Origin of the sequence: Pseudoalteromonas luteoviolacea (assembly GCF_000814765.1) — a bacterium.
GTDB lineage: Bacteria > Pseudomonadota > Gammaproteobacteria > Enterobacterales > Alteromonadaceae > Pseudoalteromonas > Pseudoalteromonas luteoviolacea_H.
In genome coordinates, this window is record NZ_JWIC01000006.1 from 464,560 (window position 1) to 579,902 (window position 115,343).

General features: G+C 39.9%; 98 protein-coding genes and 3 pseudogenes (1 of these 101 running past the window's edge). 62 read left to right on the forward strand and 39 right to left on the reverse strand.

The genetic code is table 11. The features are described from left to right. The first annotated feature begins 118 nt into the window (after positions 1–118). A pseudogene (locus JF50_RS13495) lies at positions 119–1,082 on the forward strand (transposase). 1,113 nt (positions 1,083–2,195) lie between these two features. Here JF50_RS13495 and JF50_RS13505 read toward each other — a convergent pair. After that, the gene (locus JF50_RS13505; protein WP_039609961.1) at positions 2,196–2,414 is read right to left on the reverse strand and encodes a hypothetical protein; all 219 of its coding nucleotides are present in this window, start codon (positions 2,412–2,414) and stop codon (positions 2,196–2,198) included. Positions 2,415–3,507: 1,093 nt separating this feature from the next. Between JF50_RS13505 and JF50_RS27895 the strand changes: the two genes are divergently transcribed. Beyond that, entirely contained in the window at positions 3,508–3,690 is a 183-nt protein-coding gene (locus JF50_RS27895) for a transposase (RefSeq protein ID WP_080760237.1), read from the forward strand. Positions 3,691–4,343: 653 nt separating this feature from the next. On the opposite strand, the gene JF50_RS13510 is transcribed toward JF50_RS27895, so the two are convergent. Beyond that, a complete protein-coding gene (locus JF50_RS13510) occupies positions 4,344–4,634 on the reverse strand; it encodes a hypothetical protein (protein WP_039609962.1) in 291 nt (96 codons plus the stop codon). Between the two features lie 452 nt (positions 4,635–5,086). Continuing rightward, positions 5,087–6,544 carry a glycosyl hydrolase family 18 protein gene (locus tag JF50_RS13515; protein WP_052262291.1) on the reverse strand — a complete coding sequence of 486 codons (1,458 nt, stop codon included), beginning with the start codon at positions 6,542–6,544 and terminating at the stop codon, positions 5,087–5,089. A gap of 1,266 nt (positions 6,545–7,810) precedes the next feature. Between JF50_RS13515 and JF50_RS27545 the strand changes: the two genes are divergently transcribed. Next, positions 7,811–8,140 (forward strand): hypothetical protein, encoded by a 330-nt coding sequence (locus tag JF50_RS27545; RefSeq protein ID WP_039609964.1) that lies wholly within the window; start codon positions 7,811–7,813, stop codon positions 8,138–8,140. Between the two features lie 82 nt (positions 8,141–8,222). After that, the gene (locus JF50_RS13530) at positions 8,223–8,687 is read left to right on the forward strand and encodes a DUF6265 family protein (RefSeq protein ID WP_039609965.1); all 465 of its coding nucleotides are present in this window, start codon (positions 8,223–8,225) and stop codon (positions 8,685–8,687) included. A gap of 445 nt (positions 8,688–9,132) precedes the next feature. On the opposite strand, the gene JF50_RS13540 is transcribed toward JF50_RS13530, so the two are convergent. Further along, positions 9,133–9,711 (reverse strand): nucleoside deaminase, encoded by a 579-nt coding sequence (locus JF50_RS13540; protein ID WP_039609967.1) that lies wholly within the window; start codon positions 9,709–9,711, stop codon positions 9,133–9,135. A 187-nt stretch (positions 9,712–9,898) separates the two neighbouring features. Here JF50_RS13540 and JF50_RS13545 point away from each other — a divergent pair, with 187 nt between their 5' ends. Together JF50_RS13545 and JF50_RS13550 are read left to right on the forward strand one after the other, a co-directional pair. Further along, entirely contained in the window at positions 9,899–10,204 is a 306-nt protein-coding gene (locus tag JF50_RS13545) for a DUF1330 domain-containing protein (protein WP_039610178.1), read from the forward strand. Positions 10,205–10,405: 201 nt separating this feature from the next. Continuing rightward, positions 10,406–11,428, forward strand: coding sequence for a DUF2235 domain-containing protein (locus JF50_RS13550; RefSeq protein ID WP_052262292.1), 1,023 nt, complete (start codon positions 10,406–10,408; stop codon positions 11,426–11,428). A gap of 93 nt (positions 11,429–11,521) precedes the next feature. On the opposite strand, the gene thrS is transcribed toward JF50_RS13550, so the two are convergent. Then, complete coding sequence (gene thrS / locus JF50_RS13555; RefSeq protein WP_052262293.1) at positions 11,522–12,793, reverse strand: threonine--tRNA ligase; 1,272 nt, start codon at positions 12,791–12,793, stop codon at positions 11,522–11,524. Positions 12,794–13,403: 610 nt separating this feature from the next. On the opposite strand from thrS, the gene JF50_RS13560 reads away from it, so the two are divergent. From JF50_RS13560 to JF50_RS26960, 8 genes are all read left to right on the forward strand, one after another. Then, positions 13,404–13,631, forward strand: a complete 228-nt coding sequence (locus JF50_RS13560) for a hypothetical protein (RefSeq protein WP_152614542.1) — start codon at positions 13,404–13,406, stop codon at positions 13,629–13,631. Positions 13,632–13,872: 241 nt separating this feature from the next. Continuing rightward, positions 13,873–15,126, forward strand: a complete 1,254-nt coding sequence (locus tag JF50_RS13565; protein ID WP_039609969.1) for an efflux RND transporter periplasmic adaptor subunit — start codon at positions 13,873–13,875, stop codon at positions 15,124–15,126. A 12-nt stretch (positions 15,127–15,138) separates the two neighbouring features. Further along, positions 15,139–15,861 carry an ABC transporter ATP-binding protein gene (locus JF50_RS13570; protein ID WP_039609970.1) on the forward strand — a complete coding sequence of 241 codons (723 nt, stop codon included), beginning with the start codon at positions 15,139–15,141 and terminating at the stop codon, positions 15,859–15,861. Beyond that, complete coding sequence (locus tag JF50_RS13575; protein WP_039609971.1) at positions 15,858–18,299, forward strand: ABC transporter permease; 2,442 nt, start codon at positions 15,858–15,860, stop codon at positions 18,297–18,299. Before JF50_RS13570 ends, JF50_RS13575 begins: the two co-directional genes overlap by 4 nt. Before the next feature lie 59 nt (positions 18,300–18,358). After that, positions 18,359–19,684, forward strand: a complete 1,326-nt coding sequence (locus JF50_RS13580) for a sigma-54-dependent transcriptional regulator (RefSeq protein ID WP_039609972.1) — start codon at positions 18,359–18,361, stop codon at positions 19,682–19,684. Positions 19,685–19,896: 212 nt separating this feature from the next. Continuing rightward, positions 19,897–20,973 carry a sensor histidine kinase gene (locus JF50_RS13585; RefSeq protein ID WP_160290477.1) on the forward strand — a complete coding sequence of 359 codons (1,077 nt, stop codon included), beginning with the start codon at positions 19,897–19,899 and terminating at the stop codon, positions 20,971–20,973. A 172-nt stretch (positions 20,974–21,145) separates the two neighbouring features. Continuing rightward, on the forward strand, positions 21,146–21,397 hold the full coding sequence (locus JF50_RS13590) for a hypothetical protein (RefSeq protein ID WP_039609974.1): 252 nt from the start codon (positions 21,146–21,148) through the stop codon (positions 21,395–21,397). A 3-nt stretch (positions 21,398–21,400) separates the two neighbouring features. After that, on the forward strand, positions 21,401–22,963 hold the full coding sequence (locus tag JF50_RS26960; RefSeq protein ID WP_052262294.1) for a fibrinogen-like YCDxxxxGGGW domain-containing protein: 1,563 nt from the start codon (positions 21,401–21,403) through the stop codon (positions 22,961–22,963). A 300-nt stretch (positions 22,964–23,263) separates the two neighbouring features. Here the strand turns inward: JF50_RS26960 and JF50_RS13600 are convergent, their stop codons facing one another. Next, entirely contained in the window at positions 23,264–23,959 is a 696-nt protein-coding gene (locus JF50_RS13600; RefSeq protein WP_039609975.1) for a hypothetical protein, read from the reverse strand. 200 nt (positions 23,960–24,159) lie between these two features. After that, positions 24,160–25,119 carry a cytochrome b gene (locus JF50_RS26100; protein ID WP_052262295.1) on the reverse strand — a complete coding sequence of 320 codons (960 nt, stop codon included), beginning with the start codon at positions 25,117–25,119 and terminating at the stop codon, positions 24,160–24,162. A gap of 229 nt (positions 25,120–25,348) precedes the next feature. Here JF50_RS26100 and JF50_RS13610 point away from each other — a divergent pair, with 229 nt between their 5' ends. Next, the gene (locus JF50_RS13610) at positions 25,349–25,846 is read left to right on the forward strand and encodes an RrF2 family transcriptional regulator (RefSeq protein WP_039609976.1); all 498 of its coding nucleotides are present in this window, start codon (positions 25,349–25,351) and stop codon (positions 25,844–25,846) included. Positions 25,847–25,931: 85 nt separating this feature from the next. Here the strand turns inward: JF50_RS13610 and JF50_RS13615 are convergent, their stop codons facing one another. The 4 genes from JF50_RS13615 to JF50_RS13635 all read right to left on the reverse strand — a co-directional run bounded on the left by JF50_RS13615 (position 25,932) and on the right by JF50_RS13635 (position 30,307). Then, a complete protein-coding gene (locus tag JF50_RS13615) occupies positions 25,932–26,519 on the reverse strand; it encodes a hypothetical protein (protein WP_039609977.1) in 588 nt (195 codons plus the stop codon). Positions 26,520–27,206: 687 nt separating this feature from the next. Further along, positions 27,207–27,452 (reverse strand): hypothetical protein, encoded by a 246-nt coding sequence (locus JF50_RS13620; RefSeq protein WP_160290478.1) that lies wholly within the window; start codon positions 27,450–27,452, stop codon positions 27,207–27,209. A gap of 678 nt (positions 27,453–28,130) precedes the next feature. Beyond that, on the reverse strand, positions 28,131–29,126 hold the full coding sequence (locus JF50_RS13630) for a ChaN family lipoprotein (protein ID WP_039609980.1): 996 nt from the start codon (positions 29,124–29,126) through the stop codon (positions 28,131–28,133). Positions 29,127–29,323: 197 nt separating this feature from the next. After that, a complete protein-coding gene (locus JF50_RS13635) occupies positions 29,324–30,307 on the reverse strand; it encodes a response regulator (protein WP_039609981.1) in 984 nt (327 codons plus the stop codon). A 212-nt stretch (positions 30,308–30,519) separates the two neighbouring features. Here JF50_RS13635 and JF50_RS26105 point away from each other — a divergent pair, with 212 nt between their 5' ends. Then, the gene (locus JF50_RS26105) at positions 30,520–31,605 is read left to right on the forward strand and encodes a helix-turn-helix domain-containing protein (RefSeq protein WP_052262296.1); all 1,086 of its coding nucleotides are present in this window, start codon (positions 30,520–30,522) and stop codon (positions 31,603–31,605) included. A gap of 67 nt (positions 31,606–31,672) precedes the next feature. Here the strand turns inward: JF50_RS26105 and JF50_RS13645 are convergent, their stop codons facing one another. From JF50_RS13645 to JF50_RS13655, 3 genes are read right to left on the reverse strand one after another with little or no spacing between them, the layout of a single operon-like run. Then, positions 31,673–32,524 carry a hypothetical protein gene (locus JF50_RS13645; protein ID WP_039609982.1) on the reverse strand — a complete coding sequence of 284 codons (852 nt, stop codon included), beginning with the start codon at positions 32,522–32,524 and terminating at the stop codon, positions 31,673–31,675. 30 nt (positions 32,525–32,554) lie between these two features. Next, a complete protein-coding gene (locus tag JF50_RS13650) occupies positions 32,555–33,352 on the reverse strand; it encodes a hypothetical protein (RefSeq protein WP_039609983.1) in 798 nt (265 codons plus the stop codon). Positions 33,353–33,379: 27 nt separating this feature from the next. Then, positions 33,380–34,228, reverse strand: coding sequence for a hypothetical protein (locus JF50_RS13655; protein ID WP_039609984.1), 849 nt, complete (start codon positions 34,226–34,228; stop codon positions 33,380–33,382). A 317-nt stretch (positions 34,229–34,545) separates the two neighbouring features. Between JF50_RS13655 and JF50_RS13660 the strand changes: the two genes are divergently transcribed. Continuing rightward, positions 34,546–34,911, forward strand: coding sequence for a hypothetical protein (locus JF50_RS13660; RefSeq protein WP_039609985.1), 366 nt, complete (start codon positions 34,546–34,548; stop codon positions 34,909–34,911). A gap of 81 nt (positions 34,912–34,992) precedes the next feature. Here JF50_RS13660 and JF50_RS13665 read toward each other — a convergent pair whose 3' ends face one another. Beyond that, positions 34,993–36,501, reverse strand: coding sequence for a hemolysin (locus JF50_RS13665; RefSeq protein ID WP_039609986.1), 1,509 nt, complete (start codon positions 36,499–36,501; stop codon positions 34,993–34,995). 204 nt (positions 36,502–36,705) lie between these two features. Continuing rightward, positions 36,706–36,914 (reverse strand): annotated as a pseudogene (locus JF50_RS27550) (hypothetical protein). Positions 36,915–36,991: 77 nt separating this feature from the next. Between JF50_RS27550 and JF50_RS13670 the strand changes: the two are divergent. Then, positions 36,992–37,498 (forward strand): GNAT family N-acetyltransferase, encoded by a 507-nt coding sequence (locus JF50_RS13670; RefSeq protein ID WP_039609987.1) that lies wholly within the window; start codon positions 36,992–36,994, stop codon positions 37,496–37,498. On the opposite strand, the gene JF50_RS13675 is transcribed toward JF50_RS13670, so the two are convergent. The 9 genes from JF50_RS13675 to ald form a co-directional block, all read right to left on the reverse strand. Beyond that, a complete protein-coding gene (locus JF50_RS13675) occupies positions 37,493–37,738 on the reverse strand; it encodes a hypothetical protein (protein WP_039609988.1) in 246 nt (81 codons plus the stop codon). The genes JF50_RS13670 and JF50_RS13675 overlap by 6 nt on opposite strands. Before the next feature lie 13 nt (positions 37,739–37,751). Next, complete coding sequence (locus tag JF50_RS13680) at positions 37,752–38,594, reverse strand: CsiV family protein (protein ID WP_039609989.1); 843 nt, start codon at positions 38,592–38,594, stop codon at positions 37,752–37,754. Then, entirely contained in the window at positions 38,591–42,064 is a 3,474-nt protein-coding gene (gene mfd / locus JF50_RS13685; protein WP_039609990.1) for a transcription-repair coupling factor, read from the reverse strand. The genes JF50_RS13680 and mfd overlap by 4 nt, the downstream gene beginning before the upstream one ends. A 17-nt stretch (positions 42,065–42,081) precedes the next feature. Beyond that, complete coding sequence (locus tag JF50_RS13690) at positions 42,082–42,972, reverse strand: carbon-nitrogen hydrolase (protein ID WP_039609991.1); 891 nt, start codon at positions 42,970–42,972, stop codon at positions 42,082–42,084. Continuing rightward, positions 42,959–44,017 (reverse strand): agmatine deiminase family protein, encoded by a 1,059-nt coding sequence (locus JF50_RS13695; RefSeq protein ID WP_039609992.1) that lies wholly within the window; start codon positions 44,015–44,017, stop codon positions 42,959–42,961. The genes JF50_RS13690 and JF50_RS13695 overlap by 14 nt, the downstream gene beginning before the upstream one ends. A 56-nt stretch (positions 44,018–44,073) precedes the next feature. Further along, positions 44,074–44,670 carry a PilZ domain-containing protein gene (locus tag JF50_RS13700; protein WP_039609993.1) on the reverse strand — a complete coding sequence of 199 codons (597 nt, stop codon included), beginning with the start codon at positions 44,668–44,670 and terminating at the stop codon, positions 44,074–44,076. A gap of 85 nt (positions 44,671–44,755) precedes the next feature. Further along, positions 44,756–46,624, reverse strand: coding sequence for a methyl-accepting chemotaxis protein (locus JF50_RS13705; RefSeq protein WP_039609994.1), 1,869 nt, complete (start codon positions 46,622–46,624; stop codon positions 44,756–44,758). Positions 46,625–46,746: 122 nt separating this feature from the next. Then, complete coding sequence (locus tag JF50_RS13710) at positions 46,747–47,589, reverse strand: HDOD domain-containing protein (RefSeq protein ID WP_039609995.1); 843 nt, start codon at positions 47,587–47,589, stop codon at positions 46,747–46,749. A 152-nt stretch (positions 47,590–47,741) separates the two neighbouring features. Beyond that, a complete protein-coding gene (ald, locus tag JF50_RS13715; protein WP_039609996.1) occupies positions 47,742–48,863 on the reverse strand; it encodes an alanine dehydrogenase in 1,122 nt (373 codons plus the stop codon). Positions 48,864–49,000: 137 nt separating this feature from the next. Between ald and lrp the strand changes: the two genes are divergently transcribed. The 7 genes from lrp (at position 49,001) to rmf (ending at position 56,556) form a co-directional block, all read left to right on the forward strand. Next, on the forward strand, positions 49,001–49,480 hold the full coding sequence (lrp, locus tag JF50_RS13720; protein ID WP_039609997.1) for a leucine-responsive transcriptional regulator Lrp: 480 nt from the start codon (positions 49,001–49,003) through the stop codon (positions 49,478–49,480). Between the two features lie 68 nt (positions 49,481–49,548). After that, positions 49,549–52,191 carry a DNA translocase FtsK 4TM domain-containing protein gene (locus JF50_RS13725; RefSeq protein WP_039609998.1) on the forward strand — a complete coding sequence of 881 codons (2,643 nt, stop codon included), beginning with the start codon at positions 49,549–49,551 and terminating at the stop codon, positions 52,189–52,191. 1 nt (position 52,192) lies between these two features. Beyond that, positions 52,193–52,822 (forward strand): outer membrane lipoprotein chaperone LolA, encoded by a 630-nt coding sequence (gene lolA, locus JF50_RS13730; RefSeq protein WP_039609999.1) that lies wholly within the window; start codon positions 52,193–52,195, stop codon positions 52,820–52,822. After that, entirely contained in the window at positions 52,815–54,170 is a 1,356-nt protein-coding gene (locus JF50_RS13735; protein WP_039610000.1) for a replication-associated recombination protein A, read from the forward strand. Before lolA ends, JF50_RS13735 begins: the two co-directional genes overlap by 8 nt. 6 nt (positions 54,171–54,176) lie before the next feature. Continuing rightward, a complete protein-coding gene (gene crcB / locus JF50_RS13740) occupies positions 54,177–54,557 on the forward strand; it encodes a fluoride efflux transporter CrcB (protein WP_039610184.1) in 381 nt (126 codons plus the stop codon). Between the two features lie 10 nt (positions 54,558–54,567). Beyond that, entirely contained in the window at positions 54,568–55,857 is a 1,290-nt protein-coding gene (gene serS / locus JF50_RS13745; protein WP_039610001.1) for a serine--tRNA ligase, read from the forward strand. A gap of 528 nt (positions 55,858–56,385) precedes the next feature. After that, complete coding sequence (rmf, locus tag JF50_RS13750) at positions 56,386–56,556, forward strand: ribosome modulation factor (protein WP_023398857.1); 171 nt, start codon at positions 56,386–56,388, stop codon at positions 56,554–56,556. A 71-nt stretch (positions 56,557–56,627) separates the two neighbouring features. On the opposite strand, the gene fabA is transcribed toward rmf, so the two are convergent. Then, positions 56,628–57,143: a bifunctional 3-hydroxydecanoyl-ACP dehydratase/trans-2-decenoyl-ACP isomerase gene (fabA, locus tag JF50_RS13755; RefSeq protein WP_036975796.1), complete on the reverse strand. Its 516-nt coding sequence runs from the start codon at positions 57,141–57,143 to the stop codon at positions 56,628–56,630. A gap of 191 nt (positions 57,144–57,334) precedes the next feature. Between fabA and JF50_RS13760 the strand changes: the two genes are divergently transcribed. From JF50_RS13760 to JF50_RS13780, 5 genes are all read left to right on the forward strand, one after another. Beyond that, positions 57,335–58,189 (forward strand): 6-carboxytetrahydropterin synthase, encoded by an 855-nt coding sequence (locus JF50_RS13760; RefSeq protein ID WP_039610002.1) that lies wholly within the window; start codon positions 57,335–57,337, stop codon positions 58,187–58,189. Further along, positions 58,182–59,000 (forward strand): M23 family metallopeptidase, encoded by an 819-nt coding sequence (locus tag JF50_RS13765; protein ID WP_039610003.1) that lies wholly within the window; start codon positions 58,182–58,184, stop codon positions 58,998–59,000. The genes JF50_RS13760 and JF50_RS13765 overlap by 8 nt, the downstream gene beginning before the upstream one ends. Next, positions 59,000–59,428, forward strand: coding sequence for an acyl-CoA thioesterase (locus tag JF50_RS13770; protein ID WP_039610004.1), 429 nt, complete (start codon positions 59,000–59,002; stop codon positions 59,426–59,428). Before JF50_RS13765 ends, JF50_RS13770 begins: the two co-directional genes overlap by 1 nt. 539 nt (positions 59,429–59,967) lie before the next feature. Continuing rightward, positions 59,968–60,261, forward strand: a complete 294-nt coding sequence (locus tag JF50_RS13775) for a hypothetical protein (protein ID WP_039610005.1) — start codon at positions 59,968–59,970, stop codon at positions 60,259–60,261. 416 nt (positions 60,262–60,677) lie between these two features. Further along, positions 60,678–61,046, forward strand: a complete 369-nt coding sequence (locus tag JF50_RS13780) for a hypothetical protein (protein ID WP_039610006.1) — start codon at positions 60,678–60,680, stop codon at positions 61,044–61,046. A 94-nt stretch (positions 61,047–61,140) separates the two neighbouring features. On the opposite strand, the gene JF50_RS13785 is transcribed toward JF50_RS13780, so the two are convergent. Then, positions 61,141–63,087, reverse strand: a complete 1,947-nt coding sequence (locus JF50_RS13785) for a S41 family peptidase (RefSeq protein ID WP_039610007.1) — start codon at positions 63,085–63,087, stop codon at positions 61,141–61,143. A 318-nt stretch (positions 63,088–63,405) separates the two neighbouring features. Further along, positions 63,406–63,855: an azurin gene (gene azu, locus JF50_RS13790; RefSeq protein WP_039610008.1), complete on the reverse strand. Its 450-nt coding sequence runs from the start codon at positions 63,853–63,855 to the stop codon at positions 63,406–63,408. 509 nt (positions 63,856–64,364) lie between these two features. Between azu and JF50_RS13795 the strand changes: the two genes are divergently transcribed. Beyond that, on the forward strand, positions 64,365–66,365 hold the full coding sequence (locus JF50_RS13795; RefSeq protein ID WP_039610009.1) for a S8 family serine peptidase: 2,001 nt from the start codon (positions 64,365–64,367) through the stop codon (positions 66,363–66,365). A 75-nt stretch (positions 66,366–66,440) separates the two neighbouring features. On the opposite strand, the gene JF50_RS13800 is transcribed toward JF50_RS13795, so the two are convergent. After that, positions 66,441–67,352 carry a LysR family transcriptional regulator gene (locus tag JF50_RS13800; RefSeq protein WP_039610010.1) on the reverse strand — a complete coding sequence of 304 codons (912 nt, stop codon included), beginning with the start codon at positions 67,350–67,352 and terminating at the stop codon, positions 66,441–66,443. A 219-nt stretch (positions 67,353–67,571) separates the two neighbouring features. On the opposite strand from JF50_RS13800, the gene hutH reads away from it, so the two are divergent. The 12 genes from hutH (at position 67,572) to JF50_RS13860 (ending at position 79,044) form a co-directional block, all read left to right on the forward strand. Further along, positions 67,572–69,071 carry a histidine ammonia-lyase gene (hutH, locus tag JF50_RS13805; protein ID WP_039610011.1) on the forward strand — a complete coding sequence of 500 codons (1,500 nt, stop codon included), beginning with the start codon at positions 67,572–67,574 and terminating at the stop codon, positions 69,069–69,071. Between the two features lie 11 nt (positions 69,072–69,082). Next, entirely contained in the window at positions 69,083–71,083 is a 2,001-nt protein-coding gene (locus JF50_RS13810; protein ID WP_039610012.1) for a urocanate hydratase, read from the forward strand. Between the two features lie 444 nt (positions 71,084–71,527). After that, on the forward strand, positions 71,528–71,698 hold the full coding sequence (locus JF50_RS27175; RefSeq protein ID WP_160290480.1) for a hypothetical protein: 171 nt from the start codon (positions 71,528–71,530) through the stop codon (positions 71,696–71,698). Positions 71,699–71,952: 254 nt separating this feature from the next. After that, complete coding sequence (locus tag JF50_RS13815) at positions 71,953–72,570, forward strand: HAD family hydrolase (protein ID WP_039610013.1); 618 nt, start codon at positions 71,953–71,955, stop codon at positions 72,568–72,570. A gap of 65 nt (positions 72,571–72,635) precedes the next feature. Then, positions 72,636–73,115, forward strand: a complete 480-nt coding sequence (locus JF50_RS13820; protein ID WP_039610014.1) for a GNAT family N-acetyltransferase — start codon at positions 72,636–72,638, stop codon at positions 73,113–73,115. A gap of 407 nt (positions 73,116–73,522) precedes the next feature. Beyond that, positions 73,523–73,981, forward strand: a complete 459-nt coding sequence (locus JF50_RS26115) for a DUF6174 domain-containing protein (protein WP_052262299.1) — start codon at positions 73,523–73,525, stop codon at positions 73,979–73,981. Positions 73,982–74,156: 175 nt separating this feature from the next. After that, complete coding sequence (locus JF50_RS13830) at positions 74,157–74,750, forward strand: Crp/Fnr family transcriptional regulator (RefSeq protein WP_039610015.1); 594 nt, start codon at positions 74,157–74,159, stop codon at positions 74,748–74,750. A 171-nt stretch (positions 74,751–74,921) separates the two neighbouring features. Continuing rightward, positions 74,922–75,362 (forward strand): hypothetical protein, encoded by a 441-nt coding sequence (locus JF50_RS13835; protein WP_052262300.1) that lies wholly within the window; start codon positions 74,922–74,924, stop codon positions 75,360–75,362. A gap of 319 nt (positions 75,363–75,681) precedes the next feature. Further along, entirely contained in the window at positions 75,682–75,909 is a 228-nt protein-coding gene (locus JF50_RS13840; RefSeq protein ID WP_039610016.1) for a hypothetical protein, read from the forward strand. Next, positions 75,906–76,367 (forward strand): hypothetical protein, encoded by a 462-nt coding sequence (locus JF50_RS13845; protein WP_039610017.1) that lies wholly within the window; start codon positions 75,906–75,908, stop codon positions 76,365–76,367. Before JF50_RS13840 ends, JF50_RS13845 begins: the two co-directional genes overlap by 4 nt. 153 nt (positions 76,368–76,520) lie before the next feature. After that, the gene (locus JF50_RS13850) at positions 76,521–77,558 is read left to right on the forward strand and encodes a S41 family peptidase (RefSeq protein ID WP_039610018.1); all 1,038 of its coding nucleotides are present in this window, start codon (positions 76,521–76,523) and stop codon (positions 77,556–77,558) included. Between the two features lie 799 nt (positions 77,559–78,357). Next, a complete protein-coding gene (locus JF50_RS13860) occupies positions 78,358–79,044 on the forward strand; it encodes an SDR family NAD(P)-dependent oxidoreductase (protein ID WP_039610020.1) in 687 nt (228 codons plus the stop codon). A 185-nt stretch (positions 79,045–79,229) separates the two neighbouring features. Here the strand turns inward: JF50_RS13860 and JF50_RS13865 are convergent, their stop codons facing one another. Continuing rightward, positions 79,230–80,501 carry an O-acetylhomoserine aminocarboxypropyltransferase/cysteine synthase family protein gene (locus tag JF50_RS13865; protein WP_039610021.1) on the reverse strand — a complete coding sequence of 424 codons (1,272 nt, stop codon included), beginning with the start codon at positions 80,499–80,501 and terminating at the stop codon, positions 79,230–79,232. Between the two features lie 585 nt (positions 80,502–81,086). On the opposite strand from JF50_RS13865, the gene JF50_RS13870 reads away from it, so the two are divergent. Next, entirely contained in the window at positions 81,087–81,851 is a 765-nt protein-coding gene (locus tag JF50_RS13870; RefSeq protein WP_039610022.1) for a hypothetical protein, read from the forward strand. Between the two features lie 31 nt (positions 81,852–81,882). Here JF50_RS13870 and JF50_RS13875 read toward each other — a convergent pair whose 3' ends face one another. The 3 genes from JF50_RS13875 to JF50_RS13885 form a co-directional block, all read right to left on the reverse strand. Further along, entirely contained in the window at positions 81,883–83,247 is a 1,365-nt protein-coding gene (locus tag JF50_RS13875) for a hypothetical protein (RefSeq protein ID WP_039610023.1), read from the reverse strand. A 314-nt stretch (positions 83,248–83,561) separates the two neighbouring features. Beyond that, complete coding sequence (locus JF50_RS13880) at positions 83,562–85,298, reverse strand: M12 family metallopeptidase (RefSeq protein ID WP_039610024.1); 1,737 nt, start codon at positions 85,296–85,298, stop codon at positions 83,562–83,564. 904 nt (positions 85,299–86,202) lie between these two features. After that, positions 86,203–88,437 (reverse strand): TonB-dependent siderophore receptor, encoded by a 2,235-nt coding sequence (locus JF50_RS13885; RefSeq protein ID WP_039610025.1) that lies wholly within the window; start codon positions 88,435–88,437, stop codon positions 86,203–86,205. Positions 88,438–88,817: 380 nt separating this feature from the next. Between JF50_RS13885 and JF50_RS13890 the strand changes: the two genes are divergently transcribed. After that, a complete protein-coding gene (locus JF50_RS13890) occupies positions 88,818–89,888 on the forward strand; it encodes a sensor histidine kinase (RefSeq protein WP_039610026.1) in 1,071 nt (356 codons plus the stop codon). Positions 89,889–89,892: 4 nt separating this feature from the next. After that, positions 89,893–90,717: a LytR/AlgR family response regulator transcription factor gene (locus JF50_RS13895; protein WP_039610027.1), complete on the forward strand. Its 825-nt coding sequence runs from the start codon at positions 89,893–89,895 to the stop codon at positions 90,715–90,717. 92 nt (positions 90,718–90,809) lie between these two features. On the opposite strand, the gene pyk is transcribed toward JF50_RS13895, so the two are convergent. After that, the gene (gene pyk / locus JF50_RS13900) at positions 90,810–92,243 is read right to left on the reverse strand and encodes a pyruvate kinase (protein WP_039610028.1); all 1,434 of its coding nucleotides are present in this window, start codon (positions 92,241–92,243) and stop codon (positions 90,810–90,812) included. A 434-nt stretch (positions 92,244–92,677) separates the two neighbouring features. Here pyk and gndA point away from each other — a divergent pair, with 434 nt between their 5' ends. Next, positions 92,678–94,051: an NADP-dependent phosphogluconate dehydrogenase gene (gene gndA / locus JF50_RS13905; protein WP_039610029.1), complete on the forward strand. Its 1,374-nt coding sequence runs from the start codon at positions 92,678–92,680 to the stop codon at positions 94,049–94,051. Positions 94,052–94,120: 69 nt separating this feature from the next. Here the strand turns inward: gndA and ansA are convergent, their stop codons facing one another. Next, complete coding sequence (gene ansA, locus JF50_RS13910; RefSeq protein ID WP_039610187.1) at positions 94,121–95,131, reverse strand: asparaginase; 1,011 nt, start codon at positions 95,129–95,131, stop codon at positions 94,121–94,123. Positions 95,132–95,215: 84 nt separating this feature from the next. After that, positions 95,216–97,084, reverse strand: coding sequence for a signal peptide peptidase SppA (gene sppA / locus JF50_RS13915; protein ID WP_039610188.1), 1,869 nt, complete (start codon positions 97,082–97,084; stop codon positions 95,216–95,218). Between the two features lie 239 nt (positions 97,085–97,323). On the opposite strand from sppA, the gene JF50_RS13920 reads away from it, so the two are divergent. From JF50_RS13920 to upp, 4 genes are all read left to right on the forward strand, one after another. Continuing rightward, positions 97,324–99,285 carry an FAD-dependent oxidoreductase gene (locus tag JF50_RS13920; protein WP_039610030.1) on the forward strand — a complete coding sequence of 654 codons (1,962 nt, stop codon included), beginning with the start codon at positions 97,324–97,326 and terminating at the stop codon, positions 99,283–99,285. 114 nt (positions 99,286–99,399) lie between these two features. After that, positions 99,400–100,089 carry a DoxX family protein gene (locus tag JF50_RS13925; RefSeq protein WP_039610189.1) on the forward strand — a complete coding sequence of 230 codons (690 nt, stop codon included), beginning with the start codon at positions 99,400–99,402 and terminating at the stop codon, positions 100,087–100,089. A gap of 81 nt (positions 100,090–100,170) precedes the next feature. Next, entirely contained in the window at positions 100,171–100,719 is a 549-nt protein-coding gene (locus JF50_RS13930) for an NAD(P)H nitroreductase (RefSeq protein ID WP_039610031.1), read from the forward strand. A 19-nt stretch (positions 100,720–100,738) separates the two neighbouring features. Next, positions 100,739–101,371: a uracil phosphoribosyltransferase gene (gene upp, locus JF50_RS13935; protein WP_039610032.1), complete on the forward strand. Its 633-nt coding sequence runs from the start codon at positions 100,739–100,741 to the stop codon at positions 101,369–101,371. 40 nt (positions 101,372–101,411) lie between these two features. Here upp and JF50_RS26760 read toward each other — a convergent pair whose 3' ends face one another. Genes JF50_RS26760 through JF50_RS13950 form a run of 3 tightly spaced genes read right to left on the reverse strand, consistent with a single transcriptional unit; the run spans position 101,412 to position 103,285 of the window. Then, positions 101,412–102,083, reverse strand: a complete 672-nt coding sequence (locus JF50_RS26760) for a TVP38/TMEM64 family protein (RefSeq protein WP_080760241.1) — start codon at positions 102,081–102,083, stop codon at positions 101,412–101,414. A gap of 24 nt (positions 102,084–102,107) precedes the next feature. After that, complete coding sequence (locus tag JF50_RS13945; RefSeq protein ID WP_160290481.1) at positions 102,108–102,503, reverse strand: DUF2141 domain-containing protein; 396 nt, start codon at positions 102,501–102,503, stop codon at positions 102,108–102,110. A 47-nt stretch (positions 102,504–102,550) separates the two neighbouring features. Next, positions 102,551–103,285, reverse strand: coding sequence for an SDR family oxidoreductase (locus JF50_RS13950; RefSeq protein WP_039610191.1), 735 nt, complete (start codon positions 103,283–103,285; stop codon positions 102,551–102,553). Positions 103,286–103,475: 190 nt separating this feature from the next. On the opposite strand from JF50_RS13950, the gene JF50_RS13955 reads away from it, so the two are divergent. The 11 genes and pseudogenes from JF50_RS13955 to JF50_RS27180 form a co-directional block, all read left to right on the forward strand. After that, a complete protein-coding gene (locus JF50_RS13955; protein ID WP_052262301.1) occupies positions 103,476–103,994 on the forward strand; it encodes a Crp/Fnr family transcriptional regulator in 519 nt (172 codons plus the stop codon). Between the two features lie 174 nt (positions 103,995–104,168). Continuing rightward, on the forward strand, positions 104,169–105,020 hold the full coding sequence (locus JF50_RS13960; protein ID WP_039610034.1) for a hypothetical protein: 852 nt from the start codon (positions 104,169–104,171) through the stop codon (positions 105,018–105,020). Positions 105,021–105,098: 78 nt separating this feature from the next. Beyond that, complete coding sequence (locus tag JF50_RS13965) at positions 105,099–105,296, forward strand: hypothetical protein (RefSeq protein WP_039610035.1); 198 nt, start codon at positions 105,099–105,101, stop codon at positions 105,294–105,296. A 348-nt stretch (positions 105,297–105,644) separates the two neighbouring features. Beyond that, positions 105,645–107,552, forward strand: coding sequence for a BspA family leucine-rich repeat surface protein (locus JF50_RS26120; RefSeq protein WP_160290482.1), 1,908 nt, complete (start codon positions 105,645–105,647; stop codon positions 107,550–107,552). A gap of 456 nt (positions 107,553–108,008) precedes the next feature. Then, positions 108,009–108,764, forward strand: a complete 756-nt coding sequence (locus tag JF50_RS26125; RefSeq protein ID WP_160290483.1) for an alpha/beta hydrolase family protein — start codon at positions 108,009–108,011, stop codon at positions 108,762–108,764. 543 nt (positions 108,765–109,307) lie between these two features. Then, a pseudogene (locus tag JF50_RS13980) lies at positions 109,308–109,744 on the forward strand (NADAR family protein). Positions 109,745–109,852: 108 nt separating this feature from the next. Further along, entirely contained in the window at positions 109,853–110,146 is a 294-nt protein-coding gene (locus JF50_RS13985) for a hypothetical protein (protein ID WP_039610036.1), read from the forward strand. A 195-nt stretch (positions 110,147–110,341) separates the two neighbouring features. Then, positions 110,342–110,947 (forward strand): sel1 repeat family protein, encoded by a 606-nt coding sequence (locus tag JF50_RS13990; RefSeq protein WP_152614544.1) that lies wholly within the window; start codon positions 110,342–110,344, stop codon positions 110,945–110,947. A gap of 474 nt (positions 110,948–111,421) precedes the next feature. Beyond that, positions 111,422–111,769 (forward strand): hypothetical protein, encoded by a 348-nt coding sequence (locus JF50_RS13995; protein ID WP_039610037.1) that lies wholly within the window; start codon positions 111,422–111,424, stop codon positions 111,767–111,769. A gap of 786 nt (positions 111,770–112,555) precedes the next feature. Next, on the forward strand, positions 112,556–115,015 hold the full coding sequence (locus tag JF50_RS14000) for an FAD-dependent oxidoreductase (protein ID WP_039610038.1): 2,460 nt from the start codon (positions 112,556–112,558) through the stop codon (positions 115,013–115,015). A 206-nt stretch (positions 115,016–115,221) separates the two neighbouring features. After that, on the forward strand, positions 115,222–115,343 hold the 5' portion of the coding sequence (locus tag JF50_RS27180) for a hypothetical protein (protein ID WP_160290484.1). The gene runs 22 nt beyond the window's last position; 122 of the gene's 144 nt are visible here — the first part of the coding sequence; the start codon lies at positions 115,222–115,224; the stop codon falls past the right edge of the window.

Sequence of the window (115,343 nt, forward strand, 5' to 3'; positions counted from 1 at the left end):
AGAGTATGGGACAGACACTAATTGTTCAAAAGTAATATGGGACAGACACAAATTGATTGCTTAAACCAAGTTACTTAACCACTGTTTAAATATCCAGTTTTGATATGAGGTTAAAGGAATGACCAGAGCAAGAAAAGCACTTATTGATTTATCGTCAACGTCTTATTACCACTTAATAGCACGGTGTGTACGCCGTGCTTTTTTGTGTGGAGAGGATAAGTATACAGGTAAAAACTTTGACCATAGACGAACGTGGTTGGTAGAGCGGATAAAGTTGTTAAGTAGCTTATTTGCCATTGAAATAGCTGCGTATGCAATTATGAGTAATCACTATCATTTGGTCGTGAAAGTGAATAGACGGCAAGCACTTAGTTGGTCAGATAACGAGGTGATATCAAGATGGCATAGGTTATACAAGGGTAATCCAATCATTGATAGATTCTTGGACGGGGGTACCCTCAGTGAGGCAGAGCAGTTACTGGTATCTGAGTTAGTTGAAAAGTGGCGAACTCGGCTGTATGACATCAGCTGGTATATGAAAAACCTCAATGAATTCATTGCCAAGAAGGCAAACAAAGAAGGCAACTGCAGGGGAAAATATTGGGAAGGTAGATACAAATCACAAGCTTTGTTAGATGAAACCGTCATTGCTCAGTTGTATGGCCTATGTAGATTTAAACCCAATTAGAGCAAACAAGTCTAATAAGCTAGAGGACAGCGACTTTACATCGATTCAAGAGCGCATAAAGCATCTTCAAAATAATGAAGCTTTGCACCAAATAAAACAGCCTAAATTACTAAAACCGTTTGGTACAAGAGAGCATGAAAATACATTGCCTTTTTCGTTGTTAGATTACCTAGAGTTAGTTGATTGGACAGGTCGTCATATTCACCCCAAAAAGAAGGGGCACATACCGAAGAATGTGCAGGATATACTTGTTTTACTAAGAATTGAAGAAGCGACCTGGCTGGATAGGATCCAAAATTTTGGAAACCACTATGGCAATTTTGCTGGCTCGAAAACCGTATTAAGAGTGCATGCAGCTAAAAATGATGTAAGCTGGTATAAGGGCGTTGGCTAGTAAAACTTAGTTTAAAGTTCCTTCAAATTTCTACTCCTATAATTTATTAAAATTAAACTATTCATAACCTAAATGTATCTTTAATATCAGATGCCTTGTAGCCGCTTTTCAAAGGTGAATGTCTTACTTTGGAAAAGTGTGGGTCCAATGACAGTGCTTGTTTAAAATGTGCCTGTCCATATCTAAACCACATTCATGGCCAATATGACACTTCACAAGCCACCAACGCAACTCTTGATATTGAATTGTTAAGTCCTAATGTCAGTTCTTCAAAGTCGGGCTGTTGGATAAAATTAGCTAAAAAATAGAAAAGTTATAGACATCATAGGTTTCTGCACGATACGGCTTCGTGCATTGAAGAGTTAAAATAAAAGATAGATTTAACTGGCAAGTAAATCTATAGAGAAAAAGAAACACCCTGAGATCAAAGCGCTTGTATTAGAATATAATTTGGTCATGTTAAACTTAATTGAAATGACATTAAAAGAGCATATTACGATTATCGTTTTTAAAATGTGTCTGTCCGATTGATTTCGATTGATTTCGATTGATTTTTCCGATTGATTTTATTTCGTTTATAAAATGTGCCTGTCCAATTGCCTTTCATTGATTTTAGCCTCCAATTGGCTTTAATCATACCATTTAGACTTGATTTGAGTTTATTGAATAACAGCACCTTGATTACGTTATAGTTTTTGATCTGATCATATAAAGGGGTAGAAGTTCAATCATTTAGAAAATAAGACCCTTATGAGTTGAATTTGGGCATCATACCAAGTAATAAATAAAGTTTAAAATCAAAAAAAATACAGATATAAAAAGGTATCCGACTCCTTTCATATCAGGGATTAACCTATCAATTTCTTGTACATTTTTAGATAGCAAAATCCTTGGGTTGCTAGATAAAAATAAAAAAAACCAACCACCAGAAAATAGAAAAATCGAAAAACCAAAATTAGAGTTTATAAAATTAAGGCTTATGGCAAAGTTTAAAAAAGATATAAAAACTAATAACCATACAATACTTTGTTCACTCATCTTAACCACTTCCAATTAAGATCTGGATTATATGAAATAATCCAGATGAATTTTATTTTACGTTACAATCAAGTCTTATCTTGTTGCAAACTTATAAAGCACTGTACCAACACCATAACCGAAGCCAAAGGAGAAGCCAAGCGCCCCTCCAATAACTCCCCCTCTTGTTGCTCCGGCTGATGAACCAGTCCAAACAGCTCCGCCAACAGTACCTATCGCGGCTCCCCAATTAAAACCTCGCAAAGCATCACCACCACTTACTTGTTGAACCTCTCTTACATTTAATTCACGCATAATGCTATACTCTATTAAACCGACTTAACTTTTGCATGAGTTGTCGGTGTTGTGCTCATTCTCAAAGTGAGAGTAAGCATTTAAATAGGCTGACTTTAGCGCCCCGTCTAAAGTTGACTAAAGTCAGCCGCCCTTATTTTTAACAAAGGTTTCCAATAAAACTCCGTTAAAAAATCTTGCTTTTTATAAAAATCCCATAAGAATATTTTTCCACAGAATAAAATGTATACAATGAAAATTTGCTGGCGATTTTTAAGTTTCTTTAAATAAATTATAAACATATCAAGAAAAACAAAAAGTACTTTTAAAGAAAATTTAAAAAATCTAAAAACTAAATTTCAAGTCTATGATTTAACAATGTATAAATATGGAGACGTCAAATCAAAGACCTAAATAAATTAAAAAAATAATAAAAAACACTCCCGTTTTTAAAAAATAATGAAATTAAAAGCTCAAAGTGAGAAAATAACTACCCTAAAATTAAGATACGTCTATATAAAACACCTTACTAAGACAATTACATGTTTCAAGCAATACACACTAAAGAACAAAAACCGTTTGTGAAATTTTTCTGGCTTGATGTGGCTTTGTTCCCTAAATAATTGAACTTCCAGCCTTGTGCGAGATCAAAAAACTTAACGCAATCAAAGCAATGATGACAAAGAAAATTAAAAATTGGCCTGCTATTAATCGTGCATTGATGCAATGTGGCAATACTGCTATTTGGCTCAGTGATGAAACGATTTAACAACTGACAAGCAGGAGGGCGTGGCTGTTCAAATATATATTCTGACTTTGTAATTGAAGCTTGCCTGACATTTCAGTCTGTTTTTAATGTGCCACTTCGAGTACTTTAAGGGATGCATCTATCCAGTCAATTGGTTACAGCTGCCTGTGTAAACGAGGAAAGCAGCTTAACCTTCAGTACCGGTCCAAGCCCACAACACAAGGGATTACTGAATTTGTTATCGATATCACTGACCTAAAAGTTTATGGCAATGGCAAGTTGTATGTCGAAAATTCGTTCTGACTTTGTAATTGAAACTTGGCTGACATTTTGGTCTGTTTTTAATGTGTCACTTCGAGTACTTTAATGGATGCATCTATCCAGTCAATTGATTACAGCTGCCTGTGTAAACGAGGAAAGCAGCTTAACCTTCAGTACCGGTCCAAGCTCACAACTCAAGGGATTACTGAATTTGTTATCGATAGCACTGACCTAAAAGTTTATGGCAATGGCAATGGCAATGGCAAGTTGCATGTTCGAAAATGCTGATTGAGCAATTGGTCATGACATTGTCAGTGCAGAGCTATTAATGGTGAATGTAATTGATAAGTATTAGGTGATCGACTGCGGGCACTAAGCGGAAATGATAACCGATTAATCAGTGATGGAGCTTATGATACGCATGATTGCTAAGGTGAAATTGGGGCTATAGGTGCCTTAGACCCCTAGGAAAGCATCCAATATTGGGAGAAAGGTCATCCGAAAAACAGCGCCATAATATTAATGTATCAACTTGGTTTAAAGTAATGAAAAGAAACGCCTGGCTATTATGATCGTTTATTGGCTGAAACGAACGTTTATCGTTTTAAATAACAAGCGGGTGACACTTAAAATGCCGCACCTTCAATAGCCAACACGCAGAAGTGATGATAAAAGCCAAGATGAACAGGTTAGGTATGCCTGAATATCAGTAAAAATAACAGGGCCAATAGGAAAGAGCTATTTGATCAACAAGGCTTTAACGCTGTACTTTACTTACTTTTTCTAACTTAATTTGCCTAAGCTTTTAGCTTAACTTAGCAGTAATAAAAAAGTGTCTGTATTAGCTTTAGGGTGCACAGTTTGAAGCCGAAAAACAGTCGGCTAATTTGAATTTTGAATAGTTAGCCAACTGTCTTTGGCGTTCAGGTTTGCTGGGAAAATTAATAGCAAGCTCGTTCTTCATTCGCTGAGCCTGTCCCTGTTACCTGTAGTTTTTCCTCAAAACGTTGGAAATCACTGTTGCTATTTTCATCGGTCACTATTGCCCAACCAGATATAGTAAATGTCTGATTATAATCTTCAGTAAAAGATAGAGTTAGTGATCCGGTTCTTGAGCTTTGCCCGAATGCCTTTATGTATCTCTCTAACTTCTGACCATCTGCTGAGTATTGAGGTATGCTAAATGTAATTGTAATTGTAGATTTGTCTCGGCCCACTGATTTTTTAGTCACTACACGCGCATTAGGCCCTGAGGCATTAATTTTACTTCTGGCATATGCATCGACTGCATAAGTGAATTTTTCTTGTTTCTAATAGACTGGTAGTTTTTATATTCTCAATGAGAAAAAGATTTTAAAATTAAGTATTTTAAATTATAACTCAATCAGTTTTATAATGTAACTAAATTGGTTTTTGTAATTTAATGCATTGGTTTTACTTTTTATTATTTAGGTTGTTTATTTGCAAATTTAATATTTTAAGTTTTGGTTGAATAAATTATTAGGACCAAAGGGTTGTCATGTTTTTATAGACATAACGATGCGACTATTATCTGGGTCTTCTGAGAGGGGAGTTATGAAAACTAATTTGATGAGCCCAATGAGTAGAAATAAAAATATAATATTACTTTAATATTATATTTTATGATAAAAGCCCAACTAAAGAGGGCTTTCAAACCTACCAATTATTGACATGCGCTAATAAATTGCCAAACTTGCCATTTGCCAGAGTATTGCGCAGGGTGCTGGTTATTTGTGTACCATTTTGCTTCATATAACCGATTATCTATGTGTACTTGATCGCCTTTTAGATAGACATCTGCGGCGTGCCAATTGGCAATTCCTTTGCACACCCCAACGCCATCGCCAGGATTCGAGTTGCCTAGCCATTGATTTCCGACACCGTAATTCATAGCGCTGAGAATATCGCCATTATCTTGGGCGTATTCCCAAGCAAAAATGCCACCTAGGTTGTTGTTTAGAACATATTGCGCTTTTTTAATAACGCTGGCTGGGTGATCAAAACCGACAAACGCAGCATCACTTTCTCGCCATGCATAGTGACAATCGCAGTCTGCATCATAACGGACAGTAAATCCATTAATGCCTTGCCCATTTTGTCCTATGACTTCTTCGACGATACGCCTGTATGTACCAACACCCTCCTCATCCCATGGCTGAATAGCTTTTGGGAATAGTCCTGTTGCACTGCCTCCGATATGTGTACCTGAGCTGCTCAGGCTGACCCCGTCAAAACCGCGAGCGTATTTGGCCACGCCAACAACCAACTTATTTGCCGGAACGCTTTTGTTCAGTAAGTTTTGCACACCTTGAATGACACCATGGGCCGCCATATTTTCACTGTGTGCATCCAAAGAGGTGTGGTGACCAATGTTACTTTTTGACCACCCGCCAAAAAAGTCATAGGTCATTAAAAATATATGATCAAGGTAGGGTGCTGCGCGCTCGTAATCTATGTTTTTAACATTATTGGAATGTGTTCCTATTGCACTTGTGATCGAGTATTTCCTACCTAACTCTACCTCCAAGGCATCGAATGCAGTTCTTAAATCCTGCATTAGGTCAGCATAATGTCCGCCTTCAGCGGGTGTATTTGGCCATTCCCAATCTATATCAATGCCGTCAAAAGCTTGGTGCGTCCGCAAGTAATCTACAACTGATTGAACAAATACCTGCCTGGCTTGTGGGTCTTTAGCCATGGGAGGAAATGTGTCTGAGCCGCCCCAGCCTCCAACCGAAGGGAGGATTGTTAGGTGAGGGTACTTTCGCTTTAACTGTGAAAATTTGGCTGCAAACTCTTTGTCTATAGTCGAACTGTCCTCTGCAAGTACATAATCGGGCTTATTGGCGCATACAGCTTGATCATTGGGCAGTTGCCCAGGTCCGCATGCCCTGAGAAATGCGTATAGGATATGCGTTAAGTTATCGCCAGGTACATCATCAATGGAGCTTGGGTTAGACCAATTCGCAATGTATGTGCCAACCACTTTATCACTGGTTTGCTTAAATGGCTGATGAGCGCCTGTAAACTCCTGATACTGTGTTTGAGCCAAAGTGGAATGAGTCGCTGACATCAGCATCAGGCTAAATAGACCTGTGTTTCTGAATTTATATATTTTCATAATTGTCCCTTTACATGTTTTACTCGGCAGAACACAAAATAAAAGCACGTTGCGCCAAGTTCTTTTAGATTGACTGTGCTGACATTAACCGCTCTGTGAATCAGCTTTTTGAGAATATTTTATACATTTGGATTTGCCAAGTTGAACTATGGTCGAATAAATTATTCATTAAAGGGACGGGTTGGCATCGCTTTTGGCAAAGTGATGGCGCGTAAATGGCTACGTTGTGATGTTTTACATTAATAAAATGAGATAGCGCAAACAAGGACTCATAAAGTCAATGTTTACTTATATATTCAAATGGTATATGCGTTCATTGTGCTGCGGAAAACAGCTCTTTTAGCCATCTCTTAGGGCTTATATTTAGTATTTTTAGCATCTCTATGGGAGTTATTGATTTTCAAGTCTAAGGGAAAACTTGACAAGTTAGAGAAGTGACTCAAAGACCTCGATGTATTGTAAAAACGCTAAATAAGCATGCTTTTTTTTCGTATAAATAAAAACACACAGTCATCTCTTTGATAACATGGTATATACTATAGGCTATTAAACGGGGTGGTTAGTTTTTTTTAACACTATTTTTAAAATGTATATTTATGTAGTTAAGGAATGAAATATACAGTTTTTGTTGTATGTTCCTCGATTGTTTCGAAGTAATAATTGTAATACAGTGATGAACGTAATTAAGAATAATTTCACTGGAAAAACGAAGCTATGGGAAGTGTTTTGGGTTCATTTTATTTTCTTGAGTATGGTATTAAATATCCTTACGGATGTCATGTCAACGATTGAAAGCTCTGCATATCTATTTGCTTGGATGCCTTTTGTTACAGTTTGGCAAGTTTGGGTGGCTTGTGGATTATGGCAATGTGCTTTTAATACAAAGTACAGGTTCTTTGCATATATGTCTCGCGTATTGTCTGTAATATCTATCATTATTATTTTGTATTACTACTATGAGCTTGCGTTTACAATGAGCGATCTGTTTTAAAATGAGGATAAAGCTAGAATATAAAAAGCATCAAAGAGGGAAACTAAGTTGCACGTGTTTTAAAATTATCTTAAGAAACAGGTATAAACGTTATGCTGATTAGCTTTATGGATACTAAAACATAAATGGTAAGGTTGACGTTGTAATAAAAGTGACGTGACTTTTTAATTTAAAAAATATGCTTACACTTCATTTTAATACTACTAATGTATCGTTATGTTGTGTTTTGTGCGGTTGTAGAGCCCGACTAGTGTTTGAACAGGCAAATAAGGTTTATGAAAATTATTTCAAAAGTATCAGATCCGATTGAAAAAGCAGACTTATACTTCGGTATTCAACCTGATAATTTACAAAGACCGTTTGTATTTGGTGCTGAATGCAATAATCGCAGTATGCCATCGATAGCACGCTGGGGCGCATCTTCGACATTTGGTCTGGATAATTTAGATAAGATTGATGGAACTTTTTGGCATGATTGGCGAGCGACTTTACGTCAGCTGAATTGTGACTGGGTAATTCCGATTATTGAAAAAGCGGAAAACACCAAAAACATAGAGGCCGCAATTGCCGAAATATTGCAAAGGTCCAGTGATAGCAAGCCGTGAGTGGGAAATTCGGTGAATAAGTGACATATTGTATGCTGCTCAGTTAAGTATCTTAATGCGTATGACAAAAGGAGTTGTATTTATGTTTAAAGTGGTTAGTTTAGTCACACTATTGTGTTTCGCTTATCACACACAGGCACAGACAAAAACATGTGATTCGCTGGAGTCTTTGGCTTGGTTGCTTGGTAATTGGAGCGCCCACAACAGTAAGCTAAAAATAGATGAATCTTGGGAAAAAATAAGTAATCAAACTTTTGAAGGCAGTGGCCAAACGTATTCAATCAAGAAAGATAAAATTGTCAGTAAGGAAACCTTAAGGCTCGTCGAGATGTCTGGTGAGGTCTTTTATATTGCAAAAGTTTCCAGTAATGAATTGCCCGTTGCCTTTAAGCTAACCTATTGTACTGCTGACACTCATGTGTTTGAAAATTCAAAGCATGACTTTCCAAAAAAGCTGCGTTATCAAAGATTTGCAAATAATAAAATGAAGGTCTCAGTATCAGGAGATAATGGTAAAGGCTTTTCAATAGATTTTATAAGTAATTGATATATTGAGTGCACAGTTTGTAATGATATATTAAAGCGAGTTTTGACGAAAGGCAAAGTGTAAGGTATACACTGGGGTCACGCTGATAATAACAGACACGCATTGTATTTTATATTGCTCATGAGTCTTACTTTTTAAACTTTGGTGAGTCGGTAAAAGGTTGAGTCACGTTCATTCGACGTGGAGCAAAATTGTCTTACCGTTTATTTGCTTACAGGGCTGGTGATGTGTATCTAAAGAGACATACGCAATTAACGCTCTTTGCGTCGATAACCCCAGTTGAGTGCTCTCAGAAAATACTGAAACCGTGCATTAACCTGTATAAAATCCAGTTAGACGGTTCTGGCGCGCTCGGTGATTTCATCAACTATATGACTTTATCACCGAGACGATTTTTATTTTTTTGTGATCTTGAGCCCCCTTGGGAGCTGCTTTACATCGTGTATTAAGGTTTCGAGAGGGCAGCAATACCTTGCCAGTCTTCTAGGTCTTGGTCGGGCTTCTCTTTTCTATACTGAGCGTACTGGTTTACACCCATGTCGTCTTCAAGTATATCGACAACCAATCCTTTTTCTCTTAATAAGTCTTCATTCCCACTTGCGTTGGTGATATCACCAACAACAACTCTATGAAAGCCGCGCATATACAGCAAGGTTGCGCATACATCGCACGGGCTGAGGCTGGTATATAAAGTCGTATGAGAAAAGTCGATTCTACCCGCATCTCGAATTGCCGATGTTTCACCGTGGTTGTAAGGGTGAGATTCTTGAACAAGTGTATTGTGGCCTTTGCCAACGATTTGCTTTGTTTTGTCATTGACAATAACAGCCCCAATCGGGCAACCACCTTCGTCATAGCTTTTCTTGGCGAGCAAAGCCGCAATTCTCATGTAGTCTTTGTCCGTCAGTTTTTGATTAAAGTCCTTGCTAAGGAGTGTTGATAAACTGAGGGTGGGCATATGAGCGATTACATTAAGCGTGGTGTCACTGACTTCAGTATCACGATTGAACAGAGCAGGTATCATGTTTTTATCCAAAAAAGTACAACTGTCTCTTATATAAAAGAACAATAAGGAGCAATTGTGAAGCTTGGATACGAATTAAATGTTTTCTATGACAATACCGTTCTTTGTAATGAAAAGAGTAATGATAAGGCTTGTATTCATACGGAACTTATCTCAACATGACATGAATAATAAAAAGGAGTGTGTCATGTCAAAATATGAAATGTTAGTTGGCTTAGAGGTCATTGATGATGTAGTTTACAGCGAGTATCGTGCAGCAATGAAACCTATTTTAACGGCTATGGGCGGAGAATTCGGATATGATTTTCGTGTTTCAGAGGTACTCAAGAGCGAAGTTGAAGACAAAATAAATCGTGTATTCACCATTCGTTTCCCCAATAAAAATATCATGAGCGCATTCTTCGACGACCCTGAATATCAAGCTATAAAAGCGCAATATTTTTCTCCCTCTGTAGGCAGCTTCACGATAATAAGAGGATACGAAATAAATTAGCTGTATTGGCTAAGGTCGTATCTTAAATATGCGCTTTGGCTAGATTAAACAATATTTATATTATGAAAAAGAGGGGCTGCTTAAAATCTCATCTATCATTTACTTTTATTTAAAGTAAAGGTGAAGTTTGCCCTTTTTTGTACATGAGTTTAATTGTATCTTACCGACTACTTTAATCGTGCTGATTTACAAGGATAAAAGATGAAAAGATTGGTGTTGTGTATGGACGGAACTTGGAATAAACCTGCGCAATATGATCGAGGAAAAAGAAAGCCAACCAATGTTGTTAAACTTGCCAGAGGGGTTGACCCTGTATGTCCTGACGGAGTGCATCAAGTTGTTTATTACAGTGAAGGTGTTGGTACACATTGGGGGATGGACAAAATCTTAGGTGGCGGATTTGGTTTGGGCTTGTCGCAAAATGTATTACGTGCTTATCAATTTTTGGTTTTAAACTATCAGCCAGGCGATGAGATATATGGTTTTGGCTTTAGTCGCGGCGCTTATACAATTCGCAGTGTGATAGGTCTTATTAACAAAATTGGATTGTTGCCAAAAGATCATGCTTTTTATATGCCTGAAGCCTACAGGCTTTACCGCAATACAGCACCAGATAGCAAAGTTGCGGCATTTAAATCTGAGCATAACTGCACGGATGTGTCTATTAAGTTTGTTGGAGTGTGGGATACGGTCGGTGCGTTAGGTGTACCTTTTGACTTTGACTTTATTAATGGTCGATATCGCTTTCACGATGTGAGTCTAACTGAAAACATCGAGCATGCATATCATGCTTTAGCAATTGATGAAAAACGTGGCCCATTTAAACCGGCTATTTGGACGCTACCAGAGGGCTCCAATCAAACTTTAGAACAGAAGTGGTTTGCGGGTAGCCATAGCAATGTAGGTGGCGGATATTCGCAAGATGGCTTAGCTAATATCTCACTACATTGGATAAAAGATCGTGCCAAAGAGCATGGATTAACTTTTAATGAGAAGTTTTTGTCATATTATCGGCCGTATCACTTAGATGAGTACCGAGATTCAATGAGCTGGCTATACAAGATCACAGAACGCGTACGCAAGCTTGGTGTTGGAAAACGTACCAATGAGTCCTTACATGAGAGTGTTTATAAACGAATAACTGACAGTGATAATTATCAACCAAACAACGCTATAGAGTTTATGGAAAAGCTCGAAGATAAGTTAATTGAAAAACTAAACTAGTTAAATTAAACCTTTAACATGCCATGCCATCTCTAGGTTATGTCAGCCGAATGGTCAGGCTTTATTAGCAAAAGCCTGACTGTTTGATAAGAGTTAATGTACTTTATGGTGTAAAAGAAATGGTGTCAGATCATTTAAATGAACAGAGTAAGCAGATTTCTTATCCTTTAACGTGAGCATATTATTGTTTTGCTCCTGATCTCCGATAACAATGCAGTAGTTACATTTTTGCTTGTAAGATGCTCTTACTCGATAGCTGATGCTATTATCTGAATTATCAATGTTGCAGGCGATACCCATTGAAATGAGTTTGTTGTGCAGCGAGTAGCAGTAGTTTAAATGCTGTTGACTGATTGGCAGCAATATAATTGCATTAGGGTTAAATTCTATGGGTAATCGTCCGTTGTAATGCTCTAATAAAATGGCAATGAAGCGTTCTATTGAGCCAAGCACTGCGCGGTGTAAGATCACCGGGTGCTCAGGAGCAGCAGATTCATTTAGGTAAGTACAGCCAAATTTTTCGGCTAAGAAAAAGTCTAACTGAAATGTGCCACATTGCCATTCCCTGTTTAATGAATCCTCTAGTGTAAACTCGACTTTTGCGCCGTAAAAAGCCCCATCTCCAGGCACAAGTTGATAGGATAAGTTGAGCTCATCTAAACCGCTTTTGAGATACTGTTCTAGTTCGTCCCACAGGGCATCAGAGCCGATTTTGTTGTCTGGACGTAGCGAGATTTTTATCTTTATTTTTTCTTTCTGAAAACCAAAGTGTGCATACATTTCAAATAACATATTACAAAATTGCTTGAGTTCATTTTTAATCTGGCCTTTTCGACAAAATATATGACCATCATCCTGGTTAAAAGCGCGAAGTCGGAAAAGACCATTGAGTGAGCCTGATGCCTCATTGCGGTGACAAAGACCAAACTCGGCAATACGATAGGGCAGTTGTTTGTATGACTTTACAAGACTATTAAATATATTGATATGAAAGGGGCAACTCATTGGTCTAACCGCTAAGTTATGCTCATGAAGGTGGAACATGTTCTGCTGGTACTTGTCGCTGTGTCCTGAAGTGTGCCAAATATCTTGATTGGCTAGAACAGGGCTATTGACTTCATGATACCCGTATTTTAGCTGCATAGTACGAACATAAGATTGAATACGTCGATATAGCTGATATCCTTTCGGGTACCAGTCGACCATACCTGACGCACTGCTCGACATATCAAAAAGCTGTAGTTGTTTACCTATTTGTCTATGCTCATTAATCATTTTTGTCTCATTTTTCGTTAATTTAAATGTGTGACATGAGCTGAGCAAATAAAAAAAAGCTGGCAGTTCATGCCAGCTTTTTTCAATCAAATGAATGCCAACACGACAATTAAGTGGTTGTCGTGGTGGTGGTTACTTGTAAAACAAAGAGAGTAATTTTCATTTGATAGATAATTTATTTTATATGTTCCGAGTCTATTCTTTTTGTGTTTTAAATGTCAATAGATATAAGTTTTTAAATAATGTTTGGCTTTTAATATACCTAATTTAAATTATTGCAAATAACAACTTAATTAATGCTGATTTTGATAAGGTATTCCACCATAATTAACATAAAATAATTTTCTTTTTCTAAAAAACAAGAACATATCTCATTCTAATAAAAAAGCATGGTTTCATCATGAGTTGAGCCGTAATTAATTCGATTTGTTGGCTTTTGAATATATTTCAAGGGGTTACCGTTTGTGTTGTTTGTCTCGTCTATGAAAGGTGGCTAAAGCCATTCCTATAAAGCAGCTGCTTATTATTTGGGGTAAGTAAATTCTGATTTTAAAATTTTCATGATGAGATTTTTGCATATATAGCATTTAAATTTTTGTTTGTTAATTTTTTTATAATATGAATATAGTGTTTAAGGCATTTAGCCACGCGAGTGTTCATGACACTCTTTGCTTAAAACACAATAAATATAAGGAAACTAATGATGTTAAATAAAATCTTAATTATTTCATTGGCTATACTCACAATTGGTAACGTTGAGACGCTTAATGCTCAGCCTAGCATGACTGCTGATCATGCCCGAGTTTCATGTCATAACCCAAGATATGGAAATAGTTGGAGCGTTTATGTATCTGGTAACACTCAAATTAACCACTATGCGAGAAAGTGTATTTATGAAGGCGGTGCCCCGAGAGTTACTAGATACTGAGCTACTTTATTACCTGCTTAATTAAATCCAAACAGTGCAATGTGAGTTTGATAAATATGGCATTACATATTGCACTTTTATACTGGATTAACCTGCTTACATTTCATTCCCAAAAATGACGTGAGCTTCCCGAAAGTGGGAAAGTAGTGTCGCTTGGTTTAATAAATTGACAACAAAATCATATAGTTAATTTTGGCATGTATTTGGCCTTGATAAGTAAAAATAATTATCGAGACTGAGTATGGATATCAAAGATTCACTTGCCAATAATAAAAAGCATACACTTTCATTAAAAAAAATTGCTCTCAGCATAAGCGTTTTTGCTATTTTTATTGCTTTGACTTTTATTAATTTTGATGGGAATAGACTAGATTTACACGACTTCGTCGTTGCTGAGGTTCAAAGCGGCAAGCTGAAATTGTCGGTATCTGGTTTCGGTAAGCTACGCTCTAAACAAAGCCGCTTTATTACGGCCACCCATCGCTCTCAAGTGGAAGAAATTTACCATCTGCCTGGTAGCCGTGTGCAATCAGATACCATCATTATGCTGCTCTCAAACCCGGAGTTAGTGCAACTTTTAAATCGTAGCCGGCTTGCGTTAGCCAGACAAAAGGCCAGCTTTGAAGCCTTAAAACTCAGTCAACATAATGCACTTTTGGCCCAGCAGGGCCAACTTACACTGCTTAAAAGTGAACTTTCCAATGCACAAAACCGTGAAGAAGCTGAAGGTAAATTAATTGAGACAGGGATCGTATCTGCACTTGACCATAAGCGCTCGCAACTTGAGGTGAGCCAACTCGACGCTCGCGTAAAATTAGCACAGCAGCAGCTCATACAAACCAAAGCACTGCATGCGCAACGGTTACAAATAGAGCATGAGTTAACGCGTGAAGTAGAACTCAGTTACGCAGCAGCCAAAGCCGATGTCGAAAAACTACACGTGCGAGCAGGCATTAAGGGGATGCTTCAGGAAGTCAATGTGGAACAGGGACAATCTGTTCAAGTAGGCGCACCCTTGGCATTGGTCGGCAGTGAGTTATCTTTATTGGCAGATCTTCAGGTTCCTGAAAAGCAAGCGAGTAGGGTGCAAGAAGGTCAGATAGGGATTATCAATACATTTAGTGGCGAGGTTGAAGCGCGAGTAAATCGTATTGATCCTGTTGTTAGAGATGGGCGCATTGCCATTGAATTAGAGCTAACAGGGGCTTTACCTGATAATGCGAGACCCGCACTTTCTATTGAGGGCCGTGTTATCACTGACACAAAGCAAGCAGCCCTTTCTTTACAAAGACCAAGCTATATTGCTGAGCGTAGCGTCGCTTCTCTGTTTGTCCTCAATTTAAAAACAAATCAACTAGTTAAAACCCCAATCGAGTTTGGTACACTCGCAGGCAACGCCATCGAAATACGATCTGGTGTAAAAGCCGGCGAGCACGTTGTCATCTCGGATATGTCTGATTTTAAACACCTCGCACAAATAACAATAACACAATAATAAGGAACCACTATGGCTAGTACACCAGTCCTCGAACTTAGAAATGTCTCGAAGGTATATTTTACTGAAAATGTAGAGACTCACGCACTTACTAATATTAATTTGAGTATTCACAAAGGTGATTACGTTTCTATCAGTGGGCCTTCAGGTTGTGGTAAATCAACACTCCTTAGCCTGATGGGTTTGCTAGATGACATAACTGAAGGCATTTATAAAGTAGAGGGGGTGGATACGCAGAGCTTAGATGCAGATACACTTGCAGAGCTTCGTAACCTTCATATCGGCTTTATTTTTCAGTCATTTAATTTGATTGATGAGCTCTCTGTATTTGACAATGTTGCATTACCACTTATCTATCGAGAGCAACCTTTAAGCTACGCAGATATCGAAACACGAGTCAATCGTGCTTTGAGCCAAGTAGAGATTGAGCACAGAGCAAATCATAAACCGAATCAATTATCGGGCGGTCAGCAACAGCGAGTTGCGATTGCTCGCGCGTTGGCAGGTGAGCCAAGTATTTTACTCGTCGATGAACCTACAGGTAACTTAGATTCTAAAAATGGTGATGCGGTGATGGCCATTTTAGAGTCTCTGAATCAACAAGGAACAACGATTTGTATGGTAACCCATGACCCCCGATATGCCGGATATGCGAAAAGGCATATAAAATTGCTTGATGGTGCAGTATTGCAATCTAATGATTCGGTTATCAAAGCGTCAAGGGAGATGGCATGAATATTACCCGTTTCGCACATCAGTTAAAATTAGCAGTGAACTCTTTGCGCCAAGCAAAAGGGTTTTCAATCGCGATTATTTTGACGTTGTCACTGACACTGGCATGCTTTTTTGTCGTCATGAGTTTGTTTAGTAGCTACTTTATTAAGCCGCTTAAAGTTGAGAGTGAATCTCGCTTAGTCATTGTCGAGCAAGATAATATTTACGCGGATAAAAACAGCGCCGGTTATCAAAGTTTTCAATCGATAGAGCACTGGTATAACACCCAGCAAGTTTTTGATAAAGCGGCGGCAGTGAGTACATCTCAACGTATTGTAAAAAGCCTGCCAGGTCAGCCAAAAATAGATGTGACCTACGCAACAAGTGAATATTATGAGCTATTTAAAGTACCGCTAGAATTAGGTCGTCACATGATACCCGCTTCGACGTTTGAAGATAAAGTTCAAGAGATGCTTATCTCTTATGCATTTTGGCAACGTTATTTCGATGGTGACGAATCTGTGATAGGACAAAGCTTACAAATTGAAGGGCTGCAAGTACAATCATTTAAAGTTGTCGGTGTTGTTGCAAAAGAATTTGTAGATCCATTTATGTTTAATGATGGTAAAGCAAAAGTGTGGTTTAACTTTTCTTCAGATTCACGCTACTTTCGTGCAGAAAACCGCAGTCCGTGGTCAAGCCTATATCGCTCATTGAAGTTGGTGGGAGTCTTAAAGCACGGCGTAACACATGACAGCGCAAAAGCACATCTCTATCAATCTATTCAACAAGTTAAAGCGCAGTGGAAAGAGGGTTTTCCAAGTTTAATTGATTTGAAACCCATTGTAACGAGTTTCCGTGAGGCGGAACTAGGTGACAATGATAATTTAGCAATTTTACTATTGGCAGGTGTCACTGGGTTATTGTGCATCGCATTATTAAATGTGAGTAATCTGTTTATCTCAAGAGCGGTTGTCAAACATAAGCAATTAGCGCTTCAAGCTGTATTAGGGGCTAAACAACGTGTACTGTTTCAAAGTATTTTATTAGAAACAAGCATATTAATGATTGCGTCTGTGCTGGTGGCATTGTTTTTAGCTGCATGGGGTATCAAACTGTTTGTCTCTATAAGTGAAGGGTTTCTTCCTTTAATTTCAGCGCTGTCTCTTGATATGACAGTGATGATAAGTGCATTACTGGCTTGCTTCTTACTGTCTACTTTATTTGCATTTATTACGAGCCGACTGATTAACTTTAACAAGTTACGTATGCAAATCCAATCTTCAGGCAAAGGAGCGGTGAATCAGGTTAGTGCTCGCACAATACAATTTATGGTTGGCTTTCAACTATTTTTAGCAACAGGGCTAGTCATTAGTGCAACCATGGTCTTAAGCAAAAGCCTAGAAACACTTAATCGGCCACTTGGCAGCGACACTGAAAACCTTTATACGGTCCAGTTTTTTATACAGAATATGGAAGAAAGTATTCCTGAACGTTACCCATATATAAACGCTTTCAAGGAGGCCCTTAATAATATAGAGGGCGTTGAGAAGGTGGCACATGGAGGAAGCCCTGTTGAAATGAATGTGCGTTCAACCACAGTGACGGATATGTCAGGGAAGGAGAGTGTGTTTACTCCGCAAGCATGGGTTGGTAGAGATTACTTTGATGTCACGGGCCTAAAAATCATTGAGGGACGGACATTTAGTGAAGCCGCAATTCGTGGTGAAAAACATGAGTTTTTGGTTTCAAAAGCGGTTAATGACTTACTTAAACCTGGCGGTAGTTTAGTCGGAGAGACGTTTATCAGTTTCGACCCCGATAACCCTGTAGAAGTGGTGGGTGTCACGGAAAACTTTAATCACCCTAACTCTTTCGGTACTCACCAAGGACGCCAATTCTGGTTTGCTGCTCAGCCATATTCTTTTCCTTATGTCGTCAAAATGGAAGATGGAAAAAGTTTGAGTCGCGAATTAGTATTTCAGGCGGGCAGGACTATTGATCTGCGCACAGGCGTTTGGCGACTCACAGATATACACCATGAATATGGCATGATGACACATATGGAGCGTATGACACGTAATTTATCAATTTTACTCGCGGTGTTTACTTTATCGCTCGCTGGAGTGGGTATTTATGGAGTGCTTAGTTACAACTTAGGCTTGCGCCGCTATGAACTTGGGATCCGAATGGCCTTAGGTGCAAAACGTAAAAGTTTGTATAAGCAGTTGTTTAAAGACACTATACTGCCGTTATTCAGTGCATTTATATTGGCAATATTAGTCTGTATATCAAGCTATCGAAAGGTCATTGAGCATGTAAGTGATTATATGATGTTCAATTCCATCTGGCTAACAGCGGTATGTGCGGGGATTATATTATTTGCACTGTTTGCGACTTTATATCCAATGAGCAAAATAATAGGCTCAAAGCCAATGGCATCGCTTCGCCAAGAGTAAAGAGTATGATGGGCTAATACATTCAGTTTTAGCCCAAAAATAAAAATTAGAAAGGCAATATGAAAACAGTATTAATTGTTGATGATCTTATCGATGTTCGTTTGAGTGCGCGTATCGTGCTTGAAAGCCATGGTTTTCAATGCCTAGAGGCAGATCATCCAAATTCGGCTTTGACCTGTTTGGCTAAAGATAAAGTGGATCTGATTTTATTGGATATGAACTTTAGCCAAGATACCACTTCTGGACAGGAAGGGTTGGCGTTTTTATCTAAATTGGTAGAGCGTAACTTGAATGTTCCTGTGATAGTGATCACCGCTTGGGCAAAAATAGAGTTAGCTGTTCAAGCAATGCAAAAGGGCGCTTGCGACTTCATCGAAAAGCCTTGGAAAAATCAAAGGTTACTCGAAGCGGTAAACAGCCATATTACATTTCCTACCGTGCGTCACGAAGGTCTTGAAACGTTTTGGGCATTTGGTGCTAATAGCACATTACTGTTAGAAAAAGCTAAGCGTATAGCAAAGACGGATGCAAATATACTGATCACCGGCGAAAACGGCACAGGTAAAAGCTTATTGGCGCAATATATTCACCAAAATAGTCAGCGATCCGCACTTGAGATGGTGAGTGTCAACATGGCTGCTATACCTGATAATCTGTTTGAAAGTGAACTATTTGGACATAAAAAAGGGGCTTTTACAGATGCCAAGGCGCATCGCGTTGGTCGATTTACTCTAGCAAATGGCTCAAGCTTATTTTTAGATGAAATCGGATGCTTACCAACATCGCTGCAGGCAAAACTTTTGCGTGTGTTGGAAAGTGGTGAATATGAAGAGGTAGGTTGTTCTAAATCTAAGCGCAGCAATGCGAGAGTCATATCAGCAACCAATGCTGATCTTGATAGGCTCATAAACGAAGGGCGGTTCAGAAAAGATTTATTATTTAGGCTCAATACATTAGTGATTGAGTTACCGCCTCTACGGTCGCGTTTAGATGAGTTGCAAGCGTTTTCAGAGCGGTTTTTAGCTAATCACACCAAAAAGTATGGCCTAACTGCTCGGACTTTGAGTGAGCAAGCATATGATAAGCTCAAAGGTTATCATTGGCCTGGCAATATTCGAGAGCTTTCCCATGTCTTAGAGCGTGCGGTGATTATGGCAGACTCTGATACGATCACCGCGCAAGACATTCAAATACAACAAGTAGATAGCACCCAAGTAAGTCATTTACCGCTGATGTCATTAGAGCAAGCAGAGCAAAAGTTGATCCACCAAGCGATTAATCATTTTGATGGTAATGTCGCTCAAGCAGGCGCATTTTTAGGGTTGAGTAAGTCGGCGATCTATCGTCGGATTGATAAATTTAACATTCCAATCAAGGGTGAATAACCACAATGTTGCCGACATCGCTCGAAAGACAGTTAATTTTCCTGTTCAGTGTGCCTATTTGTTTTCTGATATTCCAGAGTATCGCGATTTCTCTCTCTTTATCATTGGGTGGCTTGGAGTTTTTAACACTTATATTAGTGGTTTTGTTACCGAGTCTGTTTGCGCTTTATAAAGCTTACAGATGGGTGTTTGCATGCCTAGATGGTGTTTCGATGCAACTGGATAGTTTAGCCAATGATGAATTTACAATTTGGCAATTGGCATGTTATCAAGCTGGACGAGTTGCCTGTATTAAAGCAGAGCTTAAATCTATTGCTTGGCGAATGAAACACAAGCGTCAAGAATATGCTCAAAACGAGTCATTTATTTTTGATTTTATCAACGAGCTTGATTTACCTATTGTGGTGCTCGATCATCATTGTCAGGTTTATCATTACAACACCGCAGCTGGACGATTTTATCAAGGTGTTCATATTACTGGGTTTAATACTGCACAGCTTGCGCTTGAAAAGGCAAATGGGCGCTGGCAAACGATATCAGAGAACACGCGTTTCAAAGTGGTTGAACATGCGCTACTCAGGGGGAAAAGGCAATATAAGTTGATGGTGTATGTGTCTATTGAGCAACAATTAAGAAAAAATGAACAGCAAGCATGGCAAAAGCTGGTACGGGTTTTAAACCATGAAGTGAGAAATTCGCTCACGCCAATTTATTCGATGGCACAGTCTCTAAAAGCACTGCCGGGTGACTCGAATAGTGACTTAAAACACACTATGTTGGGCGTGATTGAAAGGCGCGCGGAGCATTTACTTGGTTTCGTTGCTAGTTATTCAAAGTTATCTCAATTACCAGCGCCTACAAAGCATTTTATCGCGTCTACAGAGCTTCAGCAGCGCTTAAAGGCATTGTTTCCTAATGTACATATACAACAGAAACTTGGGCAAGAACTTGATCTGTATTGTGATTTAGAGCAGTTAGAGCAAGCGTTAATTAACCTAGTTAAAAATGCGGAACAGGCCAATGAGGTAACAGGGGCAACCAAAATTGAATTAGTGATCAGGCTCACTGAAGCATACAGTTGCATTGAAGTTATAGATAGAGGAGAGGGAGTGACTAATACAGATAATTTGTTTACGCCGTTTTACTCTACAAAAGAGCAGGGCAACGGCATTGGCTTGGTACTCAGCCGAGAAATTATTCGTGCGCAAGGTGGGGAGTTAACGTTAACGAGTAGAGTTGATAATCATGGCGCTGTCGCAAAAATTGAGCTACCAAATATGATTAAATAGCCAGTTTTTTAAAAAGAGTTGTAAAGGCGGTTTTTTATTCTACTTGAAATGTATTTTCTGAGAAATTTATAAGAATATAATAATCAAAATTTATTAATAATATTGGTTTATTTACTAGGTATAACTAGACGGTTAAACTTCTTTTAATTTAATAAAATGGAATTATAACAGAGTGTATAAAAATAAAGCTTCTCTAACATTGGTTGCTGCGGCAATTTTATCTAGCCAAGTCAGCGCGCAAGAACTTACGATAAATAATGGCTTTGATGTTGATGTTTTGAATGAAGGTCAAGTGCTTAATCAAGTCAGTGGCTGGAATGCAATAAATTCGGCTGGCATAGTGAACCCAGAAATAACCCAGTTTACAAATGAAGCTGGCATAGAAAACGTTGGATTTGCCAATCAGGGCGGGATACTAACGTAAGATTTGGGTGTCCCACTTCGCGCAAGTCATGAGTACACAATCAGCTTTGCGGTTGGACAAAGCCATCAAATTAATTTTGGCAGCTACGCAGTGGGTTTACGAGTTGATGGTAGCTACATTCCAGTGTCTATTTCGGGGAGCCCTGCTCAAGGCACATTTACCAATGTAACGGGCAGTTTTACCCCTGATATATCACATCAAGCATTGATAGCATCTGGGGCAAGCGTCCAGATAGAGCTTTCAAATATGAGTTCATCCTCTTCAGCTGTTTATTTTGATAATGTGTCAGTAACACAAAGCGCAGTCTTAACCGATTATCCGTATATCAATGATGGTAATACTGAAATCAGAGGCGCATTACGATTAAAGCCAATGGGTGTTGCGCCTGTAGAGTGTCTACAAAGCCACGAAGGCGTGATGTATTACTCAGCTGACCTGCATCAAATTTTGATATGTGATGGCGTCAAGTGGCAAGAATTTAAAGGCGAGCAGGGTGAGCAAGGTATTCAAGGAGTACAGGGGCTTACAGGTCCGCAAGGCGAACCAGGCATCCCTGGCATTGACGGTCAAATTGGCCCTCAAGGCTTACAGGGATTACAAGGTATCCAAGGACCACAGGGTATTACTGGACCACAGGGGCTAAAAGGGGAGGCTGGCACAACTCACTGGACCGATGGCAGTAACACAGTGACTACAACGGTGAGTGTTGGTGTGGGTACTACAAGTCCGAGTGCGGCGTTAGAAGTTGTAGGCAATGCGATTGCAGATACACCAACGCAAAATAATCACTTGGTAACCAAAGAGTATGCGGATTCAAGAGACACCATTACGCGCAATGAGTTACAAAATCAGATTAACAGCTTAGTTGCACTAGTAAACCAACAAAGGGCTGAACTGGATGTGATTAATAGAAAAGTACTTGGTCAAGATGGCACGACCTGTAAGGCAATTTTAGCGAATAATCCGAGTTCTACATCTGGTGTATATGTTATTGACCCGGACGGTCAGGATGTGGGCACTGACCCTTTTGAAGCGTATTGTGACATGGAAACTGACGGCGGCGGTTGGACACTCGTTGGCACGTATTCAAAGTCAACTCCTGGTGGAAAAGCATATTTAACACAATATGCAAACTCACCTGATACTACACCTAACAATCCGAGTTTAACTGGTATATATAAAGGGGATGTCTCTGAGTTTAGTGCGGTAAGAGAGCAGTCTGGTTGCTCATCTTCTGGATGTAATAGTGTTTATGCGATTGATTTAAACGGTGGTGACGTTGAGACTATTCGTCGATCTTGGGCATATGAAGAGCAGCAGGCACAATACACGAGCGGACAATTGATCCCAAGCTGCTCAACTTCTATAACAAATTATGATCCTAAACATGAATCATGTGTTACCAGTGCAAGCTATAAAAACGCAACTGTGGTTGGTTGGCAACGCAATGTACATAACACAGCATGTTGGGTTGCACTGGGTACTGCGAGCGGCGGTACAGGTTCGGGTCAATGTAATGGCTCTAACTCCAATGGCACCCGTTGGGCATTATTATGGTTTAGATAATTTAAACTAGCGGATTGAGCTCAATAAATGGGGCACTGTTATGCCCCATTTATTATGTGAATAACATGAAAGGCGAGACTATTCATTATTGAATTATCTTTTTCCTGAAATACTTTTTCATGTGTGTCTTTATGTGGTATCAGAGCCAGCGTGTTTTTAACTTAATAGATAGGTAACATCGCGATTTAAGAAATAACGAGAGGTTGTCAACAAGACAGTTTCTCGTTATACATGATTACGATAAATCCACTCACTAATTACGTTTTTAAATTTATTCAATTCAAATGAGTCGCTTATCGTCTACAGCGTTGGCGTTGCTTCTATAAATGCTTTAAGTTTGGTGGCGATGTCACTTAATCCGTCATTAATCGCTTTTACCTCAGCATGTTTAATGGTTTCATAGAAGCTTAAATCGCTTGCATTGCGATTGGCTGTATATCGCTTTGTAGATGTGATTGTAAATGGCACAACGCCTGTTCTGGTATCTATTAGGACTGCCTCTGTGGTGCAAGATGCGCGTGTACGGTCTTTTTCAAATACGTTCCATTGTTTGAAATTATCACAGCTACTTTTGTACACTAAAATAAGGTCCGCTTGGTAACGTGCCGCTGCTTCTCTCAAAAATGGCACTGTTTTTTGTTCTGGTAATAAGAGGGTGGGCATAAATGACGCATCGTAGACTCTGTGAGAGCTTTCGAGTCTACCAATAAAATGGACCACCAAATCACTGTTTATTTGAACGAAATTACTTTTTGATGAGTTATCTTTACGCGTTAAGTTAACGATTGCGATACGATTGACCTTTGCAAAAGAAATAGTGTGTGCAAGTGCGCGTTCGATTTCTTCATCATTCATAACCGGTGTGTCACTTGAAAATAGGCTGCTGCTCGGTTGTGGCGTATTGGTTTTCACTTGATAGTCGGTAGGCCTGTGATTTGAACTCGTAGTGCACCCTGATAACAGCAGTGTGCCCAAAAAAGCGGCTAAATATTTCATTTTGTTCCAAAGATTATAGTTATTCTAAATAGTATGCTTTGTACAAGATTAATAATATATTAATCAATTAGCTATTTATTGGTGAATTAGGAGGCTTTATGGTCATTTTTCATCGTGAAAAATTGAAGGGCCCTAATCATTGCATCATAGGGCTTTGATTATTTCAGTTTTCATCAAGAGCGATTGTATTGCCTGATTGATTATCCGAGGATTTTGTTGAGCACCTTGGTGTGTTTATCAAATAAAAAGTGTTTGAGTGCACCTAAAATATGTGCGCCTAGAACAAGGTAGATTAAATAGGGTAATAAATACTTGTGTATCACCCCCCAAATAACCACACCACGCTCACTAGATTGCCAAAGAGGTTGTAGTTCCCAGCCAAACAGGTAGGTGGGTGCCCCAAAATAACTGGTCATGATGAATCCAGAGATAGGAATAGCGAGCAATAAGAAATACAGCACAGCATGAACAGCAGTTGAAAGAAAACGTTCGAAGGTGCTTAGCCCTGGTGCTGGTTTTGGCTGGTGGCTGTAAAGCTTCCATGCAAGTCGAATAATGACCAATATAAAAATCAATACACCTATGGTTTTGTGCACGACATAATACTCAATGCGGTAGGGGGTTCCTTCAGGGATCATGGTCGAAAAAATACCCAGAGGTATCATCAAAATAAATAAAAATGCTGTTGTCCAGTGCAGTACTCTTGCAACTAGCCCATATTTGACGTCGTCATTTGTATTGTTTAAAGGCAAAGGTGTACAGGAGCGGCTTTGTTTGAAGGCGATACAAAGCAAGCCAATGCCAGCAATAAGTGCGAAGGTGCACTGGAGCCATAAAAGCGTCGGTTTGAAGGCATCTAGCGGCGTATCATAGGGTTTGGGGTTGCTAAGAAAGCCAGTATTGATAATAAATAAGAAAAACCAGCATGCCATAGCCAAACAACCCGTAGAAGCGAGTAAAGTGCCAAAGACCCTAATTTTTGGCAGACGGTGATTGATAAACCACGCGGTAAAGAGTGAACTAAGTATGATTGTCAGTGAAATGATACTTTCGCCATGGCCAGGTAGACGTTCCGATAAATCTTGAATCGCTTCGCCAAATATCATAGATAACAGCGCGATGACTGATATAACACTCGATACAATTATCAATAAGATCATGGTGTTCCTTAAAACTTCTGGTTTGCATCGGAGTAAATGGTTCGACTCGATAATTTTACTGAAATACAATGGCCAGAATTGTAGATAGTCTATAAGGTTGATGCTGACTTTGACCGGGCAGCATCAGCTATTACTGGAGCAAAGTGATGATAATTATCACTGTGTACCGGTAAATCTTAATTCGGACAAAATATATCTGAATTAAGATTGTAAGTAAATAGGAGCATTAATGAAGATTGGAAAAGGGGTAGAGTGGGTTGCGCATGCTTGCGCTATTTTGGCGCTATTGCCACCTAAACGTGCATTGTCAAAAGAGTCTCTTGCAGAGTTTTTAGGTGTGCCTGCACCTTATTTAGCTAAACAGTTACAGGCGCTTAGCCGTGCAGGTATTGTACTGACTCACCGAGGTGCTAAAGGGGGATACCGCTTGGCAAAAAGTGCGGACTTGATCTCACTTTGGGACATCACTGCGTCAGTTGAAGGGACAGCCCCGAGTTTTCGATGTACAGAAGTAAGGCAAAATGGACCTTGTGGCGCTTCAGAAAAAGAGTGCGTAGGCCCATGCCACATTGCTTCTGCTTTTGCTCGAGCAGAGGCCCAGTACAGGCATTCCCTAGGAAAAGTGCTGCTAACTGATCTTGTTGCAGCGGGGGCAAACGAAGCCACAAATAGTCGTAAACAAGGTATTAGTGTGTGGCTTGAGCAACATGCCACAGACGTGGCGTAGAGTATGATATACATTGTGTAGTCTGTATGTTGATTAGACTACACAATGTAAAGTTTTATTGTGCGTTGATAAAATGAATTGCCAGTTATTTATTGAGTGCGATAATCTTTTCTGCATGCTTTTTGGCACCAAATGGAAAAGAAGCTATTGATATTAGCGTTTTAAACAACATTAACGCGATCCCTGCGATAAATATATTGATTGGCAAAGCGATTAAAAGTGGCGTTGTTTCATAACCAAACCTCATCATTTTTGCAATTGACGATGAGTTATCATGGATGAGTTGGTCGAGGTAGTGACCAAGCATAAAACAAACCAAGCTTAAGATGAAAGAAAGTAACGGAATAAAAACTGCCTTAAGAGGTAAATGTTTGACTTTAATATGCTTAGATATGAGGAAGAACCAAAGTATCGAAGCTAAACTGCCAACAAAGAATATCACGCAGAAACCACCGCTTATTATCATGGAAAAAAGCCATACTTGTTTAGACATTCCCAATAAACTCTCTGTATTGGGTTTGTAGTTATCAATACCCAAATACACATAAATTGATAAATAAATAATGATAAAAACAGCGATAAGCGGTAAATGTTTTACAACTTCTATTCGCTCTTTTCGTTTTATTTTTTCGTATTTCTTGTTTCTTTCAGTCAGTTTTTCTAATGGGTCCACTTTTTAATTCTCATTCGTTCTTTGGTCAAGTATTGCCCAGCTGTGCTTTTGTCTATTTATCACGTTGAAAGCTTGCAGTGAAAGTACCAATACTATTTTTTACCTTATTGTTTATCTTGTTATTTGTCATTTTTATTGAGTATACCGTGTAGACAGTGTTTTGTGATCAGGCTTTTATCTTACATTGGAGCAAAGCAAAGTGATTAAGCCTACATAGTACTTATTTTTACGTGCACTTTTTAGTTTTTTGGTGACATGTAGCAAGAATCTTAAGTGCTAGTGTTAAAAAGTTGAGATTTAAGCACCAAAACACATTACTGCTGAAAAGCAGGTTAATCGCTTAGGGCGAAAAAGTAAAAGGCTCTCTTGAATAAAATCCTCTAGATTAGTCAATAGTCTTACGACATTGAATAACTATTTTATTCCATGAGTGGTTGAAATGTGCAAGAACTACGGTTTTTTTGTGATTGATATATTAATAAAGAAGAGGGGTTTTTGTTTAGGACTCACTTGACTCAGGTGTATCTGCTTTCTGTTCTAGAGATTATGACTATGGGTGCCGGAAGGTGATCAATGGCGTTTATTTTTTATGGCATAAGAGCCAAGCAATGATGCTGATATATTGCTGGCCCATAATAAATACTTGTTCAGTGGTTTTTATTTTACATAGAATTTTTTATGTTTAAATTAACAAGCAACCCACATAATACCTAGTTTATTTTGAACTGCGTGTTTTAACCCATTTCTAAAAGTAACAAAATCAGCACATAACTCGGATAGTTCAATGTCACAGGGTGTATGTTCAGGGTAGTTTACTGAAAACCACTCACAGTAACTTGATTTTATTTTTGAGTCGGTTAATTGATTCACTATTTTTAATAAGTCTGGGATCATTTCACTTTTAAATGCGAAGTTTTCATTCATGTTATCCATGTTAATGGCACTGTGGGTATCAGTAGATAACCATGTTTGAAATATGGTTCCAGCCCCTAATATGAAATCAGTTGTGCCATTGAGTATAAAGTGAAAAGCTGGAACGCTTTTGTGGTTTATATCTGGGTTAAATGTCTCTACAGGCTAAGTTGGGAAGTCAATGTTTTTGTGAGTCAGGTTTAACGCCTTAAAAATTAACCTTTTCAGCTTTTGGGTGGTTTTTCGGCAAACTAACTCACCATCCATATACTCGAAAATTTCGTCTTCATTTTGTTTTAGATAATCAATGTGATGGTCAGGGAGCGAGAAAATTGTAAAATAAGATGCCATAAGTTTTTAATTTTATATTTTGCTTAAGTCTATTGTATATGAGGGGGTTTATAAATCGTATTAGATTAATGTGATCTTTTACAAATAAGAGTGTTAAAGAGGTTTGACTATTTTTCGTGCTGATTTTTAAGCGAGTTTAGAAATAAATACACCAATCATTTTTAAAGGTTTCAACTAATTTAAAAGTACAAGTTTATAAAAGACTAGACAAATAACATCCAAAAACCAAGAGCGCGTTATAAATCGTACAGACCAACATACTACTAATAGTTTTACATTGGCCTCATATTTGAAAGTTTTACAAAGTCACTTTAAAAGGTTGTAATATATGGACTTTAAAGAGCCTAATTACAACTCACAATGCGTCGATTTACGCTTTTCCATCATCACTTTGATCGCCTGATTTAAATTTTCTTTTTTAATATACCGTTTAGGTAATGGTTTTATTTTGTATACAAAGTCACCGACAGACCAATCAATAGCTTCATTTTTAAACTGTGGGCTAATAACGGCAATATTAAGCTTAGGATCAAGCTTTTTAAGCGCATCGACCGTACCGAGGTGGTAGTTACTATGGAAAGCACCATTAAAGTGAATGACTTGACCATTTTTAGATTGCTTTAGCGCGTTAAAGATTGATTCTGCCATGGTGTTATCACGCGCAAGCTGAGCATAAAAGCTATTACTCATTTTGACGGGCCCTGATTTGGCCGTTTTTGAGCCGTGATGACCCATAGCAGTTTTAAATTTTTCTTGATATGCAGTCGAACTAGACGTGATATCCTGCGCAACCCATTTTTTTTGCGGGGCTTTAAATTGCTGAATATATTCAGGCCCTTTTCGAGCAACACAGCGCACAATACTCAGGGGCGTATTTGCTGCAATAGCACGTAGTTTGTTTTCACGTGCGAATTCTACTAAAGGGCGATAGTCACTTTGATAGTTGTCCCAAGCATCAGCTTGTTTTATCAATGTTTGTTCACCAATTTCATTGTTCAAATATTGATTCAATATAGTTTGTTTATCGCGTGCAAATTGCTCAAAGCTCAGTATCAAATTCGGGTTTTGTCTGAATATTAGAGGGAGTAAATTTGCTTGTAAACGGTGAGAGGCACTGTGGGTGTGGTATTCGCCTATAAATATTACGTCAACGCTATTTAATTTTACAGCTAGCTGTTCAGCTGTGATAGGTTGCTCATCACTTGCACTGAACAAGGTATAATCATTTAGCATGGTCGTGCGCTTGGGCGACGGCATATCTTGTTGTGTCGTCACACACCCCTGAGCCAATACTATAGAGGTTGATAGCATCACTGTTGCTTTAAAACGCCTGATTATTTTCATTAAAATTCCGTGGAACTCACTAGTTTGAATTGAACAATTATTAGTTGTAATGATAACTGTTCTCATTAGTGGTGTCGAGTTCGGTTTAATGTGTTGTATTGGCACTATTTCTTTATAAAACAGTAGTCCGCGTGAAACTCAAGGCAGGCTTTAAGTTGATAAATTCACTTTTTAAGTTTTTTGGCCTTTCAAATGGTTTAGAAAAACACCATATCATCATTGTCATTACTTAGATCTTTTTCTGAAGTGATGGCTGCTAAATCATCAACTAACTCATTAACTAGGGCGAGGCTTTTATCATCGTGTCTATCGGCTAAGTGCTCTTTTATTTCCTGAATTATTGAGTCCATGTGTTGTAGTTTTGCAATTTCATTAAGCCTAATATCGATTGCTTCGACAACATAGTGAAAAATATCTATTAATGATCCTTTATTATAACTGTCAGTTGGCATATTTTTGACAATCAATTCAGCCTGATGATATTTAAAAAAAGTAGATTGCCCAAAAGACTGAACGTTGGCACTGTTGGCCTCTAAGTCATTGAATAGTTCAAGTTCCATATCACATATGGCTTCATCATTATTCTTAAAATGATACTCTGTACCATCTGTGAGTGTTAACCTGGCGATGTAATCAAGCTCCCAGCTCTGCATTAGTGAAGATAGGTAACCAGAAAATTTGTTGATGTCGTTGAGGTTTAAACATTGGCGATAGAAGTGAATAAGTGCATTGTGATCAAGCTGGGTTCTAAACGTTCTGTCTGTTTGTATTTGAGAATCTTTCTTTGCGCGCTTTAAAGCGCGCAATCGCTTAGCTTGATAATCTAGCAAGCTGTCCAGTTTAATTTTTAAAACTTCTTTGCCAATATCTTTTTGTATGTAATTTTCTGCTCCAGCTTCAAATGCTCGTAGTCGCCACTCTAAATCTGTTTCGCCACTTAAAAATACGGTTATCGTCTCTTCTTTTTTAGGCGTGTTAATACGTCGACAAAACTCGATACTATCCCCATCTGGTAAATAAAGATCCAGAAGATAAATATCAAACTGTTGGTTATCTAAAGCTTTATTTGCCGCTTCTAAATTGTGACACCAAGTAAACTCGGCTCTATCTCCACCTAGTAGCTGGACTAAGTTAGCGTAAATCTGGTTGTCTTCGACTAATAGCACAGAGAATTTTTTCATCGTTTGCAACTTGTGATCAGATTAAATGAAATCTTGTTTAATAAGTATGAGCAGCAATACCGCAAAAGCAATGGTTGTACCTGACATGTCTAACAGTAACGTTAAAGAGTAGAGCTGAAATTACATTTTTTTAAATTTGTAATTATTTTTGTAACATTTATTCGATGTGTACGGTCTGCATCTTAGCGCAAATGAAAATAAGGAAAATAAGTATGTTTGAGCTAGTAACTGATGTGATTAGAAATTTCTATATTTTGAGTTTAGTTTTAGGGTGTATTGTCTGCCTGTTGCTCTTTTTATCCAAAACTAAAACGCTCGCTTGTAGCCTCATAAGCATTTGGATTTTGTTGTTTGTGACAGAGCTAACCCAAGTTGCCTTTGTTATGACGGACATAATGGCATACACCAGTTTCATATCATTTGATGCTTTCTATGGACTGGTATTTTATTTTTATGTTCGTTTTCATGTAGAGGCGAAAAAAGTCTCTTTTGAAGATGTATTTCATGCGCTGCCTATTTGTGCAAGTTACTTGTTCAGTATGACTTGGGAATTTTGTTTTGGTGTTGTGTGCGCCTTGTCATATGCGATTTATATCGTTTATTACTTAAATCAGCATCAGCCAACCCTTAAAATTGAGGTAACCAATCAACAATACGACAATTACGCTTGGCTTGTCGTTATGGCTAGGTTCCAGCTTGTATGCTGGTGCTTAGTTCTTTTACTTTTGTCTGTAAACGATATTTTTTCTGTGCCTGTAAGTAAATTAATTGCGTTGGCTAGCTATGTACCTATGAGCTTTTGGTTATTTTATTTGTCCTACTTTAATCAAATTAAACCGCTTTACGTACAAGGTAATGCATCTGAGCTTAGTGATAGTCTTCGTACACATAAGCATCAATGCAAGTCCTATGAGCACATAATTCGTCAACTTAATAATTCAATGCGTAATGATAAGTTATTTTTAAACCCTCAATTAAGTATTTCAGAACTAGCTAAACATATTGATTCAACAACCGCTGAAGTATCATGCACACTAAACACGCATTTAAATATGAACTTTTACGACTTTGTGAATCGTTATCGTGTTGATGAAGCAAAGCTTTTATTGTGTAAAACATCGCATAAAATACTCGCAGTGGCTTTTGACGCTGGCTTCAATAGCAAATCTACGTTTAATAAGTTATTTAAATCTTATACAGGCTTAACTCCAAGCCAATTTAGAAAAGAAGCGTGTGGCTTATTTCATGATGACTCACAACGCGCTGTTAAATCTCTCACTCATTTATTGGTTGAATGAGTGTGCTTATCAAAAAAAGCCATCTATTAGATGGCTTTAACCGAAGAATGATGGGAGATAGTGTTTACTACTGGTTAGAGAAGAAGTTACTGCCTGCTCGGTAGTCATGTATACCTGTTGTTGAGCGTTTGAAGCCTCCTGCGACGGTAGATGCTTCTCCATTTGCTTCATTAAAGCGCCCGCCAAGTACAACCGCAGCTGGGCTGCCTGATTTATTGTCACTTCCGCCTACAACCACAGCATAAGGCGCGCTGATAGTTGTCTGGTTAAATTGACCGCCACTGATAGAAGAGGCGATACCAAAGGCTGAGTTGTGACGACCGCCCACGACACTTGCAAGTTGCGCGTAAACTCGGTTTGTTTCACCACCTGAAATACTTCCCCAAGTTGCATCTGCGTATATTGTATTGTTAGTGCCACCAAAAATACTGGCATGGTTCGCTTCAATAGTGTGGTTGCTACCTGACATGATGGCAGAGCCATAACCACTGATTTGATTGCCAGAGCCAGCAATAACCGCGGATTGACCAGTCACTGTATTATTGCGCCCAGTAATTAATGTGCCTGTTGATTGATAGCTATGACCATCACCTAAAATGACATTGTGCGAGCCTCTACGGTCAAGTTCAGGCGTTTGGCTACCATATTTGAGTGTGTTGTATCCTAAAATTAAGTTTCCGACTCCATTGGCTGCGCTGACATTATTTTTCTTGTGTGTATAACCTGTACCATTTGCGATATGTAGGTTACAGCCATTGATCACCAGTGTGTTATCAACTTTAGTCATGCATTGTAAAATCGCGCGTAATGCATGGTCACTGTTTATTGGGTCGTTACCGTGGTCGTGTGAACTTGCAAAGGAGGTAGTGCTGATAAGTGCAAGGCTTACTAGGGTAAATGATTTCTTTAAATTTAACATGTTGTTACTCCAAAAATGGTTTGTTTTAGGTTATTTATCAGAGAAAAAGTAGCCAGCTTGATAGTCATCTTTACCGCCGATGGTCCGACTAAGGCCGCCACCGATACTGGAAGTAAACCCATTTGCACGATTGAATTCACCACCTAATACGGCGCTGAGTTCACCATTGGCTTCATTGTTACGACCACCGGTGATGCTTGAAAGCGGACCTTCTGTGAAGTTGTTTTGACCGCCTAAAATCATCGAGCTCTGACCTTTTGCAACGTTGTTTTCACCGCCATAAATCGAAGCAAAAAAGTTTTTAGCTGTGTTGCCTTTGCCACCTGCAATTAAAGCGAAGTTATGAAACGGCAAGGTGTTATTTTGTTGTCCACCTAAAATCACAGAGAAAGCCGCTTCAGCTGTATTTGACTCACCGCCCCATATTACGCTGTTAAATCCTGAGACTTGATTATTTACACCAGCCACGGAGGTTGAATTTGCAAAAGCTGAATTGCTGTCACCAGCGATGATGCTGCCAATTGAAGAGAATTGATGTCCATCTCCAATCACTAAGTTATGCGACCCTGTGGCTGTGTGTTGAGAAGCAGTTGTTTGTCTGTTGTATCCAACAATGACATTACCCTTACCATTTTTAACCTCGTTACCGTGAGAGCCATTAACAACTTGCACGTCACACCCTCTCACAATCAATGTGTTGTCTACACGCTCTAAGCAAGAAAGAATGTCAATTAAAGCAGTTTGTTCTTGTTCAGTGAGTGTTGTTGCTTGTGCGTTTATAGAGGCGGCTGAAAGTGCAACAACAGCAAATTTAGATAATAGTTTCATGTTCGTTATCCTTTAATTTTGTCTTAATTAGTTTTGTTGGTTTAAAGCGTCCGCTCTATATGGGTCTTGTGAGTTGAAAGTACCCGCTCGGAATTCGTGGTCATTGGTTGTTTGTCTGTCTGCACCACCTGCGATGGTGGAACGGAATCCTTTTGCGGTGTTATTTTGTCCGCCCAAGATGGTGGCAGCTTCTCGCGCTGCGGTGTTGTTACGACCACCGGCAATAACTGTCTGTTGTACTGTGGCTGTATTGTTTTGACCGCCTAGAATATTGACTTGTAGTGCTTTAACTACTTTGTTGTTTACGCCACCAGCAATTGTGCTGTATTGACCATCTAAATCATTACTTTGACCTCCTAAAATGACCATTGCATGGGAGAATTGGTCTGAAATGGTGTTGTTATTGCCCCCTAAAATGCCGCTTAAAAACGCTTTGTTTGTATTGCCTAGTCCGCCAGCAATGGTACCTCTGTCTGCATTTGCACCCTCTACCAAGCCACTAGAGCCTGTAACGAAACTAGAAGGGGCATGTACGGTATTTTTGGTGCCTGCAATCAAAGAGCCTGAACGGGTGTAAGTATGTCCGTGGCCAATGATTAAATTATGCGAGCCAGATTTAGAGGCAGGCGGCTCCGTACTGATATCGTTATAGCCAATAATTAGGTTACCAGTACCGTTGTTAGACTGTGTATCACTGAGTCCATTAGTAATTTGTAGGTTACAGCCATGGATGTGAATCGTGTCATTAGATTGAGACATACAACCTAAGATGCTCGATAATTTAGCACGCTGATCAGCGCCCAAATGATGGGCACTTGCTGATATTGATATGCAGGTTAGCCCAGTTAGTATGGCGAGTTTTTTAAATGTGTTCATATTAATTGCTCCAATTTAATATTGTTCTCACCTTGCGTATCCCTCATGTGTAGATAGCTTGATGAAGTGTTTCGTGCTTGTTGCTAAGCACTGGAGCCACTTTACCCAGTGTGTACTTGCTAAGCGTCTCAGTAATTCTAAATAGACTCTTTTTACATAGGAGGATTTTAATTTGTTGAATATATTGAATTTATTTTAATTTTTGGAGGGTGCATATAAATGTAGACCTGAAAAGTAGCCGTTTTTAGTCCTTTTTAAGCTGGTATTTCAGTTGGTTTTTTGTTTAAAGTAGAAATGAGTATAAAAAAGGAGACAATATGGTTATATCTGATGTTAAATATGTAATGTTGGGATGCCTAGTTTCATCTGGCGCATTGGCAGCCCCTGTATTTTCGGACTTTAGTGATAAGATAGACATACCAAATGTGCAACCTGTCACAATTGAAAATCAAACACAAAAACAATTCACTTCTTATCTCGTTGACATTAAGAATCAACAACACAATACATCAATTGGTGCGGCGTATTCCGCCCTCACGCCAGACGAACAAATCAAATATAAATATAAAAAAGGTATTTTACGTGAGACGGTGAAGTTTGAATCTATGTATAAGTACATTTTTGATGTGAGAACTTCAACCAATAGAATTGAGAAACAAACACATTATGTATTTTGGGAGTAGGGTACAGTTTGGTGTAAAAAAGCGATTTGCTGTTAAGGCCAGTTAAGCAGCAAATCGCAAACAAGGTTAGATTAGTTTTACTTAATCACATCCTTTTTGAATTGGCGTCGTCCACACTCTCACGACAAAATCATTGTAGTCATTGTCGTTTTGATCTTCCCAGTACTGTTTGTCCCCATAAACAGTGTAGTTGGTTGTCAACTGGTTACTATTTCCGTTGATGGCGAGAACATAGTTGTAACTGCTGCCAACTAGCACATCATAGCTGCCTGAGCCGCCATATTCGTCAAGTAGTTTGACGTAGCTGCCGTTAACTTTGACACCCCAATCATTATTATATCCAGCGCTTTCACTAACAAATTGGTAGTTGATACGGGTATATTCATCAGGAATACACTGAGGGTCGTTCTCAAGCACGGTACCAGGTAATGAAGCTGTGCCTGTTACATTTTGATCCGCGGTTGCTTCTAGAGTAAATGTCTCGTCGCCTTCATAATCTTGGTCATCAGTCGTGTTGATGACTACGCTGCCTACTGTCTCACCACTAGGTATGGTGATGCTACTTTGGCTTAAGCTGACGTCCGAAGCACTAGTGGAACCATGCGTAATACTTAAATCAATGGACACATCTTGATAATAGTCATCACTTAATGTGATTTGATATTCAAGCTGAGCACCTTCAAAAGCGGAGTCTTTAATCGCTTCTAAGGTAAACGATGGAATAGGATCGGTTTCACATGTTGGCGTAGTATAACAAGCAACTTCACTATCGGTATTTGTTGCCAAATCATTTAAGCGTACCGGCACTGTTGCCAGTAGACACGTGTTACCAGATTGTGGGTTCATTTTGTAAAGCTTGGAGCGATTTACATGACCATAATCATTGATGAGTGTTCGACTAACAACGACTTCTCCAGCTTGGTTCAGTGTCGCGCCTGTAGCAGCAGTCAACGAATGATTTGCCAGCTTAGTGACTTCATATGTTGTTCTGTTGATTTGATAAACAGAGCGACTAGTAATTAAATAGAGGTTACCATCTTGGATAACCAAGTCGCCTCTGAATTTACCTTTTAATGAACCTAGAGCACCTAATTCAGTGGCAGCACCAGTCTCTTTGTTGATTTGATAAAGCTTTTTAAAGTCAGTACCAAGTAACGCGTTGCTATCAGGGTCAAAGACCATACTCAACACTTGTGTCGTTCTGTCGACCACGGTATGTGAGTTGGTATTGAAATCGTAATAAGCAAGGCGTAAATACTTAAATCGCTGGCCTTCAATAGGTAAGTGCGCCTTTTGTTCTTCAGTGAGTCCGACTAACCCACTTATATCTACTTTGTATTCGATGGGTCTGGGTGCTGAAATGTAATACATGCGCTTATCTTCACTATCATAAGCTAAAGCGGAAGCGCTAAATTCGGCAAGGGTTTGTGCATATGCACTATTATTCTGCTCATTTAAGCCAAATAAAATCCCCACATCGCCACGTCCTGCATTGATACCAAAGAGCTCGCCTTGGCAAGTGTTTGCAACACTGAGGGAGGGGAGTGACGCGGTTGCGAGGGTTAAAATGGTTAGTGATGTTTTTAGCATGGTAACAAACTCTGTTCAGTTTATCCTAAGCAAGCTAACACAACACAAAGTAATCACACATCTACATCCACTGTACGATGTGCATTCTTATTCCTTCGAGACAGACGCATCCATTATTATCTTTGCAATCTCATTGTATCATCCTCCCATATGAACAAAATTGCAACAATAAAATACAACTAATGGATTAAAAATTAGGGGTGATCAATTGTTTTTCTGAGATTCCAGATAGTTAGGGAGCAGTTCTTCAACAATTAATTTTGCAGGGAGTGTATAGCGAACGCCTTGGAACATGACAGAAGTGTGTTCCTCGATGCCTGTAATACCAGTTAGAGTCCAACCTTCCCCTTTTTCTGGACACAAAACTTTTGTAGTCGGGGGATAACCTTAAATTCGTCACTTTTTTCAGTCATATTTTTATCTTCACTGGACTTTAAAATAAGATGGGGTAGTTTATACCAAAATAATAAAAAATCGACCCATAAACCAGATGGAACTACGAACAAAAAGGCTAATATTGCGCCTCGTCTCCTATAGAGACTGCAGCGCATTGCTGGAAATTTTGAATGACCCTAAAGTGAGTCATTATAACGACTACGGCACTGACTTATCCTTACAAGATATTAAAGCCATGATCCAAGGTGATTTAGAGCTTTTTTATCAAGGGGTGGGGGTTCGTTTTGCGTTGTTAAATGAGGGGGCTTTGATTGGCTCCATAGGCTTATTTGATTATCAAGAATCAACGTCAGAAATATCAATTGGCTATGAGCTTGCCCCTGAGCAGTGGGGGAAAGGGTATATGCGCGAAGCGGCTAGTTACTTGGTTGAATCATTGCCGAGTATCTTACCTAAAGCACTGATTGGGCAGATTAATGCAAACGTCGATAAAGAGAATAAAAGAAGTATTAAGTTGCTTAAGCATTTGGGCTTTGAGCAAAAGCACAAGCACTATCGCTTATGCATTTGCCAAACCGATCCTAAAAGGCGTGTTTTATAAACCTTTTTTACTAAATAAAGTAACGCGACCAGAAACTAACGTCACTGTGATGTTTTTAGATTCATTGCCCCAAACACAATTGGTATGAAGTGTTTTTTCTTCACAAGAATCTGCTGAACCCAAAACCTGCTCAAGTTCGGCTTTTTCCATACCAACGGATATTTTTTCATAATTTTCAATACTTACCTTTGAGCAAGCTGTAAGTGAGATTAAAGCGGCAATTGCTAAAAGTTTTTTCATATTTTTTATCCTGTTAGTGTTTATATTTTCTTATCTGGAAAATAATGCCCATTTTGGGGTGATCCAAATAATGGATATCACCGCTATATACCCTAGTAAACTGAGACATTCTTGCAGACTCCAGCTCTCCGATATCGGATATATAGCGATAATCAAAATTACTTGTTACATAAAGGTAGTGACGAATATGGATCTTCATGGTGCCGTCTAGCTCCCATAATGAATCACCACCAGATTTAATAGTCGGTTTTGTTTCTCTTTCAAGCAAGCTTATAAAGTTATCGTCATGCGTTTGATTATAGATATAGCTAGCAGGCTCAGTGTATTTTTTACCACCATAAACGACGACGTTTGGTGCGCGCTTTTTACTTTGATCAGGAAAGCGCCAGCCAGTATGTAAGATGGCCGTATGGCCTTTTCGCTCAAGTTTTTTACGAATTGACTCGAACTTAAGTTGCTCAGGGGCCAATAAATACATCGATTGCATATGCTCGAGTGGCTCGCTGACGGGCATGACCGGTAGGATGTCATAACGTTCAACATAGTTAATATCGTCGTCACAATACCAAGAGCTTTGTGATTTAGTGAATCGCTCGGTTACGCTACGCGGGTCATAGTTTGGGTCACCAGACAAGCAAGATTGATGTCCGACATTATTATACCCTTGAGTTAGCAAGTCTAAACGCTTCTCAGTGGGTAAAGGAGGCGTTTCAACGGAGAAATCTTCTCTAATTTGAGACGCATCTTTTTGAGCGAAAGCGATTAACTCCACTTCAAACCAACGCACTGCAAAAGCGGGCATAGCTGAGGTGCTGAGCGCCGCTAAAAGTCCCCATTTAACTATCGATTGCTTCATGCAACAGCCTTTTTCTGAAAGTCATCCATCATGGCGTTAATGAGCTTCAAACGCTCTTGGCCATTTTTTTCTTCTATATTAAAGCGTAGTTTGCTCGCGCCTTCCATACGATATATCGCAGGGTTGCTTTGTATCAATCCAATGATGAACGTTGGGTTAACACTGGTGTTATTGCTAAATTCAAAATAGCCACCTTTTGGATTGGCTTCAATTTTTTGAATGCCGATTTGTTGCGCTTTGCATTTGAGTAGTTGGATTTCGAAAATGTTTTTAGCTGCGTCAGGCAGCAGGCCAAAACGGTCTATTAGCTCAACCTTTAACTCGTCTAGTTCATTTTCAGAAGACAGAGTAGCAATGCGCTTGTACATGCTCAGTCGAATATTTACATCATGGATGTAATCATCAGGCAGTAGAGCGGGTAGTTTCAAGTCTACTTCACTTTGTTGCTGTAATAAGTTCTCAAGCGTTGGCTCTTTACCGTCTTTGAGTGCTTGCACGGCTTGTTCTAACATCTCCATATACAAGGTAAACCCGACAGTTTGGATTTGGCCACTTTGGTCGTCACCTAAGAGTTCACCTGCACCACGGATCTCTAAGTCATGTGTTGCCAATGCAAAACCTGCACCTAAGTCTTCAAGAGACTCGATAGCTTGTAAACGTTTTACCGCATCTTTTGTTAAGCTTTGGCTATTTCGAGTCAGTAAATATGCATACGCTTGGTGATGGCTTCGACCGACGCGGCCGCGAAGCTGATGAAGCTGTGCCAGACCAAGTTTATCTGCGCGATCCATGATGATGGTATTTGCTGTTGGAATATCGATGCCTGTTTCGATGATGGTAGTACATACCAGAACATTGTGCTTTTGATGATAAAAATCGCTCATCAAATGCTCAAGTTCACGTTCACGCATCTGACCATGCGCGACGGCGATATTGGCTTCTGGCACCAGTGCTGAAATATCCGCTGCGGTTTTTTCGATGGTCTCAACGTTGTTGTGCAGGAAGTAAACCTGACCACCACGTTTGGTTTCACGCAAGATGGCTTCACGGATCAGCTCGTCATTGCGCTCACGAACAAAGGTTTTAACTGCGAGACGCTTAGCTGGTGGCGTTGCGATGATAGACAAATCGCGCATGCCACTCATGGCCATATTGAGTGTTCTTGGAATTGGTGTTGCAGTTAGCGTTAAAATGTCGACATCTGCACGCAGCTTTTTAATTTTTTCTTTTTGACGTACACCAAAGCGGTGCTCTTCATCGACAATCAATAAGCCTAAGTCTTTAAACTTAATGTTTTCTTGAATGAGCTTATGGGTGCCAATAACAATGTCAATTTTACCGTCTTCTAGTGCAGTAAGTGTTTCTTTTTGCTCTTTTGTACTGTTAAAGCGCGATAACACGCCGACCTCAATGGGCAGATCTGCAAATCTATCTTTGAAATTTTCAAAGTGCTGCTGTGCTAGTAGTGTTGTTGGCACGAGCACGGCAACTTGTTTATTGTCGTTAATAGCAACAAAGGCGGCACGCATAGCGACTTCTGTTTTACCAAAGCCCACATCACCACATACAAGCCTGTCCATCGCTTGATTGGTTTGCATGTCACCAATGACAGCTTCGATGGCGTTGCGTTGATCATCTGTTTCTTCAAACGGGAAGCTATTACTGAAATCTCTGTATGCACTGCCATCAAGTTTAAATTGATGTCCCGGTTTGCTTTGACGTTTAGCATAAATGTCTAATAGTTCTGCCGCAACATCTCGCACTTTCTCGGCTGCTTTGCGTTTGGCTTTCTCCCAAACATCAGACCCCAATTTATGGAGTGGGGCAGAGGCTTCTTCCCCCCCAGAATAACGACTCAGCATATGCAAGGATGACACCGGCACATAGAGCTTGGCATCACCAGAGTAAATAATTGTCACAAATTCTGTGGCAACACCCGCAGCATCGATAGTTTGTAAACCAAGGTAGCGTCCAACACCATGGTCTAAATGCACAATTGGCTGGCCTTCTTTTAGTTCTGCTAGGTTGCGAATAAGGGCATCTTGTCCTTGCTCGTATTTGTGCTTACGGCGCCTGCGCTGGGAAACTTTAATCCCAAGCAATTCTTGCTCGGTGATCAGTGATAAAGGTTTCGCGCCATCAAGAAAGACAGATGCTTCTAGTGGACTGACAACCAAACCAACATCAGTACGACCTTTTGAAAACTGCTCAAAGGATTCGAACTCTTTTAGTTTCAAACCTGTTGGCTTTAGCAGCGTTAGTAATGATTCTCGACGACCGTCTGATTCAACGCTAAATAGTACTTTACCCTTTTGCTGTTTTTGTTCTGCGATGTAACTCACAATGGCTGAATATGGATCGGCTTGCTTATGGTCAATACGCACATCATCAATAAGGGCAGAATTGACGTTTGTGTGACCGGCTTTGGTCCCTAGTGATGCTTGGCTTAATCGAATTCTCGGGTAATGTGAAAACGCCTCAAAAAGCGATTCGACATTAAGGTAAAGCGCTTTTGGTTCTAGTAATGGCCTTAATGGATCAACTCTACGGTTTTCGTATCGTTTACTGACATCTAACCAAAAGTCGCCGGCAGCGTGTTCGATGTCGCCTAGGTGCATAAACACCGCATCTTTTGGTAAATAATCAAAAATGGTCGCCAGCTTGTCATAAAATAACGGTAAGTAGTATTCGATACCTGCTGGCCAATTACCACGTGTTACCTGCATGTAGATGGAGTCTTGTTCAGAGCTTGCTCCAAAGGTTTCGCGGTATTGAATACGAAAGCGCTCAATGTCACTGTCATTAGTTGGAAACTCGTGTGCAGGCAATAAGTCAATTGACTTTATGGTCTCGCTTGAGCGCTGTGTTTCAATGTCAAAAAGACGAATACTGTCGAGCTCATCATCAAAAAAGTCTAATCGGTAAGGGTGCTGACTACCCATTGGGTAAAGGTCAATGATAGAGCCGCGTACAGCGAATTCACCATGTTCCATTACCTGCTGCACGTTACGATAGCCCGCTTGAGTGAGTGTTTCTTTTAGACCTTGCGCATCTAAAGTATCACCCACTTTAAATTGCAGTGCATTGCCATAGATAAATTCAGGCGGCGCGGTTCTGAGCATTAATGTTGCAACAGGGATAAGCAGTACACCCTGTTGTTTTGTGCGTAGCGCATTGAGACTGGCTAAACGCTGAGAAATAATGTCTTGGTGTGGTGAAAAGTGGTCATAGGGGAGAGTTTCCCAATCAGGAAACACCATGACGTTGTCTTCTCCAAGTAGATAGCCAAGTTCAGTTTCTAAACGCAGTGCACTGGGGGTGTCTGGCGTGACTAACACAACAAGGGATTGGTTTTTTTTCACTCCCTCGCTAATAGTAATTGCCAAACTACTACCGAGTAACTGACCCCAATGGATCTTGTCCTTTGCTGATTTTACCCAAGGTAGCTCATTCCACTGCACTAATGCCATTCTTAACTCCTAACTACTTAATCTCTGTATATTTTACATAGGTCTTGATAATGATCTATACGTCTATCACGTAAATACGGCCAGATACGACGAACCGACTCACTGCGGTCTTGATCAATATCGACGACAAGCACTTCCTCTTGATCTTCAGTACCATGAACCAGAAGTTCACCCTGAGGACCGGCGACAAAAGAATTGCCCCAGAACAAGATACCTTCGCTTTGCGCACTTGGATCAGATTCGTGTCCGACGCGATTAACACTAATAACAGGAACGCCATTAGAAACTGCATGTGCGCGCTGTGCAATCATCCACGCATCTCGTTGACGAATTTGCTCATCTTTATCATCACGAGGGTCCCAACCAATCGCTGTTGGGTAGATGAGCAGCTCGGCACCAGCCATGGCCATTAATCTAGCGCCTTCAGGGAACCATTGATCCCAACAAACTAGAACGCCTAATTTGCCCACAGATGTTTGAATGGGCTCGAAGCCTAAATCGCCAGGAGTAAAATAAAACTTCTCATAAAAACCTGGGTCGTCAGGGATGTGCATCTTACGATATTTTCCGGCAATGGTGCCATCTGACTCAATGACGACGGCGGTGTTGTGATATAAACCCGTTGCTCGTTTTTCAAACAGAGAGGCAACAATAACAACGTTGAGTTCCTTCGCAAGTGTGCAAAATGCATCTGTACTTGGGCCTGGGATCGTTTCAGCCAAATCAAATAAATCAGTATCTTCAGTTTGACAGAAATACAGGCTGCGGTGAAGCTCTTGTAATACAACTAATTTTGCACCTTGTGCTGCCGCGCTTTTAATGCCTGATATGGACTTTTCAAAGTTACTTTCTAGGTTGTCGCTATTAGTGTGTTGGATTAATGCGACTTTCAAATTATTGTTGCTCATTTGGGTTCCTATTTAAAAAGCCTTGAGGTAGTTGCATTGTGATACAGTGCAAGCTGCCAAATTGATGAATAATTGGCAGGCAGTCAATGCCAATAATGGTTCTTTCAGGGTGTGCCTTTTGCAATTGAGTCAGTGCGAGGGCGTCTTTTTCATCCCCATAAATAGGGAGTAGCACAGTGTCGTTGATGATTAGGTAATTGGCGTAAGTTGCTGGTAAACGCTCATTCTCATCATTGTATTTAGCACTTGGCCAAGGCAAAGGCACTAAGTTATATGGTTCACCCGAAGGAGTGACAAACTCTTTAAGTTGAGACTCCATCGCATTGAGTGCCTGATAATGTTCGTCTTGTTCATCGTCACACTGCACATACACTAGGGTATTATTTGGTGCAAATCTAACTAGCGTATCAATGTGGCTGTCCGTGTCGTCACCAGCAAGGTAGCCATGGTCTACCCACAAAAACGAAGTTGCGCCTAGCTCTTTCGTAAGCTCAGCTTCAACTTGCTGCTTGTTCAGGTGTGGGTTTCGATTTGGATTCAGTAAGCACTCTGATGTGGTTAACAACACTTTGTGCTCGTTAATCTCGACACCGCCGCCTTCTAAAACCAAGTTGACTTGTTGAACTTGGTTACGTTCGTCTGCAATTTGCTGACACAAAGCGGCATTGATCTGGGTATCTAAATCGCTTTCGTATTTGTTTCCCCAGCCGTTAAAGATGAAGTCTTTAATGCTGAGTTCACCGCATGTATTCGCTGTCGTCAGCGGACCATGGTCACGTGCCCAAGTATCGTTGCAAGGCGCATCAACAAATACGATTTGCTGCATATCTACGCTGGCATCAATCAGTAGGGTGGTAATATGACTTTTAAGCGCTTCGTCGTGGGCAACGATAACCACTTTTTGAACTTGCGATATTTGCTGACATAGGGCGATATATACAGGTTCAACTTGCTCAAGAATATCAGCCCAGTCAGTATTTTTGTGCGGCCATGTGACCATCACCGCATCTTGCGGTGACCATTCAGGTAATAACGTAAAACTCATGACGATAATAGATCTTTAATTGCTAGGGGCTAAGTGTATCACTGCACGGCGCTGTGTCAGCTATTTTGATCACTTTCGGCGTCTGATTGACGTTTTTTTAATTGCCTTGTTTGTGCATGTAAGCTGGCTCGAACTAATAGCTCTTGATCTGTGTCTCTAATTTGAGTGAAAGCTAGGGTATATTGAAGTGCATCATCATCTTGTTTTGCAATCTCAATCACTTGGCTGTAGCAAAAAATGGCACTTGCTTCATATTGCAAAAAAACCTTGGTTCTAAAGTTTTGTCCAATTTGAAATTGCTCATTTGTCGTGACCTTGATCCCGCCACCCCCATAGCTATCACAATAACTGGTTTCATCTTCAGGTTGCTCATTAGCCAAAATATGGCTCATGATGAGGTCAATTTTACGTGATTGAGCCTGCAAATACGCGGCTAAGTCTGACGCAACATCACCCAGATTTCGCAAGGGCCTGAGTGCGTTTAAATCTAGTTCATTAATTTCATTAGCAAGCCTGAATAATGGGGGGATTGCAGCTTCAAGTTGGGCTTGGTTTTTAGGCACCATATTCTCATCAACAGGGTACAAGTTGATTTGGTTTGCTTCGTCTATCTGAAAATATTGTTCAAAGTTTTCTTTTAAATTCGTTTGCATGTATGTATGCCGATATTAATGTTGCTAGAGTAGCTATCTCTTTATTCTCGCTACTCCAGCCATTTAAATCAAGATGTTAACTCACTTATACCTTAAATTGCTCTAGCATGTCCTCTTGTTTTGCGATTTTATCAACTTGTGATTTCATGGTGTGATCTACCACTTTTGCCTCATCAACAACGGTATTTGAGAGGTTACGTATTTCAGAAGCGTTGTGATCGACGGCCTCTACCACTGCTTTTTGTTCTTCCAGCATGCTGGCTATATTTACATTTAACTCAACAATATTGTTAATTGACTCGCGAATAGCATGCAGGGCATCTTTTGTTTCTTCTGCTTTCACAACGGTCTTTTCAACGATGGTTTGGCTTTGCTTCATTACGCCTACGGCATTTTCGGCGCCAGATTGCAGTTGGTCTATCATCGATTTAATCTCAGTAGTGGCTTCTTGGGTACGCTGAGCTAAAGTTCTTACTTCATCTGCGACAACTGCAAAGCCTCTACCAGACTCACCAGCTCTTGCAGCCTCAATTGCAGCGTTAAGGGCGAGTAAGTTTGTTTGCTCTGCAATACCATTGATCACAGAGAGAATTTGTTCAATACCAGACGAAGAGACTTCTAGCTCATTGACCACCTCTACAGCACGCTCAATTTGAGATGAAAGTTCGCTAATTGAGCTGGTTGACTGAACAACGATGTTTTCTCCATCTTTTGCAAGCCCATCAGTTGTTTTAATCGCGTCTGCTGCAAGTTGTGCAGTGCTGGCTACTTGTTGTTCAGTGTTAGACATATTAGCAGTTGAGTTAACCAGTTCATTGAGTGATTCAAGCTGCCTTTGAATTGCTTGAGTTGCATGGTTAGCGCCTGCAGAGGTTTGCTTGGCATCATCAAGTACTTCATGTCCCAACGTTTGTATTTCAGCGATGATGTTTTGCAGTCGAGAAGTAAATAAGTTGAAGTTTTCTGCTAAGTCAGAAAACTCAGGTTCACTCGAAGCCTGCAACCGAACTGTCAGGTCTGCGTTACCCTTGGCGATATTAGACATTGCAGTGTTAATCGCTTCAAGTGGTTTTAATAAGATATTAATGACGTAAGATAAGGCTAAGAAGCTGGCGATAACAGCGATGATAGAGACAATTGTTGCGTTATAAGTCAACGTGTCCATAGCAGAAAATACTTTTTGTTTTTCGAGTGCGACACCGACATACCAATCATATCCTTCGACCGCTTTAAACATGACAAGGTAGGTGACACCGTCAATATCAATTTCTTGTGAGGATTCCCTGACAACGGTGTTGCCTAAAAAGTTACGCGCGGGTTGACCATTTAGCGATACGTCTGGGTGTGATATGGTACTGCCGTTCGAGCTCACCATAAACGAAAAGCCAGCATCAAATAGGTTAAATGAGTTAATCATATTACCCAGCTTCGCGAGGCTTACATCATAAAAGATGGCGCCGTGAAACTGACTGCCTTTGAAGACAGGTGCACCGATAGACACAACAATTTCACCACTGACTGCATCCGCATAAGGATCGGTTACAACTAATTCTTTGGCTGCTTTTGCATCTTTATACCAAGGTCTTACTCTTGGGTCCCAAGTTGAGCCTGGGTTCCAGTTTGGGTCACTTGCGACATATTGTCCGGTGCTTTCTTCTCCGTACCCGATAAGTAAAAATTCAGAGGTTAGCTTAGGCTGAGAAATCATAGGTCGTGCTTTTTCTAGTCCATCGACTTGAGAGACTAGGCCTGTTGTGAGGGCTGCAAGGTTCATCGCTCCTTGCATTTGTGCGGTGACAGTATTGCTGATCCCTTGGATTACTTCTTCCATACTGTGTGTGACTTGTTGTTCTAAGTTTTCTTTAAGCAGGAAGTATTGCTTGACGGACAATAAGAATAAGGCAAGCACTAAAACACTCGCAGAAACGGCGACTACTTTATATTTAAACTTCACAGAACGTCTCCCAGATGTGAGTCTATTACTAAAGGTAAATCATAAGGAAATAGTTGCAATGATTTACGGCAGTTTAATGGTTTTATTTACAAATTAGCATCAAAACTTCAAACTATAATGCGTTAATTTGATTCTAAAGCGCTATATAGCTCATCTAACTCTTCTTCAGACATATTTATAAAATCTAACACTTCATCGCTGATGGCTTGCCATTCATGATCGCTTTCTATTGTGGTGGTATTTTTAAAGAGGAAATTGCCGTGACGGGCAAGTTTCAAAATAGAAAGTAGCTCTAGCGCAACACCATCTAATTCGCCTGAGCTGAATATGCCATTGGCATCATGTTGATAGTAGATGACATTGATCATGGGCTTTGGGAGCTTCCATTGCTGCGCGAGGAGTGCACCTATGGTGGCATGGCTGGTATTATATTTACCAAATTCAAACTCAGTTGCCTTGCTCCAGCCATCGGCTTTAGCAACGTTTATCACTTCTGTGTAATCATCAAAGTGCACACACAATAGAGGGATCCCAACTGTGTGGAACAACCCAAGCATGTATGCGTGGTTTGATAAGCCGGGTTTGTTTAACTTGAGGCATAGCGTTGAGCAAAGCTGAGCAATGTCACTTTGATCTTGCCAAAAATTATCCAAAGCGGGAGGTGTTTCAACTGTTGCTTTAACTGCAACCGCTTTAACAAGCGGTATTAAACGCTTCAGGCCAAGGATCATAATGGCTTGTTCAAGTGATTCAATTTCTTTACTGCGGCGAAAAGCCGCTGAGTTGACGACTTGCAGTATTGCCGCACTGATGGCAACGTCGCTTTGCAAAATTTGCGTGATTTTGTTGATGTTTGGTTCCGGAGATTTTGTTTCTTGTGAAAACTGAACAAGTGCTTCAGGTCTTGGCGGGATGGATATAGACCTGAGAATCTGTTTTTCTTGTTGGGTTAAAGATATGGCCATAACTTCTCGCTCACTGCATTATCTTACATTGATAAGAATAGCCAAGAATTATAAAAACGAGAAAAATAGCAGGGATAAGGATAAGAACAATTGATTTAAAATCAAAAAGGCCCGCGAAAAACGGGCCCTTAAATATTCAATGCTGTTTGCGATTAAGCGTTTTCAACAGCTGAACGTGGCTCAACAAATTCCATATTGAAACCTTCAGCAACTTCTTTACAAGTTACTTGGCCCTTAAGAACGTTAAGACCGTTTAGGAAGTGCTCATCAGAAAGAAGCGCTTCTTTGTAGCCTAGGTTTGCAAGCTTGATGATGTACGGCAGAGTTGCATTATTAAGTGCAAACGTTGAAGTACGAGGAACCGCACCTGGCATGTTAGCAACACAGTAGTGAACAACGTCATCAACGATGTAAGTTGGTTCTGCGTGTGTAGTCGCTTTTGAAGTCGCGATACAACCACCTTGGTCGATTGCAACGTCAACGATTGCAGCACCAGGCTTCATCGCTTTGATGTGTGCTTCAGTTACTAGCTTAGGAGCAGCCGCACCTGGGATTAGTACACCACCAATTACAAGGTCAGCTTCAACAACGTGCTTTTCAAGAGCGTCTACAGTCGAGTAAATCACTTTTGCTTGGCTACCGAACTGCGCGTTAAGGCTACGTAGTACGTCAATGTTACGGTCAAGAATAGTAACGTCAGCACCCATACCAACAGCCATTTGCGCTGCGTTACGACCAACCATACCGCCACCGATAACAACCACTTTAGCTGGCTCAACACCTGGTACGCCACCAAGTAACATGCCGCGGCCTAGGTTTGACTTTTCAAGCGCCTGAGCACCTGCTTGAATAGACATACGACCAGCAACTTCTGACATTGGCGCTAGAAGTGGAAGACCACCACGTGAGTCAGTGACAGTTTCGTATGCAATACAGATTGCGCCGCTCTTAATTAGATCTTCAGTTTGTGGAAGATCTGGTGCTAGGTGAAGGTAAGTGAAAAGAATTTGGTCTTCACGTAACATCGCACGCTCAACAGCTTGTGGCTCTTTTACCTTAACAATCATTTCAGCTTTAGCGAAAACGTCTGCAGCTGTCGGTAAAATTTCAGCACCCGCTTGGATATAATCTTCGTCAGTGAAACCAATGCCGATACCTGCATTTGTTTCAACAATAACCTGGTGGCCGTGGTTAATTAGTTCACGAACACTTGCTGGAACCATACCAACACGGTACTCGTGGTTTTTAATCTCTTTAGGTACACCAATAATCATAATAAATCGCCTCAAATAAGAACGGATAACATTTTCGACTATTATAATTATGCAAAGCTAGTGTGTCCTACCTTTTTTGTGTTAATTTAAAGATGAATTGACTTTAAATTTTATAAAAATAGGATAAAACACTTTTCATGCATACTCAGCTAGATAGAACTGATAGAAAAATTTTAGTCGAATTACAAAAAGACGGAAGAATTTCTAATGTTGAATTAGCCAAACGAATTGGCTTGAGTGCAACACCTTGTCTGGAAAGGGTAAAAAAACTTGAGCGAGAAGGGTTCATAAAAGGGTATAAAGCAGTGGTCGACCCAGTTAAGCTTGGTCAAGGGCTATTGGTGTTTGTTGAAGTTACCATAAATAAAAACTCGCCAGATGTATTTGAGCGTTTCAATGAAGCAGTAAAACAGCATGATGAAATCATTGAATGCCACCTAGTATCTGGAAATTTCGATTTTTTATTAAAAACACGTGTAACTGACATGTCCGAGTACCGAGGCGTTTTAGGGGAAATTCTACTTAAATTACCGAATATCAATGAAAGTCGTACCTATGTGGTCATGGAGGAGGTGAAAGGGGAGGAGGGTGAGATTATAAAACCTTGTGCACCTTAAAGAATTTCTTGATATGGTGTAACCTATAATAGAAGTTTACAATAAAAGATAAATACAGGTTGAATGTAATGCGCTTAAATGGTGTTCAGCGCCTACTAGAAACGGGACTGATTGTCAGCACGGCTGCGGCAATTTTTACTCTCTGTGCCTTAATTTCCTTTGATCCTGCCGATCCGGCATGGACACAGGCTGGTGAGTACGTCAAAGTGAATAATATAACCGGCGCCGCAGGGGCGTGGGTTGCTGATATATTGCTGGTAACGTTTGGATGGTTGGCATTTTTGGTGCCGGCTGCCATGCAGCTATTTGGCTACTTAATATTTAAGAAACCACATAAAATATTGCAGCTCGATTACACAACCCTAGGATTGAGAATTATCGGTGCGACACTGTTTATTGCTTCTTCAAGTGCTATAAGCAGTATCAATTTTGACGATATTTATACTTTTTCCTCTGGTGGGATTGTTGGGCACGTTGTTGCAAGCGCTATGATGCCTGCGTTTAACTTCACCGGCACGTCTATTTTACTGTTATGCTTTTTCTTCGCTGGTATTACTTTATTGACAGGCGTCTCTTGGGTTGAGGCGGTTGATTACTTGGGCGAAAAAGTTGTTCAGCTGGTAAAGTTCTTATTTAAAAAAATCACAACTAAAGGCGTTAAAGTGACGCCAACTTCAGCGCAAGTTCTTGCCGAAGACACAGAAATAGCGCCTGAGGTTGAACCTCAATTACGTAACCACGTTGAGGATAATGTTGAAAATGAGCGCGCTCAAAAAGAGCGTGAGGTTGCGAGTCCAAAAGGCGATGTTCCTGATACGCAAGAAACTGAAAAGCCGTTGAAACTTAAAGACAAACTGTTCTCTGCTGTTAGTCGTAAAGATTCAAAATCTGAGGCTGAATCAAAAGTTATAGAGCCTGTTTTTGAACAAAAGCAAAGTTTTAATGACGCAGTTTCTGCAGACGTTTTTGATGAGCTAGACCACATCCTTGAGCAAGAAATCAATTTCTCTGCGATTGACGATGAATCGCTCGATACGGTTGCAGCGTTAAATGCCTTAGATGATGCAGCAGTAAAAGACGAGCCAGTTACCAAGGTGGTATCACCTGCAAGACCCATTAAAAAGCCTACTCAAGAAGCTGAGCAGAAACCAACTTATCAGCCACCGCCATCTGCTAAGGAGCAGTTTGAAGCATTGTTAGAAGCGCAGCCGCCAACAGCTCCGTTACCTTCTCTCGATCTGCTAGATAGACCTGACAAGGCGAAGAATCCTATCACCAAAGAAGAGTTAGATTCAGTTTCTCGCCTTGTTGAAGCGAAATTATTAGACTTTAACATTCAAGCTGCTGTGGTGGGGGTATATCCAGGACCTGTTGTTACGCGTTTTGAGTTGGATCTTGCACCAGGTATCAAAGTAGCCAAGATAACTGCTTTAGCAAAAGATTTGGCTAGATCGTTATCTGCAGTGAGTGTGCGAGTGGTTGAGGTTATTCCGGGGAAAACCTATGTTGGATTGGAATTACCGAATAAAAACCGGGAGATAGTTAGGCTGTCAGAAGTGATTAATGCGCCTAAATTTGAGCAAAATGCTTCACCACTGACTATGGTGCTTGGTAAGGACATTGCAGGCGAACCCGTTGTAGCCGATCTCGCAAAAATGCCCCATTTACTCGTAGCAGGTACAACTGGCTCGGGTAAGTCAGTTGGCGTTAATGTTATGATATTAAGCTTACTTTATAAGTCACCGCCAGAAGATGTTCGTATGATCATGATAGACCCAAAAATGTTGGAACTATCGGTATACGAAGGTATTCCGCACTTGTTGTGTGAAGTGGTGACGGACATGAAAGAAGCGGCCAATGCACTTCGATGGTGTGTCGGCGAGATGGAACGTCGTTATAAGTTAATGTCTGCTTTAGGTGTTAGGAACTTAAAGGGTTACAACCAGAAAGTAACAGAGGCTAAAGAGGCGGGACATCCGATTTTAGATCCGTTATTTAAAGATACAGATGGTATGGCTGATGGACCTGAGGAGCTAGATAAACTACCGAGTATTGTGGTAGTAATCGACGAGTTTGCAGACATGATGATGATTGTCGGTAAAAAAGTTGAGGAGCTTATTGCTCGTATTGCACAAAAAGCGCGTGCAGCAGGTATTCATCTTGTGTTGGCAACACAAAGACCATCGGTTGATGTGATAACAGGCCTGATCAAGGCCAATATCCCGACAAGAATGGCGTTCCAAGTTTCAAGTAAAATTGACTCGCGCACCATTCTCGATCAGCAAGGTGCAGAAAATCTGTTAGGTATGGGTGATATGCTGTATTTACCGCCAGGCACAAGCGTCCCAATTCGTGTTCACGGCGCTTTTGTTGATGACCATGAAGTACACGCTGTTGTAAATGACTGGAAAGCGCGCGGCAAGCCAAATTATATTGAAGACATTCTTTGTGGCGAAGCGACTGAAGAAATTTTGTTACCTGGGGAGCAACCTGAAGGTGCTGATGATGAGTCTGATCCGCTGTATGATGAAGCGGTAGGGTTTGTTATTGAGACTGGTAAGGTGTCTGTTTCAAGCGTGCAACGTAAATTAAGAGTGGGTTATAACCGAGCAGCACGTTTAGTTGAGCAGATGGAAATGTCAGGGGTAGTGAGCGCACCAGGTCACAATGGTGCGCGAGAAGTATTAGTACCGAAAGGTGGAGCAAATTAAAATGAAGTGTAAGACATTAGCCTTAGTACTAGGTTTATCGTGTGGTTTTATATCACAAAGCTTTGCAAGTGAAGCTGACTCTTTAAAAGCGAAGTTAAAATCTTTAAATACATTTGAAGCACGTTTTACCCAACAAGTAAAAGATGAAGAAGGTACGCTACTACAAGATGGTACAGGCAATATTGCGCTGAAATATCCTTCAAAAATTAGATGGCAACAGCTCGAACCAGATGAAACATTGCTGGTATCTGATGGCGATAAAACGTTTTACTTCGATAGCTTTGCTGAACAAGTCACCGTGATGAATACGGCAGGTTTAATAGACACGACGCCATTTGTTTTACTGACTACGCAAGATAAGTCTCAATGGGCAAAATATGAAGTGAGCAAAACAACCGTCGGTTATCGCGTATCGCCAAAACCAGATGTCGAATCGCAAGTTGAACAGCTGGATATTGTGTTTGAGCGTGCTGGTCTAGCTATTGATTCTTTGAGTATTAAAGATGCATCAGGCCAAACTTCAACTTTTAAATTTGTTGATGCGAAAACCAATATTGAGCTAGACGATAAGTCTTTTACTTTTAAGATTCCACACGGAGTGGTCATAGACGACCAAACAACAGGTGAGTAATCTCGGTTTTGATTTTGCCCCAGATGTTAGACCTTTGGCCGCTAGAATGCGGCCAAAGTCGTTACAGGGCTATATTGGACAAACCCATATTATTGATAAGGGCTCCGTACTTTACCGGGCGATTGAACAAGGTAGATGCCATAGTTTGATTTTGTGGGGCCCGCCGGGGGTTGGAAAAACGACATTAGCCGAGATCATTGCAAATCATGCTGATGCAGAGCTTGAGAAACTATCTGCCGTAACATCAGGCGTGAAGGAAATTCGCGAAGCTGTGTTAGAAGCAAAAAGCCGGTTGTCGCAATCAGGTAGACGTACTTTACTTTTTGTTGATGAAGTACATCGTTTTAATAAATCTCAACAAGATGCTTTTTTACCCCACATCGAAGATGGCACATTTGTTTTTATTGGTGCAACGACTGAAAACCCTTCATTTGCCCTGAATAATGCTGTGTTGTCTCGTGCCCGCGTTTATACTTTAAAACCATTAACGCAGGATGAGTTACTTTTTACATTGCAAAACGCCATTGAAAATGATGAGCAACTCAGTCAGATAACAATTCATATCGAACAAGACGCATTAAGTGCAATCGCTCAAGCAGCAGATGGAGATGCTAGAAAAGCACTCAACTTATTAGAGCAATCTGTTGATCTTGGCCATCGCTCTGGCAACGGCATCCAGATTGACAGTGATGTGCTTTCACAAATTTTACCAACTCACTTAGCCAAGTACGATAAAGGCGGCGATATTTACTATGATTTGATTTCTGCTTTTCATAAGTCAGTACGTGGTAGCAGCCCCGATGCTGCACTTTATTGGTACTGTCGCATACTAGCGGGCGGAGGCGACCCTCTGTATGTGGCAAGACGCTTACTTGCCATTGCCAGTGAAGACATCGGCAATGCAGATCCTAGAGCACTTCAGGTTGCGCTTAACGCATGGGATATCTTTCATAGGGTAGGACCAGCTGAGGGCGAGCGTGCGATTGCACAAGCGACTATTTATATGGCCAGTGCAGCCAAGAGCAATGCGGTATACACTGCGTTTAAGCAAGCGAAACGAGATGCAGCAACGGATGGTGATTTACCGGTTCCTGAACATTTGCGTAATGCACCGACGCAATTGATGAAAGAAATGGGCTTTGGGGCAGAATACCGTTATGCACATGATGAGTCGGGTGCTTATGCTGCGGGTGAAAATTATTTTCCAGAAGCGGTGGCAGATAGACAGTATTATTTTCCAACGGATCGCGGATTAGAAAAGCAAATCAAAGAAAAACTTAATTACTTAAAAAGTCTTGATAGTACAAGTGCTCAACAAAGGTATGCTAAAAAATCAGGGAAAACGTAAATGGAAGTGCTCAAAACTTATCTCATGATTGCCATTGGTGGCGCATTTGGTGCTTGCTTACGGTTTTTTATTAGCGATATTGTGTTAAAACTCATGGGTAAGGGATTCCCTTTTGGTACATTGACCGTTAATATTCTTGGTTCATTGTTGATGGGCATTCTTTACGGATTAATCGAAAAGCAAATAATTGCAGTTTCTCCTGCCAAAGCGTTGATAGGGGTCGGCTTTTTAGGTGCTTTGACGACATTTTCAACATTTTCCATGGACAGTCTTTTGTTGTTACAACAAGGTCAGTTTGTGAAGGTGGCACTGAATATAGCGTTGAATGTCGTCGTATGTATATTTATGGCCTGGATAGGTCTTTGCTTAGTCATGCAAAAAGGTTAAAAGAACAAACATGTTAGATCCAAAGTATTTAAGACAGGACATCGAAGAAGCTGCTGCGCGTTTAAAGAAGCGTGGCTTTGAGCTAGATGTTGATGCAGTTAATGCGCTTGAAGAGCAGCGTAAAACGTTACAAACAAAAACACAAGAACTACAAAGCGAGCGTAACAGTCGCTCTAAAGCGATTGGTCAAGCTAAAGCAAAGGGTGAAGATGCTCAGCCATTGTTAGACGCAGTGGCTAACCTTGGAGACCAATTATCAGCGGCTAAAGCTGAACAAGATAAAATTCTAGCTCAATTGCAAGACCTTGCATCCACACTACCAAACTTGCCTGCTGAAGATGTGCCTGAAGGCGCTGATGAAGATGATAATGTTGAAGTGTCTAAATGGGGTGAGCCAAAGCAATATGACTTTGAAGTAAAAGATCATGTTGATTTAGGTGAAGCGCTAGATAAGGGCCTTGATTTTGAGACTGGTGTTAAGCTCAGTGGTTCGCGCTTTACTGTTATGCGTGGCGGTGTAGCCCGAATGCACCGTGCACTAGTACAGTTTATGCTGGATACTCACACTGACAAAAATGGCTACACAGAAATGTATGTGCCGTACTTAGTGAACAAAGCAAGCTTATACGGCACTGGCCAGTTACCTAAATTTGCAGCGGATTTATTCCACACTGAAGTACTTGAAGAAGATCAAGCTGGATACAGCTTAATTCCTACAGCTGAAGTGCCTTTAACAAACTGTGCTCGCGATGAAATTTTCGATGAGAAAGAGCTGCCTATCAAGATGACAGCACATACACCTTGTTTCCGCAGTGAAGCGGGCAGTTATGGTCGTGATACGCGCGGCCTTATCCGTCAGCACCAGTTTGACAAAGTAGAATTAGTTCAACTAGTGAAGCCAGAAGATTCGATGGCGGCACTTGAGGAGCTTACTGGCAGCGCTGAGGGTATTCTTCAAGCATTAGAGCTGCCTTACAGAAAGGTTGTGCTATGTACTGGTGATATGGGCTTCGGCGCTGCGAAAACATATGACCTAGAAGTATGGCTTCCAGCTCAAAACACGTATCGTGAGATTTCTTCTTGTTCTAACATGCAAGACTTCCAAGCACGCCGTATGCAGGCGCGTTTCCGTCGCGCAGGCGAGAAAAAACCTGAGCTACTTCATACATTGAATGGTTCTGGTCTGGCTGTTGGCCGTACACTTGTTGCAGTATTAGAAAATTATCAACAAGAAGATGGTTCTATTATCGTACCAGAGGTGCTTAAGCCATATATGGGCGGCTTAGAGGTTCTTAAGTAATCGAGCCAAGTGATTGATATCAGGCCGCTATCTAGCGGCCTTTTTTATGACAAAATAATGAATGTTTTTTTACTGTACTTTTAGTAAATTTAATTCCATTATGTTTTAAAGGTAAATTAAAAATCTTTTAAAATTTCTTTTTGTGATTTTTTTATGCAAATGAAAATTTCCAAAAAAAGTTCTTATCTATTCTATGTTGCATGTGCTTTCAAACTATGATTAATTGGTCATTGAGGTTTGGCCATTCCTTCTGAGTAAGTCTTGCACGCTTTGTTTGAAAAGCGAGCTGGAGTCTTATTGTTACCATTATTGCAAAAATTATATTTGATTCTATCCAAAATAGTTAAGTACGTTTTGCTCGCTCAGCGTCGCAGCTCATTTTATTTTCTCCAAATTAAAAGAGGTTGTTGGTGCTTTTGAATGACATGCGAAAATGAGTTTGCAAATTACAGTTGCGTTAACTATTTATTAAATGTGGATGTCGGTAAGACGAAGCAATCAAAAAATTTGAAGGTGAGGAATTTACCTATGAAGAGACAGAAAAGAGACCGTTTAGAAAGAGCACACTCACAGGGATTTAAAGCAGGTTTAGCAGGGCGGTCTAAAGATTTATGTCCATATCAGCAAATTGAGCACAGATCAGAATGGTTAGGTGGCTGGCGAGAGGCCATAGACAATCGCAACATGTTTAAAACATAAAATAGAATTAATAGAAACGAATTTGAAAGAATAAAGCCCCGAAAGGGGCTTATTTGTGTCTAAATAGCAGCTTAAAATGCGCTGGTATCTTGGAAAAGGCCTACTTTAAGATCTTTTGCTTCATAAATAACACGGCCGTCAACTTCTACCACACCGTCTGCAAGACCCATGAACAGCTTACGTTTGATAACACGCTTCATGTCTACGCGATAAGTTACTTTTTTAGCCGTCGGTAAAATCTGACCTGTGAATTTAACTTCACCTACACCTAACGCACGACCAAGACCTGGACCACCAGACCAGCCTAAGAAAAAGCCAACAATCTGCCACATTGCGTCTAAGCCAAGACAACCAGGCATTACTGGGTCGCCTCTGAAATGACAGTCGAAGAACCAAAGATCTGGGTTGATGTCTAACTCAGCAATGATTTGACCTTTGCCATATTCGCCGCCATTGTCGTTGATTTCAACGATGCGATCCATCATCAACATGTTGTCGATTGGTAGGCGACAGTTGTTTTCACCAAACATTTTGCCTTCAGCACAAAGGATTAGTTCTTCTTTTGTATAGCTATTTTTAGGTTCCATAGTATTCAATCTTCATTTTTTAATTGCGGGTACTCTAGCGTACAGTTGTACGCTAAACAACTCTGAACAGTTAAATTTTTATCTCAACAATACGTCAGAAAGATTAAAATCAATTCTCTTTATGAATTACGCGATTTTTAATTGAAAAAACTTTATAATTAGTTTGTTTGTTAGTAATTTAATGGAAATTTATGATCCTTTTTGTAGATGCCTTGACGGTAATAGACTTTTCTTACTTGTGTGCTAAACGCGGAGCTGTTGGAGAAAGTTGGATTGTTGATATGACACTTCATGGTCAACTGAACGAAGAATCCATGGTTTTAGACTTTGCAAAAGTAAAAAAACAAATCAAAGCGATTATTGATAATACAATAGATCATAAATTGGCCATTCCTTCAGCGCTAAATTGTCAGCTTAACAGCGATGATGGCCGAACGTCTTTTGACTACGAATTCAATGGACATCATTTAGCAATGAGTGCACCAGATGAAGCAGTTTGTATCGTCGAAGGTGATAAAATTGACGAAGAGTCTGTCATTGCCTTTTTGAAGCAGCAAATTCTACCTAAGATGCCTGAGAATGTGAAAGACATCGACATTACGTTGCGTGCAGAAGAGACGAGCAGCTTTTATTATCATTACAGCCATGGCTTAAAAAAGCATGACGGTAATTGCCAACGTATCATCCATGGTCACCGCTCATTAATTGGTATCTTTTTCGATGGCGTGAGTATGCCGAGAATGCAAAAAGAGTGGTCTCAGAAGTGGGAAGATATTTATCTTGGTACACAAGAAGACTTAATTGAGCATGCTCAGTTAAAGTACATCTCAGCAAAAGATGGTGACTATTCATTTGCTTATGAGTCCTCTCAAGGCTACTTTGAAATGTGTATTAGCCAAGCCCGTTGCGATATTTTGCCTTGTGATACGACGGTTGAGTGCATCGCAGAATATCTAGCGAATGAAATTAAAAAAGAAAACCCAGACAAAGAAGTTAAAGTAAGAGCTTACGAAGGGGTAGGTAAAGGAGCAATTGCGTATGCATAAACTGCTGCTAGCGCTGAGTGCATGTTTTGCATTGAGTGCGCAAGCAATTGAGTTGAAAGGACACTTAACTCAAGGTGGTATGATAACAGGCCAACTTGAGGGAATAAAATCTGTTTCTTTTAATGGTAAAAAGCTAGACATCACTCCTGATGGTCAGTTTGTGTTTGGGTTTGGTCGTGATGCAAAGTCTGAACACACGCTCACTTGGATAGATAAAAACGACAAAAGACATACCAAAAGCTTTTTAATTACGAGTCGAGACTACGACATTGACCGTATCACTGGCGTTGCTAAAAAGTATGTATCGCCGCCCAAAGAAGTACTCCAACGCATTCGTGATGATTCGGCGAAAGTTGGCGCTGCGAGAGCGAAAAGCAGCAAATTAGAGTTTTTTGATATGCCGGTTTATCGGCCTGCAAAAGGTCGAATTTCTGGGGTTTATGGTAGCCAAAGATACTTCAACGGTGAGCCTAGACGGCCGCACTTCGGTTTAGATATTGCAAATAAAACCGGAACACCTATTTGGGCACCGTTATCAGGTAAAGTCGTCCTAGCTGAGAGTGACTTGTATTACAGTGGTGGTACGCTTATTTTAGACCACGGATATGGAATAACCTCGACATACATCCATATGAGTAAGTTGCATGTCAAAGTCGGGGATATGGTTTCAACCGGTGATGTAATCGGTGATATTGGGGCAACTGGTAGAGTAACAGGGCCGCATTTAGATTGGCGTTTCAATTGGTTTGGTGAAAGGCTTGACCCTGAATTACTTATGATTGATAAACTAGCAAACAAAAGCAGTAAATAATGACAGAACAACATAAAGACGCAACCATCGCGAAGCGTATTGAAGAATCAACAACTTCAGTAACTAAAACAGTTTTCCCTGGCAGAACGAATCACCACAATACTTTATTCGGTGGTGATGCGTTAGCTTGGATGGATGAAGTTGCATTCATTGCGGCAACGCGTTTTTGTCGCAAGCCACTGGTAACAATTTCGTCTGATCGTGTGGATTTTAAAGAAGCGATCCCAGCTGGTACTTTTGCTGAGTTGGTTGCCAAGGTTGTGCATGTTGGTAATACAAGCTTAAAAGTAGAAGTACAAATCTTCTTAGAGACAATGCATAAAGATGATAAGCACTTGGCTATTTCGGGTAACTTTACATTTGTTGCCGTTGATGACAACCACAGACCAACGCCGGTTGTCTGTGATAAGATGCTTAATGGCTTCTAAATAAAATTTATGAGTAGGGGGTTTCCCCTACTATTTTTACTTTCCTCCGCTGAAAGCTTAACCACTCTCTCCAATTTAATCATTTCTGTTGTAGACAGTAATCGAAACAAATATACGCTTTTTTTTCATTTTGGTTTTAACACCTAGCCAAGGGGATGTCTCGAGACAGTCACATAGGATAAGGTATTGTTAAATATGATTATTACAGGTAGAAATACCTTATATGAGTTTTATTAATGGGTAGTGCTTTAGAAGTGTCTTGTGGATATTTGCCTTAACATATTAAATGTCATACATTTTGTACGGTTCTTTTAGTTTGGTTATTTATTAATTGAATTTAAAAAACCTTGTTAATTGAACATTGTAAGTAAGTTCAAATGATATCCAGCACACGTCACAAAAACTTAATGTGTGGATTTTTCATATTAATTCTGATATTTGCAATAGCATCTCATATTTTCATTTTCAATGAATGCACTTATCTGCTCATCGTGATCTACACTTGTTGTTGGCTTTAATATAACAGTAAGGAGCTTGTCATGATTACGATACATAGAGAATATTGCTTGTCAGGGGAAAAAGGTTTACACGCCCATATTGAGGTCTTTCCGACAGGTCAGCTTGACGTTGATATTGTTGAGCTGCATGAGCACCATTCAACCCAATTCGATAATATAAAGTACGAACATACCGGTGCGGACATTGTTATTACTGGTATTGAGGGCTCAACAAGCTGGCAAGTAGTTTTAAAGGAGCGGGATGCCAGAGAATTATCTCACCTTATTTCTGATGCCAATGAAGAGTACGAGATACTAATGCGAGATCTAGGCTAGTCCTCTAAGCTTGATTACTATAATTTATCAACGACTAGATACTATGATAGGTCTTGTAAAATTGGAAGGATTGGATCTAGTCGTGTTATTTGATTTTACCAAAAGCGCAGCAACTTAGTATCACCGTCATGATGTGTCAATAAGCGAGAATGTGGTTCGTCAATTAGTTCGTATTACTAACTACTTAGATAAGCAGTGTGTTATTAAAATCAGGATGATGAGTCAACATACTTAAGTGAAAAATATTCAATAACCAAGAACATTTTTATCTTATCTAGTCCTAACAACTCTTGGAATGTTCCAAAATGTGCAGTAATTTTCTTACGTTCAGTATATAATTTCTTTTTTTGAAATAAATGTCCACGTAGTTTCCATATGCAGGCAAAGGCGTAAGTAGGTGTTTTGGGTTGTAGTGTATGCCTAGTTCTGTATTCTTTTTAATTTTAATCATTGGTACTTTACACCACTGGATTGGCTATAAGCTGATACTGAGTGAAAAGGCGTTGAGACGCCTAGAGCCAAAGCGTTTGTTTGGACGGGTTTGTACGAAAACTGTGCTGACTAATATGTGGCACTTTTCGACGGCGTGTTGGTTTGGTTTTGCGGCGATTATATTTATGTTCACAGCATTTGAAAATCCGTCAAAAGAAATAACATTGTTTGTGACTTTGAGCGTATTTTCTTTCAGCGGTTGGCTATGCTCTTGTTCTAAGGACCATAAGTTGATCTATTGGGGAGTATTTTTAGTGATAGCTTCTATCAGCTTTATCGTGGCCAAGCATTAATTAGATCTCAACTTCCTGAGCTAGATAGAAGCTGAGATCTAAATTCGATTTTTCAGTGATTCAGTATGTAAGGCTCATACCTCACTTTAGTTAATTAGTAGAAATAACGGATCCCATTCCACAATGGAGTCTTACCCCCATCTAAACCGATAAATCTTACTTTACCTTCGATAGCCGATGCTGGGATTGTATATTCGATGGTTTTACTTGCTTCGCCATACGCGCCGATATTTACAACATCCACTTTGACATCGTTTAAGTAAATTTCAACGAGCTCGGTATTGGTCACTTCGATCTCTAATGTTCTGCCTGACGTGTTTAAATCAGTTTCTCTCGATTGTAAAAAACGAACTGTAGAGGTGTTAGGCGCTTCACTTAGTAAGTCTCTTGCAATGGTTTCGAAGTTACCTAAGCTGCTGTCTTTAATGCTCTCTAGTGTTTGCGGGACATGCTGGTCTGCAACACAACCGAAATCTTCGATAATGGCATTTTTATTGTGACCATGACGAACCATTTGTCTCCATGAAACTGTCATTTCTTGATCATATGGTAAAGCTTCAAAATAAGGAGCACCAATATATCGATTAAACACAGAGTGCCTTAGTACGTTTGCACCGCCAGCACCGGTTCGTTTGTGCTCGCCATATACTTTTGCAACACCATTATCTTGTATTGAACATGTGAATACATCGCCTGAAGAGTAAGTTCTTGCGTCTGACCATATGCCTACAGGTTTGTAATATGACTGTCCGAACTCATTGTTTTGAGCAATCGTAATGTAGCTGGTTGTATCGGTGTAACGTGCATTCGTTCCATTCACATCTGCAAGCACTTTTTGCCATTGTGGGCCGAATGAACTAAAAACAGTTTTGTGCAAAATATCGTAGTTAAGCTGGGTATTGAGAAACTTCAATTGTGTCGGTACGGCAGGCTTAGCAGAGAATAATTGGACTAGTCGGTCTGCATACGTGATAAGACCACCAGGGTTATTTCTTACATCGAATACTAATGCATCGGTTTGGGCTAATTCATCGGTCAAAAGTTCACTGAGTTGTTTTAGCGCATCGTCTATTTCATTGACAACTCTAAAACGAGCTAATTTGATATAGCCCACTTGTTGCCCATCTACTTCACGGATTGCCCAAGATAATTGTGGATCTGCAGTTGGATTCGTTACGAAAGGAGAGCCTGAGTCAGTATCCAATTCTGATTTAATGAGTTGATGTTGGGCGGCTTCTATATTAGTGCTTTCTTCAAGTAAGTGTGCAACATTTGCATTTGCATTGCCTGTGCTGTTCGTAGCTGCTGCTGGTAATCTGGTCACCCACGGAATAGTGGTGGTATATGTCTCACCAGTTACATGAGATAAGAACTCGATAGTTACATCGTTACGTTCTGGCACAAGAGAAACTGCATGGCCTTTACGGGTGATCGTGGTCAGCGCTCTGATGAAGCCAGCGTCTTCGTTAGAGCCATAACCTACATATAAGTTATCTTCTACAACCTTGTGAATTGGTTCTCCATTATAAGAAATAACTTTGTCGCCAACTTCAGGTAACCTGCTGTCTGTGACATAAGGAAGCAGGCTTTCGAATAAATTAGAGACACGTACTTCAGAGTGACCGAAGACATCTAGTGTTTTGTCAAATTCAAAAGGCAAGTATGAGGCATAGCTTCGCACTGGTTGTGGATGAAGGTAGACTAGATGTAAATCACGTTGTGCTTTAAATATTTTTGTAAGGCGAGCATGTAATTGGTCTGTATCTAAAGTATCAAGCTCGTCAATGACTTTATAAATCTCAGAGACTGCATTTAAGTGTCCTGTTGGAGAAATACCATAGTAAATATCTTTGGCATACTGATGTACATAAAGGTCTTCCAAGAAGATCCTTGCTTGCTCAACAACAAGTTGTTTCTCTTGTTGTGTATATTCAGGAGATTTGATTTGATCTCTTACTTCAGATAGAAGTGCATAGTTGTTTGCAAATACTGAAGAACTCAGAACGAGGGCGAGTGTACTAGCCAAAATTGACCTTTTCATTAAAATATCCTTAATTTATTTTTAGTCACATATGCCAAACGTAGTTTTATCAAATAAATAACACTTGGTTGTTTTTTTAAATGTTTTTTATTAGGTAGTGAAGGTTTTAAGTGCTTTTAAACTGGCTTTATGAAAATCACAACTTGAATATGTTAATGATGAGAAGTTTGCTGCTGAGTATATGGAGCTATGATGCATTTCGCACTAGACGTGATTAATTTGTCTATAGAGTTATTGTTTAAAGCCGAGGCTGTGACAGTAATAAAGAGATATAAGTGATATTGGCCAGCACGAAATTTGTTCGTGCTGGCTCAAAAGTTATACGATTTTAAATGTACCTTTCATAATAGCGAAGTGACCCGGGAAAGAACAAAAAAAGTTATAGTCTTTATTCTTGCTCATCCCCTTAGTTGAAAAAGTAATTGATGTTGATTCACCACCACCAATTACTGGTGTGTATGCAAACACTCTAGCGTCATCAGGTTTTACATAGCTATTTTTAACGCCAGCTCTCATGCCGTCAGAAGCAACCGCTTTTACGTTTTTCTTCTCTGTTAATACCCAGTTATGGCCCATCACAGTTGCAGGCAATTTACCGGTATGTACCAGCGTTAATTTAACTTCTTCACATTTTTCTGGCACGGACAATGATTTAGCAGAAAATTGCATCATATCGTTCGATTCGATTGTTAGTTCGCAGTCGTTGGCTGAAGCTTGGAAAGCTGAAATACAGAGCGCGGCAACGGCTAGTTTTTTAATGATTTTCATTGATGTTACTCCTTAATGGAAATTATTCTCATTATCTTAGAAAGTGTATGATGAGTAAATCCTAATTGTATAAATTACTTATATTTAGTTTGATCTTGGTTATTTATAGAGTGAAGATTTCTTTTAATTAATTGTTTTAACCGAGTGCTAATCGCCTACTGTGCAGGCGTGTTTGACCTAAGCGCTTTAATCAAGGGTGTAACACAATGATGCGTGTTGTTTAAAAAAATACCTCCACCATTGTTATTTTTTTTTAACTTTTCTGTTTGTATTAAATGCTCACGACTTTTTTTAAGCTTCATTTAGTTTTTAAAGTTCAATAATTGGTCAATTGCATATTTGTATTTATTGCTTTTTCATTTTTAATGAAATAAATATGAATTTTTGTAAATAAAAGGTTGAAAGTTTGATTTTCATTGTGTAGGGTGTTTGCAAACAAGGTACACATTGCTTAGGCAACAGGAATCCACCGCATTGGATGCGGATAAAAATAATAATTAGGAAACAACATGAAAAAGACATTTAAATTAACATCGGTTGCGTTTGCAGTAGCAGCGCTTTCTGCAACGGTTGCTCAAGCACAAGAAACAAAACAATACATCTTAAAGCAAAGTGATCTAAGTATCTTTGCGCCAGAGACAAGCCGTTTTGCTAGAGCAAATATTGCAGAGAGTTTTCACGCTGAACCTGCAGCAGAGGTATTATCTGCAGATACAGATGGTACAGTTGTAACAATGGAGCTAACGCCGGAGCAAGTTGCGAAACTTAAAGCGTCTGGTCAATACGCGTACATTGAAGAAGATTTTGAGTATGTACCTTTTACACAAGACTTTGTGGGTGAAGCATCGCCTTATGGTCTGGCAGAAGTACAAGCAAATCTTCTACAAGATACAAATGCCGATTTATTTAAAGTGTGTGTTATCGACTCTGGTTATGACTTAGGTCACCCTGATTTACCACAAAATGCAACCGGTTTCACTGACCTCCCTGGAGGCTTAAATTGGTATCAGGATGGTTCTGGTCACGGTACACACGTTGCAGGTACAATCGTTGCGATTGATAATGGCTTTGGTGTAGTCGGTGTGTTACCGAACGATAAGGTTGGTATTCACAATGTTCGTGTTTTCGATAATGACGGTAAGCAAGGTTTAACATCGCGTATTGCTCGTGGCGTTGATAACTGTGTTGAAAACGGCGCGAAAATTATCAACATGAGTTTAGGTGGCGGTAGTCCAAGTCAGTACTTCCAAGATCGTTTACAGGCAGCTTATGACAAAGGTGTATTAATCATTGCAGCAGCGGGTAATGATGGCAACGCGACGATGAGCTATCCGGCGAGCTACGATACAGTTATGTCAGTGGCAAATGTTGATGAAAACCGAGTTAAGAATCCATCGTCACAATATAATGCTCAAGTTGAAATCGCAGCACCAGGTACTGATGTACTTTCAACCGTACCAAGAAGCTCTGGGATCCTTGCAGGCATCACTGCTGGTACTAATTTTGTTAAAGCAGGTGGCATGACGCATTCTGTAGAAGGCACAGTGAGCGCTGAACTTGTTGATTGTGGTCAAAGCTTAACGGCGTGTGCTGCGACCCAAAGTATCTGTTTAATCGAGCGTGGTGGAGCATCGTTCAAAGTAAAAGCGGAAAATTGTGAAGCGGGTGGTGGTGTCGCAGCCATCATTTATAACAATGCGCCTGGTGAGTTTGGCGGTACGTTAGGTGATGCAAATCATGGCTTAACAATTCCAGTATTGTCTTTGTCTCAAGAAGCTGGTACAGCATTGAAATCTTCAGTGGGTAGTACAGTAGAAGTAGAACTAAATGCAGTGCTTGATTATGGTCTTATGACTGGTACTTCTATGGCGAGCCCGCACGTTGCAGGTGTTGCCGCATTGGTTTGGAGTCAGCATCCAAGTTGTACAAACGTCGATATCCGCAACGCGCTTAATGCGACTGCCATTGATTTGGGCACAGCGGGTCGTGATGACGAATATGGTTACGGTTTAGTTCAAGCGAAAGCTGCTTCGGACTATCTTACTGCAAATGGGTGTGGTGGTGCAGTTGATAACCAAGCACCTGTCGCAGATTTTACATTTAGCTGTAGTGCATTAGCATGTGATTTTAATGCAAGTTCAAGCCGTGATGCTGATGGCCAAATCGTAAGCTACGACTGGAATATCGGTGGCTTCAACACGACGGGTGCAACTGTTTCTCATGCGTTTGCAAATGCAGGTGCTTACCAAGTTTCTGTGACGGTAACTGATGATGCTGGTGCAACGCACAGTGTAACTAAGTCTGTAACAGTGACTGATGGTGCTAACAACACAGGTTGTACTGGCTTAACTGAGTGGAGTGCAACGAAGACTTATGTTGCTGGTTCTGAAGTGTCTTACCAAGGCAGCAAGTATCGTAGCAACTGGTGGAACAGAGACGCAAATCCAGCTCAAAACTCCAATGTTGGTAATGACTGGAAAGTGTGGACCGACCTAGGTGCGTGTAACTAATTCCTTAAAAACCTTGAGATTAAAGGTGCAAGGCGACAGGTAATGTCGCCTTTTTTAATGGCTGTTAAGATATGTTTAGTCATTTTTGTGACTGATATGATGGCTTCGTTTTAATTCTTCAATAATCGCATTAGCAAGGGGGGAAGCTGAGTTGTTTTTCGCTGTTATAAGCGAGACAGGAATGGTATACGCATATTTTTGCGGTAAAATGGCCTTTAATATGCCTTTATCAACCCAATAGCTGGCGTAGTGCTCGGGTAAGTAACCAATGAATGCGCCAGATAAAATTAAATGTGCAATCCCTTCATCATGATAAGCAATGGCAGTATTCATATAATTCAGACCATCATTTCTGACCTCTTTATCTCGCATATAGTTACTTGAGACAACTTCTGCACTTTTAAGCAGTTTATTGACTTGTGAAGGCTTGCAGTCAAATAGAGGGTGATCTTTGGCGCAATATAGAAAGTTTTTTTCATCATAAAGGGGAATATACTCTAGACCACGCAAATGATGCCGGCTGACGCCTAACCCTACGAGAGAGCGCCCGTTAATCACTGAGGTCTCAACCTCTTTCGCTTCACATACATTGATATCAAATTGAATATTATCGCTTTGTGTTTTCAATGACGCGATAGCATTTGCGATTCCACAGCGCGGATCGCTGGCCATGGTGTCGATTACCGCAATGGTTACACGCCCAGATAATTCGTTCTTGGAACTGGCGACCGTCGTTGCAAATGCCTCACATTGTTGTAAAAGTTCAAGAGAGGCTTGGTATGTAATACGACCGGGCTCTGTGAGTTCAAAGCCGCCTCGACCGCGTTTGCACAGTTTTACCCCAAGCCTTACTTCTAAGTCCGACAAATGTGAGCTAATGGTTGAGCGACCAATGTTTAAGCGAGACTCTGCGGCGGATAGACCACCAGATTCGACTATGGCCACAAAGATCCTCAATAGGCGTAGGTCAACGTCATGAACTTGCACAGTTTTTCTCCTAAAAGCAGCACGTGAACTGGCTAAAAAGTGGTTGGAATTTAAAGCTGGGCTTATTTTAATGGAAAGTTTGCCGAGGTAACACCATTAAGTTTGATAAAACCGGAATGAATTACGATTATCTATAATTTATAAAACATCATTACAGCGTTAAAATTGCGCCATCAAGCACATAGTTGCTTAGGAAAAGCATATATTTAGGAGAATAAGATGACGTTTAGATATGGTGTAGATCGTCTAAACCTTGATATTGTAAACGGCATAGCCGATGGCAGTATTGAAGCAGAGCTTTGTCAGGAAGCATTAGATAAAATTAACAAAAGCCGTCAACGAGTAGACAAAATGGCTGCATCTGATAAAGCAGTATATGGTATCAATACTGGTTTTGGTCCGCTGTGCGACACGCAAGTTTCCCCTGAAGAGACCAAACTTCTGCAAAAGAACCTACTAATAACGCATGCCGTTGGTGTGGGTAACCCAATTGCGAAACCTATCTCTAAGCTAATGCTTATCACTAAAGTACACGCACTTAGCCAAGGCTTTTCAGGCATTCGTCTAGAAGTGGTTGAGCGTATGCTTAAGTTTATTGAACTAGACATTATCCCAGTTGTGCCAGAGCAAGGTTCTGTAGGCGCATCAGGTGACCTTGCGCCGCTTTCTCATTTATTCTTACCTTTATTAGGTGAAGGTGAATTCTGGGTAGGTGATGAGATCCAGCCAGCAGCTAAAGTACTCGCAGATAACAATTTAGAAGCCATGGACCTTGACTCAAAAGAGGGACTTGCGCTTATCAATGGTACGCAATTTATCCTATCTCATGCCATTACTGGTTTGACTAAAATGCGTTACTTATTAGACCTTGCTGATGTAGCCGGTGCGCTGAGTATTGAAGGCATGCAGGGCAGTGAACAACCATTCCGTGAAGAGCTACATGCTATCCGTGCATTTGAAGGTAACATTGCAGTTGCAAAACGCATGCGCCGTTTATTCAAAGATTCACAGAATATGGCTGATCACGAAGAGTGTGATCGCGTTCAAGACCCATATTCACTTAGATGTATCCCGCAGGTGCACGGCGCATCGCGCAACGCATTTAACCACTTAAAAGAGCTTGCTGAGACAGAAATGAACTCAGTGACAGACAACCCAATTGTTATCAGTGAAGAAGAAGCCATCTCTGGTGGTAGCTTCCACGGCCAGCCTTTAGCAATGGTACTTGACTACGCGTCAATTGCAGCCGCTGAGCTTGGTAACATCTCTGATCGTCGTTGTTATTTGCTACTTGAAGGCTTACACGGACTACCTCGACTGCTCACCACATCAGGTGGTCTAAACTCAGGTATGATGATCCCTCAGTATACGACTGCGGCCTTGGTAACAGAAAACAAATCCCTGTGTTTTCCACCGTCTGCTGACAGTGTACCAACATCGATGGGTCAAGAAGACCACGTGTCAATGGGCAGTATTTCAGGTCGTAAGTTCAACCAAATCTTGGGGAACCTTGAAAAGATTTTTGCAATTGAGTTGATGTATGCAGCGCAAGCGGTTGATTTTAGACGTCCGAATACATGTTCAGATATTATTGAACAGAATCACGCCTTGATCCGTACAAAGGTCGCGAAACTTGAAGAAGACAGACTGCTTAAGCCAGACATCGATGCCATGGTTGAGTTTGTTAAGTCACAAGCATTTACGGTTACAGTGAACTAAGGAAATCCGACATGAATTTTCAAGAACAAATAAAGCAGGGTATCCCTAGCGTATTGCCTGAAGCAAAGCCATATCCGGCAGGGGCAAACCGTGCGCCAAAGCGTAAAGATATTTTAAGCCCAGAAGAAAAGCAGCTAGCAGTTAGAAACGCGCTGCGCTACTTTCCAAAAGAGTGGCATAAAGAACTTGCAGCTGAATTTGCGCAAGAATTAAAAGATTTTGGTCGTATTTATATGTATCGTTTTAAGCCTAACTATGAGCTTAAAGCGCGTTCGATTTCAGACTATCCAGCTAAATGCGAGCAAGCTGCGGCAATCATGTTGATGATTGACAACAACTTAGATCCGGCAGTTGCACAGCATCCAGAAGAGCTTATCACTTATGGTGGTAACGGTGCAGTATTCCAAAACTGGGCACAATACCTACTTGCAATGAAGTACTTAAGTGAAATGGAAGAAGACCAAACACTTCATATGTACTCAGGCCACCCAATGGGGTTATTCCCGTCATCAAAAGATGCGCCACGCGTTGTCGTAACGAACGGTATGATGATCCCGAACTACTCTCAGCCAGATGATTGGGAAAAGTTCAACGCACTGGGTGTAACACAGTATGGCCAGATGACAGCGGGTTCTTTTATGTACATTGGCCCTCAGGGCATTGTACACGGCACAACTATTACGGTAATGAATGCATTCCGTAAAGTACTTGAAAAGGGCGACAGTCCAAAAGGTAAGATCTTCTTAACTGCAGGTCTTGGCGGCATGAGTGGTGCACAGCCTAAAGCTGGTAATATCGCTAATTGTATTACTGTATGTGCAGAGGTAAACCCCAAAGCCGCGATTAAACGTCACGAGCAAGGTTGGGTGGATGAATTAGTCGACAATATGCCTGATTTGGTTACCCGTGTTAAAAAAGCACAAGCAGGCGAAGAGGTGGTGTCTATTGCATTCATCGGTAACATCGTTGATGTATGGGAGTCATTCCTTGCAGAAGACATATTTGTACACCTTGGATCTGACCAAACATCCCTTCATAACCCGTGGTCAGGCGGCTACTACCCTGTGGGGATCAGTTACGAAGAGTCAAACCGCTTAATTCGTGAAGAGCCAGAAGTATTCAAAGAAAAAGTACAAGCGACACTTAAGCGTCACGCAGACGCTGTCAATAAGCATACAGCCAAAGGCACTTACTTCTTTGATTACGGTAACGCGTTCTTACTTGAGTCTTCGCGCGCTGGTGGCGATGTGATGGCCGCAAACGGTATCGACTTTAAATATCCGTCTTATGTTCAGGATATTTTAGGTCCAATGTGTTTTGACTATGGCTTTGGTCCATTCCGTTGGGTATGTACATCAGGTAAACCAGAAGATTTAGACAAGACGGACGCCATTGCTGCAAAAGTGCTTGAAGAGATCATGGCTGAATCCCCAGAAGAAATTCAGCAGCAGATGCAAGACAACATTACTTGGATCAAAGACGCAAAAGAAAACAAGCTGGTTGTTGGTTCACAAGCACGCATTCTATACGCAGATGCTGAAGGCCGTATCAAGATTGCCAAAGCATTTAACGATGCCATTGAGCGTGGTGAAATCGGTCCTGTTGTGCTTGGTCGTGATCACCATGATGTATCTGGTACTGATTCGCCATTCCGTGAGACATCTAACATCTATGATGGCAGTCGTTTCACAGCTGATATGGCGATCCACAACGTTATCGGTGATGGTTTCCGTGGCGCTACTTGGGTATCAATTCACAACGGCGGCGGCGTTGGCTGGGGTGAAGTTATCAATGGTGGCTTTGGTATGTTGTTAGATGGGTCAAGCGATGCAGAGCGTCGATTAGAATCTATGCTGCTATTTGATGTAAACAATGGTATTGCTCGTCGTAGCTGGGCACGTAACGAAGAAGCTAATTTTGCAATTAAACGTGAAATGGCCAGAACACCAAAATTGAGAGTGACACTTTCAAATAATGTAGATGACGATATCTTAGATAACCTATCTTTATAATCGGATTCTTATATGGAGCTTAAGGCAATCTTAGGCTCCTTTTTTATGTTTAAAAGTATCATGCCCAAATAAAAGTCTATATTTGTATTCCCTTATTTCAATCCCTCTCTACTATTTAGGTACTGCCAAGCTCATTTTTTACCCGATTGCTACCTAGTGATTAAGTATTTATTTAAAGAATAATCTGATGCCTTTTATCTAATAGTAAATTGCTAATTTTGTAACTAAATGAGAAATAATATTCTCATTTTATGCTGTGTTGTTAAATCTGCTTAAAATAAATACATTATCAAAATGGTAAGTTCAAAAAAGCGGTATAATATCGAATTATAAATTCATGATAATGATCAAAAAAGAATATATTTTTATATAAATATTGTTTTTATGAATTAAAAAACCTGATATTGTGACTGCGTTGAATGTAACTAACCAAAGGAAATTATTATGTTACTTAAACTAAGCAAAAAGAAAGTGAAAAACCTAAGCGCGTCTAAAAAATCATTGAATGGTCAGCAAACGCCTCAAATAGGTGGTGGTAATGGTTTAGATACCTTAGGATGCCTGCCGACGGCTAAGTGCCCGGTTTCTTGGCAGTGTTATTCAGACGACTGCTAATGAAAAAACAAGCATAGCTTGTGTTTGAAAATATCCTTAACCCTTGTCGTAGGTCTTAATTGACCTACTTTCAAACCTTAAAAAATATATCCCTTCAGAACATTAAAAATAGAAAACGAGTGTATACTCATCTATAGCCTTTTCCATACTATTCCCAAATTTGGCACTAAGTTGATGGCGTATGCCATTCAATTTAGCGATATGAAAGTGTTGAAGTATAGTGTTTAAAACAGTCATAAAATAAAGGAATGATTATGTCACAAAGTCAGATAAAAAATGTGGTGTTTGACATAGGGAATGTGGTTGTGCGCTGGTCTCCACAGGAAATAATTAACCTGACATTTCCAGAATTAAACTCGTGCGAACAATTGGCCCAGTCAGTGTTTGGTTCAGAAATTTGGTTAGACATTAATAAAGGCATTACCACTGAACATGAGACACAATGTAGGTACCAACAAGAGTTTGGCTTCAGTACACAAGATACTGAGCGACTTTTTTACTACATAAAACAAACGCAAATTCTACTGTATCAATCTACAGAACTGATCCAGCGGGTCAAACAAGCTGGTTATGGTGTCTATGCGTTAACAGATAATGTCCATGAAACCGTTGAATTTTTGAAAACAACCTATGATTTTTGGGGTTTATTTGACGGCGCTATCGTATCGGCTGAGCTGGGTACATTAAAGCCGCAACCTGAGATATATCATGCATTAATGGCACGGTATGGGTTAATTGCACAAGAAACGGTATTCTTAGATGACATGCCTCACAATGTTGCTGGTGCAAAAGCAGTTGGCATGGAAGCAATTCAATTTGAAAGTGCACAACAAGGTGAGTTTGCACTTAAATCTTTGGGTTTAGAATTGTAATTTAGGTAAGCATATAACTTTGTTTTATGCGTTGTATAAGCATACGAGATGTGATTAAGGGATACATGATAATTAGAACGATTGAAGATATGGACTGGGACTGTATATTAGACATTCAGGAAAAGTCTTACCAAGAGATTGGCACAGAGGACTTATCGGTCTTACAAAGTAAAAATGATGCTTCACCTGACACGTGCTTTGTATGCGTATCAAACGATGGGGAAGTATTTGGGTATGTGTTAGCTCACCCATGGTGTGGTGTTGCTCCTCCAAAATTATTTGAGTCTTTACCTTATATCGAAAATTGTGACCACATGTACCTTCATGATATGGCCATAAGCCCTCATTCAAAAGGAAAAGGAGTGGGTCGGGCGTTAGCCTCAAAATTGATAGACGTGGCTAAAAATAAAGGCATGACTAAAATAAGCTTGGTAGCGGTGCAAGGCTCGGAAACCTTTTGGAGCAGAGTTGGATTTCAAGAAGTCAAAGGTGTTGAAGTGTGCTCAAGTTATGGTGAACAAGCCGTGTTAATGGAGATTGTGTAATGCACATGGTCCAGTACAAACTGGATAAATACGACTGATTTAATCTAATTGTTCAAAGTTGATGAAGCGTCGGTCAAGTTTTATACGCATGCTAATTAGGGGGCTTCAAGCTTATTTTAATAGCTTATGGTGCAATATTTTAGTGCACAGAAATATTGTTCTCGTGTATGGGTAAACATCCCACTCTATGAAATTAAAAAGCTTGGTTACAATGGGGGCAAGGGGAGCTGTGTAATCTACTCGGTAAAAACATCTATTAGTAATATCGAAAATTATTGAAGTATGTCGGTTTATATTGAAAATTCAATAACGAATAATTTGTTCAATAGACAAAGACTAGGTAGATTATATCCAATGTAATAATGTTTAGTCGTGTATTACCTAGGTAAATAGGCTTATAAATTTCCATGAAAGTATTAGATATCCGAGAGCCAATTGCAGTTCAATTTGTACTTGGTACAGCCATTATTTTTGTGTTTTCATTGTGGGGAGTTGGCTTTCAATTTATCAAAGGAGAGGCGTTAAAAACACTTGAGTATAACTTTGACGCTTGGCAAAGCAATGCACCATTTAGTTATACCTATCAAGTAGAAAGTGGATGCATGCTTACCTTTTCATCTCGCGTTTTGGTTGTTGATGGTGTGGCATTTTTTGAACATAGTAGTGGGCATACTTTTGAGATAACGATAGAAAAAATGTTTAAAAAAGCAGAAAAGGCGATAACTCAAGCTGCAAGTATAAAATTAGATTACCACCCGGCATATTTATTCCCAGAGGATATAAATGTTGATTGGAATAAAGATATTCACGACGATGAGTGTTTCTATCGTATTCGCAATTTTGAGGTTATCGAAGAAACACGCTAATAATTTTGGTTGGCGATCGGCCTTTTTAAATTTTAGTTAAGTACTGATCTAGGTTGTACAAAACGCTATCGACATTGGGCGATAACTAATCGCATTACAATTATCTTGATTAGCTTGAATTTCAATATTAAAACGTCTGATAAAGCCTCATATTTGAGGAAATGGCAGTGGTTCTATGAAATATTTTAGAAAATTAGTTGAGCATTATATTCCTGTCGATGATGAAGAATGGGCAAAGGCGTGTGGAATCTTTGATATAAAGTATGTTAAAAAAGGTACAACCGTTCATCATGCAGGCGAAGTGTTTAGTGAAATATGGTTTATTAAAAGTGGTCTAGCCCGGTCATATCTGAGTGATTTGAACGGCAAAGATCATACATGGCAACTTTATTTTCGTGGAAAAAGTAAGCATGGATTAAACCATTTCATGGATGATAGTGTGAGCTTTTATGAAAAAACCGGGTCCATGCTGAGTTTTGAAATTATCGAAGATTCTGTTTTTTATGTTACGTCTCTGGATGCACTTGATAAGCTTATCTCTCAAGATGAAAAGTGGGGGCTGTTAGCGAGAATTTGGATACATAATACTTATTACTCTGCAACATACAAACGAGTGCTTTCACTCATGTCAGAAAGCGCTGCTCAAAGGTATGAGCGTTTACTTGATGAGTACCCTTACATATTTAAGCAAGTAAAGTCATACCATATTGCTTCTTACCTCGGAATTGCACCCCAAACTTTAAGTAAATTAAAAAATGAATCTAGGTGAATGAATTCTGGTATTTCGTTATCTACCATGTGTTTTTTTATGGAGATTAACGATGAATGCCTTTCAAAAATCAAACACACAACGTGAACACTACCGTAGGTTATACATCAGCAACCGCTTGAATGTCCTAAGCCCTACTGAAATTTATGAGATCTCAGCAAGGGGCACATCATGTTAGAACTTACGCAGATAGGTGCACAGCTTATCTTTATAGGAATAATCTTGTTTCTTGCTGGATTAATACAGGGAGCATTGATACCCAAAGTCAAAAATTCGCGGATGGCACTTTCAGGCCATTTGACTGCTGTGCAATGCGCTATGGCTTTAGCGATCCTAGGCGTGATGTGGTCACTGGTTGAGCTACCTGCATTGGTAGCCAAATTAGCAGCTTATGGATGTGCATTTGGTTTCGTATTTATTTGGCTGGGTATAACGGTTGCATCTGTGACAGGTGCAAGCAAGGCGCTTCCAATTGCTGGCGCTGGATACTCGGCAAATGTAACGAGCGAGTTGACGGTTAAAGTTATGGTTAGATTTGGGTCATTGCTGTCACTTATTGCCTGTACTTTGTTGGTGTTTGGTTTGGTGCCTATCTTTTTGCAGTCTTTATAGCTGATCAGTTTCCAACTTTTGGGCGCGGCCCTAGTGTGTTAGTCATTTCTTAAGGTTCGTTGTAGTGAGAACCAATAGGGCCGATTCAGATTTACGACAATACTATGAATTACTTTTTGGTTGTGCATTTTGCGATTTCTTGAACTAATAGTGCTGCGGAACTTAATGCCCAGCTCGCGGTCTGAACCAATATTCTTAAACTGAGTAATGATTTTAGTTGGCCTGAAATAAAGGACGAGCCCGCTGTTCAAAAGTGTTTGCGTTGTAAAGCTCATAAGTTGTTTACTCTAAAGTGATGTGAGTTAGATAGGGAAGTTGTATGAAAATGTTCAAATTTACAGTTGTGATTTTATTGGCCACCTCCGCTTGTACTATTGTTTTTTATAATAAAGCAGCGTTGGCATGTGAAGTTGCAGCGCTCAGTGGTTTCGAAAAAATTCAATCAGATATTTTTGTCGATGACTCTTTAAATAAAGCTGAGCGAACACAGCTTTTGACCTTGATCCAACAAGCCAAAAGTAGGGTTGATGAGACTTTGTTAAAATGAGTGCCTCACCTAGATATATCGTATCTAAACACGCTAAATATAGGTCGTTAGGTTTTAATCCAACTGGCATGGCACGTAGCGCATTATCAAAGGAATGTGTTTTTATTTGCCCTAAAGGTATTAATATAGATGTAATTGCACATGAGACCGCGCATGCAGAAGTATTTCACAGAGCGAGCTTTTTGACTAAATATTTTAAATTGAAGCCATGGCTGCTTGAGGGATCAGGCACATATGTGGACTTCAGATCCCCTTTACTTCTAGAGAATATAAATATTGATAACGCTGAAGTAGCAAAAGTGATGGGGTTATCAGATTTTTCATCTTCAGATATTCGGGCTTATCAGGCGTCAAGAGTTGCATTCGAGCGCGTCAACACAAAAAAGCTTTATGAGGGTATTCATAGGTTAAATTCAGGAGAAAGCTTTGACGCTGTGTTCGGCCAGCAAAGCAAGTAGATAAAACTTAAACTAAAGTGCCTAACCGAGTTTTAAAGCGTCTAGGCAATGTATTTGTTCAGAGGGTGCACTTCATCTAATAGAAGCTGCATGACAAGATAGATAAAGCCAATATAAAGGCGTTTTGTGACCATATTAAAAAAGGAAAAAATAATGAAATTTAAGGATAAGATTATTTTAGGAGGCTGTTTAGTTATTTTGTCTCCATTGGTATGTGCTGACATCAGCTATGATGATAGAGCGACAACTTTGAATGAGCTCAACAAGCGTATTAAGCAGCAATATGTTGAAGTAAACAAGCTAGATGAAATTTCAAATGCACTTGCTAACTTAAAGTCGAGTAGTGCGTTTTCTGATAGCCAGTCACAAGAGCAGTTTGCTTCGTTACTGACTAAAGAATTGCAAAAATTTGATAAGCACTTTAGTGTGCAGTGGCGAAACCAAAATAAAAAGCACACTCATAGTGCCGTGCGTGAGTCTTGGTTTGCTAAGTTAAGTCGCAAGAACTCGGGGTTTAATCGGGTAGAAATACTTGACGGTAACGTTGGCTATGTAGATTTTTGGGGATTTGATGCATTATCAAAAGATTCAAAAAAAATAGTAGAAGGCGTAATGGGGTTTGTCTCCAGCGCAGACGCACTGATCTTAGACCTTCGAAAAAACGGTGGTGGGAGCGCAGAAATGGTGCAGCTGATCAGCAGCTATTTTTTAAAGCCGAATACTCACTTAAATAGCATGTATTGGCGCACGACCGACTCTACTCGTGAGTTCTATACCCTTAATAACATAGCTGGCCCAATTAATTTAACTACCCCAATATATATACTCACTAGCAGCGATACATTTTCAGCAGCAGAGGAGTTTGCTTATAACCTCAAGCACCTTAATCGAGCTACTCTAGTGGGAGAAATAACAAAAGGTGGGGCAAATCCTTGGCAGTTTTATGAGTTAGGGCAGGGTTTTAGGGCGGGTATACCGATAGCAAAGTCAATTAATCCGATAACAAAAACCAATTGGGAAGCAGTTGGCGTTAAGCCACATATTGAAGCGTCTAGTGATAATGCCTTTGATGTGGCTTATCAAAGCGCACTTAAAAAAATTAAGAACGCTGCTTCTAATGAGCATCAAATAAAGGAAATTAATGACAAACTTACAGAGTTGTCGCTTGACGAACAGCCCCTCGCGGATTAAAAAAGCAGCGCACAATCGTGAAGTACTTTAAAACCCCCGAGTTGCTTCACGAAGTACTTGGAGAGAAGTAATCAATATTGCAGGTTAGTTGCATCATCATTTAATTGATGTTTGAATTTATCTTGAAGTACATTCAACCGCAGAGGTTATTCGTTTACTAAGCATAGATTGGCTTACGTGTTGGCGTTATCTCAAGCTTAATACGGCGTTTATTGCACTATGAAATATCGGGTTAGATTAAAGTTAAAAACAAAAATAAAGCTCGCAGTTTTGGCCACTTTTTTAATTACATTTGTGAGTGTATTATTTTGGTCGTTGGTTCACTCTGAATTATTTCAAAAACAAGATTTAATTACATATCGTCAATTTTCATACATAAAACCGTTTAGTTATGGGTTCAGAGGTAGTCGATCGGGTGCGATTAAAGTCGTTACTATTAAGCCTCTTACGAGCGCCTATGTAGAGCTTGTCATTCAGTATAAGCCAAATGAGAAAGGAGAATATTGTATCGGTAAGCGATATAAAAATGGCCGTTTTGATGGTTATTCAATGGCACATACTAAAAAGTGCCTGTAGTAAACGAATAAGTATGGTGAAAGCTAGATGTGCGCTGTACTGACCTGTTTTTTCATTTAGATACTAAGTGTGACAGTATTGCTGCAACAACATTTAATACATATTGATACGATGCTGTAAGTTCAGAGAGGTCTAACTTAAGGTTAATCGGGTTTACCAAGTGGTGAACTAAAAATCAGTTATCCAATTCATAGCACATTTTATTTTGCCATAAGGAGTAGGCATGCAGAAAAATCTAATAGTTGTAGGGGCTAGTCGTGGCATTGGCTTGGCTGTTGCGCAATTCTATCACGCAAAAGGAGATTACGTTTTTTCTGTCTCTCGAACGCCATCTACAGTTGGTAAGTGGATCGAAGCGGACATTTCCGAGATCGATGGTATTCAAAAAGTATTGCATGAAACATCAGATCACACTATTGATGCATTACTTTATATGGGTGGGGTTTGGGAAAAACATGCATTTACTGAGCATTACGATTTTGAGACAAGCCCATATTCTGAGACTAAAAATATCATCGATATTAATCAAATTGCACCGATTGAACTTGTCAAAGGCCTGTTGCCAAACCTCAGGAAGTCCAAAAACCCAAGAGCAATATTCATAGGGGCTACGTCAGGGCTAGAGCTTTCTACTACCTCTGAGGTTGCTTACTCTGCGTCTAAGTTTGGGCTAAGAGGGGCAGTACATGCCCTTCGAATTGGCTGCAAAAATCAAGGTATCGGGTTCACAACCATCAATCCGGGGCTAGTGGGCACGGATGAAGTTTTAGAAGATATTAGCTTAAATGCGCAGTCTGACCTTATTCCTATTCCAATAGAAGATGTTGTTAGGGCTGTTGAGTTTGTTCTCCAATCGAGTAGAAACACAGCGATAGGTGACATCACATTGACTCAAAAATTTACTTGTTAATTTTTATCCAAGATAGGGTTGGTGATAAATGCAAGGTTTTAATGCCAGCTTGGCACTTCGTTGTTGAAAAACACTATCATTGTCTATGGGGTTCAATCGGTCATTAATGGCTGAGGTAAAATACATTACCTCAGCAGAAGAGGTTCTAGGTTTTTTGATAAGGGTTATTAAAAAAACAGCACCAACTAAGCCTTATCTAACGCTTGTGAGACATCGTTAATAATATCGTCAATATGTTCTATACCCACTGAAATCCGAACCAGATCTTCACTCACGCCAGCAGATGCGAGCTCTGTTTTATTTAGTTGTCTGTGTGTTGTTGATGCTGGGTGGCAGGCCAATGATTTGGCATCACCAATATTGACTAAACGCAGGATCATGTTTAACGCGTCAATAAACCTTGTACATGCTTCGATACCTCCGGTAATGCCAAAGCTTAAAATACCGGATGCTCTGCCATGTGTGATTTTATGGCAATTATCGTAGTCGGGGCTGCCTGCAAGTGCAGCATAATTTACCCACTCCACTTTAGGGTGCTGTTTTAAAAACTCAGCCAGCTTTTCTGCGTTATCACAGTGACGGTCCATTCTCAGTCCAAGCGTTTCGAGACCTTGTAATATCTGAAAAGCATTCATTGGAGATAAGGCCGCACCGGTATTTCGAAGTGGTGCTACTCGACAGCGTCCGATGTAAGCTGCTTCGCCAAAAGCTTCGGTGTAAACAACCCCGTGATATGAAGGGTCAGGTTGATTTAACACGGCAAATCGGTCTTTATTTGCCATCCAGTCAAATTTACCAGAGTCGACAATGATACCACCGATTGATGTGCCATGGCCTCCAATATACTTGGTCAATGAGTGGACGACTATATCAGCACCTAGCTCAAATGGGCGGCATAAATAGGGCGTTGCTACCGTATTATCTACAATGACAGGCACGCCATATTTATGCGCTATGTCTGCTATTCGAGTAATATCGACAATATTGCCAGCAGGATTACCAATCGACTCACAAAATATTGCCTTGGTGTTATTATCAATTGCGGCCTCAAACCCTGCAAAATCGTCATAAGAAACCATTTTGACTTCTACACCTTGTCTTGGTAATGAGTGCGCAAATAAGTTATAGGTGCCCCCGTAGAGCTGACTTGTACTGACAATATTGTCGCCCACTTCAGTAAGGCATTGAATGGCGTACGTAATTGCCGCCATACCTGATGAAACTGCAAGTGCACCGATCCCACCTTCCATTGCTGCGACCCGTTTCTCAAGCACATCATTGGTTGGGTTCATGATGCGTGTATAAATATTCCCTGGAACTGCAAGGTTAAACAGATCAGCACCATGCGCTGTATTGTCAAAAGTATATGAGGTTGTTTGATATATGGGGACGGCTGCGGATTTGGTTGTTTGTTCTGAAGTATACCCTTCGTGCAATGCAATAGATTCTAATTTCACAGAGTTCTCCTTAATACAGTGTCATTAAAGTACTAGCCTGTACGAATACACAAACGCAGAGTTGGTTAAATGAGAAGTCGCATTAGGCTTATAAATTTAATAAAAATTAGACTTCAACATAGCATACTTTCTTTCCGTTGAAAGAAACAATGTGGTGTAAGAAAAATGGAAGGTCAACTGCTGTGCAAACTGTATGTATTTTACAGTTATGTTACTTGGAGCAACTCTGGCATTTTTCGGGTTTGCATCGCATTGAGGCTATGCGATCGTCTCAGTTTGCAACTGAGTGAAGTGCTATAGTGTTGCTTTGGATTTGAAGCAGAGAGCAGTTTCGACGTGTTTATTGGGACTGCTTTATACAGGAATCACACGGTTTTTATTTGACGATTTAAAATGTTCTCTGAATTAATGACGAGTAATGTGCAAATTATTGAGTATGTCTCTTAAATACTGAGTGCCTAATAAATAATTGTTTATAGTATAGGGGTTATATAATGTGTATATTAAAATTTATATGAAATTTCGTTAAGTTTTTCTTGTTTCTACCGATAGAAATAAGAGTGGAATGGTTATAAGGATAATGACATGAAAATAGATGCTAATGCAGGAGTTCTTTTGCATGCAAATAAATCAACTGCAGATCAAATCAAAAATGTGATTTCAGAGAGTAAAAACGTAAAGCAGGTGGATTCAGCCTCACCTCCTTTACATTCTCAGCCTGCGCGCCCTGCAGAAGAAATGCGTGCTAAGTCAGATAATGGAAAGCTAGAGACCATCATGTATACAAAAAGTGGCAAGCTTGATTTACCCGCACGGTATGAGCAACATAGAGAACTGATAGAACGGGTTGCAAACTCTACGAGTAAATTATACTTGCATGATACCCCTGAGGCTGCAAATAGAATGGCCGAGCAGTACAAAAGTATTTCTTCTACCATATATGAATTGGCACCTGAACTTAAAAACAAAAGTTGGGGCTTCTCGATTGACACTTCTGGACAGTTAGTTGCAACGGGTCATTTGAATCAAAAACAAAAGCAGATAATTGAAGATAGTTTGAATAGTAACACTAAATTGGTTGAGGCAGCGCAGGACTTTAAAGCGCATTTTATCGAGGGGATTGAAATTGAACGAGGCAGCGCTGGTACTAGTCAGTACTGGGGTAAATATGATGTCAACAATGATAATTTTGCCGATATATTTAACTTTAAAGAAATGCTAGATCATAGCCTTAACAGTGCTGAGGAGGTAAAGTTCTCGGGATATGCCTTGAATAAATGGGACTGGACTATGAATGTGTCTGATCAACTCAGAGAAAAAGCCGAGCCTCTGTTTGCAAAACAAAATTAAGCGGAAGGAAGTTCCTTCCGCCTTTTTATCCCTATTGACGGGTGCTAGATAATAAGTCTTGATCGCAAATATGTCCTAACGTAACAACCGAATGGTTAGGACCGCCGATACCAATACTTTCCGTTAAGCCGCTGGGTATTTGGACTCTCCATGCACCTATGTTATAGCGGGAGCGCCACTCATTTGTATAACCTAAGCTGCGCTCTATGTGATTAGTTTCATACCTACCGCTTGTACACCTTCCTAAATCGATGACTTGTGTGATTTTACCTTGTGCATCTGAAACAGCAGTTGTGAGCTCAAAATTAGATGTGGTCATATTCCAATAGTCGCTCCATCTAAAGAATAGCGCTTGGCCGCCAGCAACAGGGTGTCCAGTGGAGTCTTGCAATGTTAGGCTCCAAGTTAGTTTCTGGTAGGTTTGTGTCGTCATGTAAGGGGAGCTTTCAGCTGAATAAGGAACACGCAATACATTCGGGTCTGGTGTGACAGAATGTTGTGAGAAAGATGCAACATTTGACCCAAAAGTGAGTTGGTAGACGTTTTCAGGGTTATTAGGAAGCGCGTAGTTTGGTCTTACGCGAACTACTTGTAATTCTCCTGCTTGGGTAGGAGTTATTAATTTCCCTTTGCTGATATCTACTTCAACCCAGGTGCCGGCTTCTAAGTACTCGAGAACAAATTCAGCAGAATTATTTGGGTCCAAAAACTTTAATAATACTTCCTGACCTCTTTTTGCTTCGAATACATAATGATCCATATCGAGAATACTATCTAGGTTACCAACAACCGTGTTGAGCTGATCGGCCAATATCGATGATTCAGCAATAGTGTCATTGACTTCATATCCGTCCACATATTGGCTTGTCATTACCCCGAAGTTAAACTCTGAACCATCGGCTTGTGCATAATCTAAAACCCAGTAATAGTCACCTGGTTGAGAAATTGCATTGATGATTTCATCTGCACCAGCGACGTTTGATGAAGTTCCTACGAGGGTGAGCGTATCATCAGAGTTATGACGTATAACTGATAAATTAACATTTGTCTGAGCGGATTGCGCGGACACAAATGCATAAATTTTACTCGTGTTAGCTAGCTTAAAATGAAAACAATCTGAATTACCAGTTTGCGCTCCAGCGAGCGGGTAAACTGTGTCGATGTTAAGGGTATTTGGACAAAGTGGTGTAATTGCTGTTGTAGATGCTTGCTCCAGAGCTTGTGTTGAAAAGCGATTAAGTCGCGGCTGAGGTGTTAACTGTTGATTTGAATGAATAACACGATCGCCCGAATCAAGCGAGTCAGTAAACCCAACAGGTAATGAAGTCGGTTCGCTTGCAATAGACAAAACTGGTAAAAGCGCTAAAGCGACACCTGTCATTGTGACTTTTTTCATAAATTCTCCTTTTATTTATATAAAGTCGACTTTATCTACTCATAAAATAAACAATAATTCAAGACGGTCTATTAATTATTAATGTAATATTATTAATATATTTATTCATGGTATTTAATGGTTGAGGGTGAGTTGAGAGTTGGGTATGTTTTATTGGAGTTTTTATTTTTTATAATTTTTTATTTGATGGTGTTTTTATTGGTTTTTATTTTAGTTTATATGTAAGGTTTTTAAATTATGGATTATTAAATTTAATATAGATATTGTAAACCCCAGCCACGTATCCATATTGGCTGAGGCTATTTTATCTAAGCTTATGTGTCTAATTCGACATAGACTACTTTTGTAGCCTTTGGTCCACACCCGTTACTATTACAAGGTGTAATAGTAACTTGATAGGTGCCTTGTGGGACAGAGCGGGTGTAAAAGCGTGCATATCCACCACCATGTTCACTGTAAGAATAAAAAACACTACCAGTATAATTTATCGCTTGTCCGCTAACCTGAAAGCGATATTCTGTGGCGCGGGCAACTTTTCTAAACTCAAACTCAGCGTCACCAAGGTACTCCGTGAAGGCGAGGGATTCTATATAAGGCGACTCAGTTGGCTTGTTTCCTTCAGCAATTATGTGATGGTGTGTAAGCGTAACGGGTTCACTGCAACCTCGTTCATTACAAGCCTCTACCTCGTATTGATAAGTACCAGTTGAAAGATTTTGCTTGAGCGACTCTCCTTCATGATCTCCAAGGCTTACGCCATTGCGGCTGATTTTTACATATTGAACTTGTATTTGCTTATTCCAGCGAAGATAAAACTCTTTGTCTCCGGGAGTTGAATCGTCTATGAAAAGATCTGGCTCTTGTGCTTTTTGTAAAACTGAGTAAGTTTTCGCTCTAGATTCATTAGAGCACATGGCATTATTCCAGCAGGCTTGTACGGTATACCGATAGCGGTAACCATTTCTTTTTTCGGTTTCAGAGTCGCCGAAATAGATCTCAAAGGCATCTTTCCAGTACGCGTCAGCGTCAATCCGATACGTATTAAACTCCCCAGCATCTAACTGACCATTCTGATTAATATCGATGAATTCCTCTGATGTTTCATTAACTCTGAAATAATCAGGGTAATCGTGTACTTGATACCACACTACTGAATATCTGAGGCTGGCTTTTTCTGTGTGGTCCGGCCCTAGTATCGTGGGTGTTTGTGATCGGTTTCGGGCATAGACTTGTCTTAACGATCGTAAATCTCCTTGTGATAGCCTAGTGTTACCGGTATCTTCAAAAGCTTCCCCTGTACTAATACTTTTATACGTAAATGTTTTGCCAACTTCACCGGTTTCACACCCAGTGCGGCTATAGTTTCTGTAATGCATTATCGATTCGTGATCATAGGGCAGGGTGCGCGATACATAAATTGAGGTTGAATATGCTCCTTGCACGCCACAGGGGATGAATTCCTCATTGACAGTCATGGAGTAATAGTGCCCATCTCGTTGATGGTAATCGCGATCCGTGCGTTGATGTTCATGGCGAAAGCCAAGAATATGCATTAATTCATGCGTTGCAGTACTTATCCCACAATAGCTTGGGATCCAAGTTTTACGAACTCCGCCGTTGCCATAGCCGACTTGGGCGTGACAGACTCTATATTTTTCTGCTTCAGCGTTATATGCATTGCCATAAATGGCCAAATAATTAGTGTGACTGGGTGTCTTTCGGATAAAGTTTACGCCAGAAGCACGCTCAAGGTTCTCCATCGCTTTTAAGATGTTTTTTTCGTGTTGACTGCCATTGACGATATTAACCAGCTGGAATGGTACAGTTCCACTTGGCCACGCGATAGCGCTATCTAAACCCGAGGTTTTTATGGTACGCAGGTTGGTATGTCGCGCCGACTCGTCGAATACCATATCGCCTTCAACATAATACTCAGTCTGAGCGTTAAAATTATGGTCAATGGGTTGATGTTCATTTTGCGACGATATTGTTGCATTCGTGAATACGGGTACATTTAGAAACCCGAGAAGTAAAAGCGTTCGTTTTTTCATTTTATTTGTCACTTATATGATTATTTAAATAAATGTGAATAGGTTGAATTTAAATTACACTTTAAATGGTCTCCTTTCTTTAGCTACTCGTATTAGATCATATTTTCTATTTGTTAAGCTTTTTTGTGCTTGAGTGTGGGGAAGGGGGTTATTTTGGGTTTTTCGATGATTTTATGATGTTTTTAATATTTATAACTTTAGCTGGTTGTTTGAGAAAGAATTAGTTGCTAGTCCTTTTTGTGTTTTTTACTGTTAATATATTGATGTTCAATAGCATTGCTTACCTTGCTATTTATTTAAGTTGTCATTTTCAATGACTTGAGTGCGTGGTTGAAATGTATGGTGCTAATGGCTGTTTTTATTTTTTCACTGGATTGTGTGAATTTAATGTTTATTCGTTGATTTTTTATTCCTAACCCCAATGTAATTAGATTGTGGAACGTGTTGATGTTTGAAAGATTGTGAGAAATATTACTCATTCTAAATTAAATAATATTAAAATAGTGTCTTATGCGGTATCCGTTAGCCCTTTACTATGCTGGTGGTTCTTAATTAATAAACATTGCAAGTATTGGGGTATGTTTTAACTTGTTTTACAATTGTGGATGTTTGTAATACCCGTACTGACTTTTATTATGCCTAAGCATACGTATTTTCCTGCAAGAACACTTTCTATTTTAGCACTACCGCTTCATCTCCATTTGATTATGCTCTATGGTTTTGTGCGTTGCTTTCATTAGCGCAGACTTGGTTTTGAAGTTTTATAAAGTTATGGCGTGCAATTGATGGTTATTGTAAGGGTCAACTGTGAGTATGCTGACTAAGATAAAGGTATATTTTAATCGTTATAGCTTAAATAGCGTCATTGACACATAGCCAATGACGCCAAGCTTATCTTTTTAGATTAAAAGCGATATTTTAAATTAGCAGTTACAGTGCGGCGCTGGCCATAGAAGCAGTCACCACGATATAAGCAGCTGGTAATGACCGTCTTGTCTGTTAAGTTGTCAATGTTTAAGCTTAACTCGTAGTCATTAAACTGATAGCCGATCATCATATCATAAAGAGTAAAGCTGTCAGTTGTTAAGGCCTTATGATAGTCAACCCCGCCAATCGATACAGAACGGCTACCGTCAAATGTTTTACCAACATATCGAATACCAGCACCAAACTTCAGGCCTTCAACTAAATTATCGGCACGATAAGTTGCCCATACCGATGCCAAATGTTCAGGCGTTGCAGATAGTGCCACATCGTCAGTACCTGTCATTAAGACTGCGCCAGCCATGATTTGTTGTTGCATAGCAGGATCTTGAACTTGCTGTGCTAATAGTGAAGCTTGCGCGAAGATTTCTTCAGATGACAGCGGCGTAGTGTCCATTTTTGAGTCGGTATAGGCATAAGAAGCATATACATCAAGGTTTTCCCACTCTAATTGCGCTTCTAATTCAAAACCGTCTACTGATACTTCTCCATCTTGTACGTGCTCAAGAGGAGAGATTTCTCTCACGTGGTTTTTGTCTGTGATGTGGAAAACACTGGCTGTGATCAAGTGCTCTGTGCCTGCTGGTTGGTATTTAACACCGTATTCAATTTGCTCACCTTCTTTAGGTTTATAGCTTCCGCCTTGTGGCTTTGAGCCATAAAGTGGCTGGAACGACTCAGAGTAACTTGCATACGGAGACAAACCATTTTCGAATTGATATAGCGCGCCGATTCTGCCGGTTAAAGCACTTTGTGACTTTGACACTTGAGTGAGGGTCGCGTTGTTACCTGCCGTTTCCCATGTTTTTTGTTCAATATCGTCATGACGAAGTGCTGCATTTAAAACAAAGTGCTTGTATTCGAACGTTGCCTGCAAATATCCGCCAAGCTGACTGTCAGTTTGCTCCGGTGCGATATTTGTGATTTCGGTTGGTAACGGATCGTGTAGTCCATATACTGGGTTATAAAGATCGAGTGGAGACGATACCCCCCCACGCAGGCGGCTTGTGCGAGTTTCAGCATCTTGGAAGTCAATACCTGCAACAATGTTGATCTCTAAGTCATTAAACTCTACATATTGATGAACTTGTACATCACTTAACAGGCTCTTTGATTCACCATCAGACATGCTGAATATACGATTGATCGATCGCTTGTCCGCTTCAAATTTAGGTGGCCAAGAAAAAATAGTACGGTATTCAGATGAGCTGTCACTGTAACGTGTTGACCAATTAATTTGAGTATCTTCAGAAATACTGTGTTCTACAATCGCAGTAATAGCGAATTGTTCTGTGTCATAACGGTCCCAGCTAGGCTCACTGACAAAGCGCTCGCTTGGGATCTGTCCATATTTAGCTGGTAAAATCGTGCCTTCATGTGGAAAAAACTGCGTTGATGAACCTGATTCATTTTCCTGTATATTAGTCAAAATTGTTAAACGTGTATCTTGATTGATATCCCAAGCGAAGCTGGGTGCAAAAACAAAAGTATTATCTTCAACGAAATCAGTCTGGGTGTCACTATTACGGTATACCCCCACGAAACGTGCTTGGTATTCATCGCTTTGGCCAAACGCGGTATTGTAATCACCGGCAAGTTGTACTCTGTCATAGTTACCAACTTGTGCCCATATTTCACCTTTCGTTTCGCTGTGTGGGCGTTTAGAAACAGAGTTAATAATCCCACCTGTAGAGCCTTGCCCATAGAGTACTGATGAAGGACCTTTTAAAATTTCAACGCGCTCTAAAGTATAAGGGTTGGTACGGGTATTGTTATAGTGGCCAAATTGCATCTGCAAACCGTCTACATAGACTAAAGGGTCTACACCGCGAATTTTCGACCAATCGCCACGTGTATCAACACCATATGGACCGTTATATACGCCAGCTACATAACCAATTGCGTCTTGCAGCGTCTCAGCGCCTAGATCTGAAATTCGCTTTGATGTAAGTACAGATACTGACACAGGCGTTTTTGTAATTGGTACATCCGATTTTGATGCACTCGCACTAACATAAGAAATTAGACCTTTTGGACTGACTTCAATGATTTCTAATTCATTGTTCTTTTTTGAGTCATCAGCAATGGAAGCTCCAGAGAAAGCAATTGCAAGTGCTGACAAGAGCATCGGGTGTTTGGTTTTGAATGAGCGCATGATTTTCCCTTATTATTTAATAATCGCGCGAATAGTATTGTAAGTGATAACGATTATCAATGGTGTTATTGCTGTTTTTTAAGGCGTAAACATATCTATAGATGAGCTGTAACAGATGAGTATAAAATGTCATTTAATATTTACATATGTACCCCTATAGCCTACTGTCAAAGTTCTGTGAAGGCAGACAGAAGGAAGAGATTTAAGAGTGTACTCTGGTTGATATTAAAGAGAGAACCTTGTTCGTTGCGTAGGTGTTACAGTGTTTCAACATGCTATGTGTTTGCGGTTAATTGTTGGAAATACAAGACTATTGGTAGTGCTTATGGTGTTTTCTATAGGATATAATCCAAGGTAAGTTAGAAGAGGTAAATGTAAATTTGAATTGGCAAGCTTTAGTCGATAATCGACAACGATTTTTTTGGGTACTACAGATTTCAGGATGGATTGGCTATGCGCTGGTCAACTATATAGGCTCAAAAGTATTTGAAATGCGTGACATATACGTCTTTGTCATCGTGCTCAATGCGTATGCTGGTTGTTTGATGACTGTGCCTCTCAGATATCTTTATCGCCGAGTATGGAATGCAAAACCCTGGGTACTCATATTCGTTGTTTTTAGTGTGTCGTATATTACTGGCACTTTGTGGTCCGTGGTTCAAAAGTACAACCTTTGGGAAATATATCGACATGGTTATCGCCCTGAAGAATGGTTTTATTATCTTCAACAAGGACTCGATTCGGTTTATATTGTGTTGTGCTGGAGCGGCCTATATTTTGGTATCAAGTATTATCAGTTGCTACAGAGTGAACGGCAAAAAGCGCTTAAGGCAAATACAATGGCACATGAAGCGCAGTTAAAAATGCTGCGTTACCAGCTTAACCCCCATTTTTTATTTAACACATTAAACGCCATTTCGACGCTTATTTTGGTCGAAGAAAATAAAGACGCAAATCAAATGGTGTCTAGGCTCAGCGACTTTTTAAGATACACCTTAAACACTGATCCAATTAAAAAAGTGCCGCTTGAACAGGAACTACATGCACTTCAGTTGTATCTAGAAATAGAGAAAGTACGTTTTGATGAACGTCTCGCGATAGAATTAGATGTTACGGAGCAAGCAAAAAACGCACTTGTTCCAAGTTTGATTTTGCAGCCGCTGATTGAAAACGCCATTAAATATGCCATTGCGCATATGGACGAAGGCGGCAAAATTGAAATTAAAGCGCAAGTATTCGCCAATGAACTATTGTTAGAAGTTGGTGACAATGGTCCGGGTGCAGAGCTTACTGACGGTCAGCTAAGCAATGCAAGTGGTGTTGGCATCGCCAATACCAAAGATAGATTAAAAACACTATACGAGAACAACTATTCGTTTGTGTTATCAAATAATACACCTTCAGGATTGAAGGCAAACATACGAGTTCCGTTTGAAAAGGCCGAGAAGTGAAGTAATGAGCAAGATTAAAACGATAATTGTCGATGACGAGCCGCTAGCGAGAAAGGGCTTGTCGGTCAGGCTAAGAGAATTTGAAGAAATAGAAGTAATTGAACTTTGTAACGGTGGACAAAAAGCTATAGATATTTGTCAGCAACAGGATATTGATTTGGTCTTTCTAGATATCCAGATGCCGGGTTTAAATGGCTTTGAAGTAGCACGCATTTTAAGTGAAAGTGTAAAACCTTTACCTGCTATTGTCTTTGTTACAGCGTTTGATCACTATGCGGTCAAGGCGTTCGAAATCCACGCTTTGGATTACATCCTTAAACCAGTCGATGACAACAGACTAAAACAGGCGATTGAAAAAGTGCAAAGTTATTTGAAGAATCAACAAGACAACGCCCATAAGAAAAAGCTTGCCAGCTTTGTGGCGGGAATAACCGGTAATAATTGCGAAGAGATCCTTAAAAAGTTAGCTACGGGTGACGCAATTGAAGACAAAAAATTCCCAGAATCCCTTGCTGTAAAAGAGCAGGGCGAAATTATTAGAGTATCGACTGCCACAATTCAGTGGATTGATGCCGCTGGCGACTACATGTGTTTGCACTGCGCTGATGGCCAGACACATATTTTGCGCAAGACAATGAAAGAACTTGAGCAGGAACTAGATCCTAAACTATTTGTTCGAGTGCATCGTTCTGCGATAGTTAATACGGGACAAATCAGCAAGTTAGTAACACAAAGTAGTGGTGAATATTTACTTGTATTGGATAACGGTCAAGAGCTAAAAGTGAGTCGAAGCTATAGAGATAAAGTTAAATCTGCATTAGCAAGTTAACTTAGCCCTTAACACGTTATTTAGTCTGGTGACCTGGTATAAAAAAGCCCAACATATCGTCGGGCTTAGTTTTGAGCTGTTAACGTAATTGGTTACACAGTGACAATTTTCAACGTATTGGTTGCGCCAATAGTTTCCATTAAGTCGCCGTGTGTAAGAATTACAGTATCACCTTTTTCTAGAGCGCCACTTTCAACAAGCGAGTTTAGTGCATCCCTAACTAAAGAGTCTGTAGTACAGCTTGTTGAATCAAAGTATACCGGGTACACACCACGATATAATGCAGTCTGTCCCAATGTTCTTGCGTGACGAGAAAGCGAGTAAATTGGTAAACCAGAGCTTATCCTAGACATCAATTTAGCGGTGTTACCAGACTCAGTTAACGCTACGATTGCTTTTACAGAATCTAAATGGTTTGCAGCATACATAGCAGACAGCGCTAATGTTTCGGACGTATCAGAGAACATGCTGTCTAGTCTATGTTTAGAAATGTGTGTTTCTGGCTGAGATTCTGCACCTAAACAAACACGCGCCATAGTCGCAACGGTTTCTTCCGGATAGTCACCAGCAGCCGTTTCAGCTGATAACATCACCGCATCGGTACCATCAAGCACAGCATTTGCAACGTCCATTACTTCGGCACGAGTCGGCATTGGGTTATCAATCATCGACTCCATCATTTGCGTTGCTGTGACAACTGTTCGGTTTAATGAGCGTGCGCGGCTGATAATTTGTTTTTGCTTACCAACAAGCGCTGCGTCGCCAATTTCAACACCTAAATCACCTCGAGCCACCATCACAGCGTCTGATGCAAGTACAATATCATCGATTGCTTCAACTGTTTCAACTGCTTCTGCACGTTCGATTTTTGCTAGTAATTGAGCGTTAGAGCCTGCTTTTTCTGCAAGGCCTCTTACATAACGCATGTCATCGCCACTACGCGGGAACGAAACAGCAATATAATCTACGCCAATTTCAGTTGCCGTGAGTAAGTCTTCTTTATCTTTGTCGGTGAAAGCTGGAGCAGTTAAGCCGCCACCTAGTCGGTTAATACCTTTATTATTTGATAAAATACCGCCAACGGTGACAGTACAAATCACTTTTTTACCGACGACTTCATCAACGGTAAGTTGAATCAAACCGTCATTCAATAATAATAGGTCACCTTTATTTACGTCTTGAGGTAGCTCTTTATAGTCAATACCTACTGCATCAACAGTACCTTCAGCTAGACCTAGCTCAGCATCCAGTGTAAATTTTGCACCAACTTCTAGGTTAACTTTACCGTCTGCGAAAGTTGAAACGCGGATTTTAGGACCTTGCAGATCCGCAAGGATTGAAACGTGTGTGTCTAATCTTTTAGCGATTTCTCGAACAGCGTCTGCTCTATTTTTGTGATCTTGCGCTACACCATGTGAAAAGTTTAGTCGTACTACATTAGCACCTGCGCGAATGATTTTTTCTAAATTATTATCTCTATCTGTAGCTGGTCCCAATGTGGCAACTATTTTCGTGCGTCTTAGCATCAGATTCTCCTGTAGACTGTTCTTGCTATCATCTTTCTTTAAGAAAAAGTGATTAATTATTGGTCTTAAAAAGCACAATTGAGCAAATATTCTCAGATAATTACGCTTTTATGTAAAGTTTTGCCCTTAAACCCTTTTTCATACACAAATTAAATTATATGATCTGTATGACGTGATTATGACACCGGTGTCAGTGGGCGTCAATCTTAGAGTGAAAGAAGATTAATCTAAACACTCTGACTGACAACGTGTTTAACCAGTGTGTAAAGCAATCTTTTGCTTGTGTTAAACCACGTTGTGAGTAAAAAGTACTAAACTTCAAATTGTTTAGTACTTGAGGTGGCCCGAGCAGAATATTATTGAATGCTAAGGTATAATGTACCGGACATCGTGTAGACGAATTTAAGTGTGGTTGTTACCGAGGAGGAAACTTAATGCAAGTTGCATTAGTTGGTTTAGGTGTAATGGGCAAAAACCTTGCACTGAACTTAATTGAGAAAGGTATGACATTAGTCGCCTATGATAAAAACCCAGACGCTGGTGCGGAGCTGATTAGTTGTGCACAGTCGTTGGGTGTAGAAGAGCGTCTCCATATCGTATCGGATCTCGGTGATATGGTAAGAAGGCTAGAGCCTCCTCGTTCGGTATTATTGCTAGTACCTGCAGGCGAGCTTGTAGACAGTGTATGTAATGAACTAATTGAAGCTGGCGTGTCAAAAGGCGACATTATTGTTGATTGCGGAAACAGTAACTACAAAGATGGTATTGCACGGAAACTTAAGTACCAAAATAAATTTGAATTTGCCACTATGGGTATCTCTGGTGGTGCTGAGGGCGCAAGACACGGCCCAGCTATGATGGCCAGTGGCTCTGAGGGGGGCTGGGAGCGTTTGGTTCCATGGTTCGAAAAAGTAGCTGCAAGTTACAATGAAGAGTCATGTTTTGCCCGTGTAGGTCAGTCTGCAAGTGGACATTTTGTGAAAATGGTACACAACGGTATTGAGTATGCACTGATGCAGCTTATTGCTGAAATTTATCACTTGTTACGCATTGGTACTGGCCGCACGCCAAAAGAAGTTGCTGAAGTATTTGAATCTTGGTCTGAAGGTGAACTGAACAGCTACTTGTTATCAATTTCGCGTCATATTCTAAGCCTAGAAGATGGTAATCAAACACCGTTAGTTGATTTGATTGACAATAAAGTGGGTGCAAAAGGCACAGGCCTGTGGACTGCACAAAATGCACTAGAGTTAGGTATAGCAGTTCCATCATTGGTTGCTGCAGTACAGGCTCGTCATTTAACAAATACCATTAGTACACTTGCAGCTAAGGAAATGACGTATCAAGCAAAAGAAACGCAAAAAATTGATATTGATTTAGCAGAATTAAAATCAGCTTTCTATTTTGCAAGTTTACTTTGTTATCGTCAGGGCCTTGCGCTTATTAAAGGTGCATCTCGTTCACATCAGTGGAAGGTTGATTTAGCCAAAACATTACAAACTTGGCGAGCTGGTTGTATCATCCGTGCAGACTACCTTGATGATATCGCGAAAGGTGTTGATTTTATCGATACACTTGAAGCAGAAGCGAATGCCTTGAGAAGTATTACAGGGCAAGCTATCCAGACTGGCTTAGCATTCCCAGTACTTGCTTCGACGCAAACGTATATTGCGACACTCAGCACACCGAGCAATGGACATTTAGTTCAGGCTCAGCGCGATTACTTTGGCGAGCACGGTATAAAAACACACAGTGGTGAGACTTCTCACTTAACTGATTTGGTTGATCTTCCTGAAAAGGTACGTTAATCAAACGAAAAGGCCACATTATGTGGCCTTTTTTAATGCGTGATTCACTCAGAATTATGTTACTGAGCTTTATCTAGTTAGTTCTCCGCGTAAGTTATCCTGCATTAGATGGCGAATTGTTTCTAACTCTAATTCCTGACTGAATAAGTAATGCAACTTAGTTAAACAAGATTCTAACGTCATATCGTAGCCACTTATTACGCCACAGTTTAGTAACGCATTACCTGTAGCATAACCCCCCATGTTGACTTGGCCTTGAATGCACTGAGTTAAATTTACAATGACAACACCACGCTCAGAAGCGTTTTTTAGAGTAGTTAAAATATCGTCCTGTTGAGGTGCATTTCCAACACCAAAGCTTAACAAAATGAGCGCTTTAACGTCTGAAGATAACACGTTTTCAACCATAGTGGCGCTAATACCTGGGTAGAGGTGTAGCACGGCAATTTGCTGAGATTGAATAGAGGTGACGTCCAAGTCTTGATCGACATAAGGACTCAACTTGCCTTCTTGTAATTGGATATTAATGCCCACCTGTGCAAGCGGCGCTAAATTTGGCGAGGCAAAAGCGTCAAAGCCATCGGCATGCGCCTTAAGTGCTCGATTTCCTCTAAATAGTTTATTGTTGAAAAACAAGCTGACTTCAGCAATTGGGTAATTTGCAGCCAAATACATGGCATTCAACAAATTCACTTGACCATCCGATCTCAATTGAGAAAGTGGAATTTGAGAACCTGTGACAATGACAGGTTTGGTCAGGTTCTCAAACATGAATGACAGAGCAGAGGCTGTATACGCCATTGTGTCAGTACCATGTAGTACCACAAACCCATCATAGTCATTATATTTAGATTGGATGTCTTCAGCGATAAGTTGCCAGTGCCTAGGTGACATGTCTGAAGAGTCAATGAGCGGACAATATTCATGAATATCAAATAACGGCATTTCTTCTCGGGTGAACTCAGCGTTATTTTTTACAGTTTCTGTGAGGTAACCAGCAACGGGTACGTAACCTTTGCTTGATTGCTTCATGCCTATGGTACCGCCAGTATATGCGATATAGATTTTTTTTCTTTTCATAAAAAAGCCCAGATTTGAGTCTGGGCTTAGTATACCAACTGCAGCATCACATTGCAGTTTATTCATTAACCTTGTAACTATGAACTATTGCGACACATCACACATAGTACACAGACTATATATACTGTTCGGGTCGTTATATAGTTCAATCATATTTGCACTTTGTTGTACTTTGTAGATTAATTGATTGATGCTTTGTTGCGTTACCTTTTGTAGCGTATCCTGTTGAGTTGCTCTAGGTAACAGAGATTGGACTAACTCAGCACCAAAAATTTGTTGCATAAGTTGCTCTTTCTCACTGAGCGTTTGTTCTACGGTGAACACTTCGTAATGTTCAAGACTCGCAAGGGCAGCAGCAGACTTTATTGCTTCCTCTTTGGTACCCAGCTTGTCAATTAATCCAAACTCTAGCGCTTGAGGAGCAAGCCATACTCGACCTTGAGCAACTTCATTGACATCTGCTTTGTTGAGATTCCTAGCTTCGGAAATCATTGATAAAAACTTATCGTAAGCGTCTTCTACGCCCATTTGTATAATGTCAGCGTATTGAGGGTCGATGCCTCGTGAAATTGATGAGGACTTCAACTCGGTTGTTGCAACCCCGTCAGAGTATACACCAAGCTCTTTTAATGAATTTTCGAAAGTGAAAATTGTACCAAAAATACCAATAGAGCCAGTGATTGTCGAAGGAGATGCCCAAATCTCATTTGCTGAGGCTGCTATCCAATATCCGCCAGAGGCTGCAACTGAACCCATCGACGCAACTATCGGTTTACCAGCTGCTTTGATAGCCAATACTTCATTACGGATTTGCTCGGAAGCAAACATACTACCGCCGCCAGAGTCGATACGTAGTACAACTGCCTTAACATTGTTATCTAGACGCGCTTTTCTGAGTAGTGCTGCTGTCGAGTCGCCACCAATCATACCGGCTTTGCGTTTACCGTCTACTATTTGGCCCTTAGCAACGACTACAGCTACTTTATCAGTGAATGGGTTTGGTTGAGTAGGGAAGTTTGAAAGTGAAGCTAAATACTCTTTGAATTTTACTTGTTTGTACTTATTACCTTTAGCGTCAGCACCAACTAATTCTACTAGCTTGTCATTAAATTGTTGGTCTGTTTCCAAAGAGTCAACCCAGCCATATTTAACTGCGAATTGAGCCGAATCCCCTGCAACAGTTGACATTTTCTCGCCAAGCTGGGTTAGCGTTTCATCAAAATTATCGGTATCAAATGGTCTGCGTGTTGCTACGTCTTCTTTATACTGTGCCCATAAGCTATTTAGCCAAAGCTTGTTAGCTTCTTTTGCAGCATCAGACATGTCATTTCGGATAAAGGGCTCAACTGCCGATTTGTACGTACCGACACGGAAAATATGTTGAGTAATTTGCAACTTATCTAGTGCATCTTTGAAGTACATAGGGTAGGTGCCGAAGCCCTTGATACTTAAACCGCCATACGGGTGCATAGAGATCTCGTTCGCAGCAGATGCAAGGTAATATTGGGTCTGTGTAAAATAAGGTCCATGGGCATAAACAGGTTTGCCTGCTTCTTTGAATGCATCTAATGCCGATGTGATATCTCTCAATTTATCAAGATGTCCATGGTATAAACTTTTAAGATCTAAGTGTATAGCTTTGATTCGATCATCATGGGTCGCCTTATTGATGACTTTAACGACGTCATCGACAAGTACTTCCATTGGCTTATCACTCGGACCGAATGCATCATCAAATGCGGCATCAACTGGGTCAATGTATGTTAACTGTTCAACCAACATACCCGATAGATTTAGACGTAGTACGCTATCTTGAGGTACGAGGATTTCCTCTTCTGATGACATCATAGCGACGACGACGCCGACGATAAGTACAACAAATACCAAGTTTACAAGTAGCCTGCGAGAGAAGTTCAACGCGTGCCATATGCCTTTAAATAGTTTTGCGATCAGCTTCAATGTTTTTCCTCTGGTTTTAGTACCGAAATGCTCTCATTATTATCATAACTTAGTTGCGAGCGGAGTGTTACTTATAAAACGTAACGAAGTATTACTTCGCTCACTTTAGTCGCAATATTGTGGAATTATTATAAATTTATCTACTTTCGAGTAATAAATTTTTGCTTTTTACTTGCCAAAATCTAGAAATTGGTTAATGTTCACAGGTAAGACCAGTTACATTGGGGCGAGCAATGTTAGAACAAAAATTAAAACTTAAAAACTCTGAGCTACGTAACCGCTTGGTCATGGGATCAATGCATACAGGACTTGAAGAGGGGTGGCACAACCGAAAAAGGCTGCGTGCTTTTTACGAAGAAAGAGCAAAAGGGGGGGTTGGTTTAATCATTACCGGTGGGTATAGCCCAAACATTCGAGGTAAACTAACACCTGTCGCATCGTCATTTAACTCTCGTTACGACGTTATCAAACATAAAGCATATACTGACGCTGTGCATCAACACCAAGGTAAAATTTGCCTACAGTTGCTGCATGCTGGGCGTTATGCTTATCATCCGTTCAATGTTGGACCGAGTAAAATTAAAGCGCCTATCAATCCGTACACGCCCAAATCAATGTCTATTAGCATGATTAAAAGCACCATTAAAGACTTTGCAAAATCAGCATATATGGCTGAGAAAGCGGGTTATGATGGCGTAGAAATCATGGGTTCGGAAGGATACTTAATTAATGAGTTTATGGCGCCGCACACTAATCATCGCACTGATGAATACGGTGGAACACTTGAAAATCGTATGCGACTGGCTATCGACATTGTAAAAGCGGTCAGGGCGCGAGTATCTAGTAAATTCATCATTGTCTTTAGGCTGTCGGTGATGGATTTAGTACCTAACGGCTCCACCAGCGAAGAGGTCACAGTGCAAGCCAAAGCGCTGGAAGTTGCGGGGGCGGATATTTTAAATACCGGTATTGGATGGCATGAAGCACGCGTGCCTACCATTGCCAGTATGGTGCCTCCCGGTGCATTTAGAGAAGCCTCAAAACGTTTAAAGGATGTGGTAGATATACCTGTTGTCGCTGTTAATCGGATAAATACACCTGAACTTGCAAATAATATTTTAGAGAAAGGCGAAGCTGATCTTATATCTATGGCAAGGCCACTGCTTGCAGACCCTGAATTTTTTAATAAATATGCCGAAAATAAATCTGAGCAAATTAATATTTGTATTGGCTGTAATCAGGGGTGTTTAGATCATGTTTTTAAGGGTAAGCGAGCTACTTGTTTGGTTAATCCACAAGCTGGCTTTGAATTAGATTATCCTCTTGAACAAGCCTCAAGTCCAAAAGATGTTTTAGTTGTCGGGGCAGGGCCTGCTGGCTTATCAGTGAGCTGCTATTTGGCTAAAAAAGGTCATACAGTTACTTTAATTGATAAAAATCAGCATGCAGGGGGCCAGTTTAATTTGGCAATGCGGATCCCTGGCAAAGAAGATTTTAAATTGGCGCTGAAATACTTTTTAAATGAGGTCACAAGGCTAGGCGTTAAAATGGAACTTGGCACACCTTATAGAAAGGACATGGATGCTGATTACGATGATATTGTGTTCGCGACTGGGGTAAGCCCGCGTATGTCCAAGATAGAGTGTAACGATGGTAAACGCGTATTTGCATATGACGAAGTGATTCGTAAAGAGGTGGAGCTTGGTGAGAAAGTCGCGATCTTAGGTGCTGGCGGTATAGGCTTTGATATGGTGGCATTTTTAACAGAGCCTGAAAACCAGTCCATAGAAGACTTTAAAGGGCAGTGGGGCATCGAGCAGCCCGTTGTGCCATCTAGTGAGCAACGTAAAATATTTATGCTTAAGCGAAGTGCAGGTCGCTTCGGTGCAGGATTAGGGAAGACAACAGGCTGGATCCACAGAGCTGTGGCTAAGCATCACCAAGTTGAGCAAATATCAGGGTGCGAATATGTTTCTTTTTCAAATAATGGCCTAGTGGTTCGTATTGATGGTAAAGAGCACACTCTTGATGTTGATACAGTGATAGCTTGTATCGGTCAGACTTCAAACGAGACCGATTTTGATAAAGAAAGTTTACCCAGTAACCATCATGTGATTGGTGGTGCATTGCTTGCCAGTGCCATTGACGCCAAGCGCGCGATATACGAAGCACTACAAGTCGCTAGAAAGATATAACTAGCCAATAAAAAAGGAAAACGGCACATGAGTGTCGTTTTTTTTACCCTGCAATAAAAGTTGGCGAGCTTCGGTCTACACTGTATGAATACTATTAAAGGTGTAAATCGTTATATGATTAATAAAATCCAATCCATTTATCAAACTAGCATCGAAAGAATCGATATTCTAAGTGGACTTGCCCCACTTATTTTGAGGCTGATCGTTGCGCCTGTCATGATCATCGCTGGGTATAATAAACTCAATTTAGCGAAAGAAGATGCTGGCTTTTTTGAAAGTCTATTAGCAGATGAAAACGTGGTTGCTTGGTTTGGTAACCCAGACTGGGGCCTAGGTTTACCATTTCCTGATTTACTGGCTTTTTTGGCTGGTTGGACAGAGTTGTTAGGTGGCTGGCTAATTTTAATTGGCTTAATGACTCGTTTGATGTCCATTCCGTTAATGGTGACGATGTTTGTTGCAGCAACACAAGTTCACTGGCATAACGGCTGGTTTTCGGTCGCACCAGCAAATCCTGATACCAGTGCTGCCCAAGTTTTTGCTTGGCTTGGCAGTGATACAGCAAAAGCAAGTTTGGAAAACAGCTTGGAGGTCGCAGAGCGATTAGACAGGATAAAGTCAATTGTCAGCACGCATGGGTTTCCAGAGTATCTGTATGAGAAAGGGAATATCGTAGTCTTAAATAACGGCATTGAGTTTGCGGCAATCTATTTTGCGATGTTTTTAAGCTTATTTTTCACTGGAGGTGGACGTTTGTTCAGTTTGGATTACTGGATAGCAAAGCGGCTTGGTTCGAAGGAGTAAAAATATTAGGGAAAGTGCTAAACTTTCCCTAACACTTCACGTTAAAATAATAAGTGTTTGTTTATTATTAAGGAATTATATATGGATGCCATTGAGCTTTTGCTGACACGTCAATCTGACAGCAAATTGTCCTTTCCAGGCCCGAGTGAATCGCAACTTGATATCATTAAAAAAGCGGCGTTAAAAGTGCCAGATCACGGCGGGCTAGCACCATGGAAGTTTATTGTCGTTAATGAAGACGCACGAGATAAGTTGGGCGAGATATATTACAAAGCTGCGGTTGAAGAAGAGCAAAACGAGCGCACAGTATCTCGCGCAAAAGAATTACCACATCGTGCACCGATGATGATCATTGCTGTTGCTCCTTATCAAGAGCATCCTAAAGTTCCCCGTGTTGAGCAAATTGAAAGTGCAGCATGCGCTTGCTTTGCAATGCAGCAAGCGGCATTTGCACAGCATTTGTCAGGTGTGTGGAGAACGGGTTACTTTGCTCAAAGTCCGGCAGTTAAACGGGAACTTGGATTGAATGAAAAGGACGAGATTGTTGGCTTTCTGTATCTAGGCACACCGACTATTCAATGTACGAAACCTGTACGCCACGAACCAAGTTCATTTTTCACTGAATTATAAATTTTTACAGAGGCAAGTTATGGCACTTCATGTTGTTGAGCACCCGTTACTACAACACAAAATAGGTTTATTACGTGAGCATGGTATTTCGACTAAAAAGTTTCGTGAGTTGGTGTCGGAAGTGGGCAATTTGCTTACTTACGAAGCGACACGAGACTTACCTACAGAAACCACCACGATAAAAAGCTGGACTGGTGATGATCTAGATGTACAAGAGATCAAAGGCAAAAAAATCACACTTGTGCCAATATTAAGAGCTGGCCTTGGCATGTTAGACGGTGTGATGCAGTTGTTACCCGCCGCAAAAATCAGTGTTGTAGGACTGCAAAGAAATGAAGAAACACTGGAACCTGTCTCATATTTTGAGAAGCTAGTTGGCAATCTAGAGTCAAGAAGGGCACTGGTGGTTGACCCAATGTTGGCTACAGGCGGCTCACTGATCGCGACACTTGATTTACTTAAAAAATCTGGCTGTAAAAATATCACAGCGATAGTGTTAGTTGCAGCACCAGAAGGGGTTGAGGCAGTCGAAAAAGCGCATCCAGATGTAGACGTGTACACCGCAGCGCTTGATAGCCACTTAAATGAAAACGGTTATATTGTGCCGGGCTTAGGTGATGCAGGTGATAAAATATTTGGTACACAAGGCTAATTTAATTGGCTGACAAGCTCGTGTTGTCAGCCATGTCTTATTAAGAATGTGACCCTTCAGCTTTGGTTCTACTTACTTGCTTATTGAATATCCACCAACATGCCCAGAAAAAACCAGTTAACCCGATGGCAGTATAGATCGCCGGCTTGGGGTTTTCCAATGTGCTGATCGAGCCCGCATAGGCCGCTATGCATGCATAGGGCACGGTGCTTGTTATCCAACAACCAATAAACTGCTTAAATGGCATTTTGGTCATCCCTGCCATACATGCTGAAATCTCTGGTAAAATTGGACTCGCTCTTGACAGTAAAATTACCACGGGACCTCGCTGCTGAAATAATGCAATGGCATTGGGTCTTTCAGTAGGATCTTTAACGAGCTTATCAAATAGCATGTTACCGTATTTATAACTTATTACGTAACCAGTAACACCTGCGAGCAGTAGGCCGATCATTGCGCTTATTCCGCCCGCATAGGGGCCTAGAAAATAACCACCGAATATAATCAGCGTCAGTGTCGGAACTGCAATAAATAAATCTAAGAAAAGCAGACCAACCACAATGAGCGCCACCAAATATCCATTCAACTCTCCAGCGACAGTTAACCAAGTTTTAATATCGTCAATACTCAGTAATCCGCTGATTTTAATTGCGATGAAGGTAGATGCGAAAAAGCAAAATAGTATCAACATAATTTTTAAAAGTGATTTCATAAAAAATACGCCTGCTGAAAAATGTTATGGATAATTAACTGAGATTGAAATGGGTGAGCTAAGATCAGTCAGTGATAGCTTTGCATCTTTAAACTTGGGAGGGCCACGCCAGCTTATTTTGGCACCATTTGAAAAACCAAGACCCTCTGAAGGGATGATACCAGTCCAGTTCTTTGAGGTTGTTTGTGAATTGTCTTCATCATGCAATACTTTAATTGCAAACTCTGCTTGAGTGGTTTTAAACTCGACGCTCAATGACTCAGCGTTTGGGCTGTGAAACTGAGTTTGTAATGCACTTTTATGTTTTACAGGAAAGCCGTTGTCTTCGAATAACATCACCATGATTTGGCCCGTCCGTTTGGGATCTATACCATTAATCTCTACTTGCACAGTGGTTGCGATGGCGTTTTTAGTTGTCATTAAAAGTCCCCCTAAAATGAGTAATTTATATAATGTGAACATCGTCATTAAGATCCTTTTAAGAGGCGTTTGGCTAAACGCGGAGTCAAGGCATTTAAAAGCCTAAGTATCTTAATTTTGCCAATATCATGCTGTGGTACTTGTTTCTTTAACCCATTAAGAATTGACTGAGCAGCATATTCGGCAGACATTTTTTCGCCGCCGCGACCATGGGTCATGGGTGTGTCTACTAAAGGAATAAATGCTTGTAGTACCTTGATATTTGTGTGTTCTAATTGGTAGCTTAAGCTTTGTGAAAAGAGGTTGATGGCTGCTTTTGAAGCGCAATATACACTGGCACTTTTTTTGGCTACAAAAGACAGTCCAGAGTTGATGTTGAGAATAATAGACTCTGAGTCACTGGCTTTGAGTGCCGGTAGTAGTAAAAATGACAGTGAGCAAACAGCAGTAAAGTTCACATTAATTTCCCGTGAAATTTGCTCGTATTCAAAGTTGGGATCTGTAAAAAACGGCTCGTTTTGTACAGCCGCATTATTGATTAACACATCAACGCGAGCATATTCAGCTTGAATGCGTTCAGAGAGAGGTTTATAGCAGTCTGGATCAGAAAGGTCTGCCGAAAAACAGATGACGTTTTTGTATCTCTTTTTGAGTTGTTCAAGTCGTTTACTATTTCGAGCAACAACAATAATGGTATTTTGGGCGTGTAACTGCTCGACAATTTGCCGACCAATACCAGATGTACCGCCAGTAATCACGATGATCTTATTTACTAAGTTCACGTTCGTATCTCCAGTGATGAAACTGTTGGATACTTTAAAAGGCCAATAGCGAGACAGCATTAACCTATGTTAAAAATAACGAAATATTTTTGAGAATCAACGCGCCGTAGATACAGGTTTTTATTTGCTTATTTATGGCGCTCAGATCTGATGTGTATGTTGTTTCGTACGAATAAGTAAAGGGATCAAAATGGAACTCCAAAGTTATATAGCAAAAAATGGTACGACCATAAATATTGAAAAAGGACAGCAAGTATTTACGCAAGGTGAACTCTGTGAACATGTCTATTTGGTAAAAACAGGGTTATTAAAGGCATTTTATTTAACTGAAAATGGCAAAGAGACCATTAAGTCTTTTATCCAATCAGGTACCATCATCGGAAGCTTAAATGCGGCCCATTGCCAAGTACCAAGCACTTTTAGTTTGGAGGCGTTGGAGCAATGCAGGCTCGTACAGATACCCTTAAACGAACTGTTAGCGTTAAGTAAAGAGTCTATTTCAATCTCACAAGAATTTATCCAAATTCTATTGTCTCTATCATTAAAAAAAGAACGCAGAGAATTTGAGTTACTCACTTTATCTGCATCTCAGCGTTTTGATAATTTACGTAATACAGATCCTGAGCTTGTTAAAAAGCTCACGCAAAATGACATTGCTAAGTATTTAGGGATCACACCTGTGGCATTAAGTAGAATCAAACATCAGTAACTTCCGATAAGTCTACGCTGGAATTTGCAAGGCGCTCACGAAGTAAGCGGTTGTCGTAGTTAATTGGGTTTTAGATAGTGCACTGCTAAGCTATTTCTATGGTGTGATGTTATGTGCTAGAAAAAGCGCTGTAGGTATGTCATCTTTATTGATGATAAATATGAAAGGCCATCAATGAGAGTCTCCAGTTTATTAATTTGTAGTGTTATTCTATTTTCAGAAGCCGTTAGTGCAACAAACTTTTTTAATCAGTGCAAACAAGTCAAAGCCAATATTACATCTCATTTAAATGCTGATTTAAAGTGGTCTAACTACACAGTACGTATTTTTACAAGCCTAGATAAAATTAGATTTGAAGGCTTTGATATTCCGTTAGTCGTTACCGAAAATATGGAAGAAAGCGCTTTGTTATTTGACGAAAACCCCGAGTTCGTCATGTCCTCTCTAGAAGATGATGAATATTTTAAAAGCCAGATAGTGATACTCAATTCGAATCTATTAGAAACTTTTCCTACTAAGCAGCCATCTTTTATTACAGGTAGTCTTTTTGATATATTGAAAAAAAGCTTGGATATTTCGTCTAGTGACTTTGTTTGTGATAAATCAAAGTTGGATCGTGATAACCTGAAAAGTGTTGCGGCGCTTGCAGAAAAATCTGTGTTAATCACATTAAAATCAGTCGTTGCTCCTTATGGTGCGATTGATGCAATCCGAATAAAGAATAAGAACGCATTTATAATCAGAACTGCAACAGGATTCGAGTATTATGAATTGCTCAATGGAAAGTCCTTGAAAATCCTAGTTGAAACACATGAAGAAACTGACCTCGATCAATTTATAAATGCACTCGGGTCCACTGGCATATATAAAGAGTCTTCCCAAGTTACAGCTGCGATTTTGAAAGCGATTAAGTCAAGACAAATCAAAGATTGGGAAGATGTACTTCAAGTGATGATGGACAAAGACTATTCACATTCCTCTCAAGCCTCAATTAGAACAATCATCCAAAATCTAAGCAGTCATTAAAAGTACTTCAACTTTAGCTTGCATTTGGGGACAGAACACCTAAGGTGCTTAATAGTTTCAAATAAGAAAGGTTATTTCATGTCGAACAATAATAAAATGACGGATGAAGAGTTTTGCCAAATGATCACCTTGCTGTCTAAATTTGCAAATACAGAAATGGATCAATTTGAGCTGTGGAAGTTCAAAAGCGATTTTGGAGAGGTATTGGTGAGTATGTCTCTGAATACAAGCGAAGATAGTTCGGCCTATACGGATGTCTCTGAAGCGATTAAATAACAACTTAATGTAGTGGGTTTGACCCAATCAGCCATACATCTAAGCGAATGACAGCCGCGAGCATTAAAAACCCAGTCAAAGTTCCAACCAACTGTACAACTTTATTGCATTTTATTTTGTCTGTAGTGAAGGCAATAGGCCTATTTATTTTTGGCCTGACAGCCTCTAGGTAGGATCGCAAATTTTATACTGATTACCTTTTTCAGGTATTGTAGAATGCGAGTCAATCATACTGGTTGCCTCCTAGAGTAGTGGATCACACTCTATAGCTAAACTTCAATTTTGGTAAAAATATTAATGATAAAAAGCTGCTTTAACTTTAATTTAAAGATAATACAAGTTGCCATTTTGGCACTAACATTAACAGCTTGTGGTGGAGGGGGAGGTGATAAAAACACTGCACCCAAATCAGATTCACAGGTGACATCAACTCAGGTAAATATAGATACGACTGCGCCAGTTATCACATTAAATGGTGACAAACATGTTGAGATCTTGCTTGGCAATAGCTATACGGAGCTCGGCGCATTTGCCAAAGATAACGTTGATGGTGATTTAAGCGTCAGCTTATCTGGTTTAATTAATGTTAATCAAGTTGGTACTTATACGCTGACATACACTGCAACAGACAAAGCTGGCAATTCATCTAGTGTGCAAAGAGTCATTACGGTTATTGAATCTCCTGACAGTGAAGCGCCGATTGTAACACTCAATGGTGATAGGGAGATAACTTTAAGTTACGGTGAGGCCTATCAAGAGCTGGGAGCAACCGCAACCGACAATCTAGATGAATCTGTTCATGTTGCAGTATCGGGTTTTGTAGACTCTTTTAAGCCTGATGTATACAAAATTGCATATACTGCGAGGGATAAGGCAGGGAATACGGGCACTGCATCTAGAGAAGTAACGGTACTGCCCCAAAAAGACATTACTGCGCCAGTAATAAGCTTAAATGGTAATAGTTATATAAAACTGTTCCTTAATGAGTCTTACGAAGAACTTGGCGCATCCGCTATAGATGACTTTGACGGCGAGATAGAAACCACTACGTCCGGAAGTGTTGATACGCAGGCGGTTGGTACTTATACGGTTACGTATACAGCTATCGACAAAGCAGGTAATTGTACAAGTGTTGAACGTACTGTGGATGTAATAATTCAAAGAGCCTTTATTACTACTTGGAAAACGGATAATACTGAATTCAAATCGACAGATGAGTACACGGTAAAGATTGCGACGATTGGAGATGGTTACAACTTCAATGTAGATTGGGGGGATGGTAAAGAAGATACGAATGTAACCAGCTCAATATCACATCGCTATGAAGCTGCGGGCACATACACTATTAAAATTACGGGAGATTTTCCTCGATTTTATTTTGATGAAAATGAAGCTGATAGAAACAAAATTCTCTCAGTTGAGCAGTGGGGAGATATTCGTTGGTCTTCTATGGAAAGAGCATTTTTTAACTGTGCGAATTTAGTCGTTAACGCCCTTGATGCACCTGATCTTTCAAATGTTACAAACCTTTCTTATATGTTTGGATTTGCGGCTTCTTTAAATCAAGACATTAATCATTGGGACGTATCCAACGTCACTGACATGACTGGTATGTTCCAAGGGGCTTTTATATTTAATCAGCCAATAGGCACTTGGGATGTATCAAATGTAGAGCGTATGGGCACTATGTTTAATGAGGCCTATAAATTTAATCAACCAATAGGTGATTGGAATGTCTCTAATTTACAAGTTATGTCTAACATGTTTAACCGCGCGACTGATTTTGACCAGCCATTAGGCAGTTGGAATGTTGCTTCAGTCGTCTACATGAACGATGTGTTTCATTACGCAGAGTCATTTAATCAGGACATTGGAGACTGGAATACATCTGCGGTATTTTACATGGGCCGTATGTTTAAAGGCGCATCTTCATTTAACCAGGATATTGGACGATGGAATGTATCCGGTGTGGCTTATATGAATAGTATGTTTAAAAATGCGGATTCATTTGATCAAAACCTCAGAAACTGGGATGTTTCAAACTTGGTTAATATGAGCAGCATGTTTGAAGATATCACTCTGTCAGTGGAAAATTATGATGCAATTTTGCAAGGCTGGAGTGAGCTTCCTAATCCACCGCAAGGAATAGGGTTTCACGCTGGACATAGTCAATACTCTGAGCGTGGTAAAGTAGCTAGAGATATATTGACTGATATGCATAACTGGAACATTGCCGATGGAGGCCTAGTAGAGTAAGTATCCATTTCATTTTAAAAAGGCTCGTGTGATAAGCGGGCCTTTTATTTACCTAACTTAAAGTAATAGGCCGTATTTTCAGCTTTTAACTCGTTAGTTCAATATCTCTTGATGAGCACTATAGTTAACGCTTCATCTTTATTTGATATCCTCTCAAATGAGTTTGATTTTACGACTACTCACAGTTTCTCACATCAAAAGCATTTATAGTGTCTTTGACTTTATCTGTTAAGGAAGCAAATGGTCATGATTCATTATAAGTTTTTGATAATATTACTTGTGTTTACTCTTACCTCTGTTCTAACTGCTTGCAATAATAAGCTAGCAGACAGTGATCTCGAATATACATCGCATACTTTTGATTCACTTAATCACCAACTCTCAGGACGTCTCTACAAACCAAAACATCATACAACATCCGATCCTATCGTTATTATGGTACATGGAGATGGTGCAATGGATAGGACGGCAAAAAGCTATTACTTACCCATCATTCATGCTTTGGTAGAAAAAAATATTGCGACATTTTCTTGGGATAAACCGGGAGTTGGCAGGTCAACAGGTCATTGGTTATCACAATCTATGGATGATAGAGCGTCTGAAGTCAGGGATGCAATTGATTACCTTCGTTCTGCAGGCTACCAACATAATCAGATCGGTTTACTCGGGTTTAGCCAAGCTAGCTGGGTGTTTGCAAACTTATATCATGATACGCGTGTTGAGTTTATGGTGCTCGTTGGTGGTGCTGCTAATTGGTTGGCTCAGAGTCAATACAGTATGTGGATCCGTCTTGTAGAAGAAGAAAAAATTAGCATGGATGATGAAGCAGCACTGTTACGTATTGAGCAATTAAGTGCTGAGGAGTATAAATTAATAAAAGCAGGATACGATCACTACCTCGCAGCTATACTTCATCAAGATCCATTGATGCCTGAGCCGATAGGAGATGAAGCGCGGTTTAACTTTGTTCAAAAGAATATAGATTCAGATGTGCTTGAAGGTTATCGTCAACTCAACCTACCCATGTTTGCAATATATGGTGATAGTGACGTGCATGTGGACATTGAGCATAGCCAAACTGAATTTGCCTATGCCTTTGAAAATTCTAAACAACCTAATGCTAGCCTAGAGCAAGTGGTGATTAGTAACGCTTCGCATGGTCTACTAAAGCCTGAATTACCACTTGATGCTATTTTTTTCTATAAAGAATAGCCACTTCTCACCCGGTGCCATTGACACTATCGTTGATTGGATAGAATCACAACGAAGCAACGAGTGAATAAAAACTGCAGTTGAATAACAACGATATATATTTATCAGTTTGCAGCTAGTTTGCAGTTGAATGCCATTATGTAAATAGGGCGCAACTATTATATGTTGCGCCCTATTTGATCAGAATGATGACATGGGTAATCGAAGCACCAATGCATACCTGATAAACCTGAATAGGTTGCATAAAGAACAGCTTCGAAAAACAAGAACTCTGAAAAAAACGATAAAAGCGGTCTTAGAAATGACACAATATGAACAAAAGTGCTGAACACAGACTTTAATCCTTACAATCCACTTTATTAATATGGTAACCGCAAAAACCACTTTTCGTTCAAAAAGTCAGAAATTAAATACAAGTTGAATGTACCTATATAGGTTAAATATTCCTTGGTTGATGTTATATTATAATTAATAATAGGTACTAAGCAGTTTGCGAGAATAAATCTCATTACTCGCTTATAAAAAGTGAGGTGTTATCAACAAATGGCTAAAAAGATCAAATTTTTCGCTAAGAACGACAAGTATTATCAGTTCTCGAACTTTGCAGGCTTTGGGTTTGAACTAGATGGTCATTATTGGAAAACCATGGAGCACTACTTTCAAGCTATGAAATTTGTGGGTACAGACCAGTTTGAGAAAATAAAGAACAGTGGTTCACCAAAGCAAGCAAAAGATTTGGGTCAGACGAGGGCAGTTCCAATACGCTCAGATTGGGATACCGTTAAAGAAGATGTGATGTTGGTTGGTTTACGTAAAAAGTTTCAAGACGAAGCTTGAAAGAACTGCTAATTGGGACGGGTAAAAAAGAGCTAATTGAAGATTCACCATTTGATAAATATTGGGGGATCGGTGCGAGTGGGAAAGGTAAGAATAGACTGGGGTTTCTTCTAATGAAACTTAGGGACGAACTAACGTCTTAAGAAGCCAAAAAAGTAGGATGTTTACTGGTTGGATATGGTTACTTTATTTATAATAGTTAAATAATATGCCTACCAGTGAGGCATCTCAGTTCTGTTGAGGAAAGCTTTTTGAATCGTACATTTAGAACGCAATTAGATTTTGTATCTGTAATAAAGTTATCTGCGACTTTGGGCTTTGGAAGTGGTATTTTTATTACTATATTAACTGTTTTACCTTTTTTCCACTCTGATCAATCATTATTGGAGGGGGGATTGGTATTTTTGCTTACACCACTGGCTTCTGCGTTCGGTGGGGGAGTGACAGGTGCTTTTGGATTTCCTTTTTATTACTGGTATAGCAATAAGATTAAAGGGCAGTATTTATCAGGAAAGTTCGCTGAAGAAACAGAGAATAAAGAGTAAAGGCACATATAGTGAGCCAGGTTGTATATTTAAAGCAAATGAGTATTGATCTATAAGCTTAAATGCTGATTTCAGAATTAGAAAGTTGTTACTATTTTTAAAAAAATCAAACCACAAGCTGAACTTATCTATATTTAAAAATAACTAGGGCGATGTGCAATCGCCAAAAACAGTAGTATTTTATTAAGGGAGTATATGAGATTTATAATGCTATCAATGATTTTTTCTACACATGTCAGTGCAGAAGTTAATCTAGTTGATGTTGTTAATAAAATTGACTCAACAACGAGTTATAAATTATTAATAGATAAGTGTCCCGCAGATTATTTTCCCAAATCGAATTTATCTTCTCAAGACTACACCGACACTTGTTCAGTCAATCCTAATTTATGCTTAGAGCGTTGTGAAAGCGGTGATGCAAATTATTGCTCTTCGCTGGCAAACGTTATTCAAAATAATTTACAAAGCGGATATTACTCGGAAGCTTTATTTTCAAAATCTTGTCAATTAGGTTTGGTCATCGGTTGTACAAATAGGGCTTCAGGCTTAATTAAGCATAATGGTGACTCATCTTTAAACTGTGCTGTAGAGACTTTTAAGTTAGCTTGTGCTCAAAAAGATGAATGGGGCTGTACTATGTATGGTGCTTTTTTAGCACAAGGGAAAGGCGTAAAAAGAAATTTCGATAAAGCATTAGAAGTTCTCAAAGTCAGTTGTCAAAATGGTATTGACCATCCGGCATGTCAGCATGCCAAAAATATTAGTAGTCAGATTAAAACCGTCCTTAATAACAATCCATAAAACACAAGGCCCATTCAGGTTAGATGTTTGACTGTGTATTTGCATTTAGCTTGAAAGGGACGTCCAAGATGATTTTTTTGCCTGTAAATAAAGGCGATAATTACGTGTGATGTATCTTTCCTTGATATTGAAATCCATAGAAATATTTGTACCCTCTTTAACTTTAAGTACGCTTGCATTGTGGTTGTGCCCTATAAAAAATGCCAAGACCTATGTGTTATTTTTTAGGTTATATTCTCATTTTTTTCAGGTACTCTTATGATTGTTTTTATTCGATCTTTTATTAAATATTTGATATTAGAGAAAAGGTGTGGTTTTACAGAGTTAATTATAGAGGTTAGGTTTTTCTCAGTTTCTCTTATGGTTTTTAAATTTATTTTAAATAAATTTATTTTTACTTAACTGAGTGTTGAATTTAAATTAAATTTTAATTAATATCGATGTGGGTTAAGTTATAAATAAGGAAATATAATTATGTTTAAACGTTTTTTAATGATTGGTACTTTGGCTTTATCTTTACAGGCAAACGCTGGAGGTAGCACTGAAAGCGGTAAAATTTCTCAAATGTATGTTAATGCGGGCTGGACTATGGTTCACTTGCCAAATTTAGTAACTACGGAGAAAGGAACAAAAAATAACCCTGACAGTTGTGAGAATAACCATTGGTATGCACTTGAGCCAAGTGATCAAAACTATACTACACTGCATTCTACGCTCATGACTGCACAGATTTCAGAAAAGTCTGTACACTTTTGGGTTTCTGGGTGCGGTGGGCAAGATGGTAAATATCCAAAAATAACTAGTATTTGGCTAAATACTTAAATATATATAATCCGCCACCTTATTGAAAAGTGTGGCGGCTATAGAAAAAATAAGATTAATAAATTACATGTGTTTTATATTTATAATTAAATGGTTTTTACTTGATTTTTATGGCGTAATCTTTGTAAACTAATCTCTGATATATCACATCTGCTTAAAAGTAATGTTCTCAAGATTACTTAGAACCCTCAAAATTCTTATTATTATTTCTGTAAATGCAATATTTAAAATGAAAAAATATAAGTGTTATGCCTAGTATGTATACTGGACAATAAAAATGCTTAGTAAATCATTCATAATCATTGTATTAAATTCTTTCAATTTACACGACATAGACTTTGTGTGAAGAATACAGTTGAACGTTTTTTAAACATGCAAAGGAAATTATGATGAAATTACAGCTTAGTAAAAAAAACCTTAAAAACTTATGTGATAAAAAAGTTGTTGAGTCCGAGCAAACCCCATTAATAGCGGGTGGTGCGAGTGCTATCCCGCCAACTAGAGTTCAGAAAGGGTGCCCATATTTCTCGTACTACCCAGTTAATACTTGTCGTCCACGCTAATAACGTGGCGAATAGGGCACATTGAGTGCCCTATGAAGTCTCATCTGCATTGCTAGAATAAGTATCGATACGACATAGTGATTTTCGATTAGTCTTCGCTTTCTTTCTGTCTAAACCCGTTTATCAGCTGTTTTATGGGTAAAGTACCACGTAATATATTGTAATAGGATTAAATAATTACCTTTTCTATAGTGATTACTCCTAGCTAACAAGGAGCGAAATCATGTCTTTCATTTCAATGCCAAAAAATTTACGTAAAAACAAAGCTGATGCTGATTCTAAAGGGTTTGTGCCCAAGTCTATGATCGATACGCTGTTTGACTATAAAGCGTTTCTAGATAGTAGTGATTCACATGGTTCTATTGCATTAAAGGCCCCAGAACAACAAAAAAGTATTGCTGTTATTGGCGGCGGCGCTTCAGGATTAGTCGCGGCATATGAGCTATCAAAAATTGACAATATTAACGTGACTTTGTTTGAAGCCGCTGATCGTTTAGGTGGTCGAATGGATTCAGTTTATGTCGAAGATGGAGACCTTAATCAAAAAGTGTTTGAACTTGGTTGTATGCGCTTTCCGCCAACTTCATATACTTTGTACCATTACTTAAACAAGTTTGGTTTAAAAGCAACGCCTAACTTTCCTGATCCAGGCAAAGTACCCACAGAACTGCTTTATGAAAATAAAGTTATTCCATGGCATGCAGGTCAACCGACCCCATCCGATAAAGATTTTCAAAGAATAGGTGATGACTTTAATAATATTATCAACTTTTTACTCGGTGATGCGTCGGCACCAGATATTGAAAACCCGAGTAAATTGTTTGACTACTGGGCAATTTATCAATCAGATCCTTCTGAGCAAACAAAACAAAAAGTCGTTGATGCGTGGCAGGAGATCCTTACACAATATGCAGAGGTGACTTATTTTGATGCTGTATTTAAGTTAGCACAGAACAGATCGCTTGTAACTCGTCCATGGACGCAAGAAGATATGAATAAATTCGGTGCCTTGGGTGTCGGTGCTGGCGGTTTTGGACCGCTATATGGTGTCGATTTTGTTGAAATTTTGAGGCTTTTTGCAAACGGCTGGGAAGATAATCAAGAGTTGCTATTGGACGGTATTGGCGCATTAACTCAAGCTTTTGAGTTTGCACTATTAGGGGCAAAAACAGCAGACGGAAAACCAAAAGTCTCTATTGAATTAAACGCTAAAGTTAAGAATATTTCTAAATCGGCTGATAAATACGAGCTATTAGTGAGCAATAATGGGGGTCGTGTTGTTTCTTCTCAATTTGATTCAGTGATAGTCGCAACGACGACTAGAGCAATGGAGTATATGGGGCTCACCATTGCAAATGATATTGGTGATCAAAATTGTGAAGAGCAACAAGATTTGGTATCACAGGGTGTTAAAGTAGCGATTAGAAATCTTCATTTGATGAACTCATCAAAGTTTTTTGTCACTACCGAGCGCAAATTTTGGTATCCAGAAAATAATCCGCAAGGAAAAACGCTCCCATTTAACATTCAGACAGATGAGCTGATGCGGGGGTTATATTGTCTCAATTACGATAAAGATGTTGACGGTAAACCAAATACGCAAGGTAAGGGCGTGGTGTTGATAAGTTATGTTTGGGGAGATGATTCATCAAAATTACTCGGGTTAAGTCCTGAGGAGCGTTTTCAGCAATTTTTGCCAGCGATTTACGCGGTAAACGCTGAGTTTGCTGAGTTATTAGAAAAGCAAACACAAAAAGTATCTTGTATTGATTGGGAGAGTACGCCGAACATTTATGGGGCGTTCAAATTAAATTATCCAGGGCAGGAGCAAAGCAATAAAGATGCATTCTTTCAATATCAGCAAGAGCACCTAGGGCTAGTTTTAGCTGGAGACAGTATCTCTTGGGCTGGTGGTTGGCTTGAAGGCGCAATGCCTACAGGTATTAATGCTGCCTGCGCTGCGGCGAAATATGTTGGTGCACAGATCATTGATAATTCTCCGTTAACAGGCATTTCTAAAGATATGTATGATTATTCACTCGGGGAAAATACGGCTTTTTGTTTACTCAAAGATAATGGGTATCTGAGTGCGCCATCAATCTCAGCTTATCAATTTGGACAAGGAGACTTTAGCATTGAGGCCACTATTTCTACCTCAAGTTCTGGGACCATCGTTGGCAATAAATCAACAGCAGGTGGCAGCGGTGGTTACTTGTTGGTTATTCAACCTGACGGTTCGATTAAGTTCGCAACAGATAATGGTCAAACTTATTACCAAATAGAGAGTGCGCCTTCCACCGTCGTCATTGATAATACCTGGCACAGTGTTGTAGCTGTTCGTAAAGATGGAAAACTGACACTTCACCTAGATGGTAAGCTACTTGAATCTACGCAGTCTGGTGCCAGCGATCAAAGCCCGCTTGATGTTTCTAACCGCCTAGATGTGTTAATTGGTTCAGTACAACAAGCGCAAGAACCCTACATTCACTATACCGGTGGTATTACACAAGTAAGACTGTGGCGCCGGGCTTTAAGTGAGCAAGAAGTAGCGTCTCAGTATGAGCAAGGCACGATTATAGATAAAGAGGGCTTGGTGGCACATTGGCCCCTGGCTATTAATACCGACGATATTTCAGAGAATGAGAATAACGTATCTGTGAATGGTGACGTGAGCTTTATCTAGCATTCATAATATGTGCTGTTGCAGGTAGCATTTTAGTGTTATCTGCAACATCTGTTGAGTTTAACCAAATTAGGTGTTCTACTTATTTTTAACCCACTTTCTATGTAATACGTCACTCTTTTATATGTCTCAATTTATGTAATGCTTTGTAATAAAACAAAATTTTAAAAAGTGCTAACCTTGTTATTTTAAAATAGGGTGTACTTATGGATAAAATTAAAACGCCACAAGAGATTTCTAAATCAATCAAAGATAAACAATACATTAACCTGTCAATAGTCAATTTAGCACATGCTGGCGTTAGTTGCTTTACAGGCCTGAGAAATGA

Coding starts and splice junctions, on each gene's coding strand:
- ald (WP_039609996.1), bottom strand. CDS start 48,863: ATGATTATTGGTGTACCTAAAGAGATTAAAAACCACGAGTACCGTGTT.
- JF50_RS13585 (WP_160290477.1), top strand. CDS start 19,897: ATGCAACTGGATAGTTTAGCCAATGATGAATTTACAATTTGGCAATTG.
- JF50_RS13660 (WP_039609985.1), top strand. CDS start 34,546: ATGGTTATATCTGATGTTAAATATGTAATGTTGGGATGCCTAGTTTCA.
- JF50_RS13550 (WP_052262292.1), top strand. CDS start 10,406: ATGAAAAGATTGGTGTTGTGTATGGACGGAACTTGGAATAAACCTGCG.
- JF50_RS13875 (WP_039610023.1), bottom strand. CDS start 83,247: ATGAAAAAAGTCACAATGACAGGTGTCGCTTTAGCGCTTTTACCAGTT.
- JF50_RS13925 (WP_039610189.1), top strand. CDS start 99,400: ATGATTAATAAAATCCAATCCATTTATCAAACTAGCATCGAAAGAATC.
- JF50_RS13830 (WP_039610015.1), top strand. CDS start 74,157: ATGAAATATTTTAGAAAATTAGTTGAGCATTATATTCCTGTCGATGAT.
- JF50_RS13840 (WP_039610016.1), top strand. CDS start 75,682: ATGAAAATGTTCAAATTTACAGTTGTGATTTTATTGGCCACCTCCGCT.
- gndA (WP_039610029.1), top strand. CDS start 92,678: ATGCAAGTTGCATTAGTTGGTTTAGGTGTAATGGGCAAAAACCTTGCA.
- rmf (WP_023398857.1), top strand. CDS start 56,386: ATGAAGAGACAGAAAAGAGACCGTTTAGAAAGAGCACACTCACAGGGA.
- JF50_RS13655 (WP_039609984.1), bottom strand. CDS start 34,228: ATGAACACATTTAAAAAACTCGCCATACTAACTGGGCTAACCTGCATA.
- JF50_RS13795 (WP_039610009.1), top strand. CDS start 64,365: ATGAAAAAGACATTTAAATTAACATCGGTTGCGTTTGCAGTAGCAGCG.
- JF50_RS13700 (WP_039609993.1), bottom strand. CDS start 44,670: ATGCAAACGAATTTAAAAGAAAACTTTGAACAATATTTTCAGATAGAC.
- JF50_RS13580 (WP_039609972.1), top strand. CDS start 18,359: ATGAAAACAGTATTAATTGTTGATGATCTTATCGATGTTCGTTTGAGT.
- JF50_RS13600 (WP_039609975.1), bottom strand. CDS start 23,959: ATGAAATATTTAGCCGCTTTTTTGGGCACACTGCTGTTATCAGGGTGC.
- JF50_RS13650 (WP_039609983.1), bottom strand. CDS start 33,352: ATGAAACTATTATCTAAATTTGCTGTTGTTGCACTTTCAGCCGCCTCT.
- JF50_RS13695 (WP_039609992.1), bottom strand. CDS start 44,017: ATGAGTTTTACGTTATTACCTGAATGGTCACCGCAAGATGCGGTGATG.
- JF50_RS13990 (WP_152614544.1), top strand. CDS start 110,342: ATGAGATTTATAATGCTATCAATGATTTTTTCTACACATGTCAGTGCA.
- JF50_RS13860 (WP_039610020.1), top strand. CDS start 78,358: ATGCAGAAAAATCTAATAGTTGTAGGGGCTAGTCGTGGCATTGGCTTG.
- JF50_RS26125 (WP_160290483.1), top strand. CDS start 108,009: ATGGATAGGACGGCAAAAAGCTATTACTTACCCATCATTCATGCTTTG.
- JF50_RS13565 (WP_039609969.1), top strand. CDS start 13,873: ATGGATATCAAAGATTCACTTGCCAATAATAAAAAGCATACACTTTCA.
- JF50_RS27895 (WP_080760237.1), top strand. CDS start 3,508: ATGGATGCATCTATCCAGTCAATTGATTACAGCTGCCTGTGTAAACGA.
- azu (WP_039610008.1), bottom strand. CDS start 63,855: ATGAAAATCATTAAAAAACTAGCCGTTGCCGCGCTCTGTATTTCAGCT.
- JF50_RS26105 (WP_052262296.1), top strand. CDS start 30,520: ATGTTTGAGCTAGTAACTGATGTGATTAGAAATTTCTATATTTTGAGT.
- JF50_RS27545 (WP_039609964.1), top strand. CDS start 7,811: ATGAAAATTATTTCAAAAGTATCAGATCCGATTGAAAAAGCAGACTTA.
- JF50_RS13505 (WP_039609961.1), bottom strand. CDS start 2,414: ATGCGTGAATTAAATGTAAGAGAGGTTCAACAAGTAAGTGGTGGTGAT.
- JF50_RS13780 (WP_039610006.1), top strand. CDS start 60,678: ATGCCTAGTTCTGTATTCTTTTTAATTTTAATCATTGGTACTTTACAC.
- JF50_RS13885 (WP_039610025.1), bottom strand. CDS start 88,437: ATGCGCTCATTCAAAACCAAACACCCGATGCTCTTGTCAGCACTTGCA.
- JF50_RS27175 (WP_160290480.1), top strand. CDS start 71,528: ATGTTACTTAAACTAAGCAAAAAGAAAGTGAAAAACCTAAGCGCGTCT.
- JF50_RS13960 (WP_039610034.1), top strand. CDS start 104,169: ATGAGAGTCTCCAGTTTATTAATTTGTAGTGTTATTCTATTTTCAGAA.
- JF50_RS13515 (WP_052262291.1), bottom strand. CDS start 6,544: ATGAAAATATATAAATTCAGAAACACAGGTCTATTTAGCCTGATGCTG.
- JF50_RS13995 (WP_039610037.1), top strand. CDS start 111,422: ATGTTTAAACGTTTTTTAATGATTGGTACTTTGGCTTTATCTTTACAG.
- JF50_RS13545 (WP_039610178.1), top strand. CDS start 9,899: ATGTCAAAATATGAAATGTTAGTTGGCTTAGAGGTCATTGATGATGTA.
- JF50_RS13620 (WP_160290478.1), bottom strand. CDS start 27,452: ATGGATAACATGAATGAAAACTTCGCATTTAAAAGTGAAATGATCCCA.
- JF50_RS13850 (WP_039610018.1), top strand. CDS start 76,521: ATGAAATTTAAGGATAAGATTATTTTAGGAGGCTGTTTAGTTATTTTG.
- JF50_RS13785 (WP_039610007.1), bottom strand. CDS start 63,087: ATGAAAAGGTCAATTTTGGCTAGTACACTCGCCCTCGTTCTGAGTTCT.
- JF50_RS13760 (WP_039610002.1), top strand. CDS start 57,335: ATGATCCTTTTTGTAGATGCCTTGACGGTAATAGACTTTTCTTACTTG.
- JF50_RS13710 (WP_039609995.1), bottom strand. CDS start 47,589: ATGGCCATATCTTTAACCCAACAAGAAAAACAGATTCTCAGGTCTATA.
- ansA (WP_039610187.1), bottom strand. CDS start 95,131: ATGAAAAGAAAAAAAATCTATATCGCATATACTGGCGGTACCATAGGC.
- JF50_RS14000 (WP_039610038.1), top strand. CDS start 112,556: ATGTCTTTCATTTCAATGCCAAAAAATTTACGTAAAAACAAAGCTGAT.
- upp (WP_039610032.1), top strand. CDS start 100,739: ATGGCACTTCATGTTGTTGAGCACCCGTTACTACAACACAAAATAGGT.
- JF50_RS13955 (WP_052262301.1), top strand. CDS start 103,476: ATGGAACTCCAAAGTTATATAGCAAAAAATGGTACGACCATAAATATT.
- JF50_RS13835 (WP_052262300.1), top strand. CDS start 74,922: ATGTTAGAACTTACGCAGATAGGTGCACAGCTTATCTTTATAGGAATA.
- mfd (WP_039609990.1), bottom strand. CDS start 42,064: ATGGCATTAGTGCAGTGGAATGAGCTACCTTGGGTAAAATCAGCAAAG.
- JF50_RS13845 (WP_039610017.1), top strand. CDS start 75,906: ATGAGTGCCTCACCTAGATATATCGTATCTAAACACGCTAAATATAGG.
- JF50_RS13765 (WP_039610003.1), top strand. CDS start 58,182: ATGCATAAACTGCTGCTAGCGCTGAGTGCATGTTTTGCATTGAGTGCG.
- JF50_RS13665 (WP_039609986.1), bottom strand. CDS start 36,501: ATGCTAAAAACATCACTAACCATTTTAACCCTCGCAACCGCGTCACTC.
- JF50_RS13770 (WP_039610004.1), top strand. CDS start 59,000: ATGACAGAACAACATAAAGACGCAACCATCGCGAAGCGTATTGAAGAA.
- serS (WP_039610001.1), top strand. CDS start 54,568: ATGTTAGATCCAAAGTATTTAAGACAGGACATCGAAGAAGCTGCTGCG.
- JF50_RS13945 (WP_160290481.1), bottom strand. CDS start 102,503: ATGACAACTAAAAACGCCATCGCAACCACTGTGCAAGTAGAGATTAAT.
- JF50_RS13540 (WP_039609967.1), bottom strand. CDS start 9,711: ATGATACCTGCTCTGTTCAATCGTGATACTGAAGTCAGTGACACCACG.
- JF50_RS13610 (WP_039609976.1), top strand. CDS start 25,349: ATGAAGATTGGAAAAGGGGTAGAGTGGGTTGCGCATGCTTGCGCTATT.
- lolA (WP_039609999.1), top strand. CDS start 52,193: ATGAAGTGTAAGACATTAGCCTTAGTACTAGGTTTATCGTGTGGTTTT.
- JF50_RS13630 (WP_039609980.1), bottom strand. CDS start 29,126: ATGAAAATAATCAGGCGTTTTAAAGCAACAGTGATGCTATCAACCTCT.
- pyk (WP_039610028.1), bottom strand. CDS start 92,243: ATGCTAAGACGCACGAAAATAGTTGCCACATTGGGACCAGCTACAGAT.
- JF50_RS13575 (WP_039609971.1), top strand. CDS start 15,858: ATGAATATTACCCGTTTCGCACATCAGTTAAAATTAGCAGTGAACTCT.
- JF50_RS13725 (WP_039609998.1), top strand. CDS start 49,549: ATGCGCTTAAATGGTGTTCAGCGCCTACTAGAAACGGGACTGATTGTC.
- JF50_RS13895 (WP_039610027.1), top strand. CDS start 89,893: ATGAGCAAGATTAAAACGATAATTGTCGATGACGAGCCGCTAGCGAGA.
- JF50_RS13930 (WP_039610031.1), top strand. CDS start 100,171: ATGGATGCCATTGAGCTTTTGCTGACACGTCAATCTGACAGCAAATTG.
- JF50_RS13570 (WP_039609970.1), top strand. CDS start 15,139: ATGGCTAGTACACCAGTCCTCGAACTTAGAAATGTCTCGAAGGTATAT.
- JF50_RS13965 (WP_039610035.1), top strand. CDS start 105,099: ATGTCGAACAATAATAAAATGACGGATGAAGAGTTTTGCCAAATGATC.
- JF50_RS26760 (WP_080760241.1), bottom strand. CDS start 102,083: ATGAAATCACTTTTAAAAATTATGTTGATACTATTTTGCTTTTTCGCA.
- lrp (WP_039609997.1), top strand. CDS start 49,001: ATGCATACTCAGCTAGATAGAACTGATAGAAAAATTTTAGTCGAATTA.
- JF50_RS13920 (WP_039610030.1), top strand. CDS start 97,324: ATGTTAGAACAAAAATTAAAACTTAAAAACTCTGAGCTACGTAACCGC.
- JF50_RS13680 (WP_039609989.1), bottom strand. CDS start 38,594: ATGAAGCAATCGATAGTTAAATGGGGACTTTTAGCGGCGCTCAGCACC.
- fabA (WP_036975796.1), bottom strand. CDS start 57,143: ATGGAACCTAAAAATAGCTATACAAAAGAAGAACTAATCCTTTGTGCT.
- JF50_RS13810 (WP_039610012.1), top strand. CDS start 69,083: ATGAATTTTCAAGAACAAATAAAGCAGGGTATCCCTAGCGTATTGCCT.
- JF50_RS13675 (WP_039609988.1), bottom strand. CDS start 37,738: ATGAAAAAACTTTTAGCAATTGCCGCTTTAATCTCACTTACAGCTTGC.
- JF50_RS13530 (WP_039609965.1), top strand. CDS start 8,223: ATGTTTAAAGTGGTTAGTTTAGTCACACTATTGTGTTTCGCTTATCAC.
- JF50_RS13635 (WP_039609981.1), bottom strand. CDS start 30,307: ATGAAAAAATTCTCTGTGCTATTAGTCGAAGACAACCAGATTTACGCT.
- JF50_RS26100 (WP_052262295.1), bottom strand. CDS start 25,119: ATGATCTTATTGATAATTGTATCGAGTGTTATATCAGTCATCGCGCTG.
- hutH (WP_039610011.1), top strand. CDS start 67,572: ATGACGTTTAGATATGGTGTAGATCGTCTAAACCTTGATATTGTAAAC.
- JF50_RS13690 (WP_039609991.1), bottom strand. CDS start 42,972: ATGAGCAACAATAATTTGAAAGTCGCATTAATCCAACACACTAATAGC.
- JF50_RS13670 (WP_039609987.1), top strand. CDS start 36,992: ATGGAACTACGAACAAAAAGGCTAATATTGCGCCTCGTCTCCTATAGA.
- JF50_RS13820 (WP_039610014.1), top strand. CDS start 72,636: ATGATAATTAGAACGATTGAAGATATGGACTGGGACTGTATATTAGAC.
- JF50_RS13645 (WP_039609982.1), bottom strand. CDS start 32,524: ATGTTAAATTTAAAGAAATCATTTACCCTAGTAAGCCTTGCACTTATC.
- JF50_RS26115 (WP_052262299.1), top strand. CDS start 73,523: ATGAAAGTATTAGATATCCGAGAGCCAATTGCAGTTCAATTTGTACTT.
- JF50_RS13870 (WP_039610022.1), top strand. CDS start 81,087: ATGAAAATAGATGCTAATGCAGGAGTTCTTTTGCATGCAAATAAATCA.
- JF50_RS13775 (WP_039610005.1), top strand. CDS start 59,968: ATGATTACGATACATAGAGAATATTGCTTGTCAGGGGAAAAAGGTTTA.
- JF50_RS13815 (WP_039610013.1), top strand. CDS start 71,953: ATGTCACAAAGTCAGATAAAAAATGTGGTGTTTGACATAGGGAATGTG.
- JF50_RS13880 (WP_039610024.1), bottom strand. CDS start 85,298: ATGAAAAAACGAACGCTTTTACTTCTCGGGTTTCTAAATGTACCCGTA.
- JF50_RS13560 (WP_152614542.1), top strand. CDS start 13,404: ATGATGTTAAATAAAATCTTAATTATTTCATTGGCTATACTCACAATT.